This window comes from Pseudohalocynthiibacter sp. F2068, from assembly GCF_023015645.1.
GTDB classification, from domain to species: domain Bacteria; phylum Pseudomonadota; class Alphaproteobacteria; order Rhodobacterales; family Rhodobacteraceae; genus Pseudohalocynthiibacter; species Pseudohalocynthiibacter aestuariivivens.
The window spans coordinates 55,806-171,148 of sequence record NZ_JALKAK010000001.1; the positions used below are offsets into that span (position 1 = coordinate 55,806).

At 52.2% G+C, this 115,343-nt stretch carries 103 protein-coding genes, 1 tRNA gene and 1 pseudogene (1 of these 105 only partly in view); 51 read left to right on the plus strand and 54 right to left on the minus strand.

What is annotated here, in order from left to right:
* The 3 genes from MWU63_RS00280 to MWU63_RS00290 all read right to left on the minus strand — a co-directional run.
* Positions 1 to 341, minus strand: partial view of a TRAP transporter large permease gene (locus tag MWU63_RS00280; protein WP_247076646.1) — the 5' end (the start) only. It extends 1,018 nt beyond the left edge of the window; 341 of the gene's 1,359 nt are visible here — the first part of the coding sequence; it begins with the start codon at positions 339 to 341; its stop codon lies off the left edge, out of view.
* Positions 341 to 1,009 carry a TRAP transporter small permease subunit gene (locus MWU63_RS00285; protein ID WP_247076648.1) on the minus strand — a complete coding sequence of 223 codons (669 nt, stop codon included), beginning with the start codon at positions 1,007 to 1,009 and terminating at the stop codon, positions 341 to 343. The genes MWU63_RS00280 and MWU63_RS00285 overlap by 1 nt, the downstream gene beginning before the upstream one ends.
* A gap of 123 nt (positions 1,010 to 1,132) precedes the next feature.
* Entirely contained in the window at positions 1,133 to 2,362 is a 1,230-nt protein-coding gene (locus tag MWU63_RS00290; RefSeq protein WP_247076650.1) for a TRAP transporter substrate-binding protein, read from the minus strand.
* A 291-nt stretch (positions 2,363 to 2,653) separates the two neighbouring features.
* Here MWU63_RS00290 and MWU63_RS00295 point away from each other — a divergent pair, with 291 nt between their 5' ends.
* The 6 genes and pseudogenes from MWU63_RS00295 (at position 2,654) to MWU63_RS00320 (ending at position 10,011) form a co-directional block, all read left to right on the plus strand.
* Positions 2,654 to 4,270: a GMC family oxidoreductase N-terminal domain-containing protein gene (locus tag MWU63_RS00295; protein ID WP_247076652.1), complete on the plus strand. Its 1,617-nt coding sequence runs from the start codon at positions 2,654 to 2,656 to the stop codon at positions 4,268 to 4,270.
* A gap of 49 nt (positions 4,271 to 4,319) precedes the next feature.
* On the plus strand, positions 4,320 to 6,110 hold the full coding sequence (gene xsc / locus MWU63_RS00300) for a sulfoacetaldehyde acetyltransferase (RefSeq protein WP_247076654.1): 1,791 nt from the start codon (positions 4,320 to 4,322) through the stop codon (positions 6,108 to 6,110).
* A gap of 28 nt (positions 6,111 to 6,138) precedes the next feature.
* On the plus strand, positions 6,139 to 7,179 hold the full coding sequence (pta, locus tag MWU63_RS00305; RefSeq protein ID WP_247076659.1) for a phosphate acetyltransferase: 1,041 nt from the start codon (positions 6,139 to 6,141) through the stop codon (positions 7,177 to 7,179).
* Positions 7,176 to 7,417, plus strand: a pseudogene (locus MWU63_RS00310) (hypothetical protein); the annotation flags it as partial. The gene pta and the pseudogene MWU63_RS00310, both read left to right, overlap by 4 nt.
* Positions 7,418 to 8,010: 593 nt before the next feature.
* Positions 8,011 to 8,697: a hypothetical protein gene (locus MWU63_RS00315; protein ID WP_247076661.1), complete on the plus strand. Its 687-nt coding sequence runs from the start codon at positions 8,011 to 8,013 to the stop codon at positions 8,695 to 8,697.
* Between the two features lie 15 nt (positions 8,698 to 8,712).
* On the plus strand, positions 8,713 to 10,011 hold the full coding sequence (locus MWU63_RS00320; protein WP_247076663.1) for a hypothetical protein: 1,299 nt from the start codon (positions 8,713 to 8,715) through the stop codon (positions 10,009 to 10,011).
* Positions 10,012 to 10,260: 249 nt separating this feature from the next.
* Here MWU63_RS00320 and MWU63_RS00325 read toward each other — a convergent pair whose 3' ends face one another.
* On the minus strand, positions 10,261 to 10,737 hold the full coding sequence (locus tag MWU63_RS00325) for an Lrp/AsnC ligand binding domain-containing protein (RefSeq protein WP_213888142.1): 477 nt from the start codon (positions 10,735 to 10,737) through the stop codon (positions 10,261 to 10,263).
* A gap of 218 nt (positions 10,738 to 10,955) precedes the next feature.
* On the opposite strand from MWU63_RS00325, the gene MWU63_RS00330 reads away from it, so the two are divergent.
* Together MWU63_RS00330 and MWU63_RS00335 are read left to right on the plus strand one after the other, a co-directional pair.
* On the plus strand, positions 10,956 to 11,393 hold the full coding sequence (locus MWU63_RS00330) for a universal stress protein (RefSeq protein WP_213888141.1): 438 nt from the start codon (positions 10,956 to 10,958) through the stop codon (positions 11,391 to 11,393).
* Positions 11,394 to 11,405: 12 nt separating this feature from the next.
* Complete coding sequence (locus tag MWU63_RS00335) at positions 11,406 to 12,953, plus strand: alanine/glycine:cation symporter family protein (protein WP_213888140.1); 1,548 nt, start codon at positions 11,406 to 11,408, stop codon at positions 12,951 to 12,953.
* Between the two features lie 288 nt (positions 12,954 to 13,241).
* Here the strand turns inward: MWU63_RS00335 and MWU63_RS00340 are convergent, their stop codons facing one another.
* The 5 genes from MWU63_RS00340 to MWU63_RS00360 form a co-directional block, all read right to left on the minus strand.
* A complete protein-coding gene (locus tag MWU63_RS00340) occupies positions 13,242 to 13,961 on the minus strand; it encodes an SDR family NAD(P)-dependent oxidoreductase (RefSeq protein ID WP_213888139.1) in 720 nt (239 codons plus the stop codon).
* Positions 13,954 to 14,517, minus strand: coding sequence for a DUF3833 domain-containing protein (locus MWU63_RS00345; protein WP_213888138.1), 564 nt, complete (start codon positions 14,515 to 14,517; stop codon positions 13,954 to 13,956). Before MWU63_RS00345 ends, MWU63_RS00340 begins: the two co-directional genes overlap by 8 nt.
* Positions 14,518 to 14,625: 108 nt before the next feature.
* Positions 14,626 to 15,783 carry a cyclopropane-fatty-acyl-phospholipid synthase family protein gene (locus MWU63_RS00350; RefSeq protein ID WP_213888137.1) on the minus strand — a complete coding sequence of 386 codons (1,158 nt, stop codon included), beginning with the start codon at positions 15,781 to 15,783 and terminating at the stop codon, positions 14,626 to 14,628.
* Entirely contained in the window at positions 15,783 to 16,538 is a 756-nt protein-coding gene (locus MWU63_RS00355) for a DUF1365 domain-containing protein (protein WP_213888136.1), read from the minus strand. The genes MWU63_RS00350 and MWU63_RS00355 overlap by 1 nt, the downstream gene beginning before the upstream one ends.
* Positions 16,535 to 17,815, minus strand: coding sequence for an FAD-dependent oxidoreductase (locus MWU63_RS00360; RefSeq protein ID WP_213888135.1), 1,281 nt, complete (start codon positions 17,813 to 17,815; stop codon positions 16,535 to 16,537). Before MWU63_RS00360 ends, MWU63_RS00355 begins: the two co-directional genes overlap by 4 nt.
* Before the next feature lie 235 nt (positions 17,816 to 18,050).
* On the opposite strand from MWU63_RS00360, the gene MWU63_RS00365 reads away from it, so the two are divergent.
* The 10 genes from MWU63_RS00365 to MWU63_RS00410 all read left to right on the plus strand — a co-directional run bounded on the left by MWU63_RS00365 (position 18,051) and on the right by MWU63_RS00410 (position 30,618).
* Positions 18,051 to 18,566, plus strand: a complete 516-nt coding sequence (locus MWU63_RS00365) for a sigma-70 family RNA polymerase sigma factor (RefSeq protein ID WP_213888164.1) — start codon at positions 18,051 to 18,053, stop codon at positions 18,564 to 18,566.
* Positions 18,567 to 18,568: 2 nt separating this feature from the next.
* Positions 18,569 to 19,204 (plus strand): ChrR family anti-sigma-E factor, encoded by a 636-nt coding sequence (locus tag MWU63_RS00370; RefSeq protein WP_247076665.1) that lies wholly within the window; start codon positions 18,569 to 18,571, stop codon positions 19,202 to 19,204.
* A gap of 138 nt (positions 19,205 to 19,342) precedes the next feature.
* The gene (locus MWU63_RS00375; protein ID WP_213888133.1) at positions 19,343 to 21,016 is read left to right on the plus strand and encodes an acyl-CoA dehydrogenase family protein; all 1,674 of its coding nucleotides are present in this window, start codon (positions 19,343 to 19,345) and stop codon (positions 21,014 to 21,016) included.
* Positions 21,017 to 21,185: 169 nt separating this feature from the next.
* Positions 21,186 to 22,781, plus strand: coding sequence for a GMC family oxidoreductase N-terminal domain-containing protein (locus tag MWU63_RS00380; protein WP_213888132.1), 1,596 nt, complete (start codon positions 21,186 to 21,188; stop codon positions 22,779 to 22,781).
* A 2-nt stretch (positions 22,782 to 22,783) separates the two neighbouring features.
* Positions 22,784 to 23,815 carry a LysR family transcriptional regulator gene (locus tag MWU63_RS00385; RefSeq protein WP_247076667.1) on the plus strand — a complete coding sequence of 344 codons (1,032 nt, stop codon included), beginning with the start codon at positions 22,784 to 22,786 and terminating at the stop codon, positions 23,813 to 23,815.
* Between the two features lie 106 nt (positions 23,816 to 23,921).
* Positions 23,922 to 26,000, plus strand: a complete 2,079-nt coding sequence (locus tag MWU63_RS00390; protein ID WP_247076669.1) for a hydantoinase/oxoprolinase family protein — start codon at positions 23,922 to 23,924, stop codon at positions 25,998 to 26,000.
* Between the two features lie 9 nt (positions 26,001 to 26,009).
* Positions 26,010 to 27,719 (plus strand): hydantoinase B/oxoprolinase family protein, encoded by a 1,710-nt coding sequence (locus MWU63_RS00395; RefSeq protein WP_247076671.1) that lies wholly within the window; start codon positions 26,010 to 26,012, stop codon positions 27,717 to 27,719.
* Positions 27,719 to 28,939: an FAD-binding oxidoreductase gene (locus MWU63_RS00400; protein ID WP_213888128.1), complete on the plus strand. Its 1,221-nt coding sequence runs from the start codon at positions 27,719 to 27,721 to the stop codon at positions 28,937 to 28,939. Before MWU63_RS00395 ends, MWU63_RS00400 begins: the two co-directional genes overlap by 1 nt.
* A complete protein-coding gene (locus tag MWU63_RS00405) occupies positions 28,939 to 29,712 on the plus strand; it encodes an aldolase/citrate lyase family protein (RefSeq protein WP_247076673.1) in 774 nt (257 codons plus the stop codon). The genes MWU63_RS00400 and MWU63_RS00405 overlap by 1 nt, the downstream gene beginning before the upstream one ends.
* Before the next feature lie 69 nt (positions 29,713 to 29,781).
* Positions 29,782 to 30,618 carry an NAD(P)-dependent oxidoreductase gene (locus MWU63_RS00410; RefSeq protein ID WP_247076675.1) on the plus strand — a complete coding sequence of 279 codons (837 nt, stop codon included), beginning with the start codon at positions 29,782 to 29,784 and terminating at the stop codon, positions 30,616 to 30,618.
* A gap of 74 nt (positions 30,619 to 30,692) precedes the next feature.
* Here MWU63_RS00410 and MWU63_RS00415 read toward each other — a convergent pair whose 3' ends face one another.
* Entirely contained in the window at positions 30,693 to 31,826 is a 1,134-nt protein-coding gene (locus MWU63_RS00415; RefSeq protein WP_213888125.1) for a carboxylate-amine ligase, read from the minus strand.
* Positions 31,827 to 32,418: 592 nt separating this feature from the next.
* Here MWU63_RS00415 and MWU63_RS00420 point away from each other — a divergent pair.
* Positions 32,419 to 33,414, plus strand: a complete 996-nt coding sequence (locus MWU63_RS00420; protein WP_213888124.1) for a response regulator — start codon at positions 32,419 to 32,421, stop codon at positions 33,412 to 33,414.
* 16 nt (positions 33,415 to 33,430) lie between these two features.
* Entirely contained in the window at positions 33,431 to 33,793 is a 363-nt protein-coding gene (locus MWU63_RS00425; protein ID WP_213888123.1) for an Hpt domain-containing protein, read from the plus strand.
* A 29-nt stretch (positions 33,794 to 33,822) separates the two neighbouring features.
* On the opposite strand, the gene MWU63_RS00430 is transcribed toward MWU63_RS00425, so the two are convergent.
* The 4 genes from MWU63_RS00430 to MWU63_RS00445 form a co-directional block, all read right to left on the minus strand.
* A complete protein-coding gene (locus MWU63_RS00430) occupies positions 33,823 to 34,215 on the minus strand; it encodes a response regulator (protein ID WP_343229445.1) in 393 nt (130 codons plus the stop codon).
* Between the two features lie 99 nt (positions 34,216 to 34,314).
* The gene (locus MWU63_RS00435; protein WP_213888122.1) at positions 34,315 to 36,021 is read right to left on the minus strand and encodes an ATP-binding protein; all 1,707 of its coding nucleotides are present in this window, start codon (positions 36,019 to 36,021) and stop codon (positions 34,315 to 34,317) included.
* A 202-nt stretch (positions 36,022 to 36,223) separates the two neighbouring features.
* The gene (locus MWU63_RS00440; protein WP_247076677.1) at positions 36,224 to 38,293 is read right to left on the minus strand and encodes an ATP-binding protein; all 2,070 of its coding nucleotides are present in this window, start codon (positions 38,291 to 38,293) and stop codon (positions 36,224 to 36,226) included.
* 391 nt (positions 38,294 to 38,684) lie between these two features.
* The gene (locus MWU63_RS00445; protein WP_213888120.1) at positions 38,685 to 40,181 is read right to left on the minus strand and encodes a CoA-acylating methylmalonate-semialdehyde dehydrogenase; all 1,497 of its coding nucleotides are present in this window, start codon (positions 40,179 to 40,181) and stop codon (positions 38,685 to 38,687) included.
* Positions 40,182 to 40,305: 124 nt separating this feature from the next.
* Here MWU63_RS00445 and MWU63_RS00450 point away from each other — a divergent pair, with 124 nt between their 5' ends.
* The 3 genes from MWU63_RS00450 (at position 40,306) to coaD (ending at position 42,259) form a co-directional block, all read left to right on the plus strand.
* A complete protein-coding gene (locus MWU63_RS00450) occupies positions 40,306 to 41,181 on the plus strand; it encodes a LysR family transcriptional regulator (RefSeq protein ID WP_247076679.1) in 876 nt (291 codons plus the stop codon).
* A gap of 57 nt (positions 41,182 to 41,238) precedes the next feature.
* Positions 41,239 to 41,673 (plus strand): CBS domain-containing protein, encoded by a 435-nt coding sequence (locus tag MWU63_RS00455; protein WP_213888118.1) that lies wholly within the window; start codon positions 41,239 to 41,241, stop codon positions 41,671 to 41,673.
* A gap of 88 nt (positions 41,674 to 41,761) precedes the next feature.
* Entirely contained in the window at positions 41,762 to 42,259 is a 498-nt protein-coding gene (coaD, locus tag MWU63_RS00460; protein WP_213888117.1) for a pantetheine-phosphate adenylyltransferase, read from the plus strand.
* A 63-nt stretch (positions 42,260 to 42,322) separates the two neighbouring features.
* Here coaD and gap (MWU63_RS00465) read toward each other — a convergent pair whose 3' ends face one another.
* The 3 genes from gap (MWU63_RS00465) to tkt form a co-directional block, all read right to left on the minus strand.
* The gene (gap, locus tag MWU63_RS00465) at positions 42,323 to 43,324 is read right to left on the minus strand and encodes a type I glyceraldehyde-3-phosphate dehydrogenase (protein WP_213888116.1); all 1,002 of its coding nucleotides are present in this window, start codon (positions 43,322 to 43,324) and stop codon (positions 42,323 to 42,325) included.
* A gap of 289 nt (positions 43,325 to 43,613) precedes the next feature.
* Positions 43,614 to 44,612 carry a type I glyceraldehyde-3-phosphate dehydrogenase gene (gene gap / locus MWU63_RS00470; protein WP_213888115.1) on the minus strand — a complete coding sequence of 333 codons (999 nt, stop codon included), beginning with the start codon at positions 44,610 to 44,612 and terminating at the stop codon, positions 43,614 to 43,616.
* A gap of 305 nt (positions 44,613 to 44,917) precedes the next feature.
* On the minus strand, positions 44,918 to 46,933 hold the full coding sequence (gene tkt, locus MWU63_RS00475) for a transketolase (RefSeq protein ID WP_213888114.1): 2,016 nt from the start codon (positions 46,931 to 46,933) through the stop codon (positions 44,918 to 44,920).
* Between the two features lie 220 nt (positions 46,934 to 47,153).
* Here tkt and MWU63_RS00480 point away from each other — a divergent pair, with 220 nt between their 5' ends.
* Both MWU63_RS00480 and MWU63_RS00485 read left to right on the plus strand, forming a co-directional pair.
* Complete coding sequence (locus MWU63_RS00480) at positions 47,154 to 47,636, plus strand: hypothetical protein (RefSeq protein ID WP_213888113.1); 483 nt, start codon at positions 47,154 to 47,156, stop codon at positions 47,634 to 47,636.
* Complete coding sequence (locus tag MWU63_RS00485; protein ID WP_213888112.1) at positions 47,636 to 48,028, plus strand: cell division protein ZapA; 393 nt, start codon at positions 47,636 to 47,638, stop codon at positions 48,026 to 48,028. The genes MWU63_RS00480 and MWU63_RS00485 overlap by 1 nt, the downstream gene beginning before the upstream one ends.
* A gap of 106 nt (positions 48,029 to 48,134) precedes the next feature.
* Here the strand turns inward: MWU63_RS00485 and grxD are convergent, their stop codons facing one another.
* From grxD to MWU63_RS00515, 6 genes are all read right to left on the minus strand, one after another.
* Positions 48,135 to 48,497, minus strand: coding sequence for a Grx4 family monothiol glutaredoxin (gene grxD, locus MWU63_RS00490; protein WP_213888111.1), 363 nt, complete (start codon positions 48,495 to 48,497; stop codon positions 48,135 to 48,137).
* Positions 48,498 to 48,542: 45 nt separating this feature from the next.
* Positions 48,543 to 48,773, minus strand: coding sequence for a hypothetical protein (locus MWU63_RS00495; protein ID WP_213888110.1), 231 nt, complete (start codon positions 48,771 to 48,773; stop codon positions 48,543 to 48,545).
* Positions 48,770 to 49,018, minus strand: coding sequence for a hypothetical protein (locus MWU63_RS00500; RefSeq protein WP_213888109.1), 249 nt, complete (start codon positions 49,016 to 49,018; stop codon positions 48,770 to 48,772). The genes MWU63_RS00495 and MWU63_RS00500 overlap by 4 nt, the downstream gene beginning before the upstream one ends.
* Positions 49,015 to 49,257 (minus strand): BolA family transcriptional regulator, encoded by a 243-nt coding sequence (locus tag MWU63_RS00505; RefSeq protein WP_213888108.1) that lies wholly within the window; start codon positions 49,255 to 49,257, stop codon positions 49,015 to 49,017. The genes MWU63_RS00500 and MWU63_RS00505 overlap by 4 nt, the downstream gene beginning before the upstream one ends.
* A 59-nt stretch (positions 49,258 to 49,316) precedes the next feature.
* Positions 49,317 to 51,476, minus strand: a complete 2,160-nt coding sequence (purL, locus tag MWU63_RS00510) for a phosphoribosylformylglycinamidine synthase subunit PurL (RefSeq protein WP_247076681.1) — start codon at positions 51,474 to 51,476, stop codon at positions 49,317 to 49,319.
* 253 nt (positions 51,477 to 51,729) lie between these two features.
* On the minus strand, positions 51,730 to 52,647 hold the full coding sequence (locus tag MWU63_RS00515) for a LysR family transcriptional regulator (RefSeq protein WP_213888106.1): 918 nt from the start codon (positions 52,645 to 52,647) through the stop codon (positions 51,730 to 51,732).
* A gap of 157 nt (positions 52,648 to 52,804) precedes the next feature.
* On the opposite strand from MWU63_RS00515, the gene MWU63_RS00520 reads away from it, so the two are divergent.
* The 10 genes from MWU63_RS00520 (at position 52,805) to MWU63_RS00565 (ending at position 63,701) form a co-directional block, all read left to right on the plus strand.
* Positions 52,805 to 56,206: an indolepyruvate ferredoxin oxidoreductase family protein gene (locus MWU63_RS00520; protein ID WP_213888105.1), complete on the plus strand. Its 3,402-nt coding sequence runs from the start codon at positions 52,805 to 52,807 to the stop codon at positions 56,204 to 56,206.
* Between the two features lie 149 nt (positions 56,207 to 56,355).
* Positions 56,356 to 57,168 carry an aspartate/glutamate racemase family protein gene (locus tag MWU63_RS00525; RefSeq protein ID WP_213888104.1) on the plus strand — a complete coding sequence of 271 codons (813 nt, stop codon included), beginning with the start codon at positions 56,356 to 56,358 and terminating at the stop codon, positions 57,166 to 57,168.
* 85 nt (positions 57,169 to 57,253) lie between these two features.
* Positions 57,254 to 58,282, plus strand: a complete 1,029-nt coding sequence (gene argC / locus MWU63_RS00530) for an N-acetyl-gamma-glutamyl-phosphate reductase (protein WP_213888103.1) — start codon at positions 57,254 to 57,256, stop codon at positions 58,280 to 58,282.
* 4 nt (positions 58,283 to 58,286) lie between these two features.
* Positions 58,287 to 58,727 carry a cytochrome c maturation protein CcmE gene (gene ccmE, locus MWU63_RS00535; RefSeq protein WP_247076683.1) on the plus strand — a complete coding sequence of 147 codons (441 nt, stop codon included), beginning with the start codon at positions 58,287 to 58,289 and terminating at the stop codon, positions 58,725 to 58,727.
* Between the two features lie 87 nt (positions 58,728 to 58,814).
* Complete coding sequence (locus tag MWU63_RS00540; RefSeq protein WP_213888101.1) at positions 58,815 to 59,426, plus strand: holin-associated N-acetylmuramidase; 612 nt, start codon at positions 58,815 to 58,817, stop codon at positions 59,424 to 59,426.
* Positions 59,417 to 59,995: a holin family protein gene (locus tag MWU63_RS00545; RefSeq protein ID WP_213888100.1), complete on the plus strand. Its 579-nt coding sequence runs from the start codon at positions 59,417 to 59,419 to the stop codon at positions 59,993 to 59,995. Before MWU63_RS00540 ends, MWU63_RS00545 begins: the two co-directional genes overlap by 10 nt.
* 67 nt (positions 59,996 to 60,062) lie before the next feature.
* A complete protein-coding gene (locus tag MWU63_RS00550) occupies positions 60,063 to 62,033 on the plus strand; it encodes a heme lyase CcmF/NrfE family subunit (protein ID WP_213888099.1) in 1,971 nt (656 codons plus the stop codon).
* 4 nt (positions 62,034 to 62,037) lie between these two features.
* Positions 62,038 to 62,484, plus strand: coding sequence for a cytochrome c-type biogenesis protein (locus tag MWU63_RS00555; protein WP_213888098.1), 447 nt, complete (start codon positions 62,038 to 62,040; stop codon positions 62,482 to 62,484).
* A gap of 66 nt (positions 62,485 to 62,550) precedes the next feature.
* Positions 62,551 to 63,327 carry an enoyl-CoA hydratase-related protein gene (locus MWU63_RS00560; protein WP_213888097.1) on the plus strand — a complete coding sequence of 259 codons (777 nt, stop codon included), beginning with the start codon at positions 62,551 to 62,553 and terminating at the stop codon, positions 63,325 to 63,327.
* Positions 63,328 to 63,377: 50 nt separating this feature from the next.
* Positions 63,378 to 63,701: a hypothetical protein gene (locus MWU63_RS00565; RefSeq protein WP_213888096.1), complete on the plus strand. Its 324-nt coding sequence runs from the start codon at positions 63,378 to 63,380 to the stop codon at positions 63,699 to 63,701.
* 94 nt (positions 63,702 to 63,795) lie between these two features.
* On the opposite strand, the gene gltA is transcribed toward MWU63_RS00565, so the two are convergent.
* Entirely contained in the window at positions 63,796 to 65,091 is a 1,296-nt protein-coding gene (gltA, locus tag MWU63_RS00570; protein WP_213888095.1) for a citrate synthase, read from the minus strand.
* 56 nt (positions 65,092 to 65,147) lie between these two features.
* Entirely contained in the window at positions 65,148 to 66,563 is a 1,416-nt protein-coding gene (gene gltX / locus MWU63_RS00575) for a glutamate--tRNA ligase (protein ID WP_213888094.1), read from the minus strand.
* A gap of 77 nt (positions 66,564 to 66,640) precedes the next feature.
* Between gltX and MWU63_RS00580 the strand changes: the two genes are divergently transcribed.
* A complete protein-coding gene (locus MWU63_RS00580) occupies positions 66,641 to 68,680 on the plus strand; it encodes a ComEC/Rec2 family competence protein (protein WP_247076685.1) in 2,040 nt (679 codons plus the stop codon).
* 5 nt (positions 68,681 to 68,685) lie between these two features.
* On the opposite strand, the gene lexA is transcribed toward MWU63_RS00580, so the two are convergent.
* The 6 genes from lexA to MWU63_RS00610 form a co-directional block, all read right to left on the minus strand.
* A complete protein-coding gene (lexA, locus tag MWU63_RS00585) occupies positions 68,686 to 69,375 on the minus strand; it encodes a transcriptional repressor LexA (RefSeq protein ID WP_213888092.1) in 690 nt (229 codons plus the stop codon).
* A gap of 102 nt (positions 69,376 to 69,477) precedes the next feature.
* Complete coding sequence (gene glp / locus MWU63_RS00590; protein WP_213888091.1) at positions 69,478 to 70,650, minus strand: gephyrin-like molybdotransferase Glp; 1,173 nt, start codon at positions 70,648 to 70,650, stop codon at positions 69,478 to 69,480.
* Positions 70,650 to 71,126: a cyclic pyranopterin monophosphate synthase MoaC gene (moaC, locus tag MWU63_RS00595; RefSeq protein WP_247076687.1), complete on the minus strand. Its 477-nt coding sequence runs from the start codon at positions 71,124 to 71,126 to the stop codon at positions 70,650 to 70,652. The genes glp and moaC overlap by 1 nt, the downstream gene beginning before the upstream one ends.
* A complete protein-coding gene (gene trpC / locus MWU63_RS00600) occupies positions 71,127 to 71,939 on the minus strand; it encodes an indole-3-glycerol phosphate synthase TrpC (protein WP_213888089.1) in 813 nt (270 codons plus the stop codon).
* The gene (gene trpD, locus MWU63_RS00605) at positions 71,936 to 72,955 is read right to left on the minus strand and encodes an anthranilate phosphoribosyltransferase (protein ID WP_213888088.1); all 1,020 of its coding nucleotides are present in this window, start codon (positions 72,953 to 72,955) and stop codon (positions 71,936 to 71,938) included. Before trpD ends, trpC begins: the two co-directional genes overlap by 4 nt.
* Positions 72,952 to 73,533 (minus strand): aminodeoxychorismate/anthranilate synthase component II, encoded by a 582-nt coding sequence (locus MWU63_RS00610; RefSeq protein ID WP_213888087.1) that lies wholly within the window; start codon positions 73,531 to 73,533, stop codon positions 72,952 to 72,954. Before MWU63_RS00610 ends, trpD begins: the two co-directional genes overlap by 4 nt.
* Positions 73,534 to 73,656: 123 nt before the next feature.
* Between MWU63_RS00610 and MWU63_RS20450 the strand changes: the two genes are divergently transcribed.
* Positions 73,657 to 75,168, plus strand: a complete 1,512-nt coding sequence (locus tag MWU63_RS20450; RefSeq protein WP_213888086.1) for a divergent polysaccharide deacetylase family protein — start codon at positions 73,657 to 73,659, stop codon at positions 75,166 to 75,168.
* A 77-nt stretch (positions 75,169 to 75,245) separates the two neighbouring features.
* On the opposite strand, the gene trpE is transcribed toward MWU63_RS20450, so the two are convergent.
* The 5 genes from trpE to fabI all read right to left on the minus strand — a co-directional run bounded on the left by trpE (position 75,246) and on the right by fabI (position 81,268).
* Entirely contained in the window at positions 75,246 to 76,757 is a 1,512-nt protein-coding gene (trpE, locus tag MWU63_RS00620) for an anthranilate synthase component I (protein WP_247076689.1), read from the minus strand.
* A gap of 10 nt (positions 76,758 to 76,767) precedes the next feature.
* Complete coding sequence (locus tag MWU63_RS00625) at positions 76,768 to 78,618, minus strand: peptidyl-prolyl cis-trans isomerase (RefSeq protein WP_213888085.1); 1,851 nt, start codon at positions 78,616 to 78,618, stop codon at positions 76,768 to 76,770.
* A 60-nt stretch (positions 78,619 to 78,678) separates the two neighbouring features.
* A complete protein-coding gene (locus MWU63_RS00630) occupies positions 78,679 to 79,857 on the minus strand; it encodes an aminotransferase (RefSeq protein WP_247076838.1) in 1,179 nt (392 codons plus the stop codon).
* 80 nt (positions 79,858 to 79,937) lie between these two features.
* Positions 79,938 to 80,438 carry a xanthine phosphoribosyltransferase gene (gene gpt, locus MWU63_RS00635; protein ID WP_213888084.1) on the minus strand — a complete coding sequence of 167 codons (501 nt, stop codon included), beginning with the start codon at positions 80,436 to 80,438 and terminating at the stop codon, positions 79,938 to 79,940.
* An 11-nt stretch (positions 80,439 to 80,449) separates the two neighbouring features.
* A complete protein-coding gene (gene fabI / locus MWU63_RS00640; protein WP_213888083.1) occupies positions 80,450 to 81,268 on the minus strand; it encodes an enoyl-ACP reductase FabI in 819 nt (272 codons plus the stop codon).
* Positions 81,269 to 81,409: 141 nt separating this feature from the next.
* Here fabI and pdxH point away from each other — a divergent pair, with 141 nt between their 5' ends.
* The 4 genes from pdxH to MWU63_RS00660 all read left to right on the plus strand — a co-directional run bounded on the left by pdxH (position 81,410) and on the right by MWU63_RS00660 (position 83,260).
* Entirely contained in the window at positions 81,410 to 82,015 is a 606-nt protein-coding gene (pdxH, locus tag MWU63_RS00645) for a pyridoxamine 5'-phosphate oxidase (RefSeq protein ID WP_213888082.1), read from the plus strand.
* Between the two features lie 122 nt (positions 82,016 to 82,137).
* Positions 82,138 to 82,671, plus strand: coding sequence for a cold shock domain-containing protein (locus tag MWU63_RS00650; protein WP_213888081.1), 534 nt, complete (start codon positions 82,138 to 82,140; stop codon positions 82,669 to 82,671).
* Positions 82,668 to 83,141 (plus strand): DUF192 domain-containing protein, encoded by a 474-nt coding sequence (locus MWU63_RS00655; RefSeq protein ID WP_213888080.1) that lies wholly within the window; start codon positions 82,668 to 82,670, stop codon positions 83,139 to 83,141. Before MWU63_RS00650 ends, MWU63_RS00655 begins: the two co-directional genes overlap by 4 nt.
* Before the next feature lie 42 nt (positions 83,142 to 83,183).
* A tRNA-Pro gene (locus MWU63_RS00660) sits at positions 83,184 to 83,260 on the plus strand.
* A gap of 464 nt (positions 83,261 to 83,724) precedes the next feature.
* Here MWU63_RS00660 and MWU63_RS00665 read toward each other — a convergent pair.
* Positions 83,725 to 84,519 carry a pyrroline-5-carboxylate reductase dimerization domain-containing protein gene (locus MWU63_RS00665; RefSeq protein WP_213888079.1) on the minus strand — a complete coding sequence of 265 codons (795 nt, stop codon included), beginning with the start codon at positions 84,517 to 84,519 and terminating at the stop codon, positions 83,725 to 83,727.
* Between the two features lie 985 nt (positions 84,520 to 85,504).
* Here MWU63_RS00665 and MWU63_RS00670 point away from each other — a divergent pair.
* Positions 85,505 to 89,209, plus strand: a complete 3,705-nt coding sequence (locus MWU63_RS00670) for a vitamin B12-dependent ribonucleotide reductase (protein ID WP_213888078.1) — start codon at positions 85,505 to 85,507, stop codon at positions 89,207 to 89,209.
* A 244-nt stretch (positions 89,210 to 89,453) separates the two neighbouring features.
* Here MWU63_RS00670 and MWU63_RS00675 read toward each other — a convergent pair whose 3' ends face one another.
* From MWU63_RS00675 to MWU63_RS00685, 3 genes are all read right to left on the minus strand, one after another.
* Positions 89,454 to 89,678, minus strand: coding sequence for a hypothetical protein (locus MWU63_RS00675; protein WP_213888077.1), 225 nt, complete (start codon positions 89,676 to 89,678; stop codon positions 89,454 to 89,456).
* Positions 89,675 to 90,826 carry an aromatic ring-hydroxylating dioxygenase subunit alpha gene (locus MWU63_RS00680; protein ID WP_213888076.1) on the minus strand — a complete coding sequence of 384 codons (1,152 nt, stop codon included), beginning with the start codon at positions 90,824 to 90,826 and terminating at the stop codon, positions 89,675 to 89,677. Before MWU63_RS00680 ends, MWU63_RS00675 begins: the two co-directional genes overlap by 4 nt.
* Positions 90,827 to 90,945: 119 nt before the next feature.
* Positions 90,946 to 91,461, minus strand: coding sequence for an RNA polymerase sigma factor (locus MWU63_RS00685; RefSeq protein ID WP_213888075.1), 516 nt, complete (start codon positions 91,459 to 91,461; stop codon positions 90,946 to 90,948).
* Between the two features lie 257 nt (positions 91,462 to 91,718).
* Here MWU63_RS00685 and MWU63_RS00690 point away from each other — a divergent pair, with 257 nt between their 5' ends.
* The gene (locus tag MWU63_RS00690; protein WP_213888074.1) at positions 91,719 to 91,967 is read left to right on the plus strand and encodes a hypothetical protein; all 249 of its coding nucleotides are present in this window, start codon (positions 91,719 to 91,721) and stop codon (positions 91,965 to 91,967) included.
* Positions 91,968 to 92,088: 121 nt separating this feature from the next.
* Here the strand turns inward: MWU63_RS00690 and ilvN are convergent, their stop codons facing one another.
* The 4 genes from ilvN to MWU63_RS00710 form a co-directional block, all read right to left on the minus strand.
* Positions 92,089 to 92,649, minus strand: a complete 561-nt coding sequence (gene ilvN / locus MWU63_RS00695; protein WP_213888073.1) for an acetolactate synthase small subunit — start codon at positions 92,647 to 92,649, stop codon at positions 92,089 to 92,091.
* Positions 92,650 to 92,662: 13 nt separating this feature from the next.
* Positions 92,663 to 94,417, minus strand: coding sequence for an acetolactate synthase 3 large subunit (locus tag MWU63_RS00700; RefSeq protein ID WP_213888072.1), 1,755 nt, complete (start codon positions 94,415 to 94,417; stop codon positions 92,663 to 92,665).
* 325 nt (positions 94,418 to 94,742) lie between these two features.
* On the minus strand, positions 94,743 to 95,387 hold the full coding sequence (locus MWU63_RS00705) for a response regulator transcription factor (RefSeq protein WP_213888071.1): 645 nt from the start codon (positions 95,385 to 95,387) through the stop codon (positions 94,743 to 94,745).
* Positions 95,384 to 96,799: a cache domain-containing protein gene (locus tag MWU63_RS00710; RefSeq protein ID WP_213888160.1), complete on the minus strand. Its 1,416-nt coding sequence runs from the start codon at positions 96,797 to 96,799 to the stop codon at positions 95,384 to 95,386. The genes MWU63_RS00705 and MWU63_RS00710 overlap by 4 nt, the downstream gene beginning before the upstream one ends.
* A 251-nt stretch (positions 96,800 to 97,050) precedes the next feature.
* Between MWU63_RS00710 and MWU63_RS00715 the strand changes: the two genes are divergently transcribed.
* From MWU63_RS00715 to MWU63_RS00725, 3 genes are all read left to right on the plus strand, one after another.
* The gene (locus tag MWU63_RS00715; protein WP_213888070.1) at positions 97,051 to 98,133 is read left to right on the plus strand and encodes a TRAP transporter substrate-binding protein; all 1,083 of its coding nucleotides are present in this window, start codon (positions 97,051 to 97,053) and stop codon (positions 98,131 to 98,133) included.
* A 103-nt stretch (positions 98,134 to 98,236) separates the two neighbouring features.
* A complete protein-coding gene (locus MWU63_RS00720; RefSeq protein ID WP_213888069.1) occupies positions 98,237 to 99,127 on the plus strand; it encodes a TRAP transporter small permease subunit in 891 nt (296 codons plus the stop codon).
* A gap of 17 nt (positions 99,128 to 99,144) precedes the next feature.
* Positions 99,145 to 101,499: a TRAP transporter large permease subunit gene (locus MWU63_RS00725; protein ID WP_213888068.1), complete on the plus strand. Its 2,355-nt coding sequence runs from the start codon at positions 99,145 to 99,147 to the stop codon at positions 101,497 to 101,499.
* A 109-nt stretch (positions 101,500 to 101,608) separates the two neighbouring features.
* On the opposite strand, the gene MWU63_RS00730 is transcribed toward MWU63_RS00725, so the two are convergent.
* The 4 genes from MWU63_RS00730 to MWU63_RS00745 form a co-directional block, all read right to left on the minus strand.
* Positions 101,609 to 102,445, minus strand: a complete 837-nt coding sequence (locus MWU63_RS00730) for an arginyltransferase (RefSeq protein WP_247076691.1) — start codon at positions 102,443 to 102,445, stop codon at positions 101,609 to 101,611.
* Between the two features lie 97 nt (positions 102,446 to 102,542).
* On the minus strand, positions 102,543 to 102,998 hold the full coding sequence (locus MWU63_RS00735; RefSeq protein WP_213888066.1) for an RDD family protein: 456 nt from the start codon (positions 102,996 to 102,998) through the stop codon (positions 102,543 to 102,545).
* 66 nt (positions 102,999 to 103,064) lie between these two features.
* Entirely contained in the window at positions 103,065 to 103,466 is a 402-nt protein-coding gene (locus MWU63_RS00740) for a DUF2852 domain-containing protein (protein WP_213888065.1), read from the minus strand.
* A gap of 118 nt (positions 103,467 to 103,584) precedes the next feature.
* Positions 103,585 to 104,052 carry a YbaK/EbsC family protein gene (locus tag MWU63_RS00745; protein ID WP_213888064.1) on the minus strand — a complete coding sequence of 156 codons (468 nt, stop codon included), beginning with the start codon at positions 104,050 to 104,052 and terminating at the stop codon, positions 103,585 to 103,587.
* A 164-nt stretch (positions 104,053 to 104,216) separates the two neighbouring features.
* Here MWU63_RS00745 and MWU63_RS00750 point away from each other — a divergent pair, with 164 nt between their 5' ends.
* On the plus strand, positions 104,217 to 107,015 hold the full coding sequence (locus tag MWU63_RS00750) for a bifunctional [glutamine synthetase] adenylyltransferase/[glutamine synthetase]-adenylyl-L-tyrosine phosphorylase (protein WP_213888159.1): 2,799 nt from the start codon (positions 104,217 to 104,219) through the stop codon (positions 107,013 to 107,015).
* The gene (locus MWU63_RS00755; RefSeq protein WP_213888063.1) at positions 107,012 to 107,284 is read left to right on the plus strand and encodes a hypothetical protein; all 273 of its coding nucleotides are present in this window, start codon (positions 107,012 to 107,014) and stop codon (positions 107,282 to 107,284) included. Before MWU63_RS00750 ends, MWU63_RS00755 begins: the two co-directional genes overlap by 4 nt.
* Before the next feature lie 12 nt (positions 107,285 to 107,296).
* On the opposite strand, the gene MWU63_RS00760 is transcribed toward MWU63_RS00755, so the two are convergent.
* Positions 107,297 to 107,938, minus strand: coding sequence for a keto-deoxy-phosphogluconate aldolase (locus MWU63_RS00760; protein WP_213888062.1), 642 nt, complete (start codon positions 107,936 to 107,938; stop codon positions 107,297 to 107,299).
* A 353-nt stretch (positions 107,939 to 108,291) separates the two neighbouring features.
* Between MWU63_RS00760 and MWU63_RS00765 the strand changes: the two genes are divergently transcribed.
* From MWU63_RS00765 to MWU63_RS00775, 3 genes are read left to right on the plus strand one after another with little or no spacing between them, the layout of a single operon-like run.
* The gene (locus tag MWU63_RS00765) at positions 108,292 to 108,900 is read left to right on the plus strand and encodes a DUF6778 family protein (RefSeq protein WP_247076693.1); all 609 of its coding nucleotides are present in this window, start codon (positions 108,292 to 108,294) and stop codon (positions 108,898 to 108,900) included.
* Between the two features lie 39 nt (positions 108,901 to 108,939).
* Positions 108,940 to 110,139: a class I SAM-dependent rRNA methyltransferase gene (locus MWU63_RS00770; RefSeq protein WP_213888060.1), complete on the plus strand. Its 1,200-nt coding sequence runs from the start codon at positions 108,940 to 108,942 to the stop codon at positions 110,137 to 110,139.
* Entirely contained in the window at positions 110,139 to 110,690 is a 552-nt protein-coding gene (locus MWU63_RS00775) for a PIN domain-containing protein (protein ID WP_247076695.1), read from the plus strand. Before MWU63_RS00770 ends, MWU63_RS00775 begins: the two co-directional genes overlap by 1 nt.
* Positions 110,691 to 110,731: 41 nt before the next feature.
* Here MWU63_RS00775 and MWU63_RS00780 read toward each other — a convergent pair whose 3' ends face one another.
* The 5 genes from MWU63_RS00780 to MWU63_RS00800 form a co-directional block, all read right to left on the minus strand.
* Complete coding sequence (locus MWU63_RS00780) at positions 110,732 to 111,421, minus strand: M48 family metallopeptidase (protein WP_247076697.1); 690 nt, start codon at positions 111,419 to 111,421, stop codon at positions 110,732 to 110,734.
* 54 nt (positions 111,422 to 111,475) lie between these two features.
* Entirely contained in the window at positions 111,476 to 112,660 is a 1,185-nt protein-coding gene (locus tag MWU63_RS00785) for a VWA domain-containing protein (RefSeq protein WP_247076699.1), read from the minus strand.
* A gap of 3 nt (positions 112,661 to 112,663) precedes the next feature.
* The gene (locus tag MWU63_RS00790; RefSeq protein WP_213888056.1) at positions 112,664 to 112,828 is read right to left on the minus strand and encodes a hypothetical protein; all 165 of its coding nucleotides are present in this window, start codon (positions 112,826 to 112,828) and stop codon (positions 112,664 to 112,666) included.
* Between the two features lies 1 nt (position 112,829).
* Entirely contained in the window at positions 112,830 to 114,221 is a 1,392-nt protein-coding gene (locus MWU63_RS00795; protein ID WP_213888055.1) for a DUF2927 domain-containing protein, read from the minus strand.
* A gap of 142 nt (positions 114,222 to 114,363) precedes the next feature.
* The gene (locus MWU63_RS00800; protein ID WP_213888054.1) at positions 114,364 to 115,215 is read right to left on the minus strand and encodes a MoxR family ATPase; all 852 of its coding nucleotides are present in this window, start codon (positions 115,213 to 115,215) and stop codon (positions 114,364 to 114,366) included.
* Between the last annotated feature and the right edge of the window lie 128 nt (positions 115,216 to 115,343).

Below are 115,343 nucleotides of genomic sequence, written 5' to 3' on the forward strand. Positions count from 1 at the left end.
GATCCCGATATCGCAGCAAACAAACCGCACGCTCCGATTGCAGCCATCGCTAGTCCGCCGCGCAGCCAACCCAGACAGGAATACGCAAAGTCTGATAATCGCTTGGCAATGCCCGACTGGTTAATCAAGTCACCAGTCAGAATGAAGAGTGGCATGGCAAGCAGCGCAAAACCGTCGGTAAAAACATCCGACAGAGCCGAACCGATATTGTCCATTGTCTGCCCAAGCACGAATGTGGTGCCAACCACCCAATATGCAATCACCAGAAAAACCGGCACACCAAGCATGAAGAGAAATGTGACGCCAAGCGAAATCAGCGTGATAATTGTTCCATCGGTCATTATACATCTCCCCCGATGACAGCTTGGCTGATCAGCGGTTCACCGCTACGATAGTTGTTCAGATCATCTGTCCAGTTTTCAAGAACCCGCCCGGCCATAAGGATGAAGGCAACTGGCACAGACACCAGATACCACCATTGCATAAAGTTATCGGTGCCTGCGAGGATCTGAAAGTTTGCGGCAGAGTTTGCAGCAACCCTTGTCGAGGTCACGACCACGATGACGCAAAACCCGATCCAAAGGACCGCATCAAGTGAAAGGCAAAACATTTGCGCTGGACGTCGCATAGAGGTGCGAAATTCGCTGAACGCGAGATGCGTACGAAGGCGAATGTTATAAGAACATCCAAACCAGGTCATAATCAGGAACAAGACCGGCGGCAATGTCGTAGACCACGGGGCCTGCTGGCTGAGGACGAAGCGCCGGAACACTTCGACAAAAATAATCGCGGCGATCAAGAGATAGGAATAAACCATGACCGAGCGTTCGAAATGCCGGTCAATGACTGGAAATGCGCGATATAAACGCATAACCAGATAACCACCCGCCAAAGTCGCCAATGTGCCAATAATCCAGGCACCCTCGTTACCCAGAGCCTTACTGATTGTCCAAGAGTCGCCACTTGTCATAGCGGTTAAGATGCCTAACGCATCTGACCATATCGACATGATCCGTATCCTCCCTCATATGGCCGCCCTGTTTCGTGCAGGACTCCTCCGGCCGGGTGTTGTTAAAGACCCGAGACCGGCCCCGCCTAAGACAGGGCCGATCTCAATTACGCTAGATGGCGGTTAGCCTTTCCACCAGCGGCGTGGCTCGACATTTTCGGCTTTCATGTCTGCAGGAATCTGACGCGCAATGTCGTAGATTTCCTGATATGTATCGATACCACCAGCCCAGTTGTTCAGACGCTCACGCCATTGTTCCCACAATTGTGGCTGGAACTCTGGCGAACACATCTCTTCAGCCATTTTAATTTCGCTGTCTGGCAGGAAGACAGGTTTCACGTCGTTCTCAACAAAGATCGTACCCGGCAGCTGCGGATCAGAGAAGCCGACGGTGTTGACCAACGCTGCTTCGTTTGCAGCCTGTACATGTGTTTGCGCCCAGTAGGATGATTCAAGAACCGCATCCTGCAGGTAGCCTTCCAGACCGTCAAAGACACTCGCAGACATAGAGGTATGCTCGGTGCCGCAGAAGAATTTCAGGTCAATGCATTGGGACACAACGGGCGACATGTTCGCATAAGCCACAGCTGAGGCCCATGTTTCCGCACCGTCGATCAGACCCTGACGCAAACCATCAAGTGTTTCTTCCCAAGCCACGGGAACCGGGTTCAGGTTCAGGGCTTGCATCGCGATGCGGCCCAGCTGAGTTCCCGTCACACGGTTTTTTGAACCAAACAGGTCTTCCAGCTTGGTGACCGGCTTGTCTTTCCAGCCTAGACCCATCTGCATGCCGCGCAATTCGCAGTGCGAGAACAGGAATTTCAGACCGTGACGCTCTTCCAGCGGATCACGAAGGATGCGTTGTGATTCGGGGCTGTAGAGAAAATGGTACTGCGCTGCCCGGCTTGGGAACATATACGCGTAATCCAGAACGTTAAGGAAAGGCGCACCACCGGCCGAGTTTTGTGTGGATGCGGCGTAGATATCAACAACACCCAACTGGGTTTTCTCAACACATGATGTCTGACCACAAATCTGGTTGTCGCCAATGAATTCAATCCGGATTTCGCCATCCGTTCGTGACTCCAGATCGCGCGCAAATTCCAGAGCACCTGCTCTTTCAATCAACAGGTTACGTGCATTAAAGCCCGATGCGCCAAACTTAAGCGTGTGTTTTGCGTCTTTGGAAAACCTGCGCTCATAGGTCGATTCAGCGGCGCGCGCCAAACTGCCAACGCTCATCGCGCCGCCGAACGCACCTGCGGCCAAGAGCGTTGAGCTCATGCCGTATTGACCCGCCATTTTAAACAGATCACGTCTTGAGATCTGGCTCAGTTTGTCTCCTACACCCATGTTGGTTCCTCCTTAGTGGTGTTTATCATTGAATTTTTTTCGTCATTTTTAATCATTAATGATACTTGTAGTCTCATTATTAATCATATAATGATGAAGTGCGCAAGAAAAATGTGCATTCAATGAAAGTCGCAAAGAATGGGAGGAAGAAATGAACAAAGAAAGAAGTACCGATTGCTGCGCCATTGATTTTGGTGCCACGGGGTGCGCTCTGGTGTTTCTGCCGATTGCAGGCCTTGAAACAAAGGCCTCCTCTTCCAAACTCACTCCAACCCAAACGGACCAGGTCCAATGAAATACGATTACATCATTGTGGGCGCTGGATCTGCGGGTTGTGTTCTTGCGAATCGATTGTCTTCTGACAGTAACCATCGCGTTTTGCTTCTTGAGGCGGGTGGCCGGGACATCAATCCCTGGATCCATGTGCCGGTCGGGTATTTCAAGACCCTGCACAACCCCAATACGGACTGGTGCTATAAGACAGAACCCGAAGAAGGCTTGAGCGGGCGGAGTCTGGATTGGCCACGGGGAAAAACCCTTGGCGGGTCAAGTTCGATCAACGGGCTGCTCTATGTCCGAGGCCAAAAAGAGGACTATGATCACTGGAGCCAGCTTGGCAATCGGGGTTGGTCCTTCGATGATGTACTGCCTCTGTTTAAACGATCCGAAAGTCATGAATTCGGCGAAAGTGAATTTCATGGCGGCGACGGTGGTCTCGCGGTTTCGACAATGCGTGCCAAAAGCCCGGTGTCAGAGGCTTTCATTGAGGCCGCAGTTGAAATGGGTGTGCCGCGCAATGATGATTGCAATGGCGCAGAGCAAGAAGGCGTGGGCTATTTTCAACAGACGGCACGCAAAGGCTTTCGCTGCTCGTCGGCCAAGGCTTTCCTGAACCCGATACGCAACGCGCGTAAGAACCTGGATATTGTCACCCATGCCCACACGACAAAGCTCAGCTTTAACAATGGTGCCCCCCAACAGGTGAACGGTGTCCACTATGACCGAAAAGGTGTTCCGCAGGTCGCTTTGCTGCGCGAAGGCGGTGAGGTCATCCTTTCAGCCGGAGCCATTGGTTCGCCGCAGATACTTGAGGTCTCAGGTATTGGCCGTGGTGACGTTCTGAAATCTGCTGGTGTTGATCTTCGGCACGAGCTTTCAGGTGTTGGAGAATCTTTGCAGGACCACCTGCAAATCCGATTGGTCTATGAGGTCAATATCCCAACGTTGAATGACGCGATCAATAACTTCTTCCGGCGTATGGGTATCGGTATGCAATATGTACTGACGCGAACCGGCCCGATGAGTTTGGGTGCCAGTCAGGTCTGCATATTTGCCAAATCGATGGAAGGTTTGGACACCCCTGATATTCAGTTCCATTTTCAACCGCTCAGTGCGGACAAGCCCGGTGTGGAAATGCATCCATTTTCAGGTATTACCTCGTCGGTATGCCAGTTGCGGCCAGAAAGTCGCGGGCACATCCATATCTCATCGCCTGATGCGAAAGTTTACCCGAAAATCGTGCCTAATTACCTGTCCGCGACAGTCGACCAGCTGTGCGCCATTCGCGCTGTCAAATTTGCCCGGGCCATGACCAAAACAAAGGCGTTGTCACCGTTTATCGTTCGGGAGCACATGCCAGGCGGTGTGTGCGAAACCGATGAACAGCACCTGCAAGCAGCCAGGGACATTGCACAGACCATCTATCACCCGACCAGCACGTGCAAAATGGGTCAAGATGATTTGGCTGTCGTCGATCACCGGTTGCGTGTGCACGGAATCAAAGGGCTCCGCGTTGCAGATGCCTCGATCATGCCGACAATTGTGTCCGGAAACACCAACGCGCCGTCAATTATGATCGGCGAGAAAGCCAGCGATCTCATTTTCGAGGATCGCGCACGACGAACCTAAAATAACCGGCGTTACTTCCAAGAATTAATCAACTCAGGAGACGAAGCGAATGAAAATGACGACTGAAGAGGCCTTTGTTAAGGTCCTGCAAATGCACGGCATTGACAATGCCTTTGGGATCATCGGCTCGGCCATGATGCCGATTTCGGATCTGTTTCCTGCGGCTGGGATCAAATTTTGGGATTGCGCACATGAAACCTCGGGCGGAATGATCGCTGATGGGTACACTCGCGCCTCCGGCAAAATGTGCATGGCGATTGCTCAGAACGGTCCTGGCATTACCAACTTTGTGACGCCAGTGAAAACCGCTTACTGGAACCACACTCCGATGCTTTTGGTGACCCCGCAGGCCGCCAACAAGACCATCGGCCAGGGCGGTTTTCAGGAAATCGAACAGATGAAATTGTTTGAAGACATGGTTTGCTATCAGGAAGAAGTGCGCGACCCGTCGCGTATGGCCGAAGTGCTGAACCGCGTGATCGAGAAGGCATGGCGCGGTTGTGCGCCTGCTCAGATCAACATCCCGCGCGACTACTGGACCCAAGTCATCGACATTGAACTACCGCAGATCGTTCGCCTCGAGCGTCCGGCCGGTGGCCGTTCAGCAGTTGCCGAAGCTGCCAAAATCCTGTCCGAAGCCAAGTTCCCGGTCGTCCTGAACGGTGCCGGTGTTGTTATCGGTAGCGCCATCCCCGCATCAGCGGCCCTGGCTGAACGTCTGGATGCGCCGGTTTGCTGTGGCTATCAGCACAATGACGCATTCCCCGGCTCGCACCCGCTTTCGGTTGGTCCGCTGGGCTACAACGGTTCCAAAGCTGCAATGGAGCTGATCTCGAAAGCTGATGTCGTGCTGGCGCTTGGCACTCGTCTGAATCCGTTCTCAACGCTGCCTGGCTATGGCATCAACTACTGGCCGACAGACGCCAAGATCATTCAGGTAGACATCAACTCTGACCGTATCGGCCTGACTAAAAAAGTCACCGTTGGCATTCAGGGTGACGCCAAAATCGTTGCCGAGGATATGCTGGCGATGCTTGGAGAAAGCGCCGGTGACGCGGGCCGCAAAGAGCGTAAAGAATTGATTGCCTCGACCAAATCGAAATGGTTGCAGGAACTCAGCTCGATCGATCATGAAGATGATGCTGATGAAGGCATTGATTGGAACGAACGGGCCCGCAACCGCCAACCCGATCACATGAGCCCGCGTCAGGCGTGGCGTGCGATTCAGGCCGCAATGCCCAAAAACGCGATCATTTCGTCTGACATAGGCAACAACTGTGCCATCGGCAACGCCTACCCGACGTTCGAAGAGGGCCGCAAATATCTGGCCCCTGGTCTGTTTGGTCCTTGCGGTTACGGTCTACCCGCCATTCTGGGCGCCAAGATTGCCCAGCGGGACGTGCCAGTGATCGGTTTTGCCGGCGACGGTGCATTCGGGATTTCGATGAATGAAATGACTGCCTGTGGACGTGGCGACTGGCCTGCGATCACGATGATCATCTTCCGCAACTACCAGTGGGGTGCTGAAAAGCGCAATACGACCCTGTGGTATGATGACAACTTTGTCGGGACCGAACTGAACCTCAATGTGAACTATGCCAAGGTTGCCGAAGGTTGCGGCCTCAAGGGTGTGCAGGTCACTACAATGGATCAGCTGACGGATGTTCTGAATACTGCTGTGAAGGAGCAGATGAAGGATAACGTTACCACTTTCATCGAAGTTGTCCTGAATCAGGAACTGGGTGAACCCTTCCGCCGTGACGCGATGAAAAAGCCGGTTTCGGTTGCTGGTGTCGACAAGTCTGACATGCGCGAACAACAGATCGACGTATCTGCATAGCTTAAACGGCAACTTTAGAAGGGTACCGGTGAAACCGCTTCAAGACCTGTTGGTGAACGCATCGCGTTCACCAAAAATGATCGCTTTGAGCGAGGACGCCGATGCCCGAGTTATAAAGGCTGCTATCAAAGCCCGGCAAGACAATGTCGCAAAGATTATTCTTGTCGGGCGTCAGGCTACGATTTTATCGCAGCTCACCGACTTGGGCGGTTCTGATATTGATGGAATCGACATTCAAGATCCTGCAGAATCTTCCTATTTCGATGACTTTGCAAAAACCTACTATGAGCTGCGAAAACACAAGGGTGTATCGCTGGACGATGCATTCGATGCCATGCGCCAGCCGCATGTCTACGCAGCGATGTTGGTCCGGCAAGGGCTTGCAGGTGGTACTGTGGGAGGAGCGGTCACGACCACCGCTGATATCGTCCGCGCAGCGATCCAGGTGATTGGTCCGGGGCCGGGCTCAAAGATGGTTTCTAGTTTTTTTCTGATGCTTTATTGCAAAGAGCATCATTCAAAAAAAGGCGCATATGTCTTTGCTGATTGTGGGTTGGTTGTTGATCCTAATGCCGTGGAATTGGCCGAGATCGCCCGCGCGTCAGCAAAACCCTTTCAGGCTCTGACTGGTCAGGACCCACGTGTGGCAATGCTGTCGTTTTCGACACATGACAGCGCGAGCCACGAAAGTGTAACCAAAGTGGCGACCGCGACGGATCTGGCCCGTACATCTGATCCTGCGTTGATGATCGACGGCGAATTGCAGTTTGACGCTGCTTTTGTGCCAGAGGTTGCCGCCGCAAAGGCGAAAGGGTCGGTGCTTGACGGCGAGGCGAATGTGTTTGTTTTCCCAAATCTGGATTCCGGAAACATTGCCTATAAAATTGCGCAACGTGTCGGTGGCGCATCCGTCGTCGGCCCGGTTTTGCAAGGGCTTGCAAAACCGGCAAACGATCTGTCTCGCGGCTGCAGTGCTGAGGATGTTCTGCACATGATTGCAGTAACCTGCGCGCAGGCGAATGCCCGGGCATTCGCCGAAACTGAGCTGAACCTCGAGGAAGTATCATGAACCAACCCATTATTGACACCTTCCCAAAGGTTTCTGACGAAATCTGCAAGACGACATGTTACATGTGTGCCTGTCGCTGTGGGATTAATGTGCATCTTAAGGACGGCTAGCTCGCCTATATCGAAGGCAATCGTGATCACCCTGTGAACAAGGGCGTACTTTGCGCCAAAGGGTCTGCGGGCATCTGCAGGTCGACGCACCTTCGCGTCTGCGCGTACCTCTAAAGCGGGTTGGCCCACTCGAGCCCGCCGAGGCGGAATCCGTCATTCGCGCCACTCCGGCGATCAACCTTGCACGCACCGCGATTGCCGACAGTCTTGCACTGGTGGCTCAGGATTTGGCAGAGCTTGAACCGCCGCGCATGGTTGTTCTGGTTACGGATGGCGATGAAACCTGCGACGGTGATGTTCCAGCCGAAATTCAGCGCATCGCTGCCAGTGGAATTGATCTGCGCCTGACCATTGTCGGTTTTTCCATAGACGATGCTGAACTGGCGCCGACTTTTGAAGGCTGGGCTGAAACCAGTGGCGGGCGATATCTTCCAGCCGGGGATGCGGATGCGCTTTCAGCTGCCATAACAGAAGCGATTGCTCCGCGCTTTGGGCTTGAACGACTGTATTTGGACGGTCGGATCGGGCCGGTTTCAGTTATTGGCCTAGACGAAGACATTGACGTGGTTGCAGGGGGCTATCGGCTTCGTCCGCTTCAATCCGCGACCGGTGAGAGTATCGTCCTGAATATCCGAGACGGCAGCGCGGTCGAGGTCACCTATGACCGGACGCTCGGGCTATTGCCCATTGGGTTAAAGCCCTAGAAGAGGAGAGCAAAAGGATGAACTGCGATCAATTCAGCCGAAACACGGATAAACGTGGAATCTGGTGCAATTGGGGGCTTGGGCTTTTAACTGCGTTGTGTCTTGCACTCGCCGGACCAAGCGAGGCTCAGGACTGGAGTATTCCTGATGGTGTCGTTGTGCCTTCGACACAAATGCCTGCTGGCCTGAATTTCGATTTCGACAAGCCGGTGGAATTTTTCGCCATCATGGAAAACGCGATTTCGTTGAACGAGGCTCTGAAGGACCGGCGTCCAAATATTGAAAACCTTGCCTTGTCACTGATGCTTGACCCAGAGGGGGCGTTCGCTTTTTTCCGCAACCAGATAAGAACCGTTTCCTACCGCGGCCGCTCGCGCGATACGGACGCGGTGCTTGAGGCGGGCGCCGGGAATGATCATGACAAGGCGGTCGGTCTGTCAGCTCTTTTGTCCTTGATTGGGTATGATAGCGGGCTGGTTTCTGCATCCATGCCCGCAGAAATGGCCGCCAAAATCGAACAGGGGGCTTGCGGCGGGGCAGGAGATAGCGCGCCTGAAATCTGGCGTCTGGTGGGATTGCCCGGAAATTCGATGGCGCGGGTTGCGCAACGGGCCCAAACCAATTTTTGTGCCTTAAGTGTAGTCATCCCCGAGGGTACGCTTCACGAAATGGCACCGGGCGGCGTGAATTCCGAACAGCCGTAGCATGTGTGGGTTCAAATGCGACTTGGTGCAGATTGGGTTGATCTTGACCCGGTCCTTCCAAATGTGGCCTTTTGCGCCACCCCGGCTGGAACGGGGGTCGAACTGGTGTCTGCCGAGCCATCGCACGAAGTTACCTTGACGCTCGAAATCGAACGGCTTCGCGACGGCCAATTTCAACGCGAACAAATCCTAAGTAAAAAATTCGAAGTGCCAGATCTTGTTGAAACGCCCATCACGCTGATTTTTTGCCCCCAAACAGAAGGAGTGGGCGGCATTGTAACCGAAGCTCTTGGCGGCTTGCAGGGTCAGCAATCTGGAATGGTGGCAACTTTACTGGTGAATCAAACAGCGACTCGCAGCAAGACTTTTGTGGCACCGGGTGTCGCCGCAACCACGACAAATTTTTTCGCTGCGGAGCAGGAAGAAATAGTGACGGCTCTGCGCTTGCGGATTAGCTCGACCGCGCCGGGCGAACCTGAGCAGACTGAGGATAGGGTAATCTTTGATGTAGTACCTGAACAGCTTCGATCCGCTGGTGGCGAACAGGTGCGCGTCGAAGATCTTGTTGCTCCAGCAGCGGGCATAAGATTTCCGGCATCCTTGGAAAGCCTGCGCCAGGTCGTGCTCGGCAATGGCGGACTTTCTACCAAGCTGGCCTCGGTGCGTATGCTGGGTGTTTTGGCGGACCTCCCAGAGGCGATGCGTTTGGCTGATGCAGGTATTCCGGATCCCGAAATTGCGGTTTGGAACCACTGGGTGCAAGCCAGCCTTGTCGCACTTGCTGCAGAAGAATTGATCCGCACCCGACCAGTGGCCGCAGATGGCAGCTGTGTTCTTGTTGACCGGCCCAGAGTTTTGATTTCGGGCATCATGTCAGGACCTGGTGGGCAGCCCATACATTGGGTGGACTGGGCACTGGATGACGTTGGGATTGCCGGACCGGCCGAGCCTGGTTCCGCGTGGCGGCATCGTGTGTGGCATCGGGCGCTCCAATCCGCACTGGAAACGGAAATGTTGATGGACCATGTCGAGGCGCCTGACGATGCGGTGCCGCTGCTAACCCATCCGTTGATGCCGGTTGACCCTATTCTTGTGTGGATTGAAGCAGTTGAAGACAGTGAACGCGGATTTCGAATTTTCGCGTCAGCCGACATGCGGCCCGAGGAATGGTGGCGCATTCACCCCGAAATGGGACGCAATGACACGCGTTTCCGGTTTTTGGGCAATGCACGTCCCATGAATTCTAAACCGGGCTTGGGAACTCCGAGGGCCGGATCGTCTAGTATAAGCGAAGCTGAAATGGTTAAGATGTAAGCAGACATAGACGCATACGCAAAAAAGGCTACGGAAGACGCTGCCAGAAACGAAGAGGTCGCAGAAAGAGGTCGAAGCAAGAAAGGCAACGAATACACCATCCCTCTTTTGAATGTATCTATTCCAGCTTCGATGGCGCATGGCGTTGTTGGTGGCGCCGTTGTCTTAGGCATAGCTTACGCACTTTTTGGCTGAATTCTATTACGCCTCAGAGAACGATCCAGCTCTTTTTATGGGTCTTCAAAATGGCTACGAATCCGTCATCATTTGGATTTCGTCACTTTCTTTTACAGTTTCCATGACTGCAAATGAGTGTGTCTGCATCACTCCGGGGAGCTTCCCGATATGTTCTCCCAAGATTTCTCGGAAATGAGTGATATCCCTTGTCCGCACCTTTAGAACGTAATCAAATTGTCCGGCGATCATCAGGCAACTCTGCACCTCCGGAATCTCTTTCACGGCTTCATTGAATTCATCAAGTGAATTGTCGCTGGTTTGCGCCAGGGTGATATGAACAATCGTGACGTGATTAATGCCGACTTTGGCCGGGTCAAGTATTGCACAATAACCTTTTATGACCCCGGAATTCTCTAGACGTCTGACACGCTCTGAACAGGGTGTTTTTGTTAGGTTTACCCTGCTTGCAAGCTCAACAATCGACAGTCTGCCGTTCTTTTGAAGCTCGTCTAAGATTCGTTTGTCGATACCGTCTAAAGCCCTAGTCACCAGTCTTTTTTCCTATTTTTAGCCTACTTAAAGGGAATTACACCGAATAATTGCTGAATTTAGGCACTATTACCAGTCAAAAAGACTATGATCGAGGTTGGAAGACAAGGACAACGATATAGTATTCCCGATTCTGGTTTCGGCCTTCGAAAATAATGGAGGACGTGTCTTTCCCGAGAGAGAATCGATACGGGGACATCTGACAGGAGAAACGCAAAATGACGTCTAAAATAATGATTGGTTTGGATGGGCATGGGTCCGGCGAGCGCGCCTTGGCCTATGCCACAAAACTTGCAAAAGTGATCGGAAGCTGTGAGCTTGTGGTTGTTTATGTGATTGAATGGTCACCTTACTCTTTCCAAACACCCGAAGAGAATGCGGAACGGCACAAGCGGCGTGAGGAAGAAATTTCAACTGCGATGGATCGCGTAATCAATCCTGCGCTTGCTTCACTGAAGAAGGCAGGGTTCAGCGCTAAGGGCATTGTGAGACACGGTCACGTTGCTGATACTTTGAATGATCTGTCTGAGGAAGAAAACGCCGAGCAGATTGTTGTTGGTCGATCTACCGAAAGCGGGCTTATAAAGCGCTTTTTTGGTAGCTCAACTGCAAATCTTGTAATGCACGCAAATGTACCCGTTACGGTCGTAGGTTAAGAGGACAGAATAATGAAATTTTATCAAAAAGTTATGCTGTCCCTCGGGACGGCAAGTGCACTCGTAAGCCCAGCAGTCGCGCAAGAGGCAATGACCCTGGATGAAAAAGTGAACGAAGCATTTGCTGCCTTTACCGGGCCATTTGTGAACCTGATTTTCGCACCGTTTCCAGGCACGAGTTTTCCATGGATTGTTATGTGGCTGGTTATAGCAGCTACGGTCTTCACGATTTATTTTTCATTCGTGCAGCTTAAGTTCTTCAAGCACGCGATATCGCTCGTCAAAGGCGACTATTCCGACCCGAACGATGCGGGCGAAGTCAGCCACTTTCAGGCGCTGGCGACCGCGCTTTCGGGCACTGTTGGCTTAGGAAATATCGCAGGTGTTGCTGTTGCAGTCGGCATTGGTGGACCGGGTGCTACATTCTGGATGATCCTTGCCGGTTTGATGGGAATGGCTTCGAAGTTCACCGAATGTACGCTTGGTGTGAAATATCGAAACGAATACCCAGATGGCACCGTTTCAGGCGGGCCAATGTATTACATTTCCAAGGGTTTTTCTGAACTTGGGCTGCCTGGAGGTAAGATACTCGCGATCCTGTTTTCGATCTTTTGTATCCTTGGCGCCCTTGGTGGCGGCAATATGTTTCAGGCCAATCAGGCACATGCTCAGATTTCAGGTATCACTGGTGCGTATCCAGGTTGGATTACGGGCGTGATCTTTGCTGCTGTCGTGTTCATTGTCATCGTCGGCGGTGTTAAATCCATTGCGCGGGTTACTGAAAAAGTCGTTCCTTTCATGGGTATCCTCTACGTTGGTGCATCGCTAGTTATCATTTTGATGAACTACGATCAGATCGGCTGGGCCTTTGGTCAGATCTTCAGTGGTGCATTCTCTGGTTTGGGCGTCGCTGGTGGTATGGTCGGTGCTTTGATCCAGGGTTTTAAACGTGCTGCATTTTCAAACGAAGCAGGCGTTGGGTCGGCAGCAATCGCGCACTCTGCGGTAAGAACGAAAGAGCCTATAACTGAAGGTTTTGTCTCTTTGCTCGAACCATTTATTGACACGGTCGTAATCTGCACGATGACAGCGCTTGTCATCACCATATCGGGTCAACTTATCTCGGATCCGGCTACTGGGCTTTACGTACTTGACGGTGCGCATATCGCAACGGTCGACGGGAATACGGGTGTCGCGCTGACATCTGCGGCCTTCGCATCGGCGTTTAGCTGGTTCCCCTATGTTCTGGCTGTGGCTGTGGTGTTGTTTGCCTTTTCCACGATGATTTCATGGTCCTACTATGGGTTGAAAAGCTGGACTTATCTGTTTGGTGAAGGTCAAACATCCGAGTTGGTGTTCAAGGTCATTTTCTGTGTCTTCATCGTTATCGGCGCGGCCGCCAATCTTGGTCCTGTGATCGATTTCTCGGATGCTGCGATATTTGCGATGGCAGTCGTAAACATCACAGCGCTTTACTTCCTGATGAAGCTCGTCAAGCAAGAGCTTCTGTCATATGTAGCGCGGCTTGCATCTGGCGAAATCAAGAAGTTTACACACTAAAATTAAGTGACAAGGCGGCTAGATTGCCGCCTTGTCACATACGGGAATTGTCGCAAACTGCCGGCATGAACGGCAGGGTATGCACAGTAAATGTGAATTCCGCTCCCTTCGGCCTGAAAGAGCAAATTCTGCACCCGTGGCACGGCTATTTCTGTTCTGTCTGGCAATGCCTATCAAGAAACCTTGAACAAACCAGCCGCACCTATGCCCCAACCAACGCACAACTTTGAGAAAAATGCCCGAGTTTCTTTTTCGTTGCGATTTGAAAGTGTTATTACCTAAGGCAGATTAGAAAAGTCTTTGGAAAACGGAGAGGGGCAGGAACCGCCCTATGCGAAAAAGCCACGCGAATGGTGCTGGGAAGCTCGTTGAAAACCGGCCATTCGTTATTGCATTCGCAACCTGTCGTGCGGCCGTTTCCGGGGTCATGATGGACGGCATTTTAAAATCATTCTTCTCGGTAAGGCGGGTTTTTATAAAGCCGGGGTTCATGCATTGAACGCTTATCTTAGTGTGTTTAAGATCTGCCCGAAGGTTTTCGGCCAGATGCATAAGTGCGGCTTTGCTGGCGCCGTAACCAATTGCGCCGGGAAGCCCCCTGAATCCGGCAAGAGAGCCGATAAGAATGATATGGCCCTGATCCTGTTCCAAGAGTTTTGGAACAGCTTGCCCTAGAACCCGCAAAGCACCTGTAAAATTAACATCAGCCATTGTGACCGCAGCGGCGCTGTTCCAATCCGTTGCTTTGACTGGTTCATAAAACCCGGCACAGTACACAACGCCGTCAAACTGGCCTATTTGCTCTGCCGCCGATTTAATGGAAGCCTCGTCCGTGACGTCAAGGGCGCAGACTGAAGCGTTCGGAAGTTCTTTTGCAAGCTCAATAAGCCGCTCTTCATTTCGGGCAGACAAGATGACAGACGCCCCTGAGTTCGACATTTCGCTGGCCAGAGCACGCCCCAGACCTTCGCTCGCGCCGATGATCCAGTATTTTTTTCCGTCAAACATTCAAGGCATTCGCCGGGCGCATAGTAGCGACAAGTTCAGCAACTTTTACACCAAATTTCCGCATTTCCGACTTGTTCAGGATGCTGCCGTTTTCCATGAGATACATCCAATCCGTTACATTCAGCACGTGGCCGCCAGCGTCTTCGGGAAGCCGAATGCGGTATCGCATGCGAACGGTTGCGCCGCTTTGTATGCCGTCTGCTGTTCCGATAACATCGTCAGCGGTTGCCCTAAACGATCCGTCGTTTCCTATTGTCAGATTCCACTTGCGAAGTTGTGTGTTGCCGCTGGAATAGTGAAATGACTCTGTCAAAGTTCCTGTTGCCCGATCCCACACGCCGTTCATGTCGGCGACGAAACGCGAATTGACGCGCCCCATAGGGCCATAGATGATGCCTTCGCACAGGATTGGTCCTGAAAGATGTTTCCGCAGGTCAAATGCGGGTGACGTTGCATTGTAATCTTGCGGTGATTGCGCAGAGAAGCCCAGCTTCTTGCTTATCACATAGACAAGTACGACTGCGGCAAAAGCCGCTGAAATCAGCTCCAATGCCATTGTGATTATCCTGTGCTCTGAATGGCAAAGTTGCCGGGGATGTTTGCGGTGCGATGTGTATGTTCGAGTTGCACGGCGATCAGAATTAATACGGTTAGAAGACTCGCTTTAAGCATGTACCAACTCCACTTGAACAACGTTTGTTTGGTCTACGGCGAAGGACGCAGCGCAGACCCCCAAATAATAGCGCCAGTTCCGGATGAACCTCTCGTCATGTCCGAGCTTCATGATCCGTGCGGACTGTGCCTCCAGACGTTCTGTCCACGCCCGGCATGTTTGGGCATAGTCGGCCCCGAAGGAAAAACTTTCTCGCACCCGAAGTCCCGCGCGATTCGCCTGTTCAGAAATCACTGCATTTGACAGCAGCATACCTCCGGGGAAGGTGTAGTGCCGGATATAATCAGAGCTTTTCGCGTAAATGTCGAAATAAGTGTCAGATACCGTGATAGCCTGTACGACGGCTTTGCCCTGTTCAGAAAGGCGATCTTTAAGGGTTTTGAAGTAAGTTGGCCAATAAGACTGGCCAACCGCCTCGATCATTTCGATCGACACAATGTTGTCGAATGTACCTTTGCAATCGCGATAGTCCTGAAGGCGAATTTCAGCACGCCCATCAAGGCGTGCATCTGCATAGCCTTTTTGACTTGGCGATATTGTAAGGCCTGTTACTTCACGCCCGGTTTCGGCTGCCCGCTCTGCAAAACCACCCCAGCCACATCCTATCTCAAGGGTTTTTTCGCCCTGTCCCAATTGCCCAAGAATTCGGTCATATTTTCGGTTTTGCGCGCGATACAGATCAGTGTCATCCGGGCTGAACAAAGCTGAAGAATAGGTCATACTAGGGTCGAGCCATAGCTGATAAAATTCGTTTCCAACATCATAATGCGCACGAATATTGCGGGAGGCGCCTTTGGTTGAATTTGCGCGCAGCAGATGATTGACCATGCGGAATTTCAGATTGTTCCAGAATCCTGCGTAGGCGTAGTTCTGGAACTGGTCGAGGTTAAGCAACGCGACCTTGATCATGTCTTCGATGCTCGGGGTGTCCCAAAGACCGGCAACATAGGTTTCACCAAGGCCGATATCCCCACGTGCGGCCGCCGCTGTTACAACGGACCAGTCGTGAATTTGCATTTCGGCATCGGGTGCGCCGGCTCCAAAGTCATAGATTTCACCTTCCGGGGTGTGCAGTCGCAGGCTGCCCGTGGATATCTGTGCGCAAGTTTCGAGAAAATCGTGTTTCACGCGTTTGGTCAAAAACAGCATTAGGAAACCTCCTCTTTTGGTGGTGCGGGACGGGTTCGGTAAGGCGCCGCCTTAAGCTTCAGCCGTATGGCCTGCAGGTAAATTAGCACAATTGTGCGTATCGCTCCAAAGGGGCGCCGCAGGTTTGAGCGCAGTATTGATAGGTTCGTTAAAGGTGTACGCGGTCCTGTCAGGGTTGCCGTTACGCCTTCTGGCCCGTTTCGATGAATAATCCGGATCGCGATCCGGTCCGGTTGAATGTCGAATGTAAAGGTGTAGTCACCGGCAATTTCCTGAAACGGTGAGACGTGGAAAACTTTTTCTGCGTGCAGTTTGTCAGTCTTTAAAATGGGTGCAAAATCAGGAAGGTGGCATAGGTAGCTGTGGCGATCCCCGAAGGTGTTATTCACTTCCGCGATTGCCGCCAGAAGATCATTCCCCTCCATCACAAGCCAGAAACTGACCGGGTTAAATATATATCCTAGAAAGCGCGGCTGGGTCAGTAAAAGCAAATCGTGCCCGTTTTTGAATTCAAAACCAGCTTTGGCAAGAACATCCCGGGCCCAGACAGCACCACGCCCATTGTTAGGCGTCCCGCCATGCGCGCTGTCATGAACAGATGCCAGATTGAATTTGTTCCGAGAGAAAAGCACGGGCCCGCATCGCGATTCAGGGGCGATCAACACAAAATCAACCCCATAGCGAAAGGCATTTTTGATTTGTCCCAACCGCGTATGGGTTGTGAATCCGGGGATATGTTCGGGTGACATGTTCATGCAAACTGCCGTTCTATAGATCGCGCGATGCGCACCGCGCTTGCAAAACCATCTTCATGAAATCCGTGCCGGGTGTACGCGCCCGCAAACCATGTGTTGTTTGCACCCTGAATGTTTCGCAGCACCTGCTGCGCAGCCAGCGCCGAACTGTCAAAAACCGGATGGCGAAAGGTTTTTTGATCATAAATCAACTGCTCGGGTACGTCGCGCGACGGGTTCAGCGAAACAAACAGCGGGTCAGCCTCGGGAATATTCTGAAGCCGGTTCATCCAGTAAGTTACACCAATTGCGGGTTCGGGCCGGGTTGTGTCGGCTTTGTAAACCCAGCTTGACCAGACGGCCTTTCTTTGCGGCATCTGCGCTGTGTCGCAGTGCAAGATCATCTGGTTGTTCTGAAACCTGACTGCAGAGAGTGCTGATTGCTCCGTTATTGTCGGGCGTTCCAGCAGTCGCAGTGCCTGATCTGAGTGACACGCAAAAATGACGTGGTCAAAGTTTTGGATCGGCGCATTTGCACAAATGATATGGCTTTGAATTCCATTGCGTGAAACAGCTTTCACAGGTGTGTTTTTGCGCAAAACGACACTTCTGGAGCGTAAGTGCCGCTCTAACCGACGCACGTATTCGATGCTGCCACCGTCAACGGTCCACCATTGATGCTGCCCGGAAGTCGACAAAAGCGCGTGATTGCGAAAAAACTGAACCAGTGCGCGCGCCGGAAAGCTTCTTATCTGGTCCGGGGAGGTCGACCAGATAGCGCCGCAGAGGGGCATCAGGTAGAATTTTTGAAACCACTGGCCCAAGCGCAGCTCATCCATCAACTCTCCGATTGTTGCACTATCGTCCGTTGCCATGGCTTCGGCATGGTTGTTGAACCGCACGATGTCCCGAACCATGCGCATGAAAGGTGGGCGCAGCATGTTTCTGCGTTGGCTGAGCAGTGCGCGCGTATTCTGAAGCCCGTATTCAATTCGCCCATTGTCGATTGAGGCGCCAAAGCTCATGCTACTTTTGGCAACGGGTACGTCCAGTTCGTTAAACATACGGGTGAGATGCGGGTAGTTCGCGTAGTTGAAAACGATAAACCCTGTATCAACAGGCTGGTCATTGTTTTTGCCTGCAATCACGGTTCGGGCATGACCGCCAAATTGCGGCGCTGCTTCAAAAACTGTGACGGCATGATGTGGTGCTAACAGATAAGCGGCGGCAAGGCCGGAGATACCCCCGCCAATAATGGCGATGCGCTGAGGCTGTGGTGGTGTTGCGTCAAGGGACATTTTATCTCCGTCGGGTGTTTCAAGACTATTACGGCGCAAAAAATAAAACAGATCAAAAATTGATCCATCTTTTCGCGGTGGCCGTAATGTGTGTATGCTGACGTTAACACATGACCCTTCTCCACCTGCATACAGGCCTCAAATATTAGAGGATAAAGCGGGTATTCGCCTTTATAAGGACAAAGCAAACGTGTCTAATCAGTCGACTGTCCAGTTTTCCGAACAGACGACATTGATGCTGGCTGTTCGTGACAATCGGGACAGGGCAGCTTTTGCTGCTTTGTTCGATTTTTTTGCTCCAAGGCTGAAAGGGTTTGCAATCAGGTCAGGTGCCAAAGGGGGACAGGTCGAAGATATCGTACAGGACGTCATGTTGACCGTCTGGCGCAAGGCCGATCAGTTTGATCCGCAGCGTGCACAGGTATCTGCCTGGATCTACCAGATCGCTCGCAATCGCCAGATTGACGTCATGCGAAAAGAAAACAAACCGGTTCCCGAAGAGCTGCACTACGAAGTTGAAGATGAACCCGACGCAGGTCAAATCCTCGCTGTAGAACAGGAAGCCGAACACCTTAAAAAGGCGATATCACGCCTCAAACCAGAGCAACGCGCTATGATTGAACAAGCTTACCTGGGCGAACTGTCCCATCAAGATATTCGCGAGCTGACCGGATTGCCACTGGGGACCATCAAGTCCCGAATTCGGCTTGGCCTTGAAAAATTACGACACGAGTTAAGGGGGATACGATAGTTATGGCTGATATCAATCATCATATCCCTGAATCGCTTTTGCAAGCCTATGCGACAGGGTTGCTCGTGCATCCATTTGCATTGGTTGTCGCTGCGCATATCTCGCTGTGTACAGAGTGCCGGGCAGGGCTTGAGGCGCATAATGCGGCAGGCGGAGCAATTCTGGAAAGCCTGCCTGACGAACCGGTGTCAGATGATCTGAAAGTCAGGATACTTGATCAGTTGGATGCGCCTTTCAAGCAGAAACCGGTCTATGAAAGGTCCGGTGTTTATCCGGGCCCAGTAATGGAAGCACTGAAAGGTGCAGCACCGCGATGGCGCCGCGTTGGAATGGGGGTGCGCCAGAGCATTCTGAGTGCGGGACAGGATGGCAGTGTAAGGCTTCTGTTTATTCCGCCGGGCCAGGCTGTGCCTGATCACAGCCACAATGGACTTGAACTTACTTTGGTCCTGCAAGGAAGTTTCAGTGACGAAACCGGCCGTTACGGGGTCGGTGATCTGGAAGTTGCTAATCAGGACCTCGAGCACACACCAATTGCTGATGCGGGCGCGCCGTGCATTTGCCTTGCGGCGACCGATGCGCCGCTTCGTTTCAAAGGTTTGGTTCCGCGAATTTTGCAGCCTGTCTTTCGGATATGAATGTGCAGCGCAGCAAGTTAAAAACCTGTCAGAAGCTCTGGCGCGTTTTACGCGTGCAGAACACTTTTAAATGAGGCGTGGAATTTGATTTGATCACAGGGCAGGGCAGCCGCTAAGCTTTTGGCGGGAGGACCCATCATGAAACCCCGCGATCCAATTTCACGCCTGCCGACACATGACGTAACGAATATGCCACCACATATGAGGGATCAGGGTCTCTGGGTGGATGACACTGCGTTGCGTGACTGGTTTGACGTTCAGGGCGGTGGTTCCCATGAGAAACACATGGCCCGTGTCGGGTCGTTGTGCGGGGCGGACGAAATCTTTGAAAAAGCCAATCAGGCAAACCGTTTCGGACCAGAACTTCGCGCATTCGACCGCTACGGGATGCGGATAAATCAGGTTGAATTTCACCCGGCCTACCACGACCTGATGAAGCTTGCGGTCTCGACCCAGATGCATAATTTTGCATGGCATAACGAGGGGAATGCCGGCCATCTGGGGCAGGCGGCGCTGACCTATATGTTCAGCCAGGTCGAAGGTGGTGTCATGTGCCCAATGGCAATGACCTATGCAGCGGTACCAAGCTTGCGCACCACCCCATCCATCAAAGCAGAATGGATGCCGCGCATCCTGTCGACGGATTATGACGCACGCGACATACCGGCACCCGAGAAAACGGGTGCGATGATCGGGATGTTCATGACGGAAAAACAGGGTGGCTCTGACGTAAGGGCCAATTCAACCGTTGCTGCGCCGGCCGGGGAAGAAGGCATAGGTCAGGCGTATTTGCTGACGGGCCACAAGTTTTTTTGTTCGGCACCGATGTGTGACGCTTTCCTGGTGCTGGCAAAAACACAAAGCGCAAGCATCTCTTGCTTTCTTGTTCCGCGCTGGCGGCCTGATGGTACGCGCAACAACCTGTTCATTCAGAGAATGAAAGACAAACTTGGCAACAAGTCAAACGCTTCAACCGAGATGGAGTTTCAGGACACTTACGGTGAAATGCTAGGCGAGGAAGGGCGTGGCATTCAAACCATCATAGAGATGGTTACCGGCAACCGTATCTATTGCGCAATGGCATCCGCAGGGACGATGCGACAGGCGCTTGTGCAGGCTTTGCATCACACGACACACCGCAGTGCGTTTCAAAAGCGTCTTATTCAGCAACCGCTTATGCAAAACGTGCTTGCAGATATGGCGCTAGAGGTTGAGGCGGCACTTGCGCTGGGTCTGCGTGTTGCACGTGCGATGGACCATGCAAGTGACACCGCAGAAGGGGCGTTGGCCAGAATTGGCACGGCTGTTGCTAAATACTGGAACTGCAAACGCTGCCCCGGTCTTGTTGCAGAGGCGCTCGAATGTCATGGCGGCCCCGGTTATGTCGAAGAAAGCATCATGCCGCGGCTCTATCGCGAAGCACCGCTAAATTCCATCTGGGAGGGGTCCGGAAATGTTGTCACGCTGGATGTTTTACGCGCGATCACGCGCGAGGCGGATGCGGTTCCTGCACTTTTAGACGAGTTGGAAAAGGCGCGTGGCAATGACCAGAACCTTGACAGTGCGATTGATCGCTTGCGCGCAGAATTTGATGACCGGGACGCGATGGAAAGCCGGATGCGCACCATAACGGAAATGATAGCGTTGACGCTGCAGGGCGCTTTGCTGACCCAACATGCTCCGACTAAAGTGGCAGAGGCGTTTTGCGCGTCTCGTCTTGCCCCGGGCTATCGCGGCGCTTTCGGAACGCTGCCGAAGGGGTGCGATACTGATGCCATTATAAGTCGCGCATTGGGTCGCGAAACGTGCTGAACCTTCGCTGTCTTGCTAACCCTTTCGAAATTTACATTTATTTTTGTTGTCTGAGCTTGAATTGCATCCGGTTTTCCAGTTCTTTGCTTAAACTCAGGCGAGGTGACGTTCTGGTTGCAGAAATTGGTCAGTGCCAACTTTGTGCAGTAAAATGTAAAGGCTGGGCGGGATGAAAGACTTCGGATCATTCGACTATATCGTTGTGGGGGCAGGTTCCGCCGGATGTGTTGTTGCCAACAGGCTTTCCGCCAATAAGCGCAACAAGGTTTTGTTGCTCGAAGCGGGGGGCAACGACAACTACATCTGGGTTAATATCCCGGTGGGCTATCTTTACTGCATCGGCAATCCGCGAACAGACTGGATGTTTTCAACGGCGGCTGAAAAAGGTTTGAACGGCCGCTCCATCGGGTATCCGCGTGGGCGCCTGCTCGGGGGCTGCTCGTCGATCAACGGTATGCTGTATTTGCGCGGGCAAGCGCGGGATTATGACGGATGGCGACAACTTGGCAATACTGGCTGGGGTTGGGATGATGTCTTGCCGTATTTCAGGAAATCCGAAGATCATTTTGCCGGGGCAGATGAGCTGCACGGTGCGGGCGGGGAATGGCGCGTTGAAGAACAGCGGTTGTCGTGGGAAATTCTGGATGCCTTCGCTGATGCGAGCGAGGCCGCGGGCATACCGCGCACCGACGATTTCAACCGTGGCAACAACGAAGGTGTGGGATATTTTAAGGTCAATCAACGCAGCGGTTGGCGGTGGAGCACATCAAAGGCGTTTTTGCGCCCTGCAAAAGGCCGGGACAACCTGACTGTCCTGACAAATGCGCAAGCTGAAGGCCTGATTGTGGCAGATCGAAAAGTAACCGGTATCCGGTTCAGGCAGGGTGATCAGCCTTGCATTGCGAACGCAAACGCAGAGGTGATCCTGTCGGCTGGCGCGATCGGGTCGCCGCAGTTGATGATGTTGTCAGGCATTGGCCCAGCCGCGCATCTCAAGGAACATGGGATCACTGTCGCGCATAATCTGGAGGGTGTAGGCGGTAATCTTCAGGATCACTTGCAACTGCGATGTGCCTACCGCGTAAGTGGCGTGAAGACATTGAACCAAAAGGCCAGCACGCTTTGGGGGAAGGCGATGATTGGCCTCGAATACGCGCTTTGGCGCAGCGGGCCAATGTCGATGGCGCCCAGTCAGCTTGGGGCCTTTGCAAAATCGGATGCATCGCTGGAAACCCCGGATCTGGAATATCACGTTCAGCCGCTGTCCTTGCCAAAGTTTGGCGAGGATTTGGACCCCTTTCCAGCATTTACCGCAAGCGTTTGCCATCTAAGGCCAGAAAGCCGCGGGCAGGTGCGTCTGAAGTCATCTGACCCGTTTGCGCATCCCCATATCGCGCCAAACTACCTGTCAACAGAAGGCGACAGGTTGGTCGCCGCACGGGCGATCCGCCTGACCCGTAACATCGTGTCACAAGCGCCATTTCAAAAATATCACCCGGAAGAAATGCGCCCCGGACCGGATTATGATGACGATGATCTGGTGCGCGCAGCCGGTGATATAGGGACAACCATTTTTCACCCGGTCGGAACAGCCAAGATGGGAAGTGATACGCAGGCTGTCGTCGATGCAGATCTGCGGGTGCACGGTATCGGGGGCTTGCGTATTGTCGATGCGTCAGTCATGCCGACAATCACGTCGGGCAATACCAATGCGCCAACGATCATGATTGCCGAGAAAGCATCAGACCTGATCCTGAAGGGGTAAGGTTGCGAACCGAACTGCGCAATCGTGCTTTAGCGGGCTATATCTGGATACCTATCCATCTCGTCGCGAGACATGAACCCGCAACACAAAGGACCGGTATTTTGCAGCTTAACCTTAAACAGCTTGAGACCTTTGTCTGGGTTGCCAATCTCGGAAGCTTTCGCAGAACCGCCGAAAGACTGAACACAACGCAGCCAAATATTTCAGCACGAATTTCAGCACTGGAAGCCGTTCTGAAAGTAAAACTTATGGAACGCGACGCAGGCTCTGTGCGACTGACAACCAAAGGTCAGGAATTGCTGGAACACGCGCGGCGCATACTTCGTGCCACGGAAGATATGATCGAGGCCTCAAACAATGCAGCACTTTTTGATGGTGTGCTAAGGCTAGGTGTTACCGAAATGGTCGTGCACACTTGGTTGCGCGAATTTCTTAAAACCCTGAAAGAACGATTTCCAAAAATTGTCGTTGAACTGACGGTGGATCTTTCGGTCAATCTGGAAAAAGAACTTTTTGAACGCTCGATTGACCTCGCGCTGCAATACGGTCCTTTCAAAGGTATGACCAGCGGCAGCGAAGACCTTGGAACTTACGCCATGATTTGGGTCGCCTCGCCCGCGATAGGTTTGAATTCCAAAACGCGTGTCACGATGAATGATCTGGCGAGTTATCCGATTCTGACCCATTCACGCGACACGCAGTCCTTTCTGGAAGTCACCGAACATTTTGCCTCTCGCCATGATCTTTCTGCGCGTCTGGTACCCTCCAGCAACCTTGCGGCGTGCCTTCACATGACGATGAACGGAATGGGCATCGCAACCATGCCGGAAGTTATGGTCGCGGGTGAACTTGCTTCTGGTGAGCTTTGTCAGATCGAATATGAATGGGTTCCCGAAAGCCTGCGTTTCCTTGCGCGTTATGATACCAAGAAATCACCAAAATACGTTGCAACAGCAGCGAGTATTGCGAACGAAGTCGCGACAAGATTCATCGACGACTTCGAACAGAAAAAGCATAGGAACAAAAAAAAGTAGGATAGATTTTTCTTATCCTATTAATTCAACAAAATAATTGGATTTTATTTATAAAGCTGTCTTACCCTGAAGTATACACTTCTTGAAAAGCTGGGTGAGTCTGTAAATGAAAAAACCATCAGTACGTATGGGCGTTGATATCGGCGGCACCTTTACCGACGTCGTGCTCGAGGTTGGCGAAAAACAGTTTTCAACCAAGGTTCTTACGACATACACCGCGCCCGAAGATGCGATCATCGATGGGTTGACGCAGGTCTGCGATAAAGCGGGTATCCATCCCTCAGCGATCAAGCAGATCATCCACGGAACGACGCTTGCGACAAACGCCCTCATAGAGCGGCACGGCGCAAAGACTGCGCTGATCACAACGCAGGGCTTTCGTGATGTGATCGAGATGCGCACAGAGTCTCGCTTTGAGCAATATGATCTGAATTTGACCCTGCCGGAGCCGTTGCTACCGCGCCAGGCGCGATACACGTTGAAGGAACGCATCAGCGCGAAGGGTGAAGTTCTGATCCCTCTGAACCGTCCTGACATTGAAGCGCTGGTTGATGAAATCCGCGAAGCGGGCTTTGAAAGCATCGCGGTTGGGCTGATCCATTCTTATCTGAATGATACGCACGAAAAACTTGTCCGCGACGTTCTGGCTGAGAAAATGCCAAATACTATGGTGTCATTGTCCTGCGAAGTATCCCCGCAGATGCGCGAATATGAGCGTTTCAACACGGTCGTTGCCAACGCTTTTATTAAACCCTTGATGAAAAGTTATCTGGGGCGTCTGGAAGGGCGTCTTCAGGAACAGGGTGTGAGATGCCCAATCTTCCTGATGCATTCGGGCGGCGGAATTATTTCAATTGAAAGTGCCGCTGAATTTCCGGTGCGTCTTGTTGAATCCGGCCCCGCAGGTGGCGCCGTTTTTGCCGCGAACATTGCCTCGCGATATGGTCTGGACAAGGTTCTGTCTTTTGACATGGGTGGCACCACAGCCAAGATTTGCCTGATCAAAAACCAAACCCCTAAAACCAGCCGGGTGTTCGAAGTGGCAAGGACCTACCGTTTCAAGAAAGGGTCCGGTATGCCAATTTCGATCCCTGTGATCGATATGGTGGAAATTGGGGCAGGCGGCGGTTCGCTCGCGCATGTTGACGCGATGCACCAAATCCGTGTCGGGCCGGAATCTGCCGGGTCAGAGCCCGGGCCAGCCTGTTACGGGCGAGGGGGTGACAAACCCGCTGTAACGGACGCAGACCTTGTTTTGGGAAAGCTTGATCCGGATAATTTTGCAGGGGGGTCGATTTCGCTTAGCATGGCCAGTTCAGCGGCAGCGCTGGAAAAGGTTCTTGGCGAACCACTGGATATGGATGCCCAAACAGCGGCCTTTGGCCTCGCGGAGGTTGTTGATGAAAACATGGCAAACGCTGCGCGTGTGCATGCCGTCGAAAACGGTGAAGATTTAGCGAACTACACGATGATCGCCTTTGGCGGGGCAGCACCGCTTCACGCAGGCCGGCTTTGCGAAAAGCTGGGTGTTGAACGGTTGCTTGTTCCACCGGGGGCAGGCGTTGGATCAGCGATCGGATTTCTTCGGGCACCATTCAGTTTTGAGGCGAACCGTAGCGTCTATATGAAACTATCGGATTTTCAGCCGGATGTGATCAAATTGCTGCTTTCTGATTTACAGAACGAGGCCAGAAGCTTTGTGCGATCCTGTGATGCAGAGTCCGATATCCTTTCAGAGTTCAAGGTCTACATGCGTTACACGGGTCAGGGTTGGGAAATTCCAATCATCCTGACTGAAGAGCAAGCCATGAACCCAAACGCGGAAACCTTTCAGCATCTGTTTGAACAGGACTATGTGACGCTGTTTGGTCGTGCTGTCGAAGGTATGGACGTTGAAATTACAGTTTGGGCTGTGAACGCCACAACACCGCCAATGAAAGTCGCAGTGACCAGGGCGGCTGCAGAGGGTTCAGAAGCAAAGAGCCACAGCCGCCGCAGGATGTTTGATTCGGCACTTGGGGAAACGGTCGACGCTTCGGTCGTTTTGCGCAAAGACATGCTACCTGGGCAAACGACAGAAGGCCCGTCCGCGATAACGGAAGATGAGACAACGATCATCCTTCCGGTCAGCCGTCGTGCAATCATGCAGCCTGATGGTTGTGTTGATGTTGTCGCGAAAGCGTAGAGGGATACTATGACAAACAGATCAACAACAGTTTTGAATCAGGTCATGTGGAACCGCCTGATTTCAGTCGTTGAAGAGCAGGCACAGGCCCTTGTTCGCACGGCCTTTTCCACTTCTGTGCGCGAAGCGGGCGATCTTTCGGCTGGTGTTTATGACACAGAAGGTCAGATGCTGGCGCAGGCGGTTACAGGGACACCCGGTCACGTGAATGCCATGGCAGATGCGGTTGGGCATTTCATTCGTCGAATTGGTCGCGATAACATCTTTGAAGGCGACGTTTATATCACCAATGATCCTTGGGAGGGTACGGGCCACCTGCACGATATCACGGTAGTTACCCCTTCCTTTTACAAAGGTAGCCTCGTTGGTTTTTTTGCTTGCACAGCGCATATCGTTGACATTGGTGGTCGGGGCTTTGGGGCGGATGCCGCTTCGGTTTATGAAGAAGGGCTTTACATCCCGATCATGAAATTCGCCAACAAAGGCGAAGTTGACAAGACACTGATAAAAATTGTTCGGGGCAACGTGCGCGAACCCGATCAGCTTGTCGGAGATATCTACGCGCTTGCGACCTGTAACGAGATTGGGCATCGCCGCCTTGTCGAGATGATGACTGAGTTTGATTTAGCAGACCTGAATGGTATTGTTGCATTTATTCTTGAAAACTCACACCGCGCGACGATTGAGCGGATTGCAGCGCTACCGCGCGAGTCGGCCACGGGTGAGATGACTATTGACGGGTACAGCAAACCGATTGATCTGAAGGTGAAACTCGAAATCTTTGCGGACAAAATCACTTGTGATTTCACCGGAACGTCGGGTTTAGACAAGAAAGGGATTAACGTGCCTTTGGTCTATACCAAGGCCTACGCCTGCTACGCGTTAAAATGCGCCATCGCGCCGGAAATTCCGAATAATGCGGCTTCGCTTGCACCGTTTGAGGTGACCGCCCCGGAGAATTCTATCGTCAACGCGCTTCATCCGGCACCCGTGGCGCTTCGGCATGTGATCGGTCATATGATCCCCGACACGGTCTACGATGCACTTGATAAGATTCTGCCAGATACGGTTCCGGCCGAAGGGGCAGGGACCCTGTGTAATTTTCAGGTTTCGCTTCGCCCGCGGACTGACGAGATGGCGCCAGATACAGCCGTCCGGGCAGAAGTCTTAACATTCAATTCAGGTGGTTCGGGGGCACGCCCCACTTCAGATGGGCTTAATGCAACTGCCTTTCCTTCAGGTGTCATGACGATGCCGGTCGAGGCGACAGAACACACAGGCCCCGTCATCATATGGCGCAAAGAACTACGCCCCGGCAGTGGTGGCGCAGGCAAGTATCGCGGGGGTTTGGGGCAGTACATGGAAGTTGGTGCAGCCGAAGGGCACGAGTTTGACTTTCAGGCGATGTTTGATCGGGTAGATCACCCCGCGCGCGGCCGTCAGGGCGGCGAAAACGGAAGCCCGACCACAATAGCGCAGGACGATGGCACCCCGATGAAAGGTAAAGGCAAGCAGTTTGTGCCACACGGGCGGCGGGTCATGCTCGCGTTTCCGGGTGGGGCGGGGTACGGCAATGCAAAAGAACGTGCACCCGCGCTGGTTCGCAGGGATATTGCCAGAGGGTATATTTCGCCTGAAGCTGCCAGGAACGACTACGGCCTGAGCGATGACGAGATAAACTCAGTATTAGATGCTGTGAAACGGGGGGAAGTTGTCTGATGGCCCAAAATGCGAAATTGGAAACCCCAAAAAAGAGCAGCTATGACGTTGTGATTGTAGGGGGCGCGATGCTTGGGTCGTCTGTCGCGTGGTTCCTGTCCAACAATCCCGATTTTGACGGTTCCATTCTGGTGGTTGAAAAAGACCCGACCTATGAGTTTACGTCAACATCGCACACGAACAGCTGTATGCGGCAGCAATTTTCAAATGAAATAAACGTGCGTATCTCACAGTTCGCAGCCGAGTTCGTGAAAAATTTTCGCGAATTCATGGGGGATGATCCACGTGTGCCAGATGTCCCTTTGCAGAGCTACGGATACATGTACCTCGCGGACAACGAAGATTTTGCAAATATCCTTCGGGAAAACCAAAAACTGCAGGCCGCATGTGGCGCAGGCACCAAATTTATGACCGTTGAAGAAATCAAATGTGATTATCCATTCTACTATTTGGATGACATTATTGGCGGCAATCACAACCTGATTGATGAGGGTTACTTTGATGGCAACACCCTTTTTGATTGGTGGAAGCGGTCAGCACGCGAAAAGGGCGCTGAATACCTGACAAACGAAGTTGTCGCGATGACCAAAAACGCGGCTGGTACACGCGTTGAGAGTATTACCCTGAAATCCGGCGACGCGGTGACTTGTGGCACTGTCGTAAACGCATCCGGGCCGCGTGCCGTTCTGACATCACGGATGGCTGGCATCGAAATACCGGTGGAACCGCGCAAACGCTACACCTTTATCTTTGATGCAGAACAGCCGCTTGATCGTGATCTGCCACTTACGATTGATCCGTCTGGTGTACATATGCGAACGGACGGGGCGTATTACCTGGCGGGTTGTCCACCGGACGACGATCCGGCGGTCGACTATGATGATTTCGTTCAGGATTTCAGCATTTGGGAGGAAAAGGTCTGGCCCACCATCGCAACACGTGTTCCGCAGTTTGAAGCGATTAAGCTGATCAATTCCTGGGCAGGTCATTATTCTTTCAACACGCTGGATCAGAACGCGATAATCGGGCCGCATACCGAGGTCGGGAATTTTATTTTTGTGAATGGTTTTTCCGGGCACGGGTTTCAGCAATCTCCCGCAATGGGGCGGGGCACCGCAGAACTGATTGCCTATGGAGAGTATCGTTCGCTTAATCTTTCGCCATTTAGTTTTGAGAGAATTGTGCAAAATAAGCCGTTCGAAGAAAAGGCTGTGATCTGATGAAACTGGCGGCAAATCCTTTTACCCGCGCAATCCGCGAAAAGAAAAAACAGATCGGTCTGTGGATAAGCCTTAGCAGCAATTTCGCGGCAGAGGTTGTCGCGTCTTCTGGTTATGACTGGGTGTTGGTTGACATTGAGCATTCCCCGAATGATTTCTTTTCAGTTCTGGGGCAGTTGCAGGTTTTTGCAGCAACTAAAACAACCGCGATTGTCCGACCAGACTGGAATGATCCTGTTCAGGTGAAACGTCTGCTTGATCTCGGCGCCCCGGGGTTGTTGTTTCCCATGATACAGACGGTCGAGGAAGCTGAAAAAGCCGTGGCCTCGACTCGCTATCCACCGCGTGCAATTCGCGGTGTAAGCGGGGGAACCCGCGCAACCAAATTTGGCCGAGTCACCGATTATGTAGATCGGGTGGAGGATGAAACCACAGTGATCCTGCAGCTAGAAACCGCAGCCGCAGTTGGCCGCGCGGAAGAGATTGCTGCCGTGGATGGTGTGAGTGGCATATTCTTTGGCCCGGCTGATATCGCGGCTGACCTTGGCAAGGTTGGCAAACCAATGGACCCCGAAGTATGGGGCATCATCAAACCGGCAGCAAAAAAGTTGATAGAAATGGGCGTTCCAGTTGGTACCTTGGTGCTTGACCCGAAGTTTGCCGCTGAACTGCTTAACGACGGGTTCACATTTGTTGCTTGTGGAGTAGATACCCCGTTACTGGCAAACGCCGCTGATGACCTGCTGGCGCAGGTGCAGGGTGAATTGTCGTGATGTATGAATCACATGAAGTATGCATTGCAAGTTTATGTTAAACAAGAAAAAATAGAAGGTGCACATCGAATGAAAAAGATCGCTCTTACAGGTGCCGCTGGCCGTCTTGGTTCGTATTTGCGTGAACCACTGTTAAAGATGGCCGATGAACTGGTTAGTACTGACCTTGTTGATGACATCGGAACACTTTACGAGGACGAAACCTACGTGCGCGCAGATTTGGCAAATCTCGACGAAATACTACCGCTGCTTGAAGGTGCGGATATGGTGGTCCATTTTGGGGCAATTGGCGATGAATCCCCATTCGAGGTCATTCTTGGCCCAAACATAATCGGGGCTTACAACATCTGGGAAGCAGCGTTCAGAAACGGGGTGCGGCGGATTGTTTATGCAAGCTCTATTCATGCCGTTGGCATGCACCCTAAAACAGAATTTATCGGAACGGACGCCCCACATCGCCCTGATACGTTTTACGGCCTGGCGAAGTGTTTCGCTGAAGATCTGGCCAGCCTCTATTGGGATAAACGAGGTGTCGAGGCGGTTTGCCTACGCATCCTGTCATGTGCACAGGTGACAAACGCGCGTGCTGTTGGAAGCTGGCTGTCCTATGATGATCTGATCCATTTGGTTGAACGTGCAATATCAACGCCAGTGACAGGCTTTTCAGTTGTGTATGGTGTTTCAAACAACGACAGAGCGCCGGTCGACAACGCGAAAGCCAGTTTTCTCGGGTACCGGCCAAAGGACAATGCAGAGCAATTTGCTGCGAAGATTTTTGCAGAAACGCCACCGTTGGATATTCACGATGCAGGAAACATGTGCCACGGAGGTCCCTTTGCGTCTGTTGAGCTTGGGAATAGTGGCATGGCAGCACTAAACATCGTGGACGACAAGAAAACGAACTAGTCTTTAAATCGTCGCTTGCCGGAGGTCATGTTTTTGGCGAAGCTAGAACGGTTTCGCTCTAAGTTGGTTTTTCGTTAAAGATCCGCGTGAAATTCCTCTGTCAGATGCCGCACGACTTGCACGAGCGCCTCTTTCTCAGAGGCACCCGCCAGTAATGCCGCATCGCGAACCGCGCGTTGTTGGTCTGCGCTCGTTCCGTTCGCTAGAATTTGGCGCGCCGCTTCGATTTCGGCAACGCAATCCAGCACCTCTGCATCCTCGCGCACCAGTTCGATAAGTTCATCGATCAGTGTTTCAAAGGATATGACTTCGCGCCGCCCAAAGTCGATCAGCCCTTCGGATACGCCATATCGCTGCGCGCGCCAGCGGTTTTCCGCGAGCAGGAAGTTATCATAGAGACGCCATCGTTGGTTCCGGCAAGACAGGCGCCATAGCATCCGGGTTACGCATTGGGTGATTGCCGCAAGCGTGAGTGTGACCTCAAGGCGAGGGCAAACATCACATATTCTGGATTCAATCGTCGGAAAGCGGGCAGAGGGCCGAAGGTCCCACCAGATTTTTGAGCTGTCCTCTATCAGTTTCATATCGACCAGAGTCTGGACGGATCGCTCATATTCCGACCAGCTGTTAACCTTTGGGGGCAAACCGGTGCGGGGCAGGTTGTCAAACACCGTCAACCGGTAAGAGTTAAGCCCGGTATCGTCGCCCTGCCAAAAGGGGGATGACGTCGACAGTGCCAACAAGTGTGGCAGAAAATAACTGAGCTGGTTCATCAGATCGATTCTCAATTCCTGAGATTCGATTCCGACATGAACATGCATTCCGCAAATCAACATGCGTCGCGCAACGCCGCCTAAGTCGCGTCGCAGATCATTGTAACGTTCTTTGTCCGTATGGTGCTGTTCCTTCCAATCGGCAAACGGGTGGCACGAAGCTGCGATAGGTTTTAGCCCAAATTTGTCAGCGTGTTTGGCAACGGTTGATCGCAGATGCCGCAGGTCATCGCGCGCTTCACCGATTGTGTGGCAGACTTGGCTTCCGATTTCGATCTGACATTGAAGGAATTCAGGACTGACCTTGCCTTCAAGGTCGGATTTGCACGCTTCCATCAACCCGTCTGGTGCGACAGCCAGATCCAAGGTTTCGGCGTCGACAAGAAGATATTCTTCCTCGATGCCAATGGTGAATTCCGGGTCTTTGACGTTCATATTGCGATGCCTTTCTTGTGGTTTAGGCAGCAAAACAGGAAGACGCTGTTCAGGCAAGGACTAAGGCAAATAGAATATGAAACCAGCCAAGCAGGCTGACTTGATTTTTGCGTGTGTTTCCGAATTTTGACAAACCGGTTTATGCAGAACCGAGTTTTCACAATATTTGTTATCTAAATCAAACACTCCGGTGGGTGTCTATTGTAGTTTTGTTAGTTTTTGAGGAAGATTATTTTCTTCTCAGCATTCAACCGATGGAATATTCGAGAACTGTGATCTCGAAAACAGAATTTCAGAATTGCTAAAAGAAAAGATCAGAAAAACTTAAACTGTTTGTATTGCTTTCCGTAACGTAAACTAACACAACTTAAGCGCGAAAAAGTAGGCTAAAAAACAACAAATTGTACATTTGTTTCCGATTTTCTAATAATTACAAAAAAAACGACTAATTGTTGCCCCAATTATAAGGCACAATCTTAAGGAGAAAGAACAGGGGAAATTGAGCACCTTCGGGTGTGGGTAGGCGAAGTGTATTTAAGTGGTTCTTGTAGCACTATTTTGATGAACAATATATGAGTTTGCGGAGTGTCCAATGAAGATTCTTGCAGTTGATGATGACGAAATTGCTCTGGAGCTGTTAACCGAATCTCTGAAGTCCGTCGGCTACAGCGATATCACCGTTGCAACCTCCGGGCTGTCAGCACTTGAAGAAATCGACGCCGCAACACGACCCTTTGATTACTTCCTTTTAGACATTCAAATGCCTGAGATGGACGGCATCGAATTATGCCAGCGCATCCGAAGAATGGCGAGCTACAAGACGTCTCCAATCATTATGATCACTGCGATGTCAGATCGGTCCTTTGTTGATGCAGCCTTCTCGGCAGGCGCAACCGACTACGTCACAAAACCATTTGACACGTTAGAGCTGAGCGCACGTGTTCGAATGGCAGAAAACCTCGTTCGCGAAACCCGCGTTTCAACAAACAATGTCTTCGCTGTTCAGTCGTTGAAAGCCAAGGTCGAAGACGCCCTGCGCTTTTCAATTGGGGACGCGATTACGATCGAAGATGTCCCGGGTATGATCGGCAAGCTTGCAATGGAAAATTATCTTCTCCAGCTCTCTCGAGGTAAAGTCTATCAGTCAATCGCGATTGGTTTTGCCATTGTTGAGATCGAAACAATTTTTTCACGGTCTTCACCAACAGAAATGCTTTACACCCTTACAGATGTTGCAGACGCGATAGCAGACAGTTTGAAGCAGTCTAACTATCTGTTGACTTACTGTGGGAGTGGCAAATTCGTCTGCGTCGCCGATAGGGGAAGCAGGGCTATTTCTCCGGATCTTGAAATAGCAATCCAACTCAGCATTGAAGAGATGGAAATTGCATATGACTCCGGGGCGCCTTGCGAGATAACGATTGCGATGGGGGAGCCGGTTACGTCTTCACTCTGGTCTTCTGGTAACGCGACTCAGCTTATGGAATCCGCACTGATATCTGCCGAAGACAAACGCCGCGCCTTGCAATTGGAAGCTGCAGGTGTTTCTGTTAGCAAAACTAAAAAAGGCTTTATGAAAGCTGGCTAACAGTGAAGTGCGAATAATGGATAGTTTCGAGGCCGATAAGCGACAGCAGCTTGACCGCGCGATTACGAATATTCGAGAGAAGTTTCTTCTTAACATCGATGATCGTATCGCGCTTTTTGATGATCTTCTTGCGCAGATCGAAACAGGCGAAGATACGGAAGATGCGCTGAAACAAATCAGTGCAAATGCTCATAAGATCAGTGGCGTCGCACGAACGCTCGGCTTTGCTGATCTTGGTCTGATGACCTCCAGGATAGAAACTGATTTTGGTAAGGCGCTTGCCGGCACCCTTTCAGAGAACACGATTAGTCCGCTGATCTCACAGGTGGAAGAGATGCTGGATCATCTGGTTTCTTTGAGTTCCGGAAACCGTGCCTGAAGCATAGTAAGATTTAGGCTCTAACGTAATCAGCCACTATTTTGATGTCGGTCCCAGGCTGACCTGATCTGGCTGCAAAGTTCCATTGGGTCAAACGGTTTTGTAATGACAGCAATTGCACCAAGTTCGATCAGTGCCCCTGTCGCAGCGTCCTGAGCTTTTGCGGTCATAAATATTGCCGGCACGTTTTCCATACCAGGAATATTGCGAAGTTTTTGCCAGGTTTCTTCACCGCCCATGACAGGCATCATAACATCCAGCAGAAACAGATCGGGCTTGTATTGTGGTGCAATTTCAAGTGCATCCATACCAGAGCTGCATTGTTCGACATTTAAGTTGCCTACGACCTCCAAAGCCATTTTCGCGATGATCCGAATATCATCATCATCATCGACATGAAGTATTTTTTGCAACTCGGCCATGTACGAGACTCTCCTATAACATTGCTGGTTAGAGACTAAATACCAGCGAGGCTCAACGCAAGCTAAGTTGTCATATCCAGAGGGTTCGGGCGCGAAAAGTTACTCTGCGGCAAGCTGAGCACGATCCTTCGGATTCTCCAACTCGGGGCTCTCGATTTTTGGCAGTTCAAAATAGAATGTTGAACCTTCTCCAACTGTGCTCTCAAAGTCGATTTTGCCTGCATGACGCTCAACAATTTCTTTCGCGATCGGAAGGCCAAGACCTGTGCCTTTACGAATGATGCCATCAACCGGGTCTGATTGTACAAAGCTATCAAACATTGATGCGCGTGCCGACTCTGGAATTCCTGGGCCATTGTCACTGACAGAGATGCGCCATTTGCGGCCCGTGTCTTTGAGATTGACTACAACCGTTCCATTCTTGGGCGAGTACTTCACAGCATTCGACATGAGGTTTGAAATCACCTGCATCAAGCGGTCAGAGTCACCAGATACGAAGGCGTCGTTCTCAATCCCGGTTGCAACGAATTTAACCTGATGCTCGTCACCATAACCTTTGTTCATAGTGGTGGCGTCCATAATGAAGTCCGAAAGCTTAACCGGACGCTTGTTGATATCCATTTTACCGGCGCGAATTTTTTCGAAATCAAGGATGTCGTTGACAACCTTCAGCAACCGTTCGCTGTTCCGGTCCGCGACATCGACAATTGCGGCGGCGCCTGGCTCAAGCACACCGGCGGCACCAGACTGCAAAAGGCGTAACGCACCCTTGATTGATGTAAGTGGCGTCCGCAACTCATGGCTAACGACTGAAACAGATTCCATTCTGGCGCGGTCTACTTCCTTACGCTCGGTGATGTCGCGAAGGACCGAAACAAAAACTGGAACATCGTCAGGGCCGACATAAAGACGTGTGTTGATTTCCACAAACCCCTTGTCGTGCAAGGTTTCGATAACAACAGATTCCTTTTCTCCATTGAAAAGGGGCTCGACATGTTTGCGGAACAAACCTTCTTCAAAGTTAGACGCTGTGTGCGTAATGCGTTTTGTGCGCGCGAGTTTAAGTGTCCACTCACACCGGTTCAGCGCCGTTTCGTTCATGTAAGAGATCCGAAGATCGTCGGTGTTGTAGATGTACACTTCGTCCTGAAGCTTATCCAACATAGATGTCAGATAACGATCTGCCTCAGCAAGGCGTGTTTCTGTTACGTCCGTTCGCATGGAGACATTTTTAACGTGATTACCATCTTCGTCATGAAGCGGTACAACAGTGCATTGCATGAACAGCGTTTTGCCTGTTTTCGTGATAGCTTTATGCTCGCCGCTCCAAACTTTGTTTTGTTTGACGGCTTCAAAAATATCGTTGAACACCGAAACCGCGCCGCTATAGGGGCTTGGGTGGATAAGTTCGTGCGTTTGGCCAATTATTTCATCGCGTTCGTATTCAAACGTTTTAAGGAAGTTGTCGTTCACGCTCAGGATTTTTGAATCCGGATCCGTGATGCTGACGATCGCATGTGCGTTCAGTGCGCGATCCTGAAAATAAATTTCCCGAGCCTGTTTATCCATTACCAGCGATTGAAGTTTTGCAATTTTTCCCCGGCGGGTCAGGGCAAGTACCAAGGACCCCAGCAACAAACCAAGAAGCGCAGCCGTTCCTATTGGAAGCTGGCCGCTGTAGAAACTCCAGGTTTCTGCTGCGACAAGAACGCTCCCAAAGCCTAGCGAATAAATTCCAAACGCAACACCAATAGCGAGCATTAAGACCCCAATTGCTATCTGATTTCGCCTGATGCTCTGTAACATTTTTTTTCCCATCGTCGCGTTTAGCCGAATGTTTCAAAACCCGCATTCGGTTATGTTCAAAACCTTTGATGTACTATCAGGTGGGAAGTCGTATTATTTTTTGACCCAATTGTGATTTTCTTTGGGCAAACGTCTTATTTAATTTGATCATGTTGGCTGGCAAAACCTTTAGAAATAAGGTTTTAGAAAAAATCCAAACCAATCAGCCTTGCAACGCTTCTTCGGCAACGCCTTTTTCGCCGATCTCGGTCCAGGACGGAATAGAAAAACTGAACGTGCTGCCCACGCCATATGTACTTACTACACTGATCTCACCGCCGTGTATTTCGACCAGGAATTTGCAGATCGAAAGCCCCAAGCCCGTGCCTCCAAAAGATCTTGTGACTGAAGAGTCGATCTGGCTGAAACGTTGGAACAAAGTTTTTTGATCTTTCTCGGTTATGCCGACACCGGTATCTTCAACGTAAAAATGGACAAAGTCACCCTTGGCCTTTGTGTAAATTTTTACAAACCCTCGGTCCGTAAATTTGATAGCATTTCCAACCAGATTAATGAGCGTCTGCCGCAGCCTTGTTTCATCTGCTAGTACGAATTCATTGTGGGTCTCTCTGAAAATTTCGATTTTCTTCGCACCGGAATGATGTTTGAACTGCTCTGCAACGGATTTAACGATCGTATCAACATCAATCCGTTGTCGATTGAGTTCCATCTTACCTTCTTCGATTTTCGAGATATCCAAAATGTCATTGATCAGAGCAAGAAGATGCTGGCCAGCGGTGTTCATTTGGCCAGCGTAATTTACGACATCATCAAGAAAGCCTTTAATAGCTTGTTTCAAATCATCTTTTTTAGATCGCGAATTTTCCAGAGCCGCGCTTAGTATTTTGTGAGATGGCAGGAACTCGGGCTTTGCCAAAAAGGAATTATATCCGAGTATAACTGTTAACGGGGTTCTCAGTTCGTGGCTGATATTATTAATAAAGTTCGTTTTTTCATTATTCGCTCGTTCTGCAGAATTTCTGGCGAGCATGAGTTCCGAAATATCAACCCGGAACCCAACGGTACTTCCGTTAGGTGTTTTACGTTCTGAAATTTTCAGCCAACGCTCGTTTTCAACTTGTTGAACGACGACCGAGCTGGCGGCCCTGTGATCTTCTAACCTTTTTCGTATCCACTCTGTTTCATTTCCAATCGCATCAGAATATTGCCCGCGCCTGACACCTTCCCGGATAATGTCTTCAAACGGAACACCGGGTCTGAACATGTCGGCAGTTTTTGCATAGATCTGGCGATATTTTGAGTTGCACATTACAAATCTGTCTTGCTCATCATAAAGGGCGAATCCGTCATCAATTGATTCAATTGCCTGAACCAACTGTTGCTCTGCTTCTTCCTTGCGCACCCAAAAATTCCGCAAAGCGACCAACAGAAATAAAAACAAAGAGCCAAACAAAATGACGTCGCGCCAGGTTTTCAGATAGTTGTCCGCGTGAAGAGGCCAGCCACCCTTGGGTGCCAAAGCAAGTTGCCAAGACCCATAAGGAAGCGCGACAGGAAGGATGACCGGGTCGGTTGAAAACGTAGCTTCATCTCCAAAAATAACAGCCCCTTGTGCGCCTTTACCATCATGGCCCCGCAAGGCAATGTTTGCTGTTGCGATACCGTCAAGCAAGCCGGCGTTTTTGTAAAAGAGGGTATCGTCTACAACGATGGAAACAATCCCCCAAAAAGATTCAGAGTCACTTTCCTCATCAGAAATGAATACCGGTGTCCGTATGATAAAACCCGTTCCACCCTGTATGAGGTTGACCGGACCTGAGACAATTGGCATCCCTGTTTCCTGGGCCATTTCCACACTGGTTAATTGTGCTTCGGAACTACGGTAGTCAAACCCGATTACCGCAGAATTCTCGGCATAGGGATATACAAGTTTGACGACCATATCCGGTGCTGCAGCAATGTTAATAATATCCGGATTGTTACGCTTAAGTTGTTCGGCAATTTCAGAAAACTGTGATTGAGAAATGCCGGGGTTCGTAATAACTGCGACGACAAGCCCGCGCGACATCAATATCTTTCCGATAAGCTCACGCTCAAGCTGAGCGCGCAGTGTCGCGCCTTTTTCGATAAGAGAAATTCGAAGATCAACAACGGCATTTTTGGCATTCAACCTGTCAAGCGCAAAGCCAAAAGAAAGGATCAGACAACAAACAACAAAATAGAGCAGTAGATGCCCCCGTTTTCGCAAAAATGATCCCAGTGAACTCTTCATTCTTCCCTTTGCCGATACCCGCCTCTGGGTTGTAGAGCGATTGTTTCGAACTACGCTAGCATTAAAATATAAATCGGGGAAACAGTCTTAATTTTACCCCTCCTGAGGTTATTTTATGACCGTTTTGTTTTTTCCGCCTTTCTTTGCCACAATTGAGTTGGCAAAAGATGTTACGAAGATCTGTGAATTTCGCCTGTCATGCCCCGCTAAGTTGCAGAAATTTTGTACTATATAGATTTAAGTTTCGCAGAATTGGCTCACATAAATCCGCAAATTTTAATCTAGCCTTGCAAGGGCGAATGGAAGAAAAAGCCCGACACGCAGTGCGTACCGGGCCTTGACCAATTGCCGAATTTTGCAGCTATAGATTTGTATAAAGCAATTTCTGCGATTACTCCATAACGGGAATAGAGAATTCGCCGCCTTCTTTAATGCCCGATGGCCAGCGAGAGGTCACTGTTTTCGTACGGGTGTAAAACTTGAACGCATCCGGGCCATGTTGGTTCAGATCACCAAAACCGGATTTTTTCCATCCACCAAACGTGTGATAGGCAAGAGGGACAGGAATCGGAACGTTAACGCCGACCATGCCGACGTTGATCCGGTTCGCAAAATCACGTGCCGTATCACCATCGCGGGTGAAAATTGCTGTACCATTGCCATATTGGTTATCCATGGCGTAACCGATTGCTTCTTCGTAAGTTTTAGCACGGACAGTGGACAGGACAGGTCCAAAAATCTCTTGTTGGTAGATATCCATGTCAGTTGTCACGTTGTCGAAAAGATGCGGTCCAACAAAAAAGCCATCTTCATAGCCTTGCAGGTTGAAGTTACGACCGTCGACGACAAGTGTCGCACCCTGATCAACACCGGTCTCAACGAGGCGCAGAATGTTTTCTTTGGCGGCAGCCGTCACGACAGGGCCGTAGTCCACATCATCGCCAGCGGTATATGGGCCAACTTTGAGCGCTTCGACGCGTGGAACCAGTTTTGCGATCAGCTTGTCAGCCGTTTCATCACCAACCGGGACCGCCACTGAAATGGCCATGCAGCGTTCGCCTGCGGCCCCATAACCAGCACCCAACAGTGCATCCGCCGCCTGATCAAGGTCAGCGTCCGGCATGATGATCATGTGGTTTTTCGCGCCACCGAAACACTGGCAACGCTTGCCGTTCGCCGTGCTGCGCGAATAGATGTACTGCGCGATTGGGGTTGAGCCCACAAAACCGACAGCCTGGATGGTTTCGTTGTCAAGAATCGCGTCAACAACTTCTTTGTCACCATTCACAACCTGCAGCACACCATCTGGCAGTCCAGCTTCTTTACAGAGTTCTGCCAGCATAAGCGGAACTGAAGGGTCACGCTCTGATGGTTTCAGGATCATTGAGTTGCCGCAGGACAGGGCAGGGCCCATTTTCCAGAGAGGGATCATTGCAGGAAAGTTGAAGGGCGTTATACCGGCGACAACACCCAATGCCTGTTTCATCGAATACATATCGATGCCAGGACCAGCACTGTCAGTGAATTCGCCTTTCAGCATTTGAGGCGCACCAATGCAGTATTCAATTACTTCGAGGCCACGCTGAACGTCACCCTTGGCGTCGACAAAGGTTTTCCCGTGTTCGCGGCTTAGTGCCTCGGCAAGCTTGTCCATGTCGCGATTGATGAGTTGTACCAGTGCCATCATGACGCGTGCGCGTTTTTGCGGGTTCTGGGCGGCCCAGCCGACTTGTGCTTTGGCTGCATCAGCGACGGCGGCATCAAGTTCAGCTTTGGATGCAAGCGGCACCTTTGCCTGTACTTCGCCAGTGGCCGGGTTGAAAACATCAGCAAAACGTCCTGACGTGCCTTTAACGTGTTTACCATTAATCCAATGCGAAAGTTCCATGGAGCCCTCCTCCTTTTTAAATTTCAGTTGAGGATAGGCTTGCAATTTTGTAAGGAAAAGAGGTAGTTTTACAAAAGCGTTTTGCAAATTTGTTGGTATGGCGGTGAAACTACACTGGGATGACATGCGAATTTTTCTGGCGGTGGCGCGAACAGAAAGCCTTTCGCGTGCAGGAGCCGCCCTTAAAGTCGATCCTGCAACTGTTGGTCGGCGTGTTGCAAGATTGGAAGAAGATCTTGGCGCAACCCTTTTTGCGAAGTCGCCGCAAGGCTATCGGTTGACCGAAGATGGGGAGCGGCTGCAACACCACGCTGCGCGCGCCGAGCAAAGCCTGACAATGGCGGTCGAGGATTTACGCGGGCAGGCGGGGCAATTGACCGGTAGCATCCGCATCGGGGCGCCTGACGGCAGCGCGAACTACCTGTTGCCCCAGGTGTGTGCTGAAATTTGTGATGATAATCCGGGGCTTGAGGTGCAGATCGTTGCGTTGCCAAGGGTGTTTAACCTGTCAAAACGCGAAGCGGATATGGCCGTTACGGTGTCACCTCCAACAGCCGGTCGGCTGCTTGTTCAGAAAGTCTCAGACTATCGCTTACATCTTGCTGCCTCGGAAAGCTATCTTGGGACGCACCCACCAATCAACGCTGTGGCTGACCTGAAAAATCACCGTGTCATCGGGTATATTTCGGATATGATTTTTGACAAGGAACTGGATTATCTGGGCGAGTTGAAGACGAACACTGCGACGCTCACCTCAAACTCATTCTCGGTCCAGTTCAACTTCGTTCGGCAAGGCGCAGGGGTGGCGATTGTGCATGATTTTGCGATTCCCTCGACCACGGGAATACGGAAAATATTGACAGACCAGATAAGTTTAACGCGATCTTTTTACCTTGTGCGCCACGCTGATGACCGCCGGGTAGAGCGATTAAACCGTTTTGCAGACCTTTTAGGGCAGGGGATTCGGCGCGAAGTGACGCGATTAGAAGCGCTTACTTGACAGATCACAAATGCGCGGCGACGCTGAGGTAAGAATTTTTGCATCAGGAGGTTACGAATGCTTGTTCATCAGATACTCAAATCCAAAACCGGACAGGACGTAGTTTCTATCGAACCGGGTTCAAAAGTGTCCGATGCTGCAACCATTCTGTCAGAGCGAAAGATCGGGACGGTCGTGGTGTCCAAAGATGGCAACAAAGCCGAAGGCATTCTTTCAGAGCGAGATATAGTGCGAGAGTTGGGCAAAAGAGGGCCGAGCTGCATGTCTGACAAGGTGGACGACTTGATGACCCGCGATATCGTAACTTGCGCACCCGGTGACAAGGTGGATGCGATTTTGCAGATGATGACCGAAGGCCGGTTCCGCCATATGCCTGTTTTGGAAGGCGGCAAAATGATCGGAGTAATTTCGATCGGCGATGTGGTCAAAGCGCAATTAGCAGAACTTGCAATGGAGAAGGAAGCGCTTCAGGGCATGATTATGGGTCACTGATTTACAACGTTTTTGCTGCGTTGCCGAATGCTCTTGCAATCCTGTTCGCAATATTGTTGCGTGCGGCGAGCAATAAAGGGGCGCCACTATGCGTATCGGTCTTTATCCTGGAACGTTTGATCCGGTCACACTTGGCCATCTGGATATCATTCGGCGCGCGGCGGCTTTGGTTGACCGCCTGGTGATTGGTATTGCCATTAATCGTGATAAAGGGCCTTTGTTTACGCTTGAAGAGCGTGTGGTGATGATTGAAGCGGAATGCGCCGAGTTGATGAAGACAACGGGAATTGAGATTGTTGCGCACCCTTTTGAAAACCTTCTGATTGATTGCGCTCATGACGTTGGTGCGCAAATCATCATTCGTGGCCTGCGCGCTGTCGCTGATTTTGAATATGAATACCAGATGGTGGGCATGAACCGTGCACTGGATAACACCGTAGAAACAGTTTTTCTAATGGCAGAAGCGCGCCATCAGGCGATTGCATCGAAACTGGTCAAAGAGATTGCCCGTCTTGATGGTGATGTTTCGAAATTCGTTCCGCCCGAGGTGAATCTGGCATTGAAGTCAAAGTTTAACAATGGCTAACAGAATGCTGTTTTGAAAAGGAAAAGTGGAAATATCGTTCCATTTTGTAGGATGCTTTTCAGGTTAGAGATATTTTCCCATCTCAACAGCAGTGTCTGCCATACGGTTGGAAAAGCCCCATTCATTGTCGTACCACGCGAGAACGCGCACCATATTGCCGTCCAAAACCCGGGTTTGATCTGTCGCAAAAATAGATGAGTGCGCGTTATGGTTAAAATCCATTGATACAAGCTTGTGATCGGTAATATCCAACACACCCTTGAGCGGCCCTGCAGCGGCATTGCGCATCGCTTCATTGATTTGATCGGGTGTCACGTCTCGTCCCGCATCAAAGGTAAAGTCTACTGCGGACACATTTGGTGTCGGCACACGGATTGCGACGCCATCAAGTTTTCCGTCGAGTTCGGGCAGGACCAACCCGACCGCGCGTGCAGCCCCCGTGGTCGTTGGTATCATTGAAAGCCCGGCCGCGCGCGCACGATAAAGATCGCGGTGCATCGTATCCAGAACGGGTTGGTCACCGGTATAGCTGTGCACCGTTGTCATGAACCCGCGTTTGATACCAAAGGCTTCGTGAAGAACTTTCGCGACTGGAGCAAGGCAGTTCGTGGTGCAGGACGCGTTTGATACGATCTCGTCATCGCCGTTCAGGGTGTTGTGATTCACGCCATAAACGATTGTTTTATCGGAACCCTTTGATGTGGTGGATACCAGCACCCGGCTTGCGCCATTCTTGAGATGGACCACCGCATCGTCTTTGTCGCTAAATAGGCCTGTGCATTCCAGAACGATATCAATATGCCCCCAAGGCAAGTCTGCCGGGTTTCGCAACGCTGTGACTTTGATTGGGCCATATCCAACGTCAATGGAGCCGTCTGTTGTTTTAACTTTGACTGGGAAACGGCCGTGGACCGAGTCGTACTGTAAAAGATGTGCATTGGTTTCGACCGGTCCAAGGTCATTGATTGCGACAACTTCGATGTCAGTACGGCCGGATTCAACAATTGCGCGAAGAATGTTCCGGCCAATTCGCCCAAAACCATTGATTGCTACTTTAACTGACATGACGCGATCCCTTTTCTTGTTGGCACCGCAGTTCCGTGCGCTACCTGAAAATGTTATCGCTAACATGTGTATTTAATTCAGAAGGTCAACCGCAAAATGAGCGGCTTATCGCCAGAATGCTACAAATTCAGAAAGTTCAGCGAATTTTTTGCCGACAAAAAGCGGGATGCCCCAATGGAGGAAAAAGTAATCAACGACAAAAAGCGCGATTATCAGGAAACCCAAAACCAAGGCTATAGAATTAGTCATAGGCATTTTTGGAGACAGATATTGCCCCCGTCTCCTCTTTTTAGAGGCGCCCCATTGCCGCTGCTACGTCTGCCATGCGGACAGAAAAGCCCCATTCATTATCGTACCAAGCCAAAACACGAACGGTGCGCCCACCGATCACTTTGGTTTGTTCCGGTGCGAAGATACAGGAATGGGGAGTGTGGTTGAAGTCAATAGAGACCTTGGGTTCCGGATCATATGACAGGACAGATCGCATATGACCCTCCGCAGCTTCACGCATGACTTCGTTCACATCGTCAACGGTGACGTCTTTGCTTGCCTCAAAGGTCAGATCAACGGCGGATACATTCGGTGTCGGCACCCGCATTGCTGTCCCGTCAAGCTTACCTTTCAGGGCTGGCAGGACCTCGCCAAGTGCAGCGGCTGCACCAGTTGATGTCGGAATTATTGCCATCGCAGCAGCGCGTGCGCGATAAAGGTCTTTGTGGCGTCGGTCCAGCGTGGGTTGATCACCGGTATAGCTGTGGATTGTGGTCATGATACCGCGTTCGATACCGATCGCTTCATGCAGTACCTTAGCCAATGGTGCGAGACAGTTCGTTGTGCAGGATCCATTTGAAACTATGGTGTGTTCGGCAAGCAGATCACGGTGGTTTACGCCAAAGACAACGGTTTTATCGACATTTTTAGCAGGGGCCGAGATCAGGACTTTCTTGGCGCCGCGCTCGATATGTGCGGCCGATTTTTTACCATCGTTAAAGTTGCCTGTGCATTCCAGCACAACATCGACACCCGTCCAGTCAAGCTCGTTCAGATCATAGGTGGAAAACATCTTGATTGGGCCACGCCCAACATCAAGCATGCCTTCGTCGGTTTTAATCTCGTTTGGAAAGCGCCCATGTACAGAGTCGTAGCGCATCAGGTGCGCCGCAGTTTCAAGCGGGCCGGTGGCATTCACTTTGACAACCTGAACATCGTTGCGCGCGCTTTCGGCAATATGAGCCAGGGTTGAACGGCCAATCCGGCCAAATCCATTGATACCTACGGTGACAGTCAAAGCACGCTCTCCTTATTCAGTCGCGCAAAACATTGGTGCGCGGGCCAGAAGTTGCGTCTGATATAGACGCGCGAAAGAGGCGCGCCAAGGGAAAATCCGTTGTGTAACAGACTGTTAGCGCAAACCTATGCGGATGGGTCACCTGTTAGCGATACCGCTTCGGATGGAATGGAACCAAAACGCGACGAGAAAAAGGAATGTTTCTGAAATAACAGTGCGCCAGCCCCGGAACGACTCACTTCGCTAGAAACAAGTACGGCACGCGATTTTGGCGCGTGCCGTACTGTCGATTGAACTGATTAACGTCAGAGAAGTGACTTAACTTTTTCGGCCACGGCTTCTGCTGTGATGCCGAATTTTTCGTACAGCACCTCTGCAGGGGCGGAAGCGCCGAAACTGTCCATACCTACGAATCCGGCTTTGTTGTTTTTACCGCGTTCTCCTGTCAGCCACTTGTCCCAGCCCATTTGGACACCCGCTTCGACAGCAACACGTACGGGACCACCGGGAAGCACGCGTTTGCGATAGCGTTCTTCCTGCGCCTCAAACAGCTCCATGCAGGGCATAGAGACGACGCGGGTGCCAATACCTTCGGCTTGTAGCAGGTCACGCGCGTTCAACGCGATTTCCACCTCAGAGCCGGTCGCCATGATGATCGCCTGACGCTTACCCTCGGCATCAGCAAGAACATAAGCGCCCTGAGAGGTCAGGTTCTTGGTTTTATGCTCTGTCCGAACGGTTGGCAGGTTCTGGCGAGACAGAGCAAGGACAGACGGCGTTGTTTTTGTGCTGATTGCGACTTCCCATGCTTCTGCTGTTTCTATGGTGTCAGCAGGGCGGAATACATAGGTGTTCGGTGTCGCGCGTGAAATTGCCAGATGTTCAACCGGCTGGTGGGTTGGTCCGTCTTCGCCAAGACCGATAGAATCGTGGGTCATAACAAAAACGGTTGGAATTTTCATCAGCGCAGCCAGACGCATTGCCGGGCGGGCGTAGTCTGTAAAGCACATGAAGGTGCCGCCGTAGGCGCGGATACCACCGTGCAGCACCATCCCGTTCATTGCCGAGGCCATCCCATGTTCACGGATTCCCCAGTGCAGATAACGACCTGCACGATTTTCAGGAAGGAAAACCCCAAGATCGGCGGTTTTCGTGTTGTTGGACCCGGTCAGGTCGGCCGATCCGCCAACAGTTTCGCCCATGATTGGGTTGATCACGCCCAGGGCCAGTTCACTAGATTTCCGCGTAGCGACCTTTGGCTGTTCTTCAGAAATCTTCTTTTTGAGCGCTTTGATCGCCGCTGACAGTTTGTTCGGCACATCCAGCGCGTAGGCGCGGTTGAATTCATTTTGCTTATTTTGCGAAACAGAGGCGAAACGCGCCTCCCATTCAGCGCGTGCTGCACCGCCGCGGCTGCCGATGGTTTCCCACTGAGATTTGATATCTGCGGGGACTTCAAATGTACCAGCGGTCCAGCCATAGGCGGCTTTAGCGTCAGCGACAACTTTTGGGTCGGTCAGTGCGCCGTGCCCTTTTGATGTGTCCTGTGCGGCGGACCCAAGTGCGATATGGGTCTTGCAGGCAACCAGGGCAGGTTTGCCAGTTTTCTTTGCGTCGGTCAGGGCGCGGTCAATCGCATCAGGATCATGGCCGTCACACTCATGGATAGACCAGCCAGACGCGGCGAAGCGTTTCAGCTGATTTGTACGGTCCGCGATGTCCACGGTGCCGTCGATGGTGATGTTGTTATTGTCCCAAAGCACAATCAGCTTAGAAAGTTCGTGTCGTCCAGCTAGGCCGATCGCTTCCTGGCTCACACCTTCCATCAGACAACCGTCGCCAACGATGACATAAGTATGGTGGTCTACGATTTTCTTGCCGAAACGCGCGCGCTGGATTTCTTCTGCCATAGCGAATCCAACGGCGTTGGTTATGCCTTGGCCTAACGGGCCAGTTGTGGTCTCAATACCTGATGCGTGGCCGTATTCCGGGTGGCCAGCAGTGCGTGCGCCCCATTGGCGGAAGTTTTTGATTTCTTCCAGCGTCATGTCGGAATAGCCGGTCAGATGCAGCAGCGAATAGAGCAGCATCGAACCATGCCCTGCTGACAGGATGAACCTGTCACGGTCGGGCCAGTTTGGCGCGGATGCGTCGAACTTCAGATGCTTTTCAAACAGAACAGTGGCCACGTCGGCCATGCCCATCGGCATTCCTGAATGGCCCGAGTTGGCGGCGGCAATGGCGTCCAATGTCAGCGCGCGGATTGCGGCAGCTTTCATCCAATGAGAAGGGTGTTTGTCGCGAAGGGCGGAGATATCCACGGTGCGCTATCCTTTGGCTAGAGCGAGATTGCGCTCGTTTCTTAGCAGTGTTCCCACGAAGTTCAAGCTAGGCAACTACGGCTAAGGGTGATTTAGGGGCGAAATTCACAACTTCCTTGGCTAAAATCTAATCAGACAGGCCGCATGTGCGATTCGGGAGCCATCCCGGTTGCATCCGTTTCGTACAAACGGCACAAAGAATAAAAAGGGGATTGGCAGTATGAGCGACATAGCAGATCTCGAACGCCGTATCACTGCGGCGCTGGACAGGATCGGACAAAGCGTTGAGGCGATTGACCAGTCAGAGCCTGGCACGACAGATGACACCGAAGAAGTGGCACGTCTGAGTGAAGAGCTTGAGGCTGAAAAAACAGCGAATGCCCAATTGCAGGAACGGTTGCGTACAGTACATGAAAAGCTGGAAGCCAAGATTGCAGAGCTTGAGACGAGCAACAGTCAGTTAACAGAAGAGCTCGCCGCCCAAACCACCGGTTTGCAGCAAATGAAGCAGGCAAACGCCCAGATGCGTGAGTCAAACCAAAAGCTTCGTGACGCAAATCAGGAAGGTGTCGGGGATTCGCATCTCATCAACAAAGCTATGATGGCCGAGCTTGAGGCGCTGCGCGCGACACAAAGCAGCGACCGCGCAGAAATGGATGCAGTTCTGAACGAGTTGAAACCCTTTGTCGGGGAGGACGCGTAATGCCAGATGTAAATGTTTCCATTGGGGGTCGTAATTTTGAGGTGGCCTGTCAGGAAGGCGAAGAGCATTTCCTTCAATCGGCAGCCAAGCTTTTGGATACTGAAGCATCGGTTTTGACCGATCAGATTGGCCGGTTGCCAGAATCCCGTATGCTATTGATGGCGGGGCTTATGCTCGCTGACAAAACAGCAGGTGTTGAAGAACAGCTCAGAAGCCTGAAAGAAAAACTGGAAACCCAGGATATCTTGCTTGAGGAACTGCGCAATAGACCTGAACCAGAACCCGAACGAGTAGAGGTTGCGGTTATTCCGCCCAACGTAGTGGATACGCTCGCAGAAATTGCTGCGCGTGCAGAAGCGCTTGCTGAACAGGCAGAGGAAAGAGTTGGCTGATCTTCCGTTGATTGCTCTGAACGCGTTGCCTGCGACAAAGCGGGAATGATCCAATAGAAAAGCCCGCCGGGAAGGCGGGCTTTGTTCTTTTCAGATTTTTGCGCAATCAGGCGTTGGCTTCGCGGATCTTTTCTGCCGCTTCCTTGTTGAAGGTGATACCTTCTTTAGCGAAAAGCGCGTCCAATTCGCCCGACAGGGTCATTTCTGTCACGATGTCGCAACCGCCGACGAATTCGCCCTTAACATAGAGCTGCGGAACGGTCGGCCAGTCAGAATAATCCTTGATACCCTGGCGGAGCGCTTCGTCTGCCAGAACATTCACATCGGCAAACTCAACACCCATGAAATTCAGAACGCCCGCAACGCGGCTTGAGAACCCGCATTGCGGCATTGATTTTGTGCCCTTCATGAAAAGGACAACTTCGTTATCTGTAACGGTTTCTTTGATTTGCGTGTTTGTGTCTGTCATGTTCTTCTCCGATGTCGTCGGGGTGTTTGGTGTGTAAGTCGCGCCCTAATTGCGATTACGGCGGTTTTTTGGGTTTTTGTGCGTGTCATCATCTTTCGAGATAGGTTCTGCAATGCTCAGATCAACAGATCCTGTTCCAAGTCGTTTGCTAGCAGGCGGTGTGTCTACGTGGTGGCGGGACAGGGGGCGGTAGATTCCCCGTTTTGCCCAGATTTCGTAGAGCGCTGCCGCTGCAACCATCAGGATCAGAACAATAAAGAACCAACCCCAACTCATTTCTTAGTCCTTGGTGTCTTAGGAGCAAACGCCTCTGCGTATTTTTGCGGATCGCGGGTCACATGTGTGATGTGTTGTTGTCCACCTTCGAAGGTAGCAGAACCCCCGCCTTCTGCGATAATATCACCTTGACCGGACTTTGTTCCGCGCCGCGCCAATCCTGATTTAGGTCGTGTAAGTGCGTAGATAAACGTCGCAACTACGGCTGCTCCAAGTCCAAGGAATATGATCCAAAAGGTACTCACTCTGGCGCTTTCGTCGTCAGCGCAAGTGCATGCAACTCGCCATTCGCCCCATCCATTTTACCCTTCAGCGCTGCATAGACAGCGCGTTGCTGCTGCACGCGGTTTTGGCCACGGAAGCTTTCGTCGATAACCTCGGCGGCATAGTGATTCCCGTCGCCGGCAAGATCAGTGATTGTGATCTTGGCGTCTGGAAAGCTAACGCGTATCAGGTCTTCGATTTCCTGAGCTTGCATGGCCATGTGTCGTGTCCTTTGTGTTCTGCCTCAAGATGTAGAGATGCAATCGCGCCCTTGCAAGGTCAGGCGACTGCGCTTGCGAAAGCAGACCGATAAATTCCTGACAATTCTGAAAGCGGCGCAGAGGTGCCGTCAATAGAGACATTGTGGCCACCAAACCGGCCAACGGCCTCTACGTGTACGCCTGTTTTTCCTGCTTCGGTGATCAATGCTTCGGCCTGATCAAAGTTGCAGGCAACCAGATAGCGCGCCTGATCTTCACCAAACAACTTTGCCGTATCAGCAGCATCCAGAGAAACACCAACGCCTGCCGTCTCGGCCATTTCAAAGGCTGCAACAATCAGGCCGCCATCGGAAAGGTCAGTGCAAGCTTTGATGTAATGGCGATTGTCGCGGATGAAATCACCGTTACGTTTCTCGGCATCCAGATCAACGTGCGGTGCGTCTCCGTCTTTGCGGTGGAAGACCTCGGCAAGCAGTGCGGATTGTCCAAGGTGGCCTTTGGTTTTGCCAACAAGCAGCGCAACGTGACCTTCCCGCGCTTCGCCTGCGATGATGTGATCAATATCATCAATCAGGCCCACGGCACCGATCGTTGGTGTCGGCAAGATGCCAGTTCCATCCGTTTCGTTGTAGAGGCTGACGTTTCCGGATACGATCGGCATATCAAGTGCGCTGACTGCTTCACCAATACCTTTAATCGCGCCCACGAACTGGCCCATGATTTCCGGTTTTTCCGGATTACCAAAGTTCATGTTGTCCGTCGTCGCCAAAGGCTTTGCGCCAACCGCTGTCAGGTTACGGTAGGCTTCGGCCACGGCTTGTTTGCCGCCTTCCGTCGGATTGGCCATAACATAGCGTGGCGTCACGTCAGAGGTGAAAGCCAGCGCTTTGCGGGTTCCGTGAACACGGATTACACCTGCGCCAAGCCCCGGCAATTTTATCGTGTCGGCCATGACCATTGTGTCATACTGTTCAAACACCCAGTTTTTCGCGGCATAGTTTGGCGAAGCGAGCAGCGCGCGAAGCCCGTCAATCGGGTCAATCTCGGGCACATCGTCCAGCGGGGCTGCGCGCGGCGTTTCGACCCATGGGCGGTCATATTCGGGCGCTGTTCCGGACAGGGCCTTAAGCGGCAGGTCTGCTTTGACTTCGTTGTTCAGCATCACGACAAACCGGTCTTCGGCGATAGTTTCGCCGACAATCGCAAAATCAAGGTCCCATTTGTCGAACACGGCTTTTGCTTCGGCCTCAAGTTCTGGCTTCAGAACCATCAGCATCCGTTCCTGAGATTCTGACAACATCATCTCATAGGCGGTCATGTTTGGCTCGCGCGTTGGTACTTTTTCCAGATCAAGCCGAACGCCAAGATTGCCTTTGTCACCCATTTCCACGGCGGAACACGTAAGACCAGCTGCGCCCATGTCCTGAATGGAAATCACGGCTCCCGTCGCCATAAGTTCCAGTGTTGCTTCCATCAGGCGTTTTTCGGTGAACGGGTCTCCCACCTGAACGGTTGGGCGCTTTTCCTCAATCGTGTCATCAAATTCGGCAGAGGCCATTGTGGCGCCACCAACGCCATCACGCCCGGTTTTAGCTCCAAGATAAACAACCGGCATTCCAACGCCGGACGCAGCAGAGTAAAAAATCTTATCCGTATCAGCGAGGCCTGCAGCAAAGGCGTTGACCAGACAGTTGCCATTGTAAGCGGCATCAAAACGCACTTCACCCCCAACCGTGGGAACGCCAAAACAGTTACCGTATCCACCGATGCCCGCAACAACACCATTCACCAGTTGCCGTGTTTTCGGATGCGATAATTCTCCGAATGAAAGGGAATTCATTGCCGCGATTGGTCTTGCGCCCATGGTAAAGACATCACGCAGAATGCCGCCAACTCCGGTAGCAGCCCCCTGGTAGGGCTCAATATATGAAGGGTGGTTGTGGCTTTCCATTTTGAACACCACGCATTGCCCGTCACCAATATCAACAATTCCGGCATTTTCGCCAGGACCGCAAATAACTTGTGGGCCAGTCGTAGGCAGGGTGCGCAGCCATTTCTTTGATGACTTGTAGGAACAGTGCTCGTTCCACATGGCAGAGAAAATACCAAGTTCTGTAAAACTTGGTTCTCGTCCGATTGTTTTTAGAAGCCGCTCGTATTCATCCGGTTTCAGACCATGTGCGGCGATCAGGTCTTTGGTGATGGCTGGCTCTTGCATGAAAAGGTTGTCCCCTAACGGCATTGGATGGCGCATCTCATAAGGGAATGCGCCTGACGGGGAAAGAGCCAAAGAAGCACAGGGGTTTTGTAAGGGCGAAAAAAAAGGCCGAGCTAAAAGCTCGGCCGAAGTCCAACAGGGAGGTTGAAGTGATGAGAGAATGCTCAATCACCGACTTCGATGCTTGATTTATGGGCGGAGTGTGTTTCTTTCAAGGGAAAAAATGCCGCACAGCAGCAATGCCGCTATGCGCCTATTGCATAGCGGCGTTTTCAGCGATTTTTCGTTGGTTCTTGCGATAGGTGATAATTTCATCCTGAACAAAGTCACGAAACGCAGCAATGCGCTGTGATTGGCGCAGTTCTTCCGGGTAGGCCAGATAGACTGGAATCTCGTTTGATTCGATTTCGGGCAGTACTGGAATAAGTGCTGGAAAATCTTCAATCACATAGTCCGGCAAAACGCCGATACCAAGATGATGCAATACCCCTTGAAGAACGCCGAAGTAGTTATTCACAGTTAAGAGCGATGGAATATCATAAGTCAAAAGACGCTGAACAAAGCTTGAGCCAGCGGAAACCTGAGCGCTTGTCGTGCTTTGACAAAGCAGTCGGTGCGCGTGCAGATCCTCTAGTTTTTCAGGAACGCCAGTTTTCTCCAGATATTCTTTGGAGGCATAGAGTTTCATTTTTACCGTCATCAGACGTTTGCGAACGAGGTCAGCCTGACTTGGTTCTTTCATCCGGATCGCAACGTCTGCTTCACGCATCGGCAGATCGAGCACCTTTTCCTCAAGCATAAGGTCGATTTTGAGTTCGGGGTACTTTCTGTAAAGATGGGGCAGGCGCGGCGCGAGCCAGAGCAAGCCAAATCCGGTGGTGGTCGTGACACGCAACTCGCCAAACACTTCTTCTTCGCTGTCGCGAATGCGCGCGGCCGCTGCGTCAAGCCGTTTGTTCATGGCATTGGTCGCATCAAACAGGAGTTCACCTTGCTCGGTAAGAATCAGCCCACGGGCGTGGCGATGGAAAAGAGTAGCGTTCAGGCTTTCTTCCAGAGCACGAATCTGCCGGCTAACCGCAGATTGAGACAGATGAAGAGCCTCACCAGCATGGGTTAGGCTGCCTGCGTCTGCTACCGCGTGAAATATTCTTAGCTTATCCCAATCCATACTTTCCGAACCATATACAAAATCGGCCAAAATGTTGGCCAGAGTTTCAAACTGCGACTTTTAGCGCCAAAACACCAAAATCGAAACAAAATTCGCTTTGTAGGTCACTAATTATGACCTATTATCCGTGTTAGAATATATCCGATGGAGGTGCGCGATGGGTCGCCAAAATGTAAGTCTTAAGGACCGCTTTGATCTGAATAAATCGCCCGTGTTGCTAAATGGGACACAGGCATTGGTTCGTCTGGTTTTGACTCAAAAAGCACGGGATGCGGCCGCAGGGTTAAAGACTGCTGGTTATGTCACCGGATATCGTGGCTCCCCTTTAGGAGCAGTTGATCAGCAGATGAGCAAGGCCAAAAAGGTTCTTGATGCGGCTGACGTTCGGTTTGAGCCGGGCCTTAACGAAGACCTCGCAGCCACTGCGCTCTGGGGAAGCCAGCAGGCCGAATTGCGTGGCGAAGGCAAATATGACGGCGTTTTTGGGCTTTGGTACGGCAAAGGGCCGGGGGTCGACCGTTCCGGCGATGTGATGCGTCACGCGAATATGGCCGGTACATCACCAAACGGCGGTGTGCTGATGGCAATGGGTGACGACCATACCGGCGAAAGCTCAACCACATTGCACCAGTCTGACTGGGCGATGGTTGATGCCTATATGCCAATCGTATCCCCTGCGGGAGTGCAGGAAATCCTGGACTACGGGCTTTATGGCTGGGCGCTTAGCCGGTTTGCAGGTGTTTGGGTTGGACTCAAGACAATGAAAGACACTGTCGAGGCGACCGCCGTCATTGATGGAAATCCAAACAGAATGAATTTTGTGATACCAGAATTTTCAACACCCGATGGTGGTTTGAATATTCGGCTGGCTGACACACCGGTTGCCCAGGAAACCCGGATGATTGATTACAAGAGGTTCGCTGCAGAAGCCTTTGCTAAAGCGAATAAAATAAATCACCGTGTCTGGGGTAAGTCCGGCGCAAAAATAGGTTTTGTCGCAGCCGGTAAAAACTGGCTTGATCTGGTTCATGCGCTTGATCTGCTGGGCCTGGATGCCAATGAGGCCGAAAGACTGGGTATTACGACATACAAGGTCGGGCAGGTCTGGCCGCTGGACATGGACGGTTTTCATGATTGGGCCGAGGGGCTCGACCTGATTGTTGTGGTAGAGGAAAAACGTAAACTGATTGAAGTGCAGGTTAAAGAGGCGATCTTTGATGACCGGCAAGGGCGGCGCGTCTATGGCTGGCACAAAGAGGGAGAGGAACTGTTCCCAACGCGTTTCGCGCTTGATCCGATCATGATCGCTGGAAACCTCGGAAAAATACTGGTCGAGGAAGGCCGGGGGACAGATCGAATTAAGGCCGGTCTTGAAATGCTGAGCGATGCAAAAAAGGCCGACAATGCCAAGGAAATCGCCTCGCGCTTGCCGTATTTTTGTTCAGGTTGTCCGCACAACTCTTCGACCAAACTGCCAGACGGAAGCCGTGCATATGCGGGTATCGGCTGCCACTACATGGTGCAATGGATGGACCGTGACACCGTGGGTTTCACGCAGATGGGGGGCGAGGGTGCGAATTGGGTTGGTGAAGCGCCATTTTCAAAACGCGAACATGTGTTTCAGAATTTGGGCGACGGTACCTACAATCACTCAGGCATTATGGCGATCCGGGCAGCTTTGGCGTCAGGCACGAACATTACATACAAAATCCTGTTCAATGACGCGGTTGCAATGACCGGTGGCCAGACCAACGAAGGTGGGCTGACTGCCCAAAGAATTGCCCGCGAAGTCATGGCAATGGGTGCGAAAGACATCGCATTGGTCTATGACGAGAAAGAGGATGTTGATTTTGCGGCATTCCCAAAAGGCATACGCATTCACCCGCGCGAAGAGTTGATGCAGGTTCAGAAAAAGCTACGCGAAGTCAAAGGTGTATCCGTCATCCTTTATGTGCAAACCTGTGCTGCTGAAAAACGCCGCCGCAGAAAACGTGGGCTGTTTCCAGATCCGGATAAGCGCGTCTTTATCAACACAGATGTATGCGAAGGCTGTGGGGACTGCGGAGTGCAATCAAACTGCGTGTCAATTGTTCCGGTCGAAACCGAACTCGGCCGTAAGCGGGCGATTGATCAATCGTCCTGCAACAAGGATTTTTCCTGCGTAAACGGGTTTTGCCCGTCTTTCGTGACGCTTGAGGGAGCCAAACCGCGCAAACAGGCAGCAGCAGAATTCGAGATTCCGAGTCTGCCGTTACCAAAATTGCCCGAGATTGAGCAAACACATAACGTGGTGATCACAGGCGTCGGCGGCACGGGCGTTGTAACGATCGGCGCAATCATGGCGATGGCGGCACATATCGACGGAAAGGGTGCCGGGATGATGGAAATGGCCGGTCTGGCGCAAAAAGGCGGGGCAGTCCACATCCATTGCAGGCTTGCCAACACCCCGGCAGACATCAGCGCGATCCGGGTTGCGACCGGTGAGGCAGACGCGGTCATTGGCGGCGATCTGGTTACCACAGCCGGGGCAAAAACACTTGGTTTGATGAAAACCGGCCGCACAGGCGCTGTCGTCAACAGCCACGAAATCATGACGGGGGATTTCACGAAAGACACAGAATTCCGCTTGCCGACAGATCAGTTGCAACTTGCACTGGAGGCGCGCCTGCAGGGAAACCTGCACCTCTTTGATGCGTCTGAAATTGCAAAACGCCTGCTGGGGGATTCGATCTTTTCAAACATGATGATGCTTGGTGCCGCGTGGCAGCGTGGCTTGGTGCCACTTAGCTATGAAGCAATACTCGACGCAATCGAGTTGAACGGCACTGCGGTTGAGGGCAATAAACGTGCCTTTGAACTGGGTCGCTGGGCCGCTCACGCCCCTGACGAGGTGGCAAGCTTGGGCAAAAGCGATATTGTTGAACTTCCAAAAACACTGGACGAAAAGATAAATTTTCGCGCGGATCATTTGATAGCGTATCAGTCTGCCCAGCTGGCAAGGCGGTATCGCAAGTTTGTTGAAAGAGCGTCCGAACCAGCACTGAAAGAAGCTTTGGCTGAAGGATATTACAAATTACTGGCCTACAAGGACGAATACGAAGTCGCGCGTCTGCTGCTGGAAACTGAAGCCAAAGCAAAGACTGAATTTGAAGGCGATTTCAAACCGCAGTTCCATCTCGCACCGCCAATATTTGGCGGTAAGGGTGCGAACGGGCGGCCAAAAAAACGCGAATTCGGGGGCTGGATGGTGCGGGTCTTCGGCGTTTTGGCACGCCTTAAGCGGCTTCGAGGAACTCCTTTTGACCCTTTCGGTTATGCTGCAGAAAGAAAAATGGAACGCGCCCTGATCCGCCAGTACGAGGCGGATATAAAAGAAATTCTGGAAAAAGTGACTTCAGAGACTCTGGAAGTTGCCATCGCGCGCGCGCGCCTACCATTGGATATCCGTGGTTTTGGGCCGGTCAAAGTAGCAAATGAAGCGAAGGCTGCGAAAAGACGTGAAGAGCTTTTGGCAATGTTCAGGGCAGGTGGGGCCCCGATGGAACAAGCAGCAGAGTAGATCAATCTGATTTGCCAACGTCCTCAGATGCAATTGAAGAAAAGGCACAGTGGATTTCCTGTGCAAAGCGACGTATGAGCTATCTTAAATCGGGCTCAGACCCAGAGTGATTAAGTTTGAACTCCGAAAGACGCAAACACGAGGCTGAAATGGCGGTCGGCATATTTGATTCTGGTCTGGGCGGGTTGACCGTGATGGAAGCTGTGACAAAACGGCTGCCAGATGTTCCGTTTGTTTACTATGGAGATAATGCCCATGCACCTTATGGGGTGCGGGATGCCGACGATGTTTATGAATTGACCTGTGCCGGGGTCCAACGGCTGTGGGATGCCGGGTGTGACCTTGTGGTTTTGGCCTGCAATACGGCCTCTGCGGCGGCGTTGCGGCGGATGCAGGAAAGCTGGATCCCCACAGATAAACGTGTACTGGGCGTTTTCGTCCCGTTAATTGAAGCGCTGACGGAGCGGCAGTGGGGTGACAATTCGCCCCCACGTGAGGTCGCGGTGAAGCACGTCGCATTGTTTGCAACACCAGCAACCGTTTCAAGCCGTGCGTTTCAGCGTGAACTTGCGTTTCGTGCGATTGGTGTTGATGTCGAAGCACAGCCCTGCGGTGGGCTGGTCGATGCCATTGAAGAAGGTGATGAAATTTTGGCGGAAGCGCTGGTCAGAAGCCACGTAGAGGCGCTGAAACGCAGAATGCCAAACCCCGAGGCCGCAATTTTGGGCTGCACTCATTACCCGCTTATGGACGCCGCGTTTCAAGAGGCATTGGGGCCGGATGTCGCTGTTTATAGCCAGGCAAATCTGGTCGCGGAAAGCCTTGCAGATTATCTGACACGGCACCCAAAGATGCTTGGGGAAGGGCAGGAGTCCGCCTTTCTGACCACAGGGGATGCGGCGCGTGTTTCTAACAAAGCCACGCAATTCCTGCGACGAAAAATCGCGTTTCAACCCGCGTGATTGCGGACCCGCCTTTTTATCCCTAATTCTCTACAGAATGCGCAATTTAGAAATGCATTTTGTACAAAACGCACGAAAGTCCGACATGACTCATAAAATCGCTATTCTTGGCGCTTCTGGTTACACCGGTGCAGAACTGATCCGGTTAATCGCAACCCATCCCAGCATGGAAATTACTGCGCTATCTGCTGATCGTAAGGCGGGCATGCAAATGGGAGATGTTTTTCCCCATCTACGGCACTTGTCATTGCCTAAACTTGTCAAAATTGACGAGATTGATTTTACGCATGTCGATCTCGTGTTTTGCGCTTTGCCGCATGCAACGAGCCAGGCCGTCATAAAAAAATTGCCAAGTAAAATTAAGGTTGTTGACCTGTCCGCTGATTTTCGGCTGCGCGATCTGGCGGAATACGAAAAATGGTATGGTAAACCCCATTCCGCACCTGAATTGCAGGGCGAAGCGGTTTACGGGCTGACCGAGTTTTACCGTGATGACATTTCAGCGGCACGCCTTGTGGCCGGAACCGGGTGCAATGCGGCAACCGGGCAGTTTGCACTGCGGCCATTGATTGCGGCCGGGATAATAGATCTCGACGAGATTATTATTGATCTGAAGACCGGTGTCAGTGGTGCGGGAAGGTCACTGAAGGAAAACCTATTGCATGCCGAGTTGTCTGAAGGCGCGCATGCTTATGCAGTGGGTGGGGCGCATCGGCATCTGGCAGAATTTGATCAGGAGTTTTCGGCAGTGGCCGGACGGCCTGTCAAAGTCCAGTTTACGCCACATCTATTGCCTGCAAATCGGGGAATTGTCGCGACGGTCTATGTAAAAGGCGATCCGAAGGTCATCCACAAGACGCTCGCAGACGCTTATAAGAATGAGCCCTTTATCGTAATGCTGCCATTCGGCGAACATCCGTCGACACGCCATGTACGGGGTTCAAATTTCTGCCACGTCGGCGTTGTTGGTGACCGTATTGCGGGGCGGACGATTGTCATAGCTGCACTGGACAACCTGACCAAAGGGTCATCTGGTCAGGCGCTTCAAAACGCAAACCTTATGCTTGGAGAGGATGAAACCGCCGGGTTAATGCTGGCCCCGGTTTTCCCATAAAGATATGAAATCACTTAAAAAAACACGCAGAATTCAGGTTATTTTGGTCGCGGTCGTGGCGCTGGCGTTGTCGACTGCCCTGATCGGTTACGCAATGCGAGATGGAATAAATTTTTTCCGATCACCTTCGCAGGTGGTCGAAACGCCTCCGGTTGAGAGCGAAGTGTTTCGCCTAGGTGGCTTGGTCGAAGAAGGTTCGATTGAACGCGGACAGGGCGAAGTCATCCGGTTCCGTGTGACCGACGGTGGTGCAACGGTTGACGTGGTTTACAAGGGTGTGTTGCCTGATCTTTTCTCGGAAGGTCAGGGTATGATTGGCACCGGCACATACATGAATGGTGTCTTTGAAGCCGCTGAAATATTAGCGAAACACGACGAAACCTATATGCCAAAAGAAGTTGTTGATGCACTGAAGGAGCAGGGCGTTTACCAGGAACCGGAGTAAACGGAGTCTAACGCAGCGAACTGTGAAAAAGGCGTTCGTTAACCCAGGTTGAACATCCTCTGATGCGAATTTAGCAACGGAGGCACTATGCGAACCGCCAAAGAAATTGCAGAAAGCATCGTCGCCCGTGAAGGCGGCTATGTGAATGACCGGGATGACCCAGGTGGCGCGACCAAATTTGGCGTAACCCTTCACACGATGCGCAGACTTGGCATTGATCTGACTGGAGATGGGCAGGTCACAAGTGTTGACGTTGCGCAGTTAAGTCGCCGTCAGGCGGTTGATATTTTTCTGGAACACTACTTCAAACGCCCCGGGATTGATAACCTACCTGCGCAAATTCAGGCCAGCGTGTTTGATATGCATGTGAACGCAGGCGCAAATGCGGTTAAAATCCTTCAACGTTTGCTCGTCGAAATGGGGCATTCTGTACAGGTTGATGGGATTATTGGCTCAGAAACGTCACGCGCCGCAAATGCAGCGCAACAGTCCGCACAAAACTTCCTTAATGAGGCCTACGGGATCGCCAGGCGAAATTACTATTACAGCCTTGCTGACGTGCGCCCGAAAAGCCGCAAATACGCGCGTCGAAGGGACGGTGGAAAAGGGGGATGGATCGTCAGGGCCGAAGAATTCATTTCCGCAAAATACCACCTTTCGGCACAGAAACATCAGGAAAGGACAGCAGCATGGGACTGATTGGAAATCTGTTAGAGCTGGTTTTTGGGGGAGGCCGAAACGTTGTTCGTGAAACGGCTGAGGTGTTTCGCGAAAATGCAGAGGCCGGTGCTAAAAGAGATGCCGAAGCGCAAGAGCGCGCATTAGACCAACTTGCGAAAGAATTCTCGGATCGTGAAAAGGGGCGGTTTGACAGGGTTATGGACGGCGTGAACCGGATGCCACGTCCGGCTATGGCCTTTGGAATACTGCTCCTCTTCACCCTGTCGATGACAGACCCTGTTTGGTTTGCTTCCCGAATGCAGGGCCTAAGCCTGGTGCCAGAACCGCTATGGTGGCTTTTGGGCGCGATTGTGTCGTTCTATTTCGGTGCACGGCATCAGTTTGTCGGGCAGGAGTTTCAGCGTTCGATAGCACAATCTCTGGCCCGCGTGCCGCAGGTTGTCGAAAACAACCGCGCATTGCAGACGCTTGCAACGCAAACCAACGGTGTCGCCAAAACCGATTCAGAGCAAAGTTTCGAATTAGGGGCTATTGTCGCGTCAAATAATCCCGCCCTCGAAGAATGGCGCCGCCTGACAAAGTTGTGACATTTCGCGCCATTTGGTGTTGCGCAATTCGGTTGGCCCGCCTGTCAAAGCCGCCTATGATCGCCTCATGTTTATTGAACTTGGCCATTTCGCACTGATACTCGCCTTCGCCGTTGCTATCGTGCAAACGATTGTTCCAATGATCGGGGCGCAAAAGGGATGGTCAGGCTGGATGGCGCTGGCGGAACCGGCTGCGACGGTTCAATTCTTGCTGATTGCATATTCCTTCGCTGCATTGACCTACGCTTTTGTCAGTTCGGATTTTTCATTGTTGTTGGTGGTCTCAAATTCCCACACAGCAAAACCGCTGCTTTACAAAATTTCGGGCGTTTGGGGGAACCACGAAGGGTCAATGCTTCTTTGGGTGCTTATCCTGACGCTATTCGGGGCTTGTGCTGCTTGGTTTGGAGGGAATCTTCCGCCAAGTTTGCGAGCACGGGTTTTGGCGGTGCAATCATCAATTGGGGTCGCGTTCCTCGCGTTCATCTTGTTTACCTCAAACCCGTTTATGCGTCTTGCGGTTCCACCGATGAATGGTCAGGATCTGAACCCGCTGCTGCAAGACCCTGGTTTGGCCTTTCATCCACCGTTTCTGTATCTCGGCTATGTTGGGCTATCGATGTCCTTTAGCTTTGCCGTCGCGGCACTTATCGAGGGCCGTGTTGACGCCGCTTGGGCGCGTTGGGTGCGTCCCTGGACACTTGCAGCCTGGGTTTTTCTGACCATCGGCATAGCGCTAGGCAGTTGGTGGGCATATTATGAACTGGGTTGGGGCGGTTTCTGGTTCTGGGACCCGGTTGAAAACGCGAGCTTCATGCCTTGGCTGATCGCGGCGGCGCTGTTGCATTCGGCGATCGTAGTGGAAAAGCGTGAAAGCTTAAAAAGCTGGACGATTTTGTTGGCGATCCTTGCCTTCGGTTTTTCATTGATTGGTACATTCATCGTACGTTCGGGCGTTCTAACCTCTGTCCATGCTTTCGCGAATGACCCGGAACGTGGTGTCTTTATTCTGATCATTCTGGGTGTTTTCATGGGGGGCGCGCTTACCCTTTACGCGGCGCGCGCGGGTGTCATGGAAGCGAAGGGTGTCTTCTCCGTCGTTAGCCGGGAAAGTGCGTTGCTGCTAAACAACATCCTGCTGGCCGTTGCGGCCTTTGTGGTGTTTGTAGGAACGATCTGGCCCTTGGTGGCAGAGCTTTTGTTTGACCGCCCGCTTTCTGTTGGCCCACCCTTTTTCAATCTGGCTTTTACACCGTTTATAGTAGCACTTGCCGTAGTTATGCCGATTGGTGCGATCTTGCCATGGAAGAGGGCCTTGATTGGTCGCGCAATGCAAAAACTATGGGGCATTCTGGCCCTGTCTTTTGCTATTGGTGCTTTGGTCTGGGTTATGCAGACTGAAAGGTCGATGCTGGCACCGGTTGGGATTTTCCTGGGTGTCTGGTTGGTCTCTGGTGCTTGCGTGGATTTATGGCTGCGCAGCGGGCGTGGTGCGATTGGGGCGCGTTTTGCACGGATGTCGAGACTGCCGCGTGCGGATTGGGGAAAAGCGGTGGCGCATGCCGGGATGGGAGTCACGATCTTTGGAATTGCGGCGTTGACAGCCTGGGATATCGAAGACATTCGCGTTGCGAATATTGGCGAGGGTTTCACCGTTGGGAAATATGAGATCACACTAGAAAAGGTGGAGCAGGTTCAGGGACCGAATTATTTCAGCACCCAGGCTGAAATGACGGTGACTCGGAATGGTAAGCATGTCTCAACACTATTCCCCGAAAAGCGAGTTTATCCTGTGGCGGCGATGCCAACAACAGAAGCTGCAATCGACAACGGTGTGCTGCGCGATATCTATCTGGTGATTGGGGATGTGCAGGACGGCGGAGGCTATGCGGTGCGAACCTATATTAAGCCATTCGCAAACTGGATCTGGGCTGGCGCAATTATCATGGCGCTTGGTGGCTTTCTCAGCCTGAGTGACAGGCGCTACCGTGTGGCTGCGGGGGCACGCAAATCAGCGGTACCCGTCGCGGCGGAGTAGGTATATGAAACGGATCATTCTTGTATTGGTCTTATTGGCGAGCCCGATCTGGGCTGTGGAGCCAGACGAGATGCTTGCTGATCCGGTTTTGGAAGAACGTGCACAAGCGCTTGATCATGAAATCCGTTGCGTACAGTGCCAGTCTGAAAGCATCGCCTCTTCTAACGCCGATTGGGCGCGGGACGCACGCTTGATGGTGCGGGAGCTTGTTTCAGGCGGCAACACAGATACAGAGGTTCTTGATTTCTTTTTGGCGCGTTATGGTGATGTTGTCCTGATGCGCCCCAAAAGTGACGGTGCAAATATTATTCTATGGATTGCAGGCCCTGTGATGCTTCTTTTGTCGCTTGGCGTAGGCGGCCTGTATCTGCGTCGTAGGCGTCAAACAGTGGTGCAAGCCCCCCTGTCAGAAGCAGATGAAGCCCGGTTACGGGAAATACTGGAAGAGTGACGTCAGGTAACTGTTTCTAGGGCCGTACGTCTGGATATAAATCCAATCAGATATGGGAGATTGCTGATGAATTACCAAACCATTCGTCTGACAGTGCGTGATGATCTGGCTGTGCTGACTCTCAATCGACCCGACGTCATGAATGCGCTGAACACGCAAATGCGTGCGGAAATTACCCATGCGGTGAAAGAGGCGGAAAAAAATGCGCGGGTGCTTGTGATGACCGGCAAGGGACGCGCCTTTTGTTCCGGCCAGGATCTTGGCGATGGTGGAAGCGCGGCCAATATCGATTTGGAACGGACCTTGAGGGACGAATATGTACCGATGCTAAAGGCGATCTTTGACTGCGCGATTCCCACGATCGCCGCCGTAAACGGTGCGGCGGCAGGGGCAGGGGCCAATCTTGCCTTGGCCTGTGATGTGGTCATCGCAACGGAAAGCGCTGTATTCCTACAGGCCTTTGCACGGATCGGGCTTATCCCGGATGCTGGTGGCACATATTGGTTGCCGCGTCAGATGGGTTCCGCCAAGGCAATGGGTGCCGCACTATTTGCAGAGCCGGTTACAGCACGTCAGGCCAGTGACTGGGGCATGATCTGGGAAGCGGTGTCAGACGAAGAGTTTGCAGATCATTGGTATGGGCGCGCTGCAAAGCTCGCGGCGGGGCCAACTGTGGCCTACTCAAACGCTAAAAAGGCAATCCGCGGGTCATTTGACAACAACCTTGATGAACAACTGGCTCTTGAGGCGCATTTGCAAGGGGAATGCGGTGAGACCCGGGATTTCAAGGAAGGTGTTCTCGCATTTCTGGAAAAACGGCCAGCACGCTACGAAGGGCGTTGAAAATCGGTCGGTCACTGAAAGAATGAGCCAGGAAGAAAACGGGTTTTAAAATGATTTTCTGGACATTCGCAGGCCTACTCTTTTTCTGTGTGGTTCTCGAAAGCCTGACATCGTGGATATTTATAACGCGCTCAAGGAAAAACCATCCAAAGCTTTGGCACCATGCAGGATGCCCGACAGTGATGGGGAATGGTGATTTGGTTCGCGCCTGGCCGTTAAACAAGTATCTTCTGTTCAAGCGTTTTGAGGAAATACCAGATCCTGGCGCCGTTCAGTTTGCCCGAAAAATGCGGCTTCCGGTTGTCGGAACCTATCTCGCTGCCATCGGGTTGGCCCCAATCGCTATTGCTATCATGATCGTTTTTCACCCCTAGGAGCGGGTTCGGTGCATAGCAAGGAACGCAGAGTCATCTGTAAACTTATAGAAACAGAAATGAAAAGGCCGCCAGAAAGGCGGCCTTTGTTCTATCAACGTTCTTCGACATCCACATAATTACGCTTTGTGTCGCCAAGATAAAGCTGGCGTGGCCGGCCGATCTTCAGTTGTGGATCGCCAAGCATTTCTTTCCACTGCGAAATCCAGCCAACGGTGCGCGACAAAGCGAAAATTGGCGTGAACATCGAAGTGGGGAAACCCATCGCATCCAGAATAATGCCAGAATAGAAATCAACGTTGGGGTAGAGCTTTTTCTCGGCGAAATAGCTGTCTTCCAATGCAATCTTTTCCAGTTCCTTCGCGACTTTCAGCGTCTCGTTGTTTTCAACACCTAGAAGCTCCAAAACTTCGTCAGCGGATTGTTTTAGCACTTTGGCGCGCGGGTCAAAGTTTTTGTAAACCCGGTGACCAAAGCCCATTAGGCGGAACGGATCATTCTTGTCTTTTGCCCGCGCGATAAATTCCGGAATGCGGTCAACTGTGCCAATATTCCTTAACATTTCAAGACATGCCTGGTTTGCGCCACCGTGCGCTGGCCCCCAGAGACATGCGATACCAGCAGCAATACAGGCAAATGGGTTCGCGCCCGAAGACCCGGCCAGACGCACTGTAGAGGTCGATGCGTTTTGCTCGTGGTCGGCGTGCAGTGTGAAAATCCGGTCCATTGCGCGCGCCAGGATCGGATCTACTTCATAGTCTTCCGCCGGAACGGAAAAACACATCCGCAGGAAGTTTGACGCATAGTCCAGGTCGTTGCGCGGATAAACAAAGGGTTGTCCAATCGAGTATTTAAAAGCCATCGCCGCAATTGTCGGCAGTTTTGCGATCATCCGGACTGAGGCAACTTCGCGTTGATACTCGTCGTTGATATCGGTTGAGTCATGGTAAAAGGCAGACATCGCGCCAACGACCCCGACCATTGTCGCCATTGGATGCGCATCGCGCCGGAACCCACGGAAAAAATTGTGCATCTGTTCGTGCACCATCGTGTGGTTGGTGACGCGTGCCTCAAAATCTTCAAGCTCGTCGGCGGTTGGCAGTTCGCCGTAGAGCAGCAGATAACAGACCTCTAGGTAATGCGATTTTTCTGCAAGCTGATCGATAGGATATCCGCGGTGCAGCAGTTCACCTTTGTCACCATCGATGAAGGTAATTGTTGAATCGCAAGACGCGGTCGAGGTGAAGCCAGGATCATAGGTGAAAACATTGCCCTGCGCATAGAGCTTGCGAATGTCGATTACATCTGGTCCGGCAGTGGGGGAATAGATCGGTAATTCTAATGTCTTGTCGCCGAAACTCAGCGTTGCGGTTTTCTTATTTTCGGCCATGTAATTCCCTCTCATATCGCCCAGACCGCGGATCGGGTGGGCTCTTTGTTTATCATTTAGTGCGCTTTTGCGCTTATCGCGTCTTGCAACCGCGCAAGGGTTTCTTCGCGCCCTATCACGAGCATAATATCGAAAACGCTCGGCGACACAGCCCTTCCGGTTAGTACCGCCCGAAGAGGGGCTGCTAGCTTTCCAAGTGTAAGGTCATGCTGCTCAGCGGTATGCGTCACTGCGGCTTCCAAGTCGTCTCGGGACCATGTAGCATTTTGCAGCTGCGGCGTCAATTCAAACAGTATACTATGGGATACATTATCAAGCGATTTCTGTGCTTTTTCATCGGGGATAAACGGACGTGATCCTAAAACAAAATGAGCTTTATCAATGAGTTCGCCAAAGGTTTTGGCCCTTTCCTTTACACAGTATAATGCACGACTGAGCGCAGTCATTTGATCCGCTGTGAGCGGTTGCTCTTCTTTTGCGTCCAAATAAGAGGCGATTTCATGCAGCAGTGCAGCATTTTCTGTTTTTGCGATGTGCTGACCTGAAAGATTTTCAAGTTTTTTGAAATCAAAGCGGGCAGGGGATTTGCCAATTCCCTCCAGATTGAACCAGGATATTGCCTGTTCGTCTGTGAAAAACTCGTCATCCCCATGGCTCCAGCCAAGGCGCGCCAGATAGTTGCGCATGCCAGCGGCAGAATACCCCATCGCCTGATACTCTCCGACACCTAGTGCGCCGTGGCGTTTTGAGAGTTTCTTGCCATCGGCACCGTGAATAAGCGGGATATGCGCCCAGACAGGCACATCCCACCCCATCGCATTGTAGACCATCGTCTGACGCGCAGCGTTAGCCAGGTGATCATCCCCGCGTATGATATGGGTCACTCCCATGTCGTGATCATCAACAACAACTGCCAGCATGTAGGTCGGTGTGCCATCTGAACGTAAACAAATCATGTCGTCGAGTGTGCTGTTTCGAAAAGTGACACGGCCCTGCACCCGATCATCGATCACGGTTTCCCCTTCGCGGGGCGCTTTGACGCGAATGACAAATGGCGCATCCGGGTGCGTTGATGGATCTGCGTCCCGCCACGGGCTTTGAAACAGCGTTGATGTCCCTGCTGCTTTTGCCTGTTCACGAAAGGCAGCGATTTCTTCCTGGGTAGAAAAACACTTGTAAGCATGGCCGGAGGCAAGCATCGCATGTGCAACTTCGGCGTGGCGGTCTGCGCATTCAAATTGGCTAACGGCTTCACCGTCATAATCCAGCCCAAGCCATTCCAGCCCATGTAAGATTGCTGCGGTTGCTTCTGGGGTAGAGCGTGCCCGATCAGTATCTTCTATGCGAAGCAGAAACTTTCCGCCGCGACCACGCGCATATAGCCAGTTAAACAACGCCGTTCGCGCACCACCGATATGCAAAGATCCAGTGGGCGACGGGGCAAAACGGGTAACGACTGGGCGCTCTGACATTGGGCGTTAACTTTCTGGAAACCAAAAGGAGATTAGCGTTCAGGCTGTTTTAGTGAGACCGGAGGCTTAGGACAAGGGTGCGCCGCGTTCTCAACCCCTTTCATCTGTTGGCGACGCAAAGGGGGTATTTGTTTCCCTGGACCCCGGTTTGTCTGGGTGTTGGAATTGGTACTTACTTTGGTTTGTCAGAAGAGCCACAGGGTATCGCCTTTCTTTTGCTCACCCTCGGGGTCCTGTTTTTGCTGGGCCTGGCGCGCCTGTCAAACGAAGAAATGTCCCCCGTAATCCTCAGCCTTGCGTTGATACTTGCCGGTGTGGTTGTGGCGGGGGTTCACGCCCACAGAGCAGACGCACCAAAACTTGGATTTCGGTATTACGGACCGATTGAGGGCCGGGTCGTTAACATCGACCGATCACAAAGCAATAAGTTACGGATAACACTCGATCATGTTGTTCTGGAAAACGTAACGCATACCCCGCACCGGGTGCGTGTATCGCTCCATGACAGAAACAGCATCTTTCTTGGCGAAATTGGCGCAACAGTCATTTTGACGGGGCATCTTTCGCCACCACAGGGTCCGGCAGAGCCGGGTGGTTTTGACTTTCGACGCAAGGCGTGGTTCGAGCGCCTTGGTGCGGTGGGATACACGCGCAGCCCAGTTCTGGTTCTTAGCCCGCCGACGCCCGGGAATGCCGCACTGAAGATCAGAAAGCTTCGGCAAGACTATTCGCACGCCATCCAGAACGCGGTTCCAGGTGAGGCGGGCGCGTTCGCGGCTGCGATCATGACCGGGGACCGAAGTGCTATCAGCACCGAAACGATGGAGAACCTGCGCCGCTCGAACCTTGCACATCTGCTCGCGATATCGAGGCTTCACATGGGTTTGCTTACGGCTTTTGTATTTGCGTTCCTACGGTATGGGTTGGCACTGCTACCATTCTTAGCGCTGCGGCTGCCGGTCAAGAAAATCTCGGCGGTCGCGGCACTTTGCGTTGCGACAGGGTATCTTTTGCTTTCGGGCGGAAGTATTGCAACCGTGCGCGCCTACATTATGGTCGCGGTTATGTTGACTGCCGTTTGTTTTGACAGGCGTGCGCTGACGTTGCGGGCTGTGGCCGTTGCAGCGATGATCGTGCTGGTTCTGTATCCCCAAAGCCTGATTGGCCCGGGTTTCCAAATGTCATTTGCCGCGACAACCGCGCTGGTCGCTGTTTTTGGAACACTACAGAACTGGCAGACTTGGAAGATTACAAAAGCGTTGCGTCCTGTTCTGGCGTTGCTTGTGTCCTCGGCCGTTGCTGGCGTTGCAACCGCGCCAATTGCGGCCGCGCATTTCAACCAAATTGCGCAGTATGGGCTGCTCGCCAATCTGCTTACGGTTCCGATGATGGGTAGTGTTGTGATCCCGTCTGCGGTTGTTGCGTTGCTGCTAACGCCATTTGGGCTTAGTTGGGTTGGCTTTGTCGTCATGCGGCTTGGGATAAAGTGGATTCTTGCTGTCGCGGATTGGGTGGCAAATCTGGAAGGCGCGGCCATTCAAATCGTAACGCCGGACCCTATCGTTCTGCCGCTCATTGTACTTGGTGCATTGTTTCTGGTTCTGTGGGCTGGAAAGCCGCGCTTGCTCGGAATTTTGGGCCTTGCCGCTGGCTTTTTCCTTTGGGCAGAAACTGAACGACCTCAGTTGTTAATATCAGAGACGGGTGGCTTGATTGGGCTGATGACCGATCAGGGGCGCGCACTGAACAAGCCGCGAGGCGACGGTTTTACTACGCTAAGCTGGCTTGAGAATGATGGCGACGCCGCAGATCAGGACGCGGCATATGCGCGTAGAGGTTTTGAATTTTCTGAGAATGGGACACGCTTTACGCTTGGCGGTGTGGCGTTTCTTCATCTCCCTGGTAAAGCGGCAACACCGCATATTGAAAGCGCATGCTCTGGCGGTCGATGGGTAATAACCATGATTGCCCAGGAAAAGCCGGGCGGAGATTGCGAATTTCTGGATGCGGGTTACTTTGCTCAGAACGGCAGCATTGCGATTTATGTAGAGCCGACTGGCGTAAGGCGCGTCACGGCAGCAGAACGCGCTGGAAACAGGCTTTGGACCCGGCGTTGATGTGTCTAGTAGGTGCGGATCAATCCGACGAGCCGTCCCTGAACTTTAACCTGGTTCTGCGGCAGCACACGCGTTTCATAGGCTGGGTTCGCCGCTTCAAGCGCGATCATATTACCTTTGCGACGGAACCTTTTGAGAGTCGCCTCATATCCTTCGATCAACGCGACAATGATATCCCCATTATCAGCGGTGTTCGTTTCCCGAATAACGACAACATCACCATCGTTGATCCCGGCGTCGATCATCGAGTCGCCTTTGACTTCAAGCGCGTAATGCGGGTCTTTGCTTGTTAGCATCTGGCCCGGGACCGCAACACTGCGGGACGCTTCGCTTATCGCTTCGATCGGGACACCTGCAGCAATACGCCCTAAAACGGGCAGCTCAAGGGCATGTGTTTTTTCAATTTGCATCGCCAAAGCGGGTGTCGCTTCAGGTTTGTCACCTTCGATCACCCGAGGTTGAAACCCTGTTCCGCCAAGAGTTTCGGGCAGTTTCACGATTTCTATTGCACGGGCACGGTGGGCAAGTCGCCGGATAAAGCCACGCTCTTCCAGCGCGGTGATCAAACGGTGAATACCTGACTTTGATCGGAGGTCCAGCGCCTCTTTCATTTCGTCAAAAGAAGGTGGAACGCCATCGCGCTGTACCCGCTTGTTGATAAAACTGAGCAATTCCAATTGCTTCTTGGTAAGCATCTCAATAATCCTCTCGCCCGAATACCCCATGTTCCTCATGGGTGTTCAGGACATGTTCTACCCATGTTCCCTTTTTGTGTCAACATTTCTAATGGAAATACGCTAGAGCAGCAGGTAGCTGACCATTGCTCCAACTTCTTTTGCCGGATCATGGGGTTCACGTACCAAAAGCGCATTGGCGTCTGCCAGAACTGTTAGCAGGGAACTGTCCTGACGCGCAAAAGCGGTGATTTCTCCGTCACTTACCTTGGCACGCATATAATGTTCCCGAGGGCCGTTTTGGCCCAAAGGCGCGGCGAGCTCTGCTTTTAACAATGCTGCGGGTTGTTCCGGAAGCCCCTGTAGTTTGCGCAAAGCTGGTAAGATGAAGATATGACCACAAACCATTGACGAAACCGGGTTTCCCGGCAAGCCAACCATTGGGGTGCGAGAAAGTTTACCCGCCATCAGGGGTTTTCCGGGGCGCATGGCCACCTTGTAAAATGCGCGTTCCATTCCAAGATCGGTTGCAACTTTCCCAACAAGATCGTGGTCACCGACCGAGGCTCCACCGATTGTGACGATAAGATCAGCACCTTTGGTCAATTCAAATGCTGTGCGGAGCGAACCTTCTGTATCGCTTGCAATCGGAAGCATACGAACCTCAGCACCGTGCTGTTCGAACAACGCTTTCAACCCGAAACTGTTCGATGCGATGATCTGATCCTGATTTGGAACATCGCCTGGCATGACCAGTTCATCACCTGTCGCAATCAGCGCTACGACAGGTCGCCGTGCCACAGGAACAGCAGGAAGGTTCATCGATGCAAACAGGGCAACATCGCTGGGCGAAATGAGACGGGGCGCCTTGATTGTATCACCTTTGCTGAAATCAGCACCGGCAGGGCGAATATAATCTTTCTGATCCAGTTCGTGTTTCAAGGTGATGACATCACCGCTTCGATTGACATCTTCCTGAATGATGACGCGCGTCGCACCGGTTGGAAGCGGAGCGCCGGTAAAAATACGCACTGCCTGACCCGCTTTAACGACCCCGTCAAATCCGTGTCCGGCCGCAGATTCCCCGATCACTTTGAACATTGCGTCTGGTTCTGCCTCAACACCCATAAGGGCGTAACCATCCATTGCCGAGGCTGCGAATGGCGGCTGACTACGGTTTGCGGTTACCGGCTGGGCAAGAACGCGTCCACAGGTTGCTGCCAATGGTACGATTTCAGGTTCAAGCGGTTCAAAAAGAGATAAGACCCGTTCAAGCGCCTCAGCGACAGTAATCATTATTTTGCCTCGTAACGCCCTGATTTTCCGCCTTCTTTCAGGATCAGGCGGACATCGGAAATGACCATGGACTTATCAACGGCTTTTACCATGTCATAAAGGGTCAGCGCGGCTGTCGTAACCGCTGTAAGGGCTTCCATTTCAACGCCGGTCTGGCCGGTTGTTTTTACGGTTGCCTCGATCATTATACCCGGCAAATCACTGTCTGGTGAAAGCTCAACCGCAACTTTCGTTATGGGCAAAGGGTGACAGAGCGGGATCAGTTCAGAGGTTTTTTTCGCCCCCATGATACCGGCAAGTCGTGCGACTCCAAGAACATCGCCTTTTTTCGCTCGACCTTCTATAATAGTTTCAAGGGTTTCACGTGACATCTTAACGCAACCAGCCGCAATAGCAACGCGCGTTGTGACGGCCTTTTCAGACACGTCGACCATATGGGCGTCACCCTTGCCATCAAAATGGGTCAATCCACTCATCTACATCCCCCCGGGCATTAACGGGTTCGCGAGCAGCGCACGAGTCGCCGTAGCCACATCTTCCTGCCGCATCAGGCTCTCGCCAATCAAAAACACGCGCGCCCCGTACCGCGCCATATCTGCAAGATCAGCGGGCGAATTCAGGCCGCTCTCAGACACAAGAACCTTTTCGGCTGGCGCGAGACGCGACAGGCGCCGTGTTGTGTCGAGCGATGTTTCAAATGTTTTGAGGTCTCGATTGTTAATACCCAACAGCGAAGATTTAAGCGTGGCAGCGCGGTCAAGTTCTTCCTCGTTATGAACTTCGACGAGAACGTCCATATCCCAGCCTATGGCTGCATCTTCAAGTTCGGTGGCCTGGGCGTCACTTACGCTGGCCATGATGATCAATATACAGTCCGCGTGGAGCGCGCGCGCCTCTGCGACCTGATACGGGTCATACATGAAATCTTTGCGCAAAGCGGGCAGGGAGGTCGCATTTCGCGCGGCCGTAAGAAAGGCGTCAGCCCCCTGAAAGGACGGTGCGTCGGTCAGAACACTCAAACAGGTCGCGCCGCCCGCCTCATAGGCTTTTGCAAGCGTAGGCGGGTCAAAATCCGCGCGGATCAGGCCCTTGGACGGGCTCGCTTTCTTAATTTCGGCGATTAAACCATAACCAGTGTGCGTTGCCCGTACCAACGACTGCGCAAATCCGCGCGTTGGCGAAGCTTCGCGTGCGGCTGCCTCGACCTCGGCAAATGGACGCTCGGCCTTGCGCGCGGCGACTTCTTCAAGCTTGTAAGCTTTGATCTTATCAAGAACGGTTCCTGTCATTGGGGCTCCGATGTAATGTGCGCAAGGCCAATAACCTTGGATTTGGCCGCGCCTGAATCGATAGAAGCCCGGGCCATATCGACCCCTTCTGGGAGATCATGCGCCACTCCGGCTACAACAAGTGCTGCGGCGGCGTTAAGCAAAACGGCGTCGCGATACGCGGAAGGCGCACCATCAAGCAGCGCGTTAAACGCCCGCCCGTTTTCTTCGGGCGTGCCGCCAAGGATTGCTTCAAACGGATGAAGAGGTAACCCTGCTTCTTCGGGGTGTAATTCACGGTCAAATACCGCGCCATCCTCAAGCGCGGCAACCCAGCTTGTGCCTGCGATTGACAGTTCGTCTGTTCCGTCAGCGCCATGCACGAGCCATGCCTTTTCAGATCCGAGTGCTAACAATGTTTCGGCCATTGGCCGAATCAGATCGCGCGAAAAGGCCCCGGTTAACTGGCGTTTCACCCCGGCAGGGTTGGTCAGCGGGCCAAGAATGTTGAAAATTGTGCGCGTGCCAAGTTCTGTGCGGGTCGGCATAACATGCGCCATTGCCGGGTGGTGCATCGGGGCCATCATAAATCCGATGCCGACCTCCTTCAGGGCGCGCTCTACAACTGGCGGGCCAACCATGACATTGATGCCAAGCTGACCAAGCGCATCAGCAGCCCCTGATTTGGAGCTCAGGTTGCGGTTGCCGTGCTTTGCAACACAGACACCAGCACCAGCCACAACAAACGCTGTCGCAGTGGAAATATTCAGCGTGCCTTTGCCATCCCCACCGGTACCGACAATGTCCATCGCACCTTCGGGCGCATTCACAGCAAGGCATTTAGAGCGCATTACGGCGGCGGCAGCGGCAAATTCCTCAACCGTTTCGCCCCGCGTACGCATCGCCATTAGCAACCCGCCAATCTGGCTGGGCGTTGCTTCACCTTCAAATAAAATCTGAAAGGCGATCTCTGCTTCGGCGCGCGTCAAAGCCCGGTCAGCGGCAGCGCCGATAAGAGGTTTTAATGCGTCGCTCATGCGGCCACCTTTACCGTGTTTAGAAAGTTTTGCAGCAACTTATGGCCATGTTCTGAAGCAATTGATTCCGGGTGAAACTGGACACCGTGGATTGGTAGCGACTTGTGCCTGAGTCCCATGATCGTCCCATCTTCAAGCCATGCGTTCACCTCGAGGCACTCTGGCAGGCTTTCACGTTCAACGACAAGGGAATGGTATCGTGTCGCTTCAAACGGCGAGGGTAGCCCTGCAAATACGCCTGTTCCAGCGTGGTGCATCGTGCCCATCTTCCCATGCACGATTTCGTGGCAGCGCACAACTTTGCCACCGAAGGCTTCGCCAATCGTCTGATGGCCAAGACAAACACCAAGTAATGGGATTTTGGTTTCTGCTGCCGCCTCGGTCAGGGCAAGGCAAATGCCTGCCTGCGCGGGATCGCAAGGCCCGGGTGACAAGAGAATCGCATCAGCGCGCATGGCCATCGCCTCTTGAACATCAAGAGCATCATTTCGGCGTACAACAACTTCGGCACCAAGTTCGCCTAGATAGTGAACAAGGTTGTAAGTAAAGCTGTCATAGTTGTCGATTAGGAGCAGCATTGTCCGGCTTTCATCAATTAGGGGTGAACACCCGCTTCAGTCGAGGTATACATGTTCAGAGTGCTGCAATAGGGTCAAGACCTGAGCGGTATGTGAATTGAGCAGAAACAGACGGAGAATGCTGTGGGACGCGGATTTATTTCAGGTATTTTGTGGGGAACCGCAATCGGTTGCTTTTTGATGGTGATCGTTTCTCAGTTGGCAGATTTACCACCCGGCGTGGCCGGCGCGCCGCAGGCGCGCGAGGTGGAAGTGCCCGCAGGGTCCGAATTTGATCAGGCAAAACCCGAGACGGAACCAGTGGTTCCGCAAACCGAACATGTGGAAGATATTGCTACCGGGCCAAGCCTGTCGCCTCCATTGGTAGAAGAAGATCGAAGCGCGCCAAGCCTGGAGCAGGAGTCTGTCGCCGCTCCGAGTGAAGTGAGCAGTCCTCAGGCCAGCCTTACGGTGCCTGAAGAAGGAGCGTCTGAAACCGGCGTAAGTGTTGAACAGGATAATGTTGCAAATCAGCCGACGGTTTCTGCGGTTCCGGTGACACCGGCAGAAACTGCGGTTCCGAATGTTTCGAACGAATCTTCTGAACCGCCATCTGTGACGCAAGTTGAAGAGGAAATAGATCAGGAAACCGTACCAGCCCCTGAAGTTCAAGAGGCTGTGATTCCACAGATCGAGGAACCTTCCGTTTCGGAAGAAGCTGCAAGCCAACCTACGGATTTGCAAGAAGGCGAAGACATCGCCGTCGTACAGCCTGAGATCAGTGAGGAGCCGGCACCTGAAATTGCTGAGCCTCAAACCCCAGAGGTGAGCGAGGCACCAACTGTTGTTGATCCTCCCGTTATCCGTATGCCAGTCCCCGAGATCAGCGATCTGGCGCCAAACGTGACAACAAACAGACTGCCTCGTATCGGAGAAGATGCGGACAACACAGATGAAACAGCCAGCGAAGCAACGGAAGAATTGCCGAAAAGCGCTTTGGAGGCAAACTCAATTCCTTTTGAGAACCCGGACAATAAACCGCTATTCTCTATCATATTGATAGACGACGGGAACGAAGGCATCGACGCGGATCTGGCCGCGCGTTTGCCGTTTCCCGTTAGTTTCGCTGTGGATGGCGCGCTGCCCGATGCGGGCGCACGTTCTGCACGCTACAGAGAGGCTGGTTTCGAGGTGATGTTGTATCTTCGGTTGCCCGAGGGTGCGACCAACAGCGATGTGGAAATTGTCCTACAAAGTGCGCTCTCAGCCCTGCCTGACGCGGTTGCGGTGTTTGACGCGGGACAGATCGGGTCTGACCGAAACCGGGCACAGCAGGTTGCGCAGATACTTGCCGAAAGCGGCCATGGTCTTGTTGCCCTCAGCAAGGGTTTGAATGCGATCGAACAGGTCGCAGCGCGAAACGAAGTTCCGGTGGCACTTGCCTTTCGGGAATTTGACAGTAACCGCGAAAGCGGCCCGGTCATCCGGCGCTACATGGACAGGGCAGCGTTCCGCGCTCAGCAGGAAGGTTCGGTTATTATGGTTGGACATCTTTACAGTGACAGCATTTCCGGGTTGCTGTCCTGGGGCTTGGAAGACAAGGCTGCCAACATGGCAATCGCACCCATCTCGGCTATCCTGAAGTCACAATCTTAGACTGGCGCGGAATGGCGTGAATGATGCGGCTATGAGGTGTTGCTTGGACAGTTAATCGCGCCAGAACAATGCGCTAATCAGTTGTTTGTGGTGCGGGTAAAGCGGCCTGCGTCTTCAGCGGCCTTACGTATGGCTTTGGATTTGTTGACGGTTTCCTGATACTCGGCCTCCGGGTCGCTGTCGTAGACAACGCCGCCACCTGCCTGAATATAAAGCTTTTCGTCTTTCACCACCGCTGTTCGCAATGCGATACACATATCCATGTCACCATTGGCGGCGAAGTAACCGCAGCCACCACCATAGACACCACGCTTTTCAGGTTCCAGCTCGTCAATAATTTCCATTGCGCGCACTTTAGGGGCGCCTGAAACTGTGCCTGCTGGCATCCCGGCGAAAAACGCGGAAAGCGCATCCTGGTCATCGGCCAGTTCACCCACAACGTTGGAAACGATGTGCATGACGTGGCTGTAATGTTCAACGATGAATTCTTCGGTGAGGCGTACCGTACCAACCTTGGCAACGCGGCCCACGTCATTACGCCCAAGATCCAGCAGCATCAGATGTTCTGCCAACTCTTTCTGATCTGAAAGCAAGTCGGCCTCGAGCGCTTTATCTTGCGCTGGCGTGGCCCCGCGCGGGCGTGTTCCTGCTATGGGGCGGATCGTAACCTCACGCCCAAAAACCCGGACGAGAATTTCGGGGCTGGCCCCGACGACCTGAAAGCCGCCAAAATTGAAATAGAACATAAAGGGCGACGGGTTGGTGCGGCGCAGACTGCGGTAAAGCGCAAAAGGCGGCAGTGGAAAGTCCTGGGTCCAGCGCTGTGCTGGCACAACCTGAAAAATATCCCCCGCACGGATGTATTCCTTGGCCTTGTCGACGGCTGCCAAATACCCATCGTGGGTGAAATTCGAAGTGAGGGGGCCAAGTTCTGCTTCGCCCCCCAGATTGCGAGTTTCACCAGATGCCGTGCGTTCAAGGTCGCGCACGGCGTCCATCACGCGTTCAGCGGCTTGTGCATAGGCTGCGCGCGCGCTCATGCCAGACGCGACCCAGGCGGGTGACACCACGGTGACCTCGCCCTTAACACCATCCAGCACCGCCACAACAGACGGACGCAGCATCATAGCATCGGGCAGGCCAAGCGGATCAGGATTGACGTTGGGCAGATGTTCGACAAGCCGGATCATGTCGTAACCAAGGTAGCCAAACAGCCCCGCCGCCGAAGAGGGCAGATCATCAGGCATATCAATGCGGCTTTCGGCAATCAGCGACCGAAGGCTTGCAAGCGGTTCTTCGGGTATTTCCTGAAAATTATCTGTCTCAAAGCGCGCTTCGCGGTTTATGCGTGCAGATGTTCCGCGACATTCCCAGATCAGGTCCGGTTTCAAGCCAACGATCGAGTAACGCCCGCGAATTTCGCCACCTGTCACGCTTTCAAGCATAAAGCTGTCTTTGCGCGCACCAGCGAGTTTCAGCATCAAAGACACAGGAGTATCGAGATCTGCCGCAAGCCGTGTGTAGACCACCTGATTGTGGCCTTCGTTATATCCGGTTTCGAAGTCCGAAAAAGAGGGTGTCAGCGTCACAATCAGTCCTCTACGGAAACTGTGCGTTCACGGCGGTGATTGCCGTTTGGTTAAGGCTTAGACCAGCAGAGTTTTGCAAGGCACGCGCGTAAGCCTCGAAGATGTCCTGTGAAACGGATTGCACAATTTGCTGATCAAGGTTTGCCTGCAGCGACTCGGTATCGGGTGATGTCTGATCTGGCGGGTCGATCGAATCAAGCCGCACGATGTAAACCGCGCCAAAACCCTCGATAATCGTTACATCACCTTTTGCCATACCGAAGACATCGGTCACAAAGCTGTCGGGCGCACCTTCAATGAAACCATCGCGTGTGAGGTCGCTGGCAAGGGTCCCGCTCAGGCCAAGGCTTTCAGGAAGAACACCTTCTGCAATCTGGCCGCTCAACTGTTCTGCAAGCTCGAGCAAGCGCGCTTCTGTCTGTTGGTTTTCCCAACCGCTGACAACCTTGTCACGCACTTCATCAATAGGGCTTAGCGTTGGGTCGATAAGGTCATCCAGACGCAGTGCGAAATATCCGCCATCTTCCAGTTCGAGGAGTTCTGGGAAATCCCCGTCGTTCACGTCTCTGGCTGCATCGCGAAAGCTGTTGTAGGAGGCGATCCGTTCACCCAAACCATCCCACCAGTCGATTTTTTCCAAGCGCATTTCGGTTTCTTCCGCAATTTCCTCGAGCGAGGCACCGCCTGCCAACAGATCGTCGATGTTGGTGGCGCCATCAGCAATGATCCGTCTGGCACGATCAAGCGCAAATTCGTCGACCAATGATCTGCGGGCTTCTTCAAAGGTCGTTTCTTGCGCCGGAAGAATTCCGTTCATGCGGAAAATCGCTGGCCCCAACGATGATGACAGGGGATTCGTAACACCCGGTTCCGTCAGTTCAAAAAGGGTTTCTCCTGCTGCGCCGAGTTCGCTTTTTGTAACGTCCCCAAGGTCAATATCCGTCAAGGAAAGGCCGCGTTCTGCGACCAAATCGTCGAAACTGATTTCGCCGGAATTCAAGCGTTGGTCTGCTGCATCCGCGTCAGATTGGTTTGCAAAAACAAGGCGTTCTATCAGGCGGCGTTCTGGAATGACAAATTCCTCGATCCGCGAGTCGTAAAGCGCGCGCAATGCTTCATCATCAATTTCGATTGTGTCCAAAATCATATCAGGCGCAATCCAGACATAACTGATGCGCTTTTTCTCGGGCTCGGTAAAATCGGCAGTGTTCGCCTGATAGTAGGTGGTAAGATCTTCTTCTGACGGTTCTTGTAAAGGCGAAACCAAAGACGACTCGTCCAGTCTGATCCACGTAAAGGTCCGTCTTTCAGCAACGTAATTCAAAATGCTGTTCGCAAAGGTCTCTGACGGTTCGACCCCGCCAATCACGGCGCCTTGCAATAAGGTACGCGCGGTTTCTTCTCTTATTCTGGTTTCGTATTCCCGCTCGTTCAGATTCGACTGTTGTAAGGCAAATCTATACGCGTCGCGGTCAAACTGCCCGTCGATCCCTTGAAACGCGGCAATATCAAGTAACTGGCGGCGTACTTGCTCATCTCCGACTGATAAACCGATCCGTGCTGTTTCGTTATCAAGGGCGGCAGTTGCAATGAGCCGCTGAATGACGTTCTGATCAAGGCCAAAAACCCGGGCTTGTTGAAGCGGCAGGGTCTGGCCTGTTTGTGCTTGAAAGGCGCGCAATTCCTGCTGGAGTGCCCGCGCATAGTCATCAACGCTGATTTCTTTGTCTCCAACAGCCCCGATACTGCGCACAGAGCCGCCGAAGTTACTGACGCCAAAGCCACCTAGCCCAACAATCAGAAGAAGAAGGATGATCCAGACAAATAGTTTGGAAACACTGCCTGTTTTACCGCCCGTCATAAGTCACTCCTGCAAAATCGATTGAGGTTGTTTAGGCGGTTCAACGCAGGGGGGCAAGGCTCAGAGTGCGACCGATTTCAGCCTGTCGAAAAGAGCACCTATTCCGGCACGGTCTATATTGGCAAATGCGATACGCAATTGGCGCTTTCCCGCAGGATTATTTTCGGGCGTAAACATCGTGCCGGGCAGCAGCAAAACAGCGGCGTCTTCTACCAATTTTCGCGCCACAACATCTGAATTCATTTCAAAAGGATGCTCAACATAGGCGAAATATGCGCCACATCCTAACAAACGCCAGCCCGTCAAAACAGAAAACCCCTCCGTGATCGCCGTGCGCCTGTCAAGAATCTCGAGCCGCTCACCCGCGAGCCAGTCTCCAAGATTGCGCATCCCCCAAAGGGCCGCAATCTGGCCAAGCTGGTTTGGGCAGATGGTAACGGTATCGAGAAATTTTTCCGCCTCGGCCAGGCGTGAAGGCGCAGCGACCATCGCGCCAACCCTGTGGCCGGTGAGTCGATAGGCCTTAGAGAATGAATAAAGTTGTATCAGCGTATCCTGCCAGTCCGGGTCAGTGAACAGATCATGCGGCGCGCCGGTCCGGGAATCAAAATCGCGGTAGGTTTCGTCGACGATCAGTGCGATGTTGTTCCTGCGGCAAAGGTTTGCATAGGCACGCACTAATGCCGCGGGGTATTCAACGCCGCCCGGATTGTTCGGTGTGACAAGCACAATTGCGCGGGTCCGCGGCGTAACAAGTTTGGCCGCCTGATCCGGCTCAGGCAACAGGGTTTCACCTGTGGGCAGCGGCACCGTTTTTACCCCCTGCATATCGAGCCACATTTTGTGATTAAAATACCAAGGGGTCGGAAGAATCACCTCGTCCCCTTCGCCGGCCAGAGTGGCAATTGTTGCAGCAAAGGCCTGATTGCACCCTGATGTAATTGCAACTTCGTCGGCACGAATGTCTCCGCCATAGGCAACCGACCATTGGTTAGCAACCTCCGCTCTCAGTTCCGGCAATCCAAGAACCGGGCCATAGAGATGGCTTTCGGGTTGGGTGAGCGCGGCTTCCGCAATCACCTTGCACAACGCGGGTGGTGGCGCATCCACTGGGGCGGCCTGGCTCACATTGATGAGGGGACGATCTTTGCTGAAGGTTGCCGCCTCTAGCCAACGGCGTGCTTCCATCACGGGCGGGGGGAAAGTTGCGGCAAAACGTGGATTGAGGGGGAGCGACATCATTTAATACTCCTTAAAGAGTCCACCGTATTACGCAAGCCAGTTCGGGTAGAAGGTAACTGCATAAAGTCTTAGAGCAACTATGCTCCGCGGTAAGGTTCTACATATTGCAAAGCCATATCCCACGGGAAGAAAATCCATGTGTCCTGGCTAACCTCGGTGATGAATGAATCCACCATTGGTCGGCCTTTGGGCTTTGCGTAAACTGTTGCGAAATGCGCTTTTGGCAGCAGGTCGCGCACAACTTTCAGTGTTTTTCCGGTATCAACCAGATCATCGATGATCAGAATACCTTCGCCATCCCCCACCAGTTCCAGATCAGGAGATTTCAAAACTTTCGCATCTGCCTGTGTCTGGTGGTCATAAGATTTAACTGAAATCGTATCGACGGTCCGAACATCGAGTTCACGCGCGATGATCATTGCAGGGGCCATACCACCGCGGGTGATTGCGACAATCGCTTTCCAGGCTCCGTCAAAAGGGCCTTGCCCATCAAGCCGCCAGGCAAGCGCGCGCGCATCCCGGTGAATTTGATCCCAGCTGATATGAAAGCCTTTTTCGTGGGGCAAACGTTCGGTCATCTCTGTCTTCCTTATTTGCGGCCGGAAACAGCATCAATATCGGGCGCGTCGACAGCTTTCATGCCAACAATGTGATACCCGGCGTCGACGTGCAGGTTTTCGCCAGTCACCCCCGACCCAAGATCAGACAGTAGATAAACGGCTGATTTGCCAACTTCGTCCTGTGTTACATTCCGGCGCAGAGGAGAGTTCAGTTCGTTCCATTTCATGATGTAACGGAAATCACCAATACCGCTTGCGGCCAGGGTTTTGATTGGCCCGGCAGAGATTGCATTGACGCGGATATTGTCCTTACCCAGATCTTCAGCCAGATATTTGACCGAGGCTTCCAGCGCGGCTTTTGCAACACCCATGACATTGTAATGTGGCATGACCTGCTCTGCGCCGTAGTAGGTCAGCGTTAGCATGGAGCCCCCGTCAGTCATCAGTTTTTCGGCGCGTTGGGCAACTGCCGTGAAGGAATAGACTGACACATCCATCGTCATTCTGAAGTTTTCCGGGCTTGTATCAACATAGCGGCCGCGCAATTCGTTTTTGTCAGAAAAACCGATAGCGTGTACAAGAAAATCCAGCTTGCCCCACTCGCGTTCAATCTGCGCGAAGGCCGCATCGATTGAGTCGGGGTCCGAAACGTCACAGTCAATGAGTTGTGTAACGCCAAGTTCGGCACCCAAAGGTTCGACCCGTTTCTTGAAGGCATCGCCCATGTAAGTCAAACCAAGTTCCGCACCATGTTCCGCACAGGCCTTGGCAATACCCCAGGCGATTGATTTATCGTTCGCCACGCCCATAATTAGGCCACGTTTGCCTTCCATTATTTTTTTTGCCATGTCCGGTCCCTTGCCACGCAATAAACTATAAGGGAAGACGTGTAGGCGATTGCGTTTGGCGCTTCAAGCCTCAGTCCGACTCCGAAGAGAGGTTCTGACAAGGTGAGGTGAGAAACTGAAACTAGATTAAAGAGGCCGCTTATGACCGATAGAACGGGAATTTTTGCTGGGGACGACCCTTTTGAAATAGCGCGAAGCTGGCTGGAGGAGGCTGAAAAGCAAGAGCCAAATGATGCAAACGCAATTGCACTGGCAACCGCGGACCAGAATGGTTTGCCAAACGCGCGTATGGTGTTGCTCAAGGACATCGAAACAGATGCCTTTGTTTTCTATACGAATTATGAAAGCCAGAAGAGTTCTGAAATCAAACATTCGGGCAAAGCGGCCTTTGTGATACACTGGAAATCACTGCGACGCCAAATTCGGGTGCGCGGGTTGGTTGAGAAGGAAGAAGGCCCCAAGGCGGATGAATATTACGCCTCCCGCTCACTCAAAAGCCGACTTGGGGCTTGGGCATCTAAACAATCACGGCCACTGAGTTCCCGAACAGAACTGGTTGGGGAAGTTGCAAAAATGACCGCGAAGCACGGCATAAACCCAGAGCGCCCGCCATTTTGGGGCGGTTTCAGAATTTTGCCGGTTGAAATTGAATTCTGGGCCGATGGACCGTTCAGGTTGCATGATCGTTTCAAATGGACCCGCCCAGACGGGAATTCTGAGTGGAAAATAGCGCGTCTGAACCCCTGAATTTCGCGCTTCGTGAATCACAATGGTGTAAAATCTACGTTTTGCACCTTGCAACTACAGATTTGTGTGGCCACAACTTGGATCGCGGTGGGTGTTTTTAGAATACGAAGAGCGTAACGGGTATGACTGAAGAAAATCCAGAAGGACGCACCGTTCAGGGTACGATAAAGTGGTTTGATCCGACAAAAGGGTTCGGGTTTGTTGTCGCCGATGAAGGTGGCCCTGATATTTTGCTCCATGCAAATGTCCTGCGCAATTTTGGACAAAGCTCTGTTGCAGATATGGCAAGCATTATTGTTGTTGTGCAAGAAACGGAGCGGGGCATTCAGGCCGTAGAGATTACAGATATTCTACCGCCTGAATCGGGTTATGAGACTGCGTTTTCAGAGCAAGATGCGTTGTTGCAGGCTGACAATATGTCTGCACCACTCGAACCGGCGCGCGTCAAATGGTTCGATAAAACCAAGGGTTTTGGATTTGCCAATGTTTTTGGCCGACCGGAAGATGTTTTTATCCACATTGAGATTCTGCGACGCTCCGGTCTTGCAGATTTAATGCCGGGCGAGGCTGTCGGTCTGCGGGTGACAGATGGCAGTCGTGGCCGGATGGCGACTCATGTTGTCTCATGGGAGAATGCTTTGCGTGAAAACGAATGAGGCGTGCTTTCCTTTGCTTCCTTGCGTCTTCGGTTTACGCTACCGCAGCAATCGCTGACTGTTCGGACACTCAGGTCGATTTGCGAGGCGACTGGGGAAAAGCGCGATTCACGGTGGAAGTCGCGGATGATCCCGCCGAACGGGCGCAAGGGCTGATGCATCGCTCGCAGATGGCATCGGGCGCGGGAATGTTGTTTTTGTACGACTCTCCGCACCGGGCAACCTTTTGGATGAAAAACACTCTGATTCCGTTAGATATGCTGTTTCTCGATGCAACGGGACGCGTGAGCTATATTCATGAGGACGCCATTCCGCAGGATTTGACACAAATTGATGGTGGCGAAGGCGTTGTCGCGGTTCTGGAAATTAATGCCGGTTTGGCGCAGGCGTTTGGAATCACAGTCGGATCTGAGCTTAGGCACCCATTTTTTGCCGGAGACAAAATTAGTTGGCCTTGTGATGCACCTTAGGGCTTTTCTTTATCTTCGAGTGATTGTAGAGAGACCCTCGTTCGGGGCGTAGCGCAGCCTGGTAGCGCGACGGTTTTGGGTACCGTAGGTCGCAAGTTCGAATCTTGCCGTCCCGACCATAAATTCCAATAACTTAGCTATCATCGACTCTACCTTAGGTGGTGTGGTTTACAGTTTTCGGTTTTTTCGAACCGTTCTATCTTGGCTCCAAAGCGATCTGTCATGTCTGGATGAAGCCTCATATAGGATTCGATTGTCTCGTATCTGACTGATGAGGATGTCTTGTTTGCGCCCTTTGCTGAGTTTGATCGATGGCTGGGAACCTCTGTAGAGTTTCCCTCTCCTCACAGCATATTCTCCCGTGATGCAGCGACGCCTTTCCTCGTCAGTGATCATGTCGAATTCCTAAGCGAATCCTTGGCTCTGAACCTGTAAATAGCCGGTAACCCCAACGAATGTTCTTAGTGTAGCAGACGTTGGCCGAGTACCGGGCAATGCCCGCACTGCGGACGAAGCGGACTTCGAAAATTATTCGATGGTTTGTGGTGCATTCCAAAACACCAATTCAAATAGCCATAGTCTGCTAAATCGATCTTGCCTTGTCTGCTGCTGCCAGAAGCCCATCACTGATTGTCTTGGACAAGGTTGAACGCTCCATTGCAATTAGCCCAGCGGCAGTTGTCCCAGCATATTCAATCATCCAACGAACGTGATCGGCAGGGCTGGCTCTGTCGGCAGCTAACATTGTTCCGCCAGCAACGAAAAGTTGACGAATGGCCCGGTCCGCGACATCAGGTGCAATACCTTGGCTTGTGGCATGATCCACCATGCATTGGGCAAAATAGGCGACAAAACCGGGTACCGGGCCAGTCATTGCGGTGAAGTGATCGAGCTGTTGCTCGTCGAAAATCTCATCCGTTGTCCCGCACGCCCCAAAGATTTTCCTCACGATATCTCTGTCGTCCGACACGATTTCTGTGCTTGCTATCCAAGGTGAATACGCCATGGACAAAGAAGCGGCAGGACTGCTCATGGCCCGTACAACACGAACAGATGCTGTCTTGGATTTCATTTCATCAATCGTCACACCGGCCACAACTGAAATTACCAGCCTGTTGGCTGCGTGGATGTCGATGTCAGGAAATCGAGCAGGCGGAACGCATAGAATGATGACATCGCAGGCGTCCACCAACTCCTGATTGTCTTTTGTGAAGTGAATGATTGAACTTTGTTCGACGTTAGAGGCATTGCCACTTCTGTTCGAAACCCAGAAATTCGATTGTTCAAACGCCTCGCTTCCAAGAAGTGCACTCAAAATCGTCGATCCGAGCATTCCTGAACCACCGATGATACCTATGGTATTGCCTGTAGTTTCCATTTAAAATCTCCCTTTGTGCTCAAGTCACAGCTTCTGAGAAATCATCGGTTCATGTCAATTGGTCATAGAAGAGAGGTGGTCACTAAGGGCTCGTTGCGGTCATCTGACCGTATTTGTCGGATGACTGGTTCGCCCTGGTAAGCGGACATTGTGATGGTTAACTCCATTCGTTATGGCAACGTGATTCATGGGCGACAGGAGGATTGTCCATGTTGCTTTTGTTTTGCCTTAAGGAAGAGTAATCTCCAAAAGTGAGTCATTGGGCATCCATCAAAAAACGTAAAAACGCTTCGGATGCAACCTATGGTTTTGCTTTGGGATGAAGGTTGTTTTGTAACTCGGTTTACAAAAAACCCGTAAGCTGTTGATAGTTACCCCCCGTTTAGTGTGTAGGTTTACAAATTTGTCTTTACGACTCAGTGAAATCTTATGGCTTTGGGTACCGTAGGTCGCAAGTTCGAATCTTGCCGTCCCGACCACTTTAAAAATATATTATTTCGTCAGACATGCTGTGATCATGTTCACACAGTCGTGTTTTGATCTTTTGATCTAATTTTTCGACGACTTCTTCGTGTGATTCTTCAAGGTCGCTGGCTAAACCCGCTGACATAAAGAAAAATTCACAGCGGTTAATTTGTTGATGAATCAGTTGATGCGAGCTCGGTTCAGAAAGACCGGTTCAGGTCAATGAAAATTACCAGTGGATAAATCAATTTTAGGCATTGACCAGTTGTGTGTTTCTACGTCACCTTGTGCAGACCGATCAAAACGCCACAACATATAGTGGCCGGGACGATCGAACAGGGACAAAAGCACAACTTAGGCTGATCTGAATAATAACAGCTGTTTTCGGAAGAATATCTATTTTTCCGAGCTGCGAAGTCTGTCCGTTCGACTCTGCGATTGGTGAAGGGTGCGATGCATTGATTGGTCAACGAACCAAACGTTGCGTTGAATATTTGAAGAACGACGAGGCAGAACAAAAATGAAAATCGAACGCAAGTTTACAGCGAACTCCACGGATGCCTATTCCGATCTGGAGTTCGTGACGACCACATCCGAAATCAGAAATCCCGATGGAACCATAGTATTCCGTCTGGATGATGTTGAAATTCCAGCAAGCTGGAGCCAAGTGGCGTCAGATGTAATTGCGCAAAAATATTTCCGTAAAGCGGGCGTTCCAGCGCGTCTGAAAAAAGTGAAAGAAAAGGGCGTTCCTGAGTTTCTCTGGCGTTCGGTTGCAGATGAAGCAGCGCTAAAGGACCTTTCACTGGAAGACCGTTCCGGTGGCGAAACGAGCGCGAAACAGGTGTTTGATCGTCTGGCAGGTGCCTGGGCTTATTGGGGCTGGAAGGGTGGTTACTTTACAAGTGAACAAGACGCACGCGCCTATTTTGACGAGATGCGTTATATGCTGGCGACACAGCGCGCCGCACCCAACAGCCCTCAGTGGTTTAACACGGGTCTGCACTGGGCCTACGGAATCGATGGGCCGGGGCAGGGGCATTACTATGTTGATTTTAAAACAGGCAAGCTGACCCGTTCAAAATCTTCTTATGAACACCCACAACCACATGCCTGTTTCATTCAGTCCGTGAAAGACGATCTTGTCTCTGATGGCGGTATCATGGATTTGTGGGTTCGTGAGGCGCGGCTCTTTAAGTACGGTTCCGGTACCGGAACAAACTTTTCCTCGTTGCGTGCAGACGGTGAGTCGTTGTCAGGCGGTGGTAAGTCGTCTGGCCTCATGGGATTCCTGAAAATCGGTGATCGCGCTGCCGGGGCGATTAAATCTGGTGGCACAACGCGGCGCGCTGCAAAGATGGTCATCATTGATGCAGACCATCCGGATATCGAAGACTTCATCAATTGGAAGGTGATCGAAGAGCAGAAAGTTGCCTCTATCGTCGCTGGTTCCAAAATGCATGAAGAAAAGCTGAACCTGCTTTTTGAGGCCATAAAAGCGTGGGATGGAAAAGTCGAAGACGCTTATGACCCAAAAATAAACGAAAGCCTGAAATCAGCGATCAAGGCGGCGAAAAAGGTCGCGATACCAGAAACTTATGTGAAAAGGGTCCTGGATTACGCGCGTCAGGGTTACGACAAGATCGAATTCCCGACCTATGATACAGATTGGGACTCAGAGGCCTATAGCTCTGTGTCGGGTCAGAATTCGAACAACTCGATCCGTGTAACAGATGCGTTTTTGCAAGCCGTCAAGGATGATGCAAATTGGGATTTGATCCGCCGCACGGACGGGAAGATATCGAAAACCATCAAGGCGCGTGATCTCTGGGAACAGGTTGGTCACGCGGCATGGGCCTGTGCTGATCCGGGCATTCAATACCACGACACTGTCAACTCTTGGCACACGTGCCCCGCAGATGGTGAGATTCGCGGCTCAAACCCTTGTTCTGAGTACATGTTCCTTGATGACACCGCATGTAACCTGGCCTCGATGAACCTGCTAACCTTCTATTCAGACGGTGCATTTCAGGCAGAAGACTACATGCACGCCTCGCGGCTTTGGACGCTGACGCTGGAAATTTCCGTCACAATGGCGCAATTCCCGTCAAAAGAGATCGCTCAGAGAAGCTATGACTTCCGCACCTTGGGGCTAGGGTACGCCAATATCGGCGGATTGCTGATGAATATGGGCTATGGTTACGATAGTGACGAAGGCCGCGCGTTGTGTGGCGCCCTGACCGCGATCATGACGGGCGCTGCCTATGCCACCTCAGCAGAAATTGCGAGTGAGCTTGGTCCGTTCCCAGGTTACAAGCGCAACGCAGACCATATGCTGCGGGTTATCCGGAATCACCGCAACGCGGCCTATGGCAACAGCGACGGTTACGAGGAACTTGCAGTTAAACCTGTCCCTCTTGATCACACGAGCTGCCCTGACGAATGCCTTGTTTCCCTCGCAAAATCGGCCTGGGATGAGGCGCTGAGCCTTGGTGAAAAACACGGCTATCGCAATGCGCAGACCTCGGTCGTCGCACCGACAGGGACAATCGGTCTGGTGATGGACTGTGACACAACCGGGATTGAACCTGATTTTGCTCTGGTGAAATTCAAGAAACTCGCAGGTGGTGGTTACTTTAAAATTATCAACCAGTCAGTTCCTGCAGCGCTGGAGATGATGGGCTACGGTTCAGCACAGATCGAAGAGATCATCAGCTATGCTGTTGGTCATGCTTCGCTCGGCAACGCACCGGGAATCAACCATACATCACTGATCGGCCACGGGTTCGGTTCTGCAGAGCTTGAAAAAATCGAAGCCGCGCTTGCGAGCGCCTTTGATATTCGGTTTGTCTTTAACCAATGGACTTTGGGACAAGAATTCTGCACGGGACCATTGGGTATTCCACTCGAAAAACTGAGTGATCCGACTTTCGACCTGCTGCGTCACCTCGGGTTCTCCCGGGCGGATATCGATGCGGCCAATGACCATGTCTGCGGCACCATGACGCTCGAAGGGGCGCCTCATCTGGATCCGCAACACTACCACGTCTTCGACTGCGCAAATCCTTGCGGCAAAAAAGGTAAAAGGTTCCTGTCGGTGGATAGTCATATCTACATGATGGCAGCGGCACAGTCGTTTATTTCAGGGGCAATCAGTAAAACCATTAATATGCCCAATGACGCTACTATCGAGGACTGTCAGGAGGCATACGAGCTTTCTTGGAGCCTGGGTGTTAAGGCTAATGCGCTCTACCGTGATGGCTCGAAACTCTCCCAGCCTCTGGCAGCAGCGTTGGTCGAAGACGACGAAGAAGCAGAGGAAATCCTTGCAAGCGGGTCATCGCACGAAAAGGCGACTGTGTTGGCCGAAAAGATTGTTGAAAAGATCATCGTCAAAGAGGTGATGAAATCTCACCGTGAAAAGATGCCTCAACGACGCAAAGGCTACACCCAGAAAGCCATGGTTGGCGGCCATAAGGTCTATCTGCGCACGGGCGAATATGAAGACGGTAATCTTGGCGAAATCTTTATTGATATGCACAAAGAGGGTGCTGGCTTTCGCGCAATGATGAACAACTTTGCGATCGCGGTGTCCGTTGGTCTGCAATATGGTGTGCCGCTGGAAGAATTCGTTGATGCCTTCACTTTCACCAAATTTGAACCGGCCGGCATGGTTCAGGGCAATGACAGCATCAAAAACGCGACCTCCATTCTGGATTATATCTTCCGCGAACTGGCGGTCAGCTATCTGGACCGGACAGATCTTGCGCATGTGAAACCAGAGGGGCATTCGTTTGATGACATCGGAAGCGGTTCTCATGGGGGAGAGCCCAATATCTCATCCGTCAGCGAAACGGCGGCGAATAAATCGCTGGAAGTCCTAAAGCAGATTTCTTCTACCGGGTATCTTCGCAAGCGTGTTCCGCAAGAGTTGGTGGTTCTGCAAGGCGGGGGCGCCGGGGGAACCGCGTTTTACAGTGCAAAAGATCCGATTTCGGCGCTGCAAACACTGGTTCCAGAAGTCGCGAATACCTCTGTTCAAACTACGGCTACGGCAACGCTGTCTGCATCGACCAGCACGACACAGACAATGGATGCACGAACGAAAGCGAAAATGCAGGGCTACGAGGGAGATCCCTGTGGTGACTGTGGAAACTACACATTGGTGCGCAACGGCACCTGCATGAAATGCAACACCTGCGGCGGAACAAGCGGGTGTAGTTAAAAGAACACGGGACGGGTGCGCTCGTCCCTGACGCGGGTCAGGCCGCAGGCAGAATACCGGGCGGTACATATAATGAGCCTGATTAGCGAAACTGGGGAAGCTTAGGCTTCCCCTTCTTCTTTTTTATCAACGTATTACGGTGAAAACCTCGTGTCAGATTTATGGGCATCCGCTGCTACCCCTCAAATCCCCATTCTTAGCGAGGTTGGAAGTTACAAGTTCAAAGGTCGACTGAACTAAACGTTCAGCTTTCCCGGCCGCGCGCTTTCAGGCGCGCATGCAGTTCAGGTGTTTCCGGGTGTGCCGTTTCAAGGCCAAAGATATAGGCGTGAACAAGGAAAAAACAGGCGGCATCAATGTCTCCTGTTTCTTCTGCCAGGTCTGCTGCTTCGCGATAGAGCAAAACCAAAACGGTTTTGTCGTCGCGCGCATGTGCGGCGAGCAGTTCTTCGTCAAGTGGTTTTGTCACTCTGCGGCCTGTACCTTGGCACGATGCGCCAGCAGGCGTCCGGCGACCCAATCGTGAAAACAATGGGTTGGACCATCCATTGCGGGGGAAAACCGCCCACCATCAAACTTTGGCGCGTGACGACCTTTTTGCATACCTTGGACAACAAACACGTCTTCGTAGAAAACCTCTTTCCATTGCGCGGTGTTCTTGGCGCGCATGGCGTCGCTTGTTTCGGCTTGGGCATAATAGAGATGAATGTGCTCTACCGTCGCTTCGGTGCTTTGGGGTTCCAAAATAATTGCAAAGGCGTGGTCCCGTTGCGCGCCGAGCAACACGTTTGGGTAGACCGTGATGTATTCTGCCCCTTCATTCCATTTATCAGAAAGCCCTGCGAAATCAGGGAAGACTTCACCAGTGTCACCTTTAAGCTGGCGGTAAACCAGTGTGCCTTGGCCGGAATACTGATTGTACTCTGCAATGTTGTAGTGGTCTTCCAGCCGCGAATAGCTGTTTAAGCCCGGGTGAACCCAAGGCAGGTGGTAGCTTTCGCAGAAGTTTTCGACCGCAAGTTTCCAGTTGGTTTTGACCGCAAGTTCAAACCTGCTGTCCGCGCCACCATGGTACAGGGATTGCTCAAATTCGGCCCAGCGTTTCAGAAGGTCAGCATGAACAACCTCAAAAGGTTCTGCGTCGCCTGAAACATTGATGAAAACAACGTCACGCCAGATATGGCTGCGGATTTCCGTTAGGCCAAGCGTGGATTTGTCGATCGCGTCATGCACGTTGGTGCCTGGTCCGCCAACATGAGGCGTGGAAACCAGCGCGCCTTTGTGATTGTAACACCAGCTGTGGTAGGGGCAGCGGATCGCACCTTCAATCTTTTTGGGTTCTTCCACAAGAATCATGCCCCGATGACGGCAGGTATTCTGGAATACGCGAACGATGTCGTCTTTGCCGCGGATCAGAAGCAATGGGATTCCAAGGAATTCGACTGGTTTTGCATCGCCTGCTTCAGGCACATCCGCAGCGACCGCAAGCCCTGACCAAGTGGCAAAAAGCACGGCGTTACGCTCTTCAGCAAAAACCTCGGGATCAATGTAATGCGCGTTCGGCAGGCCCTGAGCATTTTCAATTGAGGTGCGAACGGATTGCAGATTCGTTGTCATGGCAGACTCTCGGGTGGGTGTAAGTTTAAACTCGACACTAGCGTCAATTTTGCTTTGATTCCTATCTCAGAGCGACCATGATTGCTTAAGCGCGACATTTTCCTTCATTTTGGCATATGTCACGCAGGTTCGTCCTCTAAAAGGCTTTCAACCGCGTGGCTGGCCGGCAAATCGAGATCAGCACGCAGACGCGCACGCGCCCGGGCGACGCGGGACATAATGGTACCAACAGGGATGCCCATCACATCGGCCACCTCGGCATATCCTTCGCCGTTGAAAGCGACTTTAACAAGCAATGACGCGTCTTTTTCAGGCAAGCGTGCCAAAGCAAGCAGAACATCGCGGGTGGCTATCCGGCGCGGTGCTTCTGCCATCGTACAGGGCATGTTTTCATCCGTGAGTTGACTAAGTGCGCGGGCGGGGCGACGCGAAAGGTTGCGCAGGGTTGTCATCAAGTACGGGCGCAATTCGTCAATTGGCTCACCCGCGTCAATCCGTGTCCATACGCGAAGCAGCGCTTCCTGCATCAGATCATCGGCAATTGCTTTACTGGGCGCTATCTTCCGGGCAAGGCGGTGCAGAGCTGGCATCAGCGCTGTAAGTTCCTTTCCGGTCGGATTTTTTTCTGTTGGCATGATGACTGTTCGATCTCCGTTTGATCCAAAAGCCACCACAACGGGGCAGGGAGCAAGCTGGGGGAATTTCGCCTAGCAGGTGTTTGGGGCCTTTTTCGGCAACTTCCCGCGAAAACCACAGGGTTCTGTCGGCGGCGAAGTGTAAATCGTCAGAAAGCCAGAAAAGCGGAGGGAATAAACCTGCGGTTTCAGCGTCTTGTTAGGTGAAGGACGCAAAAATGCGCCTTTGAAACAAATGTTTTAAGGAGACACCGAAAATGAAACCGACCAAAATGATGCTTGGATCAATTGTTCTTGCCACTCTGACAGCAACTGCAGGCATGGCCGCAACAGAGGTGGATGCCGATGGTGACGGAATGCTGTCATATCCTGAGCTGACCGCCTTTTTCCCAACACTGAGCGAAGAAAGCTATCTCGCCCTGGATGCTAACGCTGACGGGATGGTCGACACGGATGAGCTGAGCGCTGCGCAAGAAGCAGGGATGCTACCGGCGACGGATGGCTAAGGACAGGGCCTGACATCCAGCACTCGGTTCTGAGAGTCTCAGCTCCATCCCCACCTCAGGACCGGGATGCCCTGAGCCTGAAAGCGGCCCGCAGATGCGGGCCGCTTTTCTGTTTGAACGTTCAGACGCCGCGCGAAAGTGCAGCGACTCCGGTACGGGCGATCCGGCCCAGACCCAGCGGCCGCATCAGGTCGGCAAACGCGTCGATCTTGGAAGGGGCGCCTGTCAGTTCAAAGACAAAGCTTTCCAGTGTCGAGTCAATAACCTGTGCGCGGAAGATATCTGCCAAGCGCAACGCCTCGACCCTTTTATCGCCGGTGCCGTGTACCCGCATCAGAGCAAGTTCACGTTCCACCGAGTCACCTTCGACGGTGAGATCGTGAACCTCGTGCACGGGCACGATCCGACCAAGCTGAGCCTTGATTTGTTCAATCACCGAAGGTGTTCCTGTGGTCACGATGGTGATGCGTGATTTGTGACCCTCGTGGTCGACTTCGGCAACGGTAAGACTGTCGATATTGTAACCGCGCCCCGAGAAAAGCCCGATGACGCGTGCCAGAACACCTGCTTCATTGTCGACAATACATGCCAATGTATGGGACTCCAAAGCTCCGGCATTTGGGTCGCGAAGGTCGTAGGCTGAGTGCTTTGAAGCGCCTTTTTTAATTCGTAGAGCAGACATGTAATGACCTTTCTTAAACCAAAACTGCGCCGGAAGAACCGATAGCGTCCTGTGTGTCCGCTTCGCCCATCAGCATTTCGTTATGAGGTGCGCCTGACGGAATCATCGGGAAACAATTTTCGTGTTTCTCAACAAGGCAGTCGAAAATCACCGGACCATCATATTCGAGCATTTCCATAATCGCGTCATCAAGATCAGCCGGGTCCGAACATCGGATACCTTTGCCACCGAAGGCTTCGGCAAGCTTCACAAAATCCGGCAAGCTTTCGGACCAGGAATGGCTGTAGCGTTCACCATGCAACAATTCCTGCCACTGACGGACCATGCCAAGGCGCTCGTTGTTGAGGATAAACTGCTTTACCGGCAGGCGGTACTGAATAGCGGTTCCCATTTCCTGCATGTTCATCAGCCAGCTTGCTTCACCCGCAACGTTGATAACCAAAGCATCGGGGTGCGCAACCTGAACACCAACGGAGGCAGGTAAACCATACCCCATCGTGCCAAGCCCGCCGCTGGTCATCCAGCGGTTCGGGTCCTCAAAACCCAAGTACTGCGCGGCCCACATCTGATGCTGACCGACTTCTGTACAGATATAGCGGTCTTTGTCTTTTGTGAGGGCCTCAAGACGCTCAAGCGCGTATTGAGGTTTGATGATGTTATCGCTGTTTTTGTAGGTAAGGCACTTAACGGCACGCCAATCTTCGATCTTTGCCCACCATTTGCCTAATGCTTCCTTGTTGGTCTTGCGGCCACGCGACTTCCAGACTTTCAGAAGATCTTCAAGAACATGGCCGACGTCGCCAAGAATTGGCAGATCGACATGGATCACCTTGTTGATCGAGGAGGCATCAATATCGATGTGCGCCTTTTTTGATTTTGGGCTGAAATCGTCAAGCCGCCCGGTGATACGGTCATCAAATCGGGCGCCTATATTGATCATAAGATCGCAACCATGCATCGCAAGGTTTGCTTCGTAAAGTCCGTGCATACCAAGCATTCCAAGCCAGTTTTTGCCTGACGCCGGGTATGCGCCAAGGCCCATCAGTGTTGATGTAATCGGAAAGCCGGTCGCATCCACCAGTTCACGCAACAACTGGCTTGCTGCAAGGCCGGAGTTTATGACGCCACCGCCAGAATAGATGATAGGACGTTGCGCCTTTTCGATCATCGCAGCGAGTTCGGTAATGTCGGCAATATCCCCCTTCACCTTGGGCGCGTAATGTTTTGTTACGGTTTTTACCTTAGGTGTGTAGGTGCCGTTTGCAAACTGAACATCCTTTGGGATGTCGACAAGGACCGGACCTGGCCGCCCATGTGTAGCAACATGAAAGGCCTGATGAATTGTTTCTGACAGTTTATCCGTCTCTTTCACCAGCCAGTTGTGCTTGGTGCAGGGGCGGGTGATGCCAACGGTGTCGGCTTCCTGAAAGGCGTCATTGCCGATCATGAAGGTAGGCACCTGACCCGAAAGAACAACAATCGGGATTGAATCCATTAATGCGTCTGTCAGGCCGGTAACGGCATTTGTCGCGCCCGGGCCAGAGGTTACCAGAACAACACCGGGTTTTCCGGTTGAGCGGGCATAGCCCTCGGCAGCATGCACAGCGCCCTGTTCGTGCCGGACAAGAATGTGGCGAATATCATTTTGCAGAAAAATCTCGTCATAGATCGGTAGCACTGCACCACCGGGATACCCAAAGATCGTGTCCACGCCCTGATCTCTCAAAGCCTGAACTAACATTTTTGCGCCGGTCATCTGGCCTGCCATCTTACTCACTCCGTTTCGCTCGCCCGGTGGGGCATCGTTCTCGCATAAAAAAGCCCCCGTTCTGGCGGGGGCGCATGGGTCCAATTATGGCGTCCGGTTACCGGTCCATGCGCATCTTGTTTACCACGACGACTAGAATGCAATGCATCCGAAGACTCCTTTAAGCGTTCGCGGAGATTAGGGGCGGGATCAGAGGTCGTCAACAGGGAATGCACTGTATTTTATGTCGCAGGGCGAGGGAATTCTTTGCTATTGTTGCGTTCAGGCGTGAATTTGGGGACATTTTGGAAAAAAGAGAGGCTATTGAGGTTATTTTTTACCAAGCTCAGAGCCCGACGCCGGTCCCTTGCAAAACTCCATGCTCCATTGCATAGCGTGTAAGACCTGCTGTTGAGCTGATCCCGAGTTTTCGTTTGATGTTCTTGCGATGCGTTTCGACTGTGCGAACCGAAATATCGAGATTTGCCGCCACCTCTTTGTTGGATTTGCCCTGTGCCAGTTCAAGCAGAATGGTCTGCTCTCTGCTGGTAAGAGGTTCGCGACCATCCTGAGTTTTTGGAGACAAGGATTCGGTTGCGCCCGTACAAAGATATCGGCTGCCTTGCATGACGGTATCAATCGCTGTCTTGATTTCTTCAGTTGGCACGTCTTTCAGGATATATCCAAGCGCGCCATGCGAGAGCGCGGAAGAGATGTATTCGCTGCTGTCATGCATCGACAAAATGACAATACGCGTCTGAGGCAGGCGTTCCAGAATGATTTCGGTGGCTGAGAGGCCATTAAGAACGGGCATGTTAAGGTCAAGTAAAATAACATCGGGATTCAGGTTTTGCACCTGATCGACCGCTTCTTGCCCGTTGGTCAGCGATCCGATGACGTCTATATCAGAATAGGTTTCCAGTATGGACTGAATCCCTTCTGCGACCATTGGATGATCGTCGACGATCAAGACGCGCGTTGCACCTGTCATGCTGTTGCCCTTGCTGTGCCTTGCGGTGGTAACATTCTCGACAATGGAACACGTGCTTCAATCACCGTTCCCTGGCGTGTGGAAAGCACCAGCAAGGTTCCGTTCAGTTGTTCCATTCTTTCTTGCATGTTTCGGAGCCCGAGACCACTGTCAGCCTGCTTGTCTTTGCTTTGCCGTTCGATCCCGCGGCCATTGTCGGCAATCCGCATCGTCGCACCGCTGCTGTGGCCGTAAACCTTTAGTGATACAGCAGTCGCGTCCGCGTGGCGTTCAATATTGGTCAGAGCTTCCTGTGCAATTCTGTACAAAGCAATTTTAGCGTCAGCCTCAAGCCGGTTGCTGAAAACAACTGTTTCGAATTCTGTTTCGATACCGGTTCGGTTGGCAAATTCAGCGATCAGACCTTTTAGGGCAGGGCCAAGCCCAAGGTCATCCAGAATTCCCGGGCGCAAATCCCGGCTGATCCGGCGCACTTCTTGTATCGCGCCATTCAGATGGTCGATACCGCGCTCAAGGTGTTCGCCCGCACGCTCGTCACCTGCAAGCAGCCGTTTGCGGGCGAGTTCAAGCGCGTAGCGAACGCCGACCAGAATTTGGCTGATGCTATCATGCAGTTCGCGTGCAACGCGTCCGCGTTCCTCTTCCTGTGTGTCAATAATCCGCTGTGTCAGTTCCTTGAGCTTTGCATCGGCAAGCCGGCGTTCACGAATGTTAATGAACTGGCCGCTTAGAAAGACCAGGAACAAAGCCGCGAGTGTAATACCACCAATGTAGATGAATGTGCGTTGAATGCGGGCTTCAACCTCTGCTCGCGCTGCGGCAACGGTATCAAGCACTTCGTCGATAAAAATACCGGTTCCCACAACCCATCGCCAATCCTGAAGCCCAATGACAAAGGCAACCATTCGTGCACTTTCACCGGTCGATGGTTTGGTCCAGTCGTAACTGTGGTATCCGCTGCCAGATTTCGCAATCCTGATCAACTCGTCAACAATCGGAACTCCGTTCGGGTCTGTGAGGCCGATCCAGTTTTTGGTGATCAAGTCTGTCTGGCGAGGGCTGACAAGATTGTTGCCGTCATAGTCGTAGACAAAGAAATAGCCATCCTGACCATAAAGCATTGCCGACAAAAGCTGGGTCACCAGCAGCTTTGCCTCTTCATCGTCGGGCAAAGCGCGACCGTAGATGTTTACAAACGCGGTCCTCGTGATCGAAAGGTAATTTTGAAGCTCGGCCTTTTTTGCTTCAATCAACTGACGCTCCAAAAGCGCGATTTCACGCTCTGCCGTTTCCCGCGACTGATTTGCTACAATGGCGGATATTGCGACGGCAGCCAGCAACAGGGGGATGGTGGCCAGAAAAAAAATCTTCTGTCCGTAATTGAGTGTCAGGATATTTCTTAACCCGGACATCCATCTGCCCATTGGGTGATTCCCTTCGTATTCTCGCGCAGTGATTGCCAAAATGTAGGACGCGCCGGTGCCCGTCAATTCCCAATAAATGGGCCGGATAATTGGAAAAACCTACAATCTTCGCCGAGAAAAATGATCAATCTACGCATAATTTGGTATTTCCTGATTGTATCGGCCTGTTTAGGGTTCGCCTACTTTAACGACCCGTCTGCACGTTTGTTCAGACGCTAATTCCATGGGAGGATTACTATATGGATCGTCGCTCATTTTTGAGAACATCCGCGCTCGGCGGAACCGCAGCAGCAGCTACGACGCTTGCGGCACCTGCGTATGCACAAGGCAAACGCACACTGACTTTGGTTACAACCTGGGGCCGCGGCCTTGCAGGTGTTCATGATGCAGCTCAGCGCGCTGCTGACAGCATCACCGCCATGACTGATGGCGATCTTACAATTGATTTGAAAGCTGCTGGCGAACTCGTCGGTGCTTTTGAAGTATTTGACGCTGTGACCTCTGGTCAGGCTGATATGTATCACGGTGCTGATTATTACTTTGTTGGTCAGCATCCTGGATTTGCGTTCTTTACTGCCGTTCCATTTGGGATGACAGCTCAAGAGCTCACCAACTGGTATCACCACGCTGGTGGCCACGAACTTCACGACGAACTTGGCCAGATTTTCGGTCTGAAATCATTCCTCGCCGGTAACACTGGCGCACAGGCTGGCGGTTGGTATCGCAAGGAAATTTCCGGACCAGAAGATTTCAACGGTCTGAAATTCCGTATGCCGGGTCTGGGTGGTAAAGCCCTTGGCAAGCTGGGCGCATCTGTTCAGAACCTTCCTGGTGGCGAAGTGTATCAGGCGCTTGCATCTGGTGCGCTTGACGGAACCGAGTGGATCGGCCCTTGGGCTGATGAAAAAGCTGGTTTCCAGGAAATCACCAAGTTCTACTACACTGCTGGTTTCCACGAGCCAGGCGCAGCCTTGACGCTTGCCACCAACCGTGAAGTTTTTGAATCGCTCTCGCCTGCGCATCAGAAAGTGATCGAAATTGCTTCTGGGGAAACACACCAGTGGAACCTTGCTCAGTTCATGTCCAACAACGGTGAAGCGCTTCAGCGTCTGTCGTCTTCCGGCGTGAAAATCCTTGAGTTCCCGGATTCAGTTTGGGACGCTTTCGGTGCCGCGTCACAAGAAGTGCATGACGAAAACATGGGCGATGAACTGTACAAGAAGATTTACGACAGTATGCAGTCTTCGATGAAAGCATCATCCGGCTGGATCAAACGGTCTGAAGGTACATACCGTGTACAGCGCGACCGAGTAATTGGCTAATCGTTAAAACGAGTACAACTCTGGTCAGGCCCTTCGAATACGCGGGGCCTGATCAAACATCTGCCAGATAAGGCAGGGTCTAATCGGAAAAGTGGGGGATGGGATGCTGGATGGCATAGTTTGGTTCGCGCAGAACCTATTGATGTCTTTCTATAACCTTGGTTACGCGGTGACACATCCGGGGCTGTGGCTGGACTGGTCAAATAAAGAATCGATCATGCGCTTTATCTATTACGGCGCCTCGGTCGAGTTTCTATTCGTCATTTTGACAACCTTCATCGTGATCACGGCAATTGGCTTTGTCAAAAACAGCTTCATGTGGGGCTGCGTACGTGTTTTAGAAGGTTTTGCAAATTCCATAGGCCGCTTTGTGGCATGGGCGGGTCTGTTGATGGTTCTTCAGCAGATCATTATTGTTTTCATGCAGCGGATATTCACGCAGGCAACGATTTCGTTTGGTTTCGGAACCGGGCTGACCTTTGACATCAGCTGGTGGGCTGAAGAGCTGAAACTTTACAACGCGCTGGTGGTGACACTTTGTGCCACCTACACCTTCGTGCAAGGCGGCCATGTCAGGGTCGACCTCGTCTATTCCGTTGTAAGCTTCCGCACAAAGCGGGTTATCGACATGGTCGGGTCTCTGTTGTTCATGATGCCGGTTTCCATGCTGACATGGCTCTATGGCTGGTTTTTCATGTGGCGGCATCTGGTCGTGCCAAACCCTTCAGCGTCAGACACGCTGGACAAGCTTATGCTCAAGTCGCGAGCGTTGCGCTGGAATGTCGAAACCATCGGCTTTTCACCCAGCGGTTTCAACGGCTACTTCCTCTTCAAAATATTGCTTGTGAGCTATGCCGGGCTGGTCTTTCTGCAAGCTGTAAGCTTCTTTTACCGCTCATACCTTGAGTGGAAAGAAGGCGAAGCAAGCGCTGGCAAATACCTTGACAAAGACAGCCTTGGTGAAGGCGAAGAAGCCTTTGAAGGCACACACTAATATTAGGGGCAGAAACTATGCTATTTGGACTTGATGGCGTCGAAGTCGGGCTGATCATCGTCTTCCTTTGCCTCTTTGGAGGCATCTTGTCGGGCTTTCCGGTGGCGTTTGCCATCGGTGGTGCGGCTGTTATCTCATTCTCGATCATTGCGTCGCTCGACAGTGCCGGCATTCTTGTGCATCAGGCGATCGATACGACATCGCAAGGGTTCAACGATATCGTTGCAACCGGTATCCACCCGGACACGATTTCGCATTTCCGATACCCGGATTTGCCAACAGTTGCAGTGCCATTGTTTGAACGCGGTTGGGAAGTTGCGCTTGACCGCAACATCAGCTTCATCGTCAACCGCATGAACGAACGGGTTCTGGCGGGGCAGTCAATTGAAACGCTGTTGGCGGTTTTGATGTTCGTTTTGATGGGGATCACGCTTGAACGGTCCAAGATCGCAAATGATCTGCTGACAACCATGGCTCGGGTCTTTGGGCCATTGCCCGGTGGGCTGGCAGTTTCGGTTGTTGTTGTGGGTGCGTTCCTTGCTGCATCGACTGGTATCGTTGGTGCAACCGTTGTTACGATGGGTCTTCTCAGCTTGCCGACCATGTTGCGCAACAACTACTCACCGGAACTTGCAACTGGCGTTATTGCAGCGTCCGGAACACTGGGGCAAATTATTCCGCCCTCGATTGTGATTGTTCTGCTCGGCACGTTGGCGGGAGACCTTTACTCCGCAGCGCAAGAACAACGCGCTGCAGAGGCAGGATGTTCTGATGCTCTGACCTATCTGGGCGAAGCAGCGGTTGTTTCGGTCGGTACGTTGTTTCAGGCCGCGATTCTGCCCGGTATCCTGTTAGCGGTCCTCTATGCGTTGTACGCTTTTGGTTATGCAATGATGCGCCCGCATAATGCGCCGCCCGTTGTTGCTGAATCAATTGAAGGCGAGGTCATCACCCGCAACGAAGCTTTAACCTGGTTCCTCATTGCACCAGCTGGCCTGATCGGTGGCGCCATTCTGGCCGGTTACCTTGGCGTTGTCGGCTCGCAAAATGTTATCGTAGATAGCTATTCGGATGCATCAACTTCGGCAGTTTTGCGTACAAGTGTATCCGACCAGTGTAAATCAGCGATGATTGATCTTCATGGCCAGGAAAAATGGGATATTGCTACTGAGCAGCAGTCCGTTATTGACGCGTCTGGAGGTGCTCAGGAAAGCCGCCAGCTGAGCGAAGAAGAACTTACGCAAGGACTGATCGACAAAGTCGCATCTGCCGCACCGGTCGGAACCGGCATTGCAATAATGTTCCTCATGCTCGGGTTAATTCTGGCTATCGCGCGTGGTGTTGCACCTTCTGCTGATCCGCGCCCATTGCTGATTGGGTTCGGAGGGGTGGTTCTGGCGATCTTCGCGGATATCGCCTTTATAGGACCGCTTACAACGCCGGGGGCAGCATTGCTTATTCTGGCGATCCCATCGATCATTGCGCTTTATGGGTGTCGCTACGCCGTTGCCCATCTGGGGCGCAATCAACTGATCAAAGTGGTTTTTCCGCCGCTTGTTCTGATTGTTGCTGTTTTGGGGTCTATTCTTGGCGGTATAACAAACCCGACACCTGCTGCGGCCTTGGGCGCTGGGGGTGCTATTCTTCTGGCAGCGTTCCGTAAGTTGCAGGACGAGGGTGGATCCGGAAAGCTTATCATTCAAGCGGCGTTCGCTGTTGTGATCCTGATCCTGATCGGTGTGAATTTTGATCTCAGGATAACCAGAGACTCGGTCCCGTTTGAAGATTGGGTTGCGTTCTTTGCTGCTCAGGCCGCATATCTATTCGCGATCTTTGGGATATTTTACGCCTGCTGGGTTCTGTTCAAAGGCGGCGTGCTTAGCCCTGTTGTGCGGGAAACTGCAAAAGTGACCTCGATGGTCTTTACCATCCTGATAGGGTCGCAATTGCTGAACCTCGTTGTCATCTCGTTTGGCGGCGAACATTACATTCAGCAGTTCCTCAAGAGCTTTGACAATGAGTTTAAGGTTTTCCTGATCGTGATGCTGGTGCTGTTCGTATTGGGTTTTGTGCTTGATTTCCTTGAAATCATTTACATCGTGATCCCCATTGTCGGACCGGTCATCTATGGCGGAACGATGGACCCAAAATGGGTCACGATAATGATTGCCGTTAACCTGCAAACATCGTTCCTGACGCCACCGTTTGGTTTCGCGCTCTTCTATCTCAGGGGGGTTGCGCCGAAAGAAGTGACGACTGGGCATATCTACAGGGGCGTTTTGCCATTCGTGTTGATTCAGGTCTTTGGGCTTGGATTGCTGTGGTTGTTCCCGGCTGTGGTTACGATTGTACCTAACCTGATTGGGCATTAACCTACGGAAAAATAAAGGCCGCGCCAAAGAATGCGCGGCCTTTCTCATTTAGCGAAACGAGACATTTCGCCAATTGTACGTCATGTTTTGAGGTTAGTTTTTCATTTGTCTAACGCGTTGTTGGCATACCGTCCGGCAACTTGATCTTCGCAACCTGTTCGGCAATCGGATCAACAGACAGGGGGTGCGTATCTGCGTTGTAAGTATCGGAAACTCTCAGATCGCTCCAAACTCCATTCCGGTAAATTTCCACTGCGCTGAAATTCGCTTTGTATCCCATCTTGGAACTGCCGGGCACCCAATACCCAAGGTAGACATAGGGCAGGCCAGCCTCGCGTGCGATCTGGATATGATCGAGAATAACGTAAGTCCCAAGGCTGTCTTTTACCCTATCAGGGGCGTAAAAAGAATAGACCATAGACAGGCCATCATCGAGCACGTCTGTCAGGCATACGGCAAGCAAATCGCGAGTTTGGGATTTCCCTTCGCCGCGCTTTGAATATTCAACGACCCTGCTTCTGATCGGGGTTTCTTCGACCATCGCGGCGAACTCGAAAATATCCATATCGGCCATGCCCCCGTCAGCGTGGCGTGTGTCCAGATACTCCCGGAACAGCATGTACTGTTCCTCTGTCGCCCAAGGAGATGTTGCCTCGCGGTTAAGGTCTGTATTGCGGCGTATGATGCGGCGCTGGCTTTTTGTGTGTTTGAAATCAGCGACTCTTATACGTGCAGACAGACATGCGGAGCAATCGGCACAGGAAGGTCGGTACAAAACGTTTTGCGACCGGCGGAACCCTTGCTTTGACAAACTGTCATTGAGCTTGTCTGCCGAGTCGCCCTGAAGCGCCGTAAACAATTTGCGTTCCATACGCCCGTCAAGATACGGGCATGGCTGCGGCGCAGTCACATAAAACTGGGGGGCAATGGGCAGGCTATGACGCATCTGTGTTTTCGGCTCTTGTTTCAATCACAAACGCAGACTAGCAACAGGTTTGCCTTCCGCCAAGCCCTTTGAGATTCAGAGGGTTAAACCCAGAATGTCAGAAACGCGCAGACCTGTTAATCGCGGCGCAACCAAGCACGAGGTCCGTAAGACCCTGTGCGCGGGCACCCGTGAGCATTAAAATGACCGAAATCACCTGTGGGAAGACCAGTGAAACAGAAAACAGGAACCCCGCAGTGTGCAGCAGCGCCATCGAAAGATCAAAACGCTCACCATTGTTTGTCCGGAATTCTATTGCAGCCAGCCGCATTCCCGGTGTTGCGGAATTGCGCGAAAGTGAAACTGTGCGGTAAATAAAATTAACCGTCAAAAAGACAAGGGGTAGGATCAAAAGAGGAATGAAGACCCCTAAAACAACTATGAGCGCCGTTATCAACGCTGTCAAAATCGTGTCGATGACCCAGGCAATCAGTCGTTTTGTCGGCACGTCCTGATAAAATTCTGCTTCGCGGTCCGGGTCCGGCAAACCCCAGGCTGTATGCGTCGTTTGCATTTTAGCGGTCTCTTTCGTCAAAGAATAAAGCGGCCCCCGTTAAAGAGACCGCCTTGATTATACATATCAGGTTTCGATGGGTTCGTCTTTATCCATCGTTTCCTTGGCTTTTTGCGCGCGCTCGTCCATGAAATCGTCGAATTCAGATTTGTCTTTCGCTTCGCGAAGACGTTCAAGGAAAGCTTCAAAGTTGCTTTGTTCGTCTTCAAGACGACGAAGCGTTTCGGATTTGTAAGCGTCAAATGCAACGTTGCCGGAAGAGCGGAAACTGTGACGTGTGTGGGTGCGGTTGCGCCGGGCGCAGGTGCCTGAAAACATGCGTTTACTCCAGATCATGTATGCAAGAAGAGCCAGACCAACTGGCCAGAACAAGATGAAGCCAAGAACCATGACTGCTATCCATGCGCCTTTGCCACGCGCATCGAGCCAAGTTTCTGCTTGGTTGGGCCAAGAGGCAACAATGCTCATTTGAAAACTCCGTATAAGGTTATGTTCGAATGTGAAAGCCTTTCACATTAACAAGATCGGAACATCTGTTCCTTAAGTCAAGAGTAAATGTTAAACTAATTTACATTATTTTGATAAATCAAATAAATTCTGATACTAACGCATTGGTTATCTCATGTAATTTGGTCGAATTTATCGGAAATATGTGCCGAGGCGTGCCAGCGGCGGCCCAGACGGTATCGAAGTCAAGCAACCTTGGATCCAAAAACGCCCGAATAGGCGAGAGGTGACCGATGGGTGCAACCCCGCCGATCGCGAAACCGGTCTGAGCCCGGATGAGCGACGCATCCGCTTTGCCCAATGCTTCCCCGGCGATAGCAGACGCTTTGTCCTTACAAACCTGATTGCCACCAGCCGTCAGAAACAAAACGGCAGTTCCACTTGTTTCACCTCGAAAAATGATTGATTTCGCGATCTGATCTAATGCGCAGTTTGCTGCATTTGCAGCTTGCAATGCCGTTCGGGTTTCGCCGGGCATCTCAAGAATCTCGGTTTCCACACCCGCTTTGATCAAGGCATTTCTGACGCGTTTCAGGCTCTTGCTCATAGTAATCTCCCTGCCGCTACTTATTCTGAACTTTTTCGAATCCTTTCGGTTTCTTACTCAGAACATTTTCGGAGACGCAAGCAGACATGAAACCAAAAACATCGACTGTAATGTTGTGTTAAGTGTGGTTGACGCCCGCCCGTCTGACGCCGCATCTTCGTCAGATGACTTTTGCATCACTCATTACCCGCTGCTCGATTCCCTACGAGCCTGACAGAGGTCAGGAAGCAGCGGCGTTGTTTCCGGACTCTGGCGCAGACATCCAAAACCTTGTCGCTGGCGCGGCGGGCAACAGCCCGTATCTTGCAGGCCTCATTCAAAAAGAAAAGGATTGGCTCTGCGCTGCATTCGCGCGCACACCTGACGCGGTCTTTAACGAGATTCTGGGAAGCCTTGAGGACTTGCCGCTGGAACAACTAGCCACGGCATTGAGGCAGGGAAAACATCGTGTTGCTGTTTTCACGGCGCTTGCTGATCTCGGGGGCATCTGGACGCTGGAAGAGGTAACCGGCGCGCTGACGCGCTTTGCGGATATGTCTGTCGATGTTGCGATGAAATCCTTGGTAGCTGCTGAAATCCGCCGTGGCAAATTGCCGGGTATGAGTGAGGAAGACATAGAAACCGCCGGCGGTATGGTTGCGCTCGCAATGGGGAAGATGGGGGCAGGGGAGCTTAACTATTCTTCCGATATTGACCTGATTTGCCTGTTTGATGAAAACCGGTTCGACACAGATTCCTATCACGATGCGCGGGCAAGCTTTATTCGCGTAACACGCCGCATGACAGCAATGCTCAGCGACCTTACCGGGGATGGATATGTCTTCAGAACAGACCTGAGGCTGCGCCCGGACCCGTCTGTCACGCCGGTATGTCTGTCTATGGACGCGGCAGAGCGATATTACGAAAGTGTTGGCCGTACCTGGGAACGTGCCGCCCACATCAAGGCAAGGCCCTGTGCCGGCGACATTCAGGCAGGGTGGCGCTATCTGGAGCGGCTTCGCCCGTTCGTCTGGCGTAAACACCTTGATTTCGCGGCGATCCAGGACGCGCATGACATGCGTTTGCGTATTCGGGACCATAAAGGTCTGGGCGGCGCGATTGATCTTTTTGGCCACAACATGAAGCTTGGCCGTGGCGGCATTCGGGAAATAGAGTTTTTCACCCAGACGAGACAGATCATTGCTGGTGGTCGCGATGCAGAGTTGCGTTCGCGCGAAACCGTTCCGGGGTTAAAGCAATTGGCGGAAAAGGGTTGGGTTCCCCCAGACGTGACGGACGTCCTGATTGCGAATTATCGGTCACATCGCGAGGTCGAACACCGGCTGCAGATGGTGAATGATGCGCAGACCCATGATTTGCCTAATTCGGACGAGGGATTTGACCGGCTGGCCCGGTTTATGGGCGAAAGCGATACCGGGGCTTTTAAAGACGCGCTGATGCAGCGTCTTACGAAGGTGCATGAACTAACGGAAGGTTTCTTTGCGCCCGTTGAAAGCTCTGCAGAACCGGAATTATCCGAAGCAACGAAGGATGTGGTGGAACGCTGGCGATCCTACCCTGCACTGCGATCCGACAGGGCGGTCACGATATTTGGACGCCTGAAGCCCGAAATCCTGTCTCGGCTGCAAAAGGCGGCAAAACCTGACGAAGCATTGTATCAGTTTGATGGGTTCCTGGCCGGGCTTCCAGCGGGTGTACAACTCTTTTCACTCTTCGAAGCCAACCCTCAACTCATTGACCTGTTGATTGATATTTGTGCGACGGCACCGGCACTGGCGCATCACCTTTCACAAAATTCCAAGGTTCTGGACGCTGTGATCGGCGGGTCCTTTTTTGACGAATGGCTGGGGCCGGAACAGCTTTCCCAAGATCTCATTGGAATGCTCGCCGACCTTTCGGACTACGAGGCAAAGCTTGATACGGCACGTCGTTGGGCCAAAGAATGGCATTTCCGGATAGGTGTTCACCACCTGCGTGGGCTGATTAGCGGCAGAGAGGCGGGGCAGCAATACGCAGAACTGGCAGAAGCGGTGCTTGCTGCGCTTTGGCCTGTAGTCGTTGATGAATTTTCTGGAAAACATGGCGATCCGCCCGGCTATGGCGCGATTGTGCTTGGTATGGGGTCTTTGGGCGCGGGTCAGCTCAATTCAGGGTCTGACCTTGATCTGATCGTGATATATGACGCGAATGGCGTAGATACATCTGACGGGCGCCGACCGCTTTTGACACGGTTGTATTACGCACGGTTGACGCAGGCTCTCGTCACGGCACTGTCAGCACCGATGTCAGAAGGGCGGCTTTACGAGGTTGATATGCGTCTGCGTCCTTCGGGGCGACAGGGGCCTGTTGCAACATCCTATCAGTCTTTCACGACCTACCAGCAAGAAGAAGCCTGGACCTGGGAGCACCTCGCATTGACCCGCGCGCGGGTTGTTGCAGGCGACAAAGGTTTGGCAAAACGAATAGAGTCGTTTCGGGCGTCCCTATTGTCGGAGAAAGGCGCGCCAGACATTGTCGTCCGCGATGTTCTGGACATGCGTGCGCGTCTGGCAGAAGCCAAGCCCGCAATCGAAACTTGGGAGGCAAAGCTTGGACGTGGACGGCTTCAGGACATCGAATTGCTTGCGCAGGCGGGTGCGCTGATGGCTGGCGATACCGCACCTGATATTCAAGGCCAGCTCAAGGCTGCCTGTAAGCTTGGTTGGGTGTCCGAGGCTGACATGATGACGCTTCGTGAAAGTTATGAACTGATGTGGCGGGTGCAGATTGGCGCAAAACTACTTTCTGACCGTCCGCTTGACATGGATGATATCGGCGAAGGCGGGCGCGTTTTTATGTTGCGTGAAACAAAACAGACCGAAATCAGCCAGTTGAGAGCGGATATGGAAGAACGCGGCACTATTGCCGCAAGCATAATTGACCATGCTCTGGCAAATGTACCGCATGGAAAGGCAAGACGATGAATATGAAGCAAATTGATCCGCGTGGTTTGTTCGAAGACAGCTATCTTATAGAAGGCATCACCGAAGGCGAATGTCGCTCAATCTTTCTGGATTGGGCAATCGGTATACCTGTTGGTCAAGACCCGAAGGCGTGGATTAAGATCGTTCTGCATCAGTACCAACCGAAAAACCCGGATCATCCGATGACCAAAGTCTTGTCTGAGGGGCTTGGTGCCGTGAACAAGAAAGGCAGACGCGGGGGTCGCAAAGGTCGGGAAATCGACGGCTAGTCATGTTGTTTTTCAACGTGGAAGAATTGCAGATTCCTTGGCAAGTTCAGTGATCTTACTCCAGTTTTTCCCAATGATCAGTTGTTGAGGGGCGACCCAATTCCCGCTCACGCAAAGTGTATTTGAGAGTGACAGATGTCTGCGTGCCAGTTCCAGAGATGCGACGCCTGTTGGAATAAACCTGATCAGAGGGGCTGAGACGCCAAGCTTTTTCATTTCGTTCACACTGGTAGCGGTAATGGCGGGTGCAAACCTCTGAATAGCAAAACCGCGGACGTTCAGGTGCCGGGCATCCTCTTCACATGTTGTTGTAGGCAACAAAGCTAGGTTTATAAGTTCACATGCGCTCTGCAATCTGGCTGAAGGGATGGCCGAAACGCCGAAGCTCGCACCGGCAGCCTTTACGGCATGGGCGTCGCTGGGGTGAACCAAAGGTCCGGCGCCTATTCGGGTGGCGGGAACTTCCGCCATTTCGGCGATAATTTCCAGCGCTGCTGATGCGCGTGAAGAAACTTCAAACACTGGTAAACCGCCCATTATCAGCGCCCTAGCCAGCGGCTTTGCCGAAGAAACATCATCAATCGATATTTCCGGAATAACCGGTGCCAAAGCACACAGCATTGCAACAGGCTGACGGGTGTTCGCAGGGAACATTGAACTAACCCCTAAGTTACGATGAACACGCTCTTAAAATCGCCAAAGGAAGAACGTCTCCGAATCAATTTCATTTTGTTTTTGTTGACGGTCTGAACATTGGTGTTGGAAAATTGCATGGGATAAAAACCTCTCTAAAGAAATCTGCGCATTTTCCTTTTCTGATATGATGCAAATCGATCCTTTTCTCGTCAAACGGTAGGAGATTTTGTCTACAATGGAATTTAGCAACCAATGATTGTTTCCAAATTGGGGAAAATCATTGAATCGCTGCAGTATTATCTCAATCTTGCCCTATTTTGTAACGATATTCCGCCTCAACACAAAACAGAAATCGTTTCGAGGTTGGGATAATGAAACCTATCAGAGCAATTGTTCTTCTTGCACTCGCACTTGGCCTTTCGGCTTGTAGCGCAGTTGATACTGTTACACGCGGCCTTCCATTAGGCGAACCGACGATGGCGCGCGCGGTAACCGCTCCGTCCTATGCGGTTCAGGATGTTCGGGTCGTTGTACCCACGAACCTGCGGGTAAGCGAAGCAAACGGGTATCGCCCTGTCGCCGATATCGTCTGGCGCGGAGACCCCTACGGTAATCGTTACGAACAGATTACCGCGATTTTTGAGGATGGCATGTCACGTGGTGCGGCGCAGCTGAATGGCCAAACACCAGTAGTTGTCGATGTTCAGGTCGCACGCTTTCACGCTTTGACAGAACGTGCCCGCTACACTGTTGGCGGAACGCATTCTATCAAGTTTATTTTAACTGTTCGCCATGCCGAAACGGGTGCAATAATTGACGGGCCACGTTTGGTGAAGGCGGATCTTAAAGCTTTTGGTGGCACTGCAGCGATCAACGCTGAACGCCGGGGACAAACGCAGAAAGTGCGTATCACCCAGCATCTGGCGAATGTTATCCAGCAACAACTTGTCATGGCACCGCGACCGACAAACGCCTCTTAAAGGCTTTCGTCTGTTGAAATAAACCTCTAAGGGGAAGACATGATGTCTTCCCCTTATCCTGTTGTCCGCATGAAACCTAAATCCGAAGCCCGTGCCATTCGTCACGGGTTTCCCTGGGTTTATGCAAACGAGGTGGTCACGGACCGCCGAACGAAAAATATTCAGCCCGGCGCGATTGCGGTTCTCGAGGATGAAAACCGAAACCCGATGGGTGTGGTCGCGGTCAATCCGAATTCAAAGATATTCTGCCGGATGCTGGACCAGAATCCAGAAGCCGTAGTCAATCAGGCATGGATGGAGGCGTGTCTATCACGCGCACTCTGCCACCGCGAACGTCTGTATGACGCGCCATATTACCGGTTGATCCATGCGGAAAGTGACGGGTTGCCAGGCGTTGTGATCGACAGGTTCGGCGACGCAGCCGTCGTTCAGCCAAATGCGGCCTGGGCTGATGTGATGTTTGAGGAACTGGCTGCGGCGCTCGCATCGGTCACCGGGGTCACAACGATTGTCAAAAACGGCACCGGTCGCGCACGTACGCTTGAAGGGCTGGCCGAGGAAACGACATGCCATTCTGGCAAGCTTGACGGTCCTGTTCCTGTCGAGATGAACGGCGCCATTTACATGGCAGATTTACTGGGCGGTCAGAAAACAGGCTTGTTTCTTGACCAGCGTCAAAACCATGCCTTTGCTCAACGCCTGACAAATGGGGCCAAAGTGCTGGATGTATTTTCCCATGTTGGTGGATTCTCCCTGGCGGCTTTGGCGGGCGGTGCCGCTGGTGCAGTCGCCGTGGACGGGTCCGCTGCGGCCCTTGAGCTTGCATTGCAGGGCGCAGAGGCAATGGGTGTGCAAGACCGGTTTTCGACGATCAAGGGCGATGCGTTTGATGTATTAACCCGCCTTGAGACCGAAAAGGCGCAGTTTGATGTCGTGATTTGCGATCCGCCCGCATTTGCACCCAATAAAAAAGCGCTTGAGGCCGGGTTGCGTGCCTATGAACGCATTGCAAAACTCGCTGCACCGTTGGTTGCACCCGGGGGCTATCTCGCGCTCTGTTCCTGTTCGCACGCAGTAGACCTTGCGCGGTTCCGCAATGCCTCGGCCCGCGGAATAGGACGGGGCGGGCGGCGGTGCCAGCTTATCCACACCGGGTCTGCCGGGCCGGACCATCCGCTTTTGCCGCAGCTCGCAGAGAGCGGATACCTTAAAGCGCTGTTCTTCAGGTTGGATGGCTGATGCGAGTTCTGTGCGACGCTTGCGTGCTTTACCCAACGGTGATGCGCGAAGTGTTGATGGGGGCAGCATCTGCGGGGTTCTTTAAACCGTTCTGGTCTGAGCGCATTCTGGAAGAATGGGCGCGCGCCGCGCGCAAGATCGGGCCAACCGGTGATATGCAGGCGCGCGGTGAAATCGCGTTGCTACGTGCAAATTGGCCCGATGCAAGTGTTCAGCCGCATGAAGGTGATTTGGCGCGGCTCTGGCTGCCGGACCCGAATGATATTCACGTTCTGGCGGCGGCAATCGCCTGTTCTGCAGACATAATTTTAACGTTGAATGCCAAGGATTTTCCGCGCCATACCCTGTCTGAAGAAGGGTTGGGACGGACAAATCCTGACGATTTGCTTTTCCAGTTTTACTGCGAGGCGCCAAACGAGGTAGCGCATGTCGCGCAGAAAGTGCATGCAGAGGCCGAAAGACTGGCCGGAGCCCCTCAGGAGTTAAGAAAACTCTTGAAAAAAGCCCGTCTGCCAAGGCTGGCCAAAGCACTTGCGCTGAGAGGTTGTTAGCCTCCGGCGGGGTTATTTTAGGGAAAAAGAAAGCACTTAGTCTATTTAAGAGCGGCCCAGTCGGCCTCGAGTTTTTCAATTGCCTTTATACGTTCTGCCGTTTTTGGATGGCTCATCATCCAGGCGGGAACTGCACCTGCGCGTGATTTTGTAAGCGCTTCCAATTTGTTGAACAGGGTTTTTTGAGGTGCGGTCCCGATGCCGGATTTTGTCAGTAAGGCCGAAGCGTAGGCATCTGCCTCATATTCATCTTTGCGCGATATACGGGCGGCCAGAAGGCTCGTCAGCGCATTTGCGATCCAAACGCCAAGACCGGGAATGAATCGGGACAAGACCATTGCCAAAGCCGTTCGCAATGCATTCTGCCCTGAAAAATCAATCATGCGTCTGCGCGAATGGCCCAGAGCTACATGACCAAGCTCGTGCGCGATGACGCTTGCCAGTTCGGGACCTGTCACTTCTCCGTTTCGGTATTTCTCAAAAAAACCGCGTGTGATGAAAATACGCCCGTCAGGCGCGGCCAGACCATTTACAGGATCAATTTCGTAAATATGCACCTTGATTCGCGGCAATTCGAGCGCCTCTGCCATTTTGTTGGTCAAGGCTTTCAATTTTGGATCGGCCAGTTCGGTTGAACGTGCGTCAAGTTCCCGAGCCGTACGCCAGGCCGAGAAACGGTACATGACCAGTGCATAGAGAATGGCGAGCAGGATTGGGGTGAATTTCAACATGATAAAGATATGGGGCAGGGAAGGTCAGTGGGCAAGCGCAAGAGGTGATGTTTCCTAGCGACTGAGCGCACGCATGCCCCGTTCGATACCTTCCAGCGTCATTGGGACCATCTGGTTATCGAAGATTTCCTGTATCATTTTGACTGAATGCGTGTAGCGCCAATGGGGTTCAGGCAAGGGGTTGATCCACAGGTTAGACGGCCACTGGGTGCGGGCGCGGCCCAGCCAGACTTGCCCGGCTTCCTGATTCCAATGTTCATTCGCCCCGCCTGCGTAGGCGATCTCGTAGGGAGACATGGAGGCGTCACCGACAAATATGCATTTGTAGTCTGATCCGTAGGTTCGCAGAATTTCTGCGGTAGAGACCTGGGCACCCCAGCGGCGCGCGTTATCACGCCACACACCTTCGTAAAGGCAATTGTGAAAATAGTAATATTCCAGATGCTTAAACTCTGCTCTTGCAGCAGAAAACAGTTCTTCAACAGTGCGGATGTAAGGGTCCATCGAGCCACCAACATCAAGGAACAAAAGTACCTTTACGGCATTACGGCGTTCCGGCCGGGTCTGTACGTCAAGATACCCATGTTCGGCAGTGGCGCGGATGGTACCATCAAGATCAAGCTCTTCCGCCGCACCATCACGCGCCCAGCGGCGCAATCGTTTCAGCGCAACCTTGATATTGCGGGTTCCCAGTTCAATCTTGTCGTCTAAGTTCTTGAACTCCCGCTTGTCCCAGACCTTTACAGCGCGTTGGTGCCGGCTTTCATTTTGGCCGATGCGCACCCCTTCCGGATTGTAGCCATGAGCCCCAAATGGCGACGTTCCCGCCGTGCCGATCCATTTACTTCCGCCCTGGTGGCGGCCTTGCTGTTCTTTCAGCCGTTCTTTGAGCGTTTCCATCAGTTTATCAAAACCGCCCGAGGCCTCTACTTCTGCGCGTTCTTCGGGGCTAAGGTGTTTTTCCGCCAGTTTTTTCAGCCATTCGCCGGGGATGTCGACCCTGTCCATAACGTCCTGAAAGGTTATATTTTCCAATCCTTTAAAGGTCTTGGCAAAGGCGCGGTCGAACTTATCGAGGTTTCGTTCATCTTTGACCATTGCGGTACGGGCAAGATAGTAAAACCCCTCGATATCGTAGATCACAAGGCCTTTCTGCATACCCTCAAGAAAACTAAGGTATTCTCGCAGTGATACCGGTATACCTGCCTCTCTGAGGGTTTCGAAAAAGGGCAGAAACATTGCCTATAACATCCGTTCCACTGCAATCGTTGCAAAGAGACCTATGATTGCGAAAATAAGCGCAAAAACAGCGGCATATTGCACTTTGTCGAGCCTGTTTCCCTGGCGTCTGCCAGCCAGCACAACGCCAAAGATGGCGCCGATAATCAATCCCCCGATGACCAGCATTTCAGCCTCCGCTCGTTTGTCTGCGAGGGACAAGCGACATGATATTTTCAAGGCGCGCCCGAACCTCGGCTTCGGAACCAAACCCATAACGCGCCCAACCCAGACTGTCGAGCCGGACGCTCGCGGCATCTTGCGTGCGACCAAGCTGTTCCAGCGCCTCGGCCTTTATCATCAGAAGTGTCGAAAGGAGCGCCGCGTTCTGTGCTTGTGAGACAACCGGCAGGTTTTTGTCCGCGAGTGTGAGGGCGGCATCTGGCCGTCCGGATGAAAGCAAGTAGACTGCAAGATGCATTTCGACATGTGCGGCCTGAAGCTGTGTTTCAGGGTTTGCCCGATAGATGGTTCCGGCTTCAAGAAACGCGAGCAGGGCAGCATCTGGGTTTGTCCGTGCAACAAGACGTCCATAGGCAAACAAACTGAATGCAAGGCGGTTATCCGTCCATCCCTGCGCACGGGCGATATCGATGGCCTGTCGCGCCGAACTTCGCCGCCGCGTACTGCCAGCGACTGGTCCAAGCGCGGTTTCAAGCGCGTTGATCCAGGCGCGTGGTGTTGGAGATTGGGGTGTAAAGTTACCTGCGCGCCCTGCCGGGTTCAGGCGTGACAAAATAGCGGGTAGTTTCTGTGCAACCTGATCGCGGGACATGCCGTTTTGTAGCTCTGGTGCGTAGTAAATACGCAGCATTAGCATGTCAAAACCCGTCAGGACCGTATGAAAGTTATCATCATTGAAAACGGAATTAGGCAGCCGATACATATCGTTAAGCGGGCCGAGCGCCTGTGCGATCTCTTCATGCAAACAGTCGCGCAGTTCTTGTGGGCTAACGTTGCTTGGAACAAAAATTGCGACTTTGTCTCTATGGGTCAGAGTGGTCCAGTCTGTTACGTTGCCGCGACGGTTTGCTCGAAACTCCGCCCAGTTGGAAACTCTGGGAACAACAAAACAAGCCGCCTGCGGAACGAGCCCTTGCAGTTGTCTTTGTGGAATCGCCTGAATCGTGATGTTCGCATCCCGGTTGCGTGGAACCTGAGAAATATCCAGACCTGCTTCGGTACGAAGCCGGCTGATAAGACGGCGCAAGTCCGGTGCGAGATTTGCAGGTGCATCACCGGTGACACGCAGTGTTATTGGACCCTGGAAACGGGTCATAACGGGAACGGGCCGTCCGCTTTCCATCTGAAATGAGAGTTCCAGAAAGTCTCTGGCAAGTGAGCTGTTGGATTGCCTTGTGGGGAGGCTGCGTTGATTTGAAAATACCTTCATAGGTGGCAATACTAGATCGGCTGGCGCGCGCCGTTCCGGTACCTCGCTGCGGGGTAGAGGAGAGCAGGCCGCAAGGGCAAGGAATGCAAATGTTAAAATGCGGAATGTCAAAGTGTTAAGGCCTTGCATATTCTATAAACGGCGTTTTGACGCCAATGCGGTCGTACAACTGCCGCGCAACTGTATCGAAATCTCGCGTGGGCCAGCAAATAGAAGGCGCGCCTCGTTTTGCCGGCTTCGTCTGATGCGTTAAGGGGACGAATGAAAAGCGTCATCTCTGCCCTCGGGCCATAAACGCGAGCCGCTCAAAAAGATGTACATCCTGTTCGTTTTTCAAAAGCGCGCCGTGCAGTTTCGGAAGCGCATTCGCGCCATCCCGTCTCAGATCTTCGGGGGTCAGGTCTTCGGCAAGCAACAGTTTCAACCAATCCAGTACTTCTGAGGTAGAGGGCTTTTTCTTTAGCCCCGATGTTTCACGGATTTCATAAAATTGCGTCAAAGCTGTGGTTAAAAGCTGTTCTTTGAGGCCTGGAAAATGGACCTCGACGATTTCTTTCATCGTGTCCATATCCGGGAAACGAATATAGTGGAAAAAACAGCGACGCAAAAAGGCGTCTGGCAATTCTTTTTCGTTGTTTGATGTAATGATCACGATTGGGCGATGCTTTGCAGAGATCATCTCGCCGGTTTCGTATACGTAAAATTCCATCCGGTCGAGTTCCTGTAGCAAATCATTTGGAAACTCGATGTCGGCCTTGTCTATTTCGTCGATCAGCAGGACTGATTTGCCATCCGCGTGAAAAGCCTGCCAAAGCTTGCCTTTGCGGATGTAGTTTTTGACGTTGTGTACACACTCTTCACCCAGTTGACTGTCACGCAAACGGCTGACTGCGTCATATTCGTACAGGCCTTGTTGCGCTTTGGTGGTCGATTTGATGTGCCACTCAATCATTGGCAGACCCAAAGCCGCACTGACCTGCCGGGCCAGTTCGGTTTTTCCTGTTCCCGGTTCACCTTTCACCAAAAGCGGCCGTTCCAATGTTACAGCGGCGTTTACAGCCACGGTGAGGTCTTCGGTTGCGACGTAAGAGTCGGTTCCGTTAAATTTATCGGTAAAATTCATAATGTTCTTCAGTGCCTGGTTATGGATTTAAACGTGACATTACCACACAAGACAGCCGCTTCAACTCTGTGTAATCACCTAGTGACAATCCTTTTAGATTGGATTAGACGACGGGTCATAAAGAGGGA

Bases quoted from the DNA above. Each gene is read 5' to 3' on its own strand.
- MWU63_RS00285 (WP_247076648.1), bottom strand. From the start codon at position 1,009: ATGTCGATATGGTCAGATGCGTTAGGCATCTTAACCGCTATGACAAGT.
- MWU63_RS00290 (WP_247076650.1), bottom strand. From the start codon at position 2,362: ATGGGTGTAGGAGACAAACTGAGCCAGATCTCAAGACGTGATCTGTTT.
- MWU63_RS00295 (WP_247076652.1), top strand. From the start codon at position 2,654: ATGAAATACGATTACATCATTGTGGGCGCTGGATCTGCGGGTTGTGTT.
- xsc (WP_247076654.1), top strand. From the start codon at position 4,320: ATGAAAATGACGACTGAAGAGGCCTTTGTTAAGGTCCTGCAAATGCAC.
- MWU63_RS00315 (WP_247076661.1), top strand. From the start codon at position 8,011: ATGAACTGCGATCAATTCAGCCGAAACACGGATAAACGTGGAATCTGG.
- MWU63_RS00320 (WP_247076663.1), top strand. From the start codon at position 8,713: ATGCGACTTGGTGCAGATTGGGTTGATCTTGACCCGGTCCTTCCAAAT.
- MWU63_RS00330 (WP_213888141.1), top strand. From the start codon at position 10,956: ATGACGTCTAAAATAATGATTGGTTTGGATGGGCATGGGTCCGGCGAG.
- MWU63_RS00335 (WP_213888140.1), top strand. From the start codon at position 11,406: ATGAAATTTTATCAAAAAGTTATGCTGTCCCTCGGGACGGCAAGTGCA.
- MWU63_RS00340 (WP_213888139.1), bottom strand. From the start codon at position 13,961: ATGTTTGACGGAAAAAAATACTGGATCATCGGCGCGAGCGAAGGTCTG.
- MWU63_RS00345 (WP_213888138.1), bottom strand. From the start codon at position 14,517: ATGGCATTGGAGCTGATTTCAGCGGCTTTTGCCGCAGTCGTACTTGTC.
- MWU63_RS00350 (WP_213888137.1), bottom strand. From the start codon at position 15,783: ATGCTGTTTTTGACCAAACGCGTGAAACACGATTTTCTCGAAACTTGC.
- MWU63_RS00355 (WP_213888136.1), bottom strand. From the start codon at position 16,538: ATGAACATGTCACCCGAACATATCCCCGGATTCACAACCCATACGCGG.
- MWU63_RS00360 (WP_213888135.1), bottom strand. From the start codon at position 17,815: ATGTCCCTTGACGCAACACCACCACAGCCTCAGCGCATCGCCATTATT.
- MWU63_RS00365 (WP_213888164.1), top strand. From the start codon at position 18,051: ATGCTGGCTGTTCGTGACAATCGGGACAGGGCAGCTTTTGCTGCTTTG.
- MWU63_RS00370 (WP_247076665.1), top strand. From the start codon at position 18,569: ATGGCTGATATCAATCATCATATCCCTGAATCGCTTTTGCAAGCCTAT.
- MWU63_RS00375 (WP_213888133.1), top strand. From the start codon at position 19,343: ATGAAACCCCGCGATCCAATTTCACGCCTGCCGACACATGACGTAACG.
- MWU63_RS00380 (WP_213888132.1), top strand. From the start codon at position 21,186: ATGAAAGACTTCGGATCATTCGACTATATCGTTGTGGGGGCAGGTTCC.
- MWU63_RS00390 (WP_247076669.1), top strand. From the start codon at position 23,922: ATGAAAAAACCATCAGTACGTATGGGCGTTGATATCGGCGGCACCTTT.
- MWU63_RS00395 (WP_247076671.1), top strand. From the start codon at position 26,010: ATGACAAACAGATCAACAACAGTTTTGAATCAGGTCATGTGGAACCGC.
- MWU63_RS00400 (WP_213888128.1), top strand. From the start codon at position 27,719: ATGGCCCAAAATGCGAAATTGGAAACCCCAAAAAAGAGCAGCTATGAC.
- MWU63_RS00405 (WP_247076673.1), top strand. From the start codon at position 28,939: ATGAAACTGGCGGCAAATCCTTTTACCCGCGCAATCCGCGAAAAGAAA.
- MWU63_RS00410 (WP_247076675.1), top strand. From the start codon at position 29,782: ATGAAAAAGATCGCTCTTACAGGTGCCGCTGGCCGTCTTGGTTCGTAT.
- MWU63_RS00415 (WP_213888125.1), bottom strand. From the start codon at position 31,826: ATGAACGTCAAAGACCCGGAATTCACCATTGGCATCGAGGAAGAATAT.
- MWU63_RS00420 (WP_213888124.1), top strand. From the start codon at position 32,419: ATGAAGATTCTTGCAGTTGATGATGACGAAATTGCTCTGGAGCTGTTA.
- MWU63_RS00425 (WP_213888123.1), top strand. From the start codon at position 33,431: ATGGATAGTTTCGAGGCCGATAAGCGACAGCAGCTTGACCGCGCGATT.
- MWU63_RS00430 (WP_343229445.1), bottom strand. From the start codon at position 34,215: ATGGCCGAGTTGCAAAAAATACTTCATGTCGATGATGATGATGATATT.
- MWU63_RS00435 (WP_213888122.1), bottom strand. From the start codon at position 36,021: ATGTTACAGAGCATCAGGCGAAATCAGATAGCAATTGGGGTCTTAATG.
- MWU63_RS00440 (WP_247076677.1), bottom strand. From the start codon at position 38,293: ATGAAGAGTTCACTGGGATCATTTTTGCGAAAACGGGGGCATCTACTG.
- MWU63_RS00445 (WP_213888120.1), bottom strand. From the start codon at position 40,181: ATGGAACTTTCGCATTGGATTAATGGTAAACACGTTAAAGGCACGTCA.
- MWU63_RS00450 (WP_247076679.1), top strand. From the start codon at position 40,306: ATGCGAATTTTTCTGGCGGTGGCGCGAACAGAAAGCCTTTCGCGTGCA.
- MWU63_RS00455 (WP_213888118.1), top strand. From the start codon at position 41,239: ATGCTTGTTCATCAGATACTCAAATCCAAAACCGGACAGGACGTAGTT.
- coaD (WP_213888117.1), top strand. From the start codon at position 41,762: ATGCGTATCGGTCTTTATCCTGGAACGTTTGATCCGGTCACACTTGGC.
- gap (WP_213888116.1), bottom strand. From the start codon at position 43,324: ATGTCAGTTAAAGTAGCAATCAATGGTTTTGGGCGAATTGGCCGGAAC.
- MWU63_RS00480 (WP_213888113.1), top strand. From the start codon at position 47,154: ATGAGCGACATAGCAGATCTCGAACGCCGTATCACTGCGGCGCTGGAC.
- MWU63_RS00485 (WP_213888112.1), top strand. From the start codon at position 47,636: ATGCCAGATGTAAATGTTTCCATTGGGGGTCGTAATTTTGAGGTGGCC.
- grxD (WP_213888111.1), bottom strand. From the start codon at position 48,497: ATGACAGACACAAACACGCAAATCAAAGAAACCGTTACAGATAACGAA.
- MWU63_RS00495 (WP_213888110.1), bottom strand. From the start codon at position 48,773: ATGAGTTGGGGTTGGTTCTTTATTGTTCTGATCCTGATGGTTGCAGCG.
- MWU63_RS00505 (WP_213888108.1), bottom strand. From the start codon at position 49,257: ATGGCCATGCAAGCTCAGGAAATCGAAGACCTGATACGCGTTAGCTTT.
- purL (WP_247076681.1), bottom strand. From the start codon at position 51,476: ATGCAAGAGCCAGCCATCACCAAAGACCTGATCGCCGCACATGGTCTG.
- MWU63_RS00515 (WP_213888106.1), bottom strand. From the start codon at position 52,647: ATGGATTGGGATAAGCTAAGAATATTTCACGCGGTAGCAGACGCAGGC.
- MWU63_RS00520 (WP_213888105.1), top strand. From the start codon at position 52,805: ATGGGTCGCCAAAATGTAAGTCTTAAGGACCGCTTTGATCTGAATAAA.
- MWU63_RS00525 (WP_213888104.1), top strand. From the start codon at position 56,356: ATGGCGGTCGGCATATTTGATTCTGGTCTGGGCGGGTTGACCGTGATG.
- argC (WP_213888103.1), top strand. From the start codon at position 57,254: ATGACTCATAAAATCGCTATTCTTGGCGCTTCTGGTTACACCGGTGCA.
- ccmE (WP_247076683.1), top strand. From the start codon at position 58,287: ATGAAATCACTTAAAAAAACACGCAGAATTCAGGTTATTTTGGTCGCG.
- MWU63_RS00540 (WP_213888101.1), top strand. From the start codon at position 58,815: ATGCGAACCGCCAAAGAAATTGCAGAAAGCATCGTCGCCCGTGAAGGC.
- MWU63_RS00545 (WP_213888100.1), top strand. From the start codon at position 59,417: ATGGGACTGATTGGAAATCTGTTAGAGCTGGTTTTTGGGGGAGGCCGA.
- MWU63_RS00550 (WP_213888099.1), top strand. From the start codon at position 60,063: ATGTTTATTGAACTTGGCCATTTCGCACTGATACTCGCCTTCGCCGTT.
- MWU63_RS00555 (WP_213888098.1), top strand. From the start codon at position 62,038: ATGAAACGGATCATTCTTGTATTGGTCTTATTGGCGAGCCCGATCTGG.
- MWU63_RS00560 (WP_213888097.1), top strand. From the start codon at position 62,551: ATGAATTACCAAACCATTCGTCTGACAGTGCGTGATGATCTGGCTGTG.
- MWU63_RS00565 (WP_213888096.1), top strand. From the start codon at position 63,378: ATGATTTTCTGGACATTCGCAGGCCTACTCTTTTTCTGTGTGGTTCTC.
- gltA (WP_213888095.1), bottom strand. From the start codon at position 65,091: ATGGCCGAAAATAAGAAAACCGCAACGCTGAGTTTCGGCGACAAGACA.
- gltX (WP_213888094.1), bottom strand. From the start codon at position 66,563: ATGTCAGAGCGCCCAGTCGTTACCCGTTTTGCCCCGTCGCCCACTGGA.
- lexA (WP_213888092.1), bottom strand. From the start codon at position 69,375: ATGCTTACCAAGAAGCAATTGGAATTGCTCAGTTTTATCAACAAGCGG.
- glp (WP_213888091.1), bottom strand. From the start codon at position 70,650: ATGATTACTGTCGCTGAGGCGCTTGAACGGGTCTTATCTCTTTTTGAA.
- moaC (WP_247076687.1), bottom strand. From the start codon at position 71,126: ATGAGTGGATTGACCCATTTTGATGGCAAGGGTGACGCCCATATGGTC.
- trpC (WP_213888089.1), bottom strand. From the start codon at position 71,939: ATGACAGGAACCGTTCTTGATAAGATCAAAGCTTACAAGCTTGAAGAA.
- trpD (WP_213888088.1), bottom strand. From the start codon at position 72,955: ATGAGCGACGCATTAAAACCTCTTATCGGCGCTGCCGCTGACCGGGCT.
- MWU63_RS00610 (WP_213888087.1), bottom strand. From the start codon at position 73,533: ATGCTGCTCCTAATCGACAACTATGACAGCTTTACTTACAACCTTGTT.
- MWU63_RS00625 (WP_213888085.1), bottom strand. From the start codon at position 78,618: ATGACGGGCGGTAAAACAGGCAGTGTTTCCAAACTATTTGTCTGGATC.
- MWU63_RS00630 (WP_247076838.1), bottom strand. From the start codon at position 79,857: ATGTCGCTCCCCCTCAATCCACGTTTTGCCGCAACTTTCCCCCCGCCC.
- gpt (WP_213888084.1), bottom strand. From the start codon at position 80,438: ATGACCGAACGTTTGCCCCACGAAAAAGGCTTTCATATCAGCTGGGAT.
- fabI (WP_213888083.1), bottom strand. From the start codon at position 81,268: ATGGCAAAAAAAATAATGGAAGGCAAACGTGGCCTAATTATGGGCGTG.
- pdxH (WP_213888082.1), top strand. From the start codon at position 81,410: ATGACCGATAGAACGGGAATTTTTGCTGGGGACGACCCTTTTGAAATA.
- MWU63_RS00650 (WP_213888081.1), top strand. From the start codon at position 82,138: ATGACTGAAGAAAATCCAGAAGGACGCACCGTTCAGGGTACGATAAAG.
- MWU63_RS00655 (WP_213888080.1), top strand. From the start codon at position 82,668: ATGAGGCGTGCTTTCCTTTGCTTCCTTGCGTCTTCGGTTTACGCTACC.
- MWU63_RS00665 (WP_213888079.1), bottom strand. From the start codon at position 84,519: ATGGAAACTACAGGCAATACCATAGGTATCATCGGTGGTTCAGGAATG.
- MWU63_RS00670 (WP_213888078.1), top strand. From the start codon at position 85,505: ATGAAAATCGAACGCAAGTTTACAGCGAACTCCACGGATGCCTATTCC.
- MWU63_RS00680 (WP_213888076.1), bottom strand. From the start codon at position 90,826: ATGACAACGAATCTGCAATCCGTTCGCACCTCAATTGAAAATGCTCAG.
- MWU63_RS00685 (WP_213888075.1), bottom strand. From the start codon at position 91,461: ATGCCAACAGAAAAAAATCCGACCGGAAAGGAACTTACAGCGCTGATG.
- MWU63_RS00690 (WP_213888074.1), top strand. From the start codon at position 91,719: ATGAAACCGACCAAAATGATGCTTGGATCAATTGTTCTTGCCACTCTG.
- ilvN (WP_213888073.1), bottom strand. From the start codon at position 92,649: ATGTCTGCTCTACGAATTAAAAAAGGCGCTTCAAAGCACTCAGCCTAC.
- MWU63_RS00700 (WP_213888072.1), bottom strand. From the start codon at position 94,417: ATGGCAGGCCAGATGACCGGCGCAAAAATGTTAGTTCAGGCTTTGAGA.
- MWU63_RS00705 (WP_213888071.1), bottom strand. From the start codon at position 95,387: ATGACAGGTGCAACGCGCGTCTTGATCGTCGACGATCATCCAATGGTC.
- MWU63_RS00710 (WP_213888160.1), bottom strand. From the start codon at position 96,799: ATGTCCGGGTTAAGAAATATCCTGACACTCAATTACGGACAGAAGATT.
- MWU63_RS00715 (WP_213888070.1), top strand. From the start codon at position 97,051: ATGGATCGTCGCTCATTTTTGAGAACATCCGCGCTCGGCGGAACCGCA.
- MWU63_RS00720 (WP_213888069.1), top strand. From the start codon at position 98,237: ATGCTGGATGGCATAGTTTGGTTCGCGCAGAACCTATTGATGTCTTTC.
- MWU63_RS00725 (WP_213888068.1), top strand. From the start codon at position 99,145: ATGCTATTTGGACTTGATGGCGTCGAAGTCGGGCTGATCATCGTCTTC.
- MWU63_RS00730 (WP_247076691.1), bottom strand. From the start codon at position 102,445: ATGCGTCATAGCCTGCCCATTGCCCCCCAGTTTTATGTGACTGCGCCG.
- MWU63_RS00735 (WP_213888066.1), bottom strand. From the start codon at position 102,998: ATGCAAACGACGCATACAGCCTGGGGTTTGCCGGACCCGGACCGCGAA.
- MWU63_RS00740 (WP_213888065.1), bottom strand. From the start codon at position 103,466: ATGAGCATTGTTGCCTCTTGGCCCAACCAAGCAGAAACTTGGCTCGAT.
- MWU63_RS00745 (WP_213888064.1), bottom strand. From the start codon at position 104,052: ATGAGCAAGAGCCTGAAACGCGTCAGAAATGCCTTGATCAAAGCGGGT.
- MWU63_RS00750 (WP_213888159.1), top strand. From the start codon at position 104,217: ATGACTTTTGCATCACTCATTACCCGCTGCTCGATTCCCTACGAGCCT.
- MWU63_RS00755 (WP_213888063.1), top strand. From the start codon at position 107,012: ATGAATATGAAGCAAATTGATCCGCGTGGTTTGTTCGAAGACAGCTAT.
- MWU63_RS00760 (WP_213888062.1), bottom strand. From the start codon at position 107,938: ATGTTCCCTGCGAACACCCGTCAGCCTGTTGCAATGCTGTGTGCTTTG.
- MWU63_RS00765 (WP_247076693.1), top strand. From the start codon at position 108,292: ATGAAACCTATCAGAGCAATTGTTCTTCTTGCACTCGCACTTGGCCTT.
- MWU63_RS00770 (WP_213888060.1), top strand. From the start codon at position 108,940: ATGATGTCTTCCCCTTATCCTGTTGTCCGCATGAAACCTAAATCCGAA.
- MWU63_RS00775 (WP_247076695.1), top strand. From the start codon at position 110,139: ATGCGAGTTCTGTGCGACGCTTGCGTGCTTTACCCAACGGTGATGCGC.
- MWU63_RS00780 (WP_247076697.1), bottom strand. From the start codon at position 111,421: ATGTTGAAATTCACCCCAATCCTGCTCGCCATTCTCTATGCACTGGTC.
- MWU63_RS00785 (WP_247076699.1), bottom strand. From the start codon at position 112,660: ATGTTTCTGCCCTTTTTCGAAACCCTCAGAGAGGCAGGTATACCGGTA.
- MWU63_RS00790 (WP_213888056.1), bottom strand. From the start codon at position 112,828: ATGCTGGTCATCGGGGGATTGATTATCGGCGCCATCTTTGGCGTTGTG.
- MWU63_RS00795 (WP_213888055.1), bottom strand. From the start codon at position 114,221: ATGCAAGGCCTTAACACTTTGACATTCCGCATTTTAACATTTGCATTC.
- MWU63_RS00800 (WP_213888054.1), bottom strand. From the start codon at position 115,215: ATGAATTTTACCGATAAATTTAACGGAACCGACTCTTACGTCGCAACC.